Source organism: Collinsella aerofaciens (assembly GCF_028209395.1).
Taxonomy (GTDB): domain Bacteria; phylum Actinomycetota; class Coriobacteriia; order Coriobacteriales; family Coriobacteriaceae; genus Collinsella; species Collinsella aerofaciens_AZ.
This window is the reverse complement of sequence record NZ_JAQLDQ010000001.1, coordinates 1-115,343: the sequence shown is the minus strand read 5'-3', so window position 1 is coordinate 115,343 and position 115,343 is coordinate 1. Positions and strand designations below refer to the sequence as shown.

91 protein-coding genes and 8 tRNA genes (1 of these 99 running past the window's edge) are annotated in these 115,343 nt (G+C 60.5%); 17 read left to right on the top strand and 82 right to left on the bottom strand.

All coding sequences use genetic code 11. The annotated features are described in order from the left end of the window. Together PMW67_RS00495 and PMW67_RS00490 are read left to right on the top strand one after the other, a co-directional pair. Window positions 1–281 carry the end of an MATE family efflux transporter gene (locus PMW67_RS00495; protein WP_117862461.1) on the top strand. The gene continues 1,066 nt to the left of window position 1, outside the view, so the window shows 281 of its 1,347 coding nt (coding positions 1,067–1,347); its start codon lies beyond the left edge, outside the window; the stop codon is at window positions 279–281. Between the two features lie 63 nt (window positions 282–344). Then, entirely contained in the window at window positions 345–1,184 is an 840-nt protein-coding gene (locus tag PMW67_RS00490; RefSeq protein ID WP_233543612.1) for a MerR family transcriptional regulator, read from the top strand. Between the two features lie 57 nt (window positions 1,185–1,241). On the opposite strand, the gene ligA is transcribed toward PMW67_RS00490, so the two are convergent. The 15 genes from ligA to aspS all read right to left on the bottom strand — a co-directional run bounded on the left by ligA (window position 1,242) and on the right by aspS (window position 18,459). Then, complete coding sequence (ligA, locus tag PMW67_RS00485) at window positions 1,242–3,470, bottom strand: NAD-dependent DNA ligase LigA (protein WP_271738486.1); 2,229 nt, start codon at window positions 3,468–3,470, stop codon at window positions 1,242–1,244. A 447-nt stretch (window positions 3,471–3,917) separates the two neighbouring features. After that, the gene (locus tag PMW67_RS00480) at window positions 3,918–5,384 is read right to left on the bottom strand and encodes a S1C family serine protease (RefSeq protein WP_271738485.1); all 1,467 of its coding nucleotides are present in this window, start codon (window positions 5,382–5,384) and stop codon (window positions 3,918–3,920) included. A 208-nt stretch (window positions 5,385–5,592) separates the two neighbouring features. After that, window positions 5,593–6,255: a response regulator transcription factor gene (locus PMW67_RS00475; protein WP_006234733.1), complete on the bottom strand. Its 663-nt coding sequence runs from the start codon at window positions 6,253–6,255 to the stop codon at window positions 5,593–5,595. A 50-nt stretch (window positions 6,256–6,305) separates the two neighbouring features. Next, the gene (locus tag PMW67_RS00470; protein ID WP_271738484.1) at window positions 6,306–7,643 is read right to left on the bottom strand and encodes a glutamine synthetase family protein; all 1,338 of its coding nucleotides are present in this window, start codon (window positions 7,641–7,643) and stop codon (window positions 6,306–6,308) included. 134 nt (window positions 7,644–7,777) lie between these two features. Further along, window positions 7,778–8,149 carry a HepT-like ribonuclease domain-containing protein gene (locus PMW67_RS00465; RefSeq protein WP_118258530.1) on the bottom strand — a complete coding sequence of 124 codons (372 nt, stop codon included), beginning with the start codon at window positions 8,147–8,149 and terminating at the stop codon, window positions 7,778–7,780. Further along, on the bottom strand, window positions 8,136–8,630 hold the full coding sequence (locus PMW67_RS00460; RefSeq protein ID WP_271738483.1) for a type II toxin-antitoxin system RelB/DinJ family antitoxin: 495 nt from the start codon (window positions 8,628–8,630) through the stop codon (window positions 8,136–8,138). The genes PMW67_RS00465 and PMW67_RS00460 overlap by 14 nt, the downstream gene beginning before the upstream one ends. Before the next feature lie 42 nt (window positions 8,631–8,672). Further along, window positions 8,673–9,695 carry a LacI family DNA-binding transcriptional regulator gene (locus tag PMW67_RS00455; RefSeq protein ID WP_271738482.1) on the bottom strand — a complete coding sequence of 341 codons (1,023 nt, stop codon included), beginning with the start codon at window positions 9,693–9,695 and terminating at the stop codon, window positions 8,673–8,675. Between the two features lie 120 nt (window positions 9,696–9,815). Further along, window positions 9,816–10,508, bottom strand: coding sequence for a GntR family transcriptional regulator (locus PMW67_RS00450; RefSeq protein ID WP_271738481.1), 693 nt, complete (start codon window positions 10,506–10,508; stop codon window positions 9,816–9,818). Between the two features lie 203 nt (window positions 10,509–10,711). Then, window positions 10,712–12,661, bottom strand: coding sequence for an NAD(P)/FAD-dependent oxidoreductase (locus PMW67_RS00445; RefSeq protein WP_271738480.1), 1,950 nt, complete (start codon window positions 12,659–12,661; stop codon window positions 10,712–10,714). 102 nt (window positions 12,662–12,763) lie between these two features. Then, the gene (locus tag PMW67_RS00440; protein ID WP_271738479.1) at window positions 12,764–12,964 is read right to left on the bottom strand and encodes a hypothetical protein; all 201 of its coding nucleotides are present in this window, start codon (window positions 12,962–12,964) and stop codon (window positions 12,764–12,766) included. 175 nt (window positions 12,965–13,139) lie between these two features. Then, complete coding sequence (gene feoB, locus PMW67_RS00435) at window positions 13,140–15,467, bottom strand: ferrous iron transporter B (RefSeq protein WP_271738478.1); 2,328 nt, start codon at window positions 15,465–15,467, stop codon at window positions 13,140–13,142. Between the two features lie 123 nt (window positions 15,468–15,590). Then, window positions 15,591–15,812 carry a FeoA family protein gene (locus tag PMW67_RS00430; protein WP_006234774.1) on the bottom strand — a complete coding sequence of 74 codons (222 nt, stop codon included), beginning with the start codon at window positions 15,810–15,812 and terminating at the stop codon, window positions 15,591–15,593. Between the two features lie 39 nt (window positions 15,813–15,851). Beyond that, the gene (locus PMW67_RS00425) at window positions 15,852–16,094 is read right to left on the bottom strand and encodes a FeoA family protein (RefSeq protein WP_022094360.1); all 243 of its coding nucleotides are present in this window, start codon (window positions 16,092–16,094) and stop codon (window positions 15,852–15,854) included. Window positions 16,095–16,279: 185 nt separating this feature from the next. Next, a complete protein-coding gene (locus PMW67_RS00420; protein ID WP_035136856.1) occupies window positions 16,280–16,528 on the bottom strand; it encodes an HPr family phosphocarrier protein in 249 nt (82 codons plus the stop codon). 143 nt (window positions 16,529–16,671) lie between these two features. Next, on the bottom strand, window positions 16,672–18,459 hold the full coding sequence (gene aspS, locus PMW67_RS00415; protein WP_118227174.1) for an aspartate--tRNA ligase: 1,788 nt from the start codon (window positions 18,457–18,459) through the stop codon (window positions 16,672–16,674). Between the two features lie 256 nt (window positions 18,460–18,715). Here aspS and serB point away from each other — a divergent pair, with 256 nt between their 5' ends. The 4 genes from serB (at window position 18,716) to PMW67_RS00395 (ending at window position 21,706) form a co-directional block, all read left to right on the top strand. Beyond that, on the top strand, window positions 18,716–19,351 hold the full coding sequence (gene serB, locus PMW67_RS00410; protein ID WP_118449839.1) for a phosphoserine phosphatase SerB: 636 nt from the start codon (window positions 18,716–18,718) through the stop codon (window positions 19,349–19,351). A 114-nt stretch (window positions 19,352–19,465) separates the two neighbouring features. After that, entirely contained in the window at window positions 19,466–20,248 is a 783-nt protein-coding gene (larB, locus tag PMW67_RS00405) for a nickel pincer cofactor biosynthesis protein LarB (protein WP_118227178.1), read from the top strand. A gap of 10 nt (window positions 20,249–20,258) precedes the next feature. Further along, complete coding sequence (gene larC, locus PMW67_RS00400; protein WP_271738477.1) at window positions 20,259–21,164, top strand: nickel pincer cofactor biosynthesis protein LarC; 906 nt, start codon at window positions 20,259–20,261, stop codon at window positions 21,162–21,164. 2 nt (window positions 21,165–21,166) lie between these two features. Continuing rightward, the gene (locus PMW67_RS00395) at window positions 21,167–21,706 is read left to right on the top strand and encodes a TetR/AcrR family transcriptional regulator (RefSeq protein WP_271738476.1); all 540 of its coding nucleotides are present in this window, start codon (window positions 21,167–21,169) and stop codon (window positions 21,704–21,706) included. 353 nt (window positions 21,707–22,059) lie between these two features. Here the strand turns inward: PMW67_RS00395 and PMW67_RS00390 are convergent, their stop codons facing one another. From PMW67_RS00390 to PMW67_RS00310, 17 genes are all read right to left on the bottom strand, one after another. Further along, a complete protein-coding gene (locus tag PMW67_RS00390; RefSeq protein ID WP_369832255.1) occupies window positions 22,060–24,873 on the bottom strand; it encodes a phosphoenolpyruvate carboxylase in 2,814 nt (937 codons plus the stop codon). 258 nt (window positions 24,874–25,131) lie between these two features. Next, window positions 25,132–26,445: a histidine--tRNA ligase gene (hisS, locus tag PMW67_RS00385; protein WP_117778828.1), complete on the bottom strand. Its 1,314-nt coding sequence runs from the start codon at window positions 26,443–26,445 to the stop codon at window positions 25,132–25,134. Window positions 26,446–26,748: 303 nt separating this feature from the next. Continuing rightward, entirely contained in the window at window positions 26,749–27,462 is a 714-nt protein-coding gene (locus PMW67_RS00380; RefSeq protein WP_416378089.1) for an MFS transporter, read from the bottom strand. A 134-nt stretch (window positions 27,463–27,596) separates the two neighbouring features. Beyond that, window positions 27,597–28,898: a M20 family metallopeptidase gene (locus PMW67_RS00375; RefSeq protein ID WP_271738474.1), complete on the bottom strand. Its 1,302-nt coding sequence runs from the start codon at window positions 28,896–28,898 to the stop codon at window positions 27,597–27,599. Window positions 28,899–29,014: 116 nt separating this feature from the next. Then, window positions 29,015–29,998, bottom strand: coding sequence for a DMT family transporter (locus PMW67_RS00370; protein WP_253056733.1), 984 nt, complete (start codon window positions 29,996–29,998; stop codon window positions 29,015–29,017). Between the two features lie 332 nt (window positions 29,999–30,330). Next, the gene (locus PMW67_RS00365) at window positions 30,331–32,520 is read right to left on the bottom strand and encodes a YhgE/Pip domain-containing protein (protein WP_271738473.1); all 2,190 of its coding nucleotides are present in this window, start codon (window positions 32,518–32,520) and stop codon (window positions 30,331–30,333) included. Next, window positions 32,521–35,295, bottom strand: coding sequence for a YhgE/Pip domain-containing protein (locus PMW67_RS00360; protein ID WP_271738472.1), 2,775 nt, complete (start codon window positions 35,293–35,295; stop codon window positions 32,521–32,523). It abuts the gene before it with no gap. Window positions 35,296–35,787: 492 nt separating this feature from the next. Continuing rightward, window positions 35,788–37,812 carry a molecular chaperone HtpG gene (gene htpG, locus PMW67_RS00355; protein WP_271738471.1) on the bottom strand — a complete coding sequence of 675 codons (2,025 nt, stop codon included), beginning with the start codon at window positions 37,810–37,812 and terminating at the stop codon, window positions 35,788–35,790. Between the two features lie 202 nt (window positions 37,813–38,014). Next, entirely contained in the window at window positions 38,015–38,515 is a 501-nt protein-coding gene (locus tag PMW67_RS00350; protein ID WP_271738470.1) for a GNAT family N-acetyltransferase, read from the bottom strand. A 39-nt stretch (window positions 38,516–38,554) separates the two neighbouring features. Beyond that, entirely contained in the window at window positions 38,555–39,205 is a 651-nt protein-coding gene (locus tag PMW67_RS00345; RefSeq protein WP_022094060.1) for a tyrosine-protein phosphatase, read from the bottom strand. Between the two features lie 17 nt (window positions 39,206–39,222). Then, on the bottom strand, window positions 39,223–39,960 hold the full coding sequence (locus PMW67_RS00340) for a CpsD/CapB family tyrosine-protein kinase (protein WP_055309657.1): 738 nt from the start codon (window positions 39,958–39,960) through the stop codon (window positions 39,223–39,225). Between the two features lie 2 nt (window positions 39,961–39,962). After that, window positions 39,963–40,619 (bottom strand): YveK family protein, encoded by a 657-nt coding sequence (locus PMW67_RS00335; RefSeq protein ID WP_117770434.1) that lies wholly within the window; start codon window positions 40,617–40,619, stop codon window positions 39,963–39,965. Between the two features lie 195 nt (window positions 40,620–40,814). Next, a complete protein-coding gene (locus PMW67_RS00330; RefSeq protein WP_138339718.1) occupies window positions 40,815–42,239 on the bottom strand; it encodes a sensor histidine kinase in 1,425 nt (474 codons plus the stop codon). Between the two features lie 3 nt (window positions 42,240–42,242). Next, complete coding sequence (locus tag PMW67_RS00325) at window positions 42,243–42,971, bottom strand: response regulator transcription factor (RefSeq protein ID WP_271738469.1); 729 nt, start codon at window positions 42,969–42,971, stop codon at window positions 42,243–42,245. Window positions 42,972–43,035: 64 nt separating this feature from the next. Continuing rightward, a complete protein-coding gene (pstB, locus tag PMW67_RS00320) occupies window positions 43,036–43,911 on the bottom strand; it encodes a phosphate ABC transporter ATP-binding protein PstB (RefSeq protein ID WP_271738468.1) in 876 nt (291 codons plus the stop codon). A gap of 103 nt (window positions 43,912–44,014) precedes the next feature. Then, window positions 44,015–45,253, bottom strand: coding sequence for a sensor histidine kinase (locus PMW67_RS00315; RefSeq protein WP_118256229.1), 1,239 nt, complete (start codon window positions 45,251–45,253; stop codon window positions 44,015–44,017). A gap of 25 nt (window positions 45,254–45,278) precedes the next feature. Next, window positions 45,279–45,974, bottom strand: coding sequence for a response regulator transcription factor (locus PMW67_RS00310; protein WP_271738467.1), 696 nt, complete (start codon window positions 45,972–45,974; stop codon window positions 45,279–45,281). 197 nt (window positions 45,975–46,171) lie between these two features. On the opposite strand from PMW67_RS00310, the gene PMW67_RS00305 reads away from it, so the two are divergent. Further along, window positions 46,172–47,512, top strand: coding sequence for a D-alanyl-D-alanine carboxypeptidase family protein (locus tag PMW67_RS00305; RefSeq protein WP_253056745.1), 1,341 nt, complete (start codon window positions 46,172–46,174; stop codon window positions 47,510–47,512). A gap of 320 nt (window positions 47,513–47,832) precedes the next feature. Here PMW67_RS00305 and PMW67_RS00300 read toward each other — a convergent pair. The 8 genes from PMW67_RS00300 to serS form a co-directional block, all read right to left on the bottom strand. Continuing rightward, window positions 47,833–47,923, bottom strand: a tRNA-Ser gene (locus PMW67_RS00300). A gap of 92 nt (window positions 47,924–48,015) precedes the next feature. Continuing rightward, complete coding sequence (locus PMW67_RS00295) at window positions 48,016–50,457, bottom strand: tetratricopeptide repeat protein (protein ID WP_271738466.1); 2,442 nt, start codon at window positions 50,455–50,457, stop codon at window positions 48,016–48,018. Between the two features lie 353 nt (window positions 50,458–50,810). Next, window positions 50,811–50,887 (bottom strand) — tRNA-Arg (locus PMW67_RS00290). A gap of 159 nt (window positions 50,888–51,046) precedes the next feature. After that, window positions 51,047–51,123 (bottom strand) — tRNA-Arg (locus tag PMW67_RS00285). A 159-nt stretch (window positions 51,124–51,282) separates the two neighbouring features. Then, window positions 51,283–51,359: transfer RNA gene (locus PMW67_RS00280), tRNA-Arg, on the bottom strand. Between the two features lie 354 nt (window positions 51,360–51,713). Then, window positions 51,714–51,790, bottom strand: a tRNA-Arg gene (locus PMW67_RS00275). 77 nt (window positions 51,791–51,867) lie between these two features. Further along, a complete protein-coding gene (locus tag PMW67_RS00270; RefSeq protein WP_117645937.1) occupies window positions 51,868–52,245 on the bottom strand; it encodes a hypothetical protein in 378 nt (125 codons plus the stop codon). A 171-nt stretch (window positions 52,246–52,416) separates the two neighbouring features. Continuing rightward, window positions 52,417–53,700: a serine--tRNA ligase gene (gene serS / locus PMW67_RS00265; RefSeq protein ID WP_253056749.1), complete on the bottom strand. Its 1,284-nt coding sequence runs from the start codon at window positions 53,698–53,700 to the stop codon at window positions 52,417–52,419. 111 nt (window positions 53,701–53,811) lie between these two features. Here serS and PMW67_RS00260 point away from each other — a divergent pair, with 111 nt between their 5' ends. After that, the gene (locus PMW67_RS00260; protein ID WP_168170424.1) at window positions 53,812–53,985 is read left to right on the top strand and encodes a DUF6724 family protein; all 174 of its coding nucleotides are present in this window, start codon (window positions 53,812–53,814) and stop codon (window positions 53,983–53,985) included. A gap of 158 nt (window positions 53,986–54,143) precedes the next feature. Here PMW67_RS00260 and proC read toward each other — a convergent pair whose 3' ends face one another. From proC to PMW67_RS00135, 25 genes are all read right to left on the bottom strand, one after another. Next, window positions 54,144–54,914 carry a pyrroline-5-carboxylate reductase gene (gene proC, locus PMW67_RS00255; RefSeq protein WP_089572672.1) on the bottom strand — a complete coding sequence of 257 codons (771 nt, stop codon included), beginning with the start codon at window positions 54,912–54,914 and terminating at the stop codon, window positions 54,144–54,146. Window positions 54,915–54,987: 73 nt separating this feature from the next. Further along, window positions 54,988–55,458, bottom strand: a complete 471-nt coding sequence (gene rlmH / locus PMW67_RS00250) for a 23S rRNA (pseudouridine(1915)-N(3))-methyltransferase RlmH (RefSeq protein WP_117563694.1) — start codon at window positions 55,456–55,458, stop codon at window positions 54,988–54,990. A 6-nt stretch (window positions 55,459–55,464) separates the two neighbouring features. Continuing rightward, window positions 55,465–56,403: an SPFH domain-containing protein gene (locus tag PMW67_RS00245; RefSeq protein ID WP_161145121.1), complete on the bottom strand. Its 939-nt coding sequence runs from the start codon at window positions 56,401–56,403 to the stop codon at window positions 55,465–55,467. 306 nt (window positions 56,404–56,709) lie between these two features. Continuing rightward, window positions 56,710–56,796, bottom strand: a tRNA-Leu gene (locus PMW67_RS00240). 43 nt (window positions 56,797–56,839) lie between these two features. Continuing rightward, the gene (locus tag PMW67_RS00235; protein ID WP_271738465.1) at window positions 56,840–57,757 is read right to left on the bottom strand and encodes a TatD family hydrolase; all 918 of its coding nucleotides are present in this window, start codon (window positions 57,755–57,757) and stop codon (window positions 56,840–56,842) included. After that, window positions 57,747–58,607 carry a 16S rRNA (adenine(1518)-N(6)/adenine(1519)-N(6))-dimethyltransferase RsmA gene (gene rsmA / locus PMW67_RS00230; RefSeq protein ID WP_118226168.1) on the bottom strand — a complete coding sequence of 287 codons (861 nt, stop codon included), beginning with the start codon at window positions 58,605–58,607 and terminating at the stop codon, window positions 57,747–57,749. The genes PMW67_RS00235 and rsmA overlap by 11 nt, the downstream gene beginning before the upstream one ends. Window positions 58,608–58,717: 110 nt before the next feature. Beyond that, window positions 58,718–60,319: a methionine--tRNA ligase gene (metG, locus tag PMW67_RS00225; RefSeq protein ID WP_271738464.1), complete on the bottom strand. Its 1,602-nt coding sequence runs from the start codon at window positions 60,317–60,319 to the stop codon at window positions 58,718–58,720. Window positions 60,320–60,388: 69 nt separating this feature from the next. After that, entirely contained in the window at window positions 60,389–61,267 is an 879-nt protein-coding gene (rsmI, locus tag PMW67_RS00220) for a 16S rRNA (cytidine(1402)-2'-O)-methyltransferase (protein WP_271738463.1), read from the bottom strand. A gap of 6 nt (window positions 61,268–61,273) precedes the next feature. Further along, window positions 61,274–62,335: a glycoside hydrolase family 5 protein gene (locus PMW67_RS00215; RefSeq protein WP_118256686.1), complete on the bottom strand. Its 1,062-nt coding sequence runs from the start codon at window positions 62,333–62,335 to the stop codon at window positions 61,274–61,276. 483 nt (window positions 62,336–62,818) lie between these two features. Next, a tRNA-Phe gene (locus tag PMW67_RS00210) sits at window positions 62,819–62,891 on the bottom strand. Between the two features lie 123 nt (window positions 62,892–63,014). Beyond that, window positions 63,015–63,299, bottom strand: a complete 285-nt coding sequence (locus PMW67_RS00205; protein ID WP_099432624.1) for a ribbon-helix-helix domain-containing protein — start codon at window positions 63,297–63,299, stop codon at window positions 63,015–63,017. Between the two features lie 325 nt (window positions 63,300–63,624). Next, window positions 63,625–63,984: a DUF192 domain-containing protein gene (locus tag PMW67_RS00200; protein WP_232512976.1), complete on the bottom strand. Its 360-nt coding sequence runs from the start codon at window positions 63,982–63,984 to the stop codon at window positions 63,625–63,627. Next, window positions 63,981–64,457: a hypothetical protein gene (locus tag PMW67_RS00195; RefSeq protein WP_099432621.1), complete on the bottom strand. Its 477-nt coding sequence runs from the start codon at window positions 64,455–64,457 to the stop codon at window positions 63,981–63,983. Before PMW67_RS00195 ends, PMW67_RS00200 begins: the two co-directional genes overlap by 4 nt. Next, a complete protein-coding gene (locus tag PMW67_RS00190; protein WP_271738462.1) occupies window positions 64,457–66,622 on the bottom strand; it encodes a hypothetical protein in 2,166 nt (721 codons plus the stop codon). The genes PMW67_RS00195 and PMW67_RS00190 overlap by 1 nt, the downstream gene beginning before the upstream one ends. Continuing rightward, window positions 66,594–67,130, bottom strand: coding sequence for a TadE/TadG family type IV pilus assembly protein (locus tag PMW67_RS00185; RefSeq protein WP_271738461.1), 537 nt, complete (start codon window positions 67,128–67,130; stop codon window positions 66,594–66,596). The genes PMW67_RS00190 and PMW67_RS00185 overlap by 29 nt, the downstream gene beginning before the upstream one ends. Then, window positions 67,066–67,284 carry a hypothetical protein gene (locus tag PMW67_RS00180; protein ID WP_161115717.1) on the bottom strand — a complete coding sequence of 73 codons (219 nt, stop codon included), beginning with the start codon at window positions 67,282–67,284 and terminating at the stop codon, window positions 67,066–67,068. Before PMW67_RS00180 ends, PMW67_RS00185 begins: the two co-directional genes overlap by 65 nt. Before the next feature lies 1 nt (window position 67,285). Further along, window positions 67,286–67,849 (bottom strand): hypothetical protein, encoded by a 564-nt coding sequence (locus PMW67_RS00175; protein ID WP_271738460.1) that lies wholly within the window; start codon window positions 67,847–67,849, stop codon window positions 67,286–67,288. Further along, window positions 67,813–68,046, bottom strand: a complete 234-nt coding sequence (locus tag PMW67_RS00170) for a hypothetical protein (protein WP_161115719.1) — start codon at window positions 68,044–68,046, stop codon at window positions 67,813–67,815. The genes PMW67_RS00175 and PMW67_RS00170 overlap by 37 nt, the downstream gene beginning before the upstream one ends. 10 nt (window positions 68,047–68,056) lie before the next feature. Next, window positions 68,057–68,698: a type II secretion system F family protein gene (locus tag PMW67_RS00165; protein WP_117746903.1), complete on the bottom strand. Its 642-nt coding sequence runs from the start codon at window positions 68,696–68,698 to the stop codon at window positions 68,057–68,059. Further along, complete coding sequence (locus PMW67_RS00160) at window positions 68,695–69,621, bottom strand: type II secretion system F family protein (RefSeq protein ID WP_161115720.1); 927 nt, start codon at window positions 69,619–69,621, stop codon at window positions 68,695–68,697. Before PMW67_RS00160 ends, PMW67_RS00165 begins: the two co-directional genes overlap by 4 nt. Next, the gene (locus PMW67_RS00155) at window positions 69,594–70,922 is read right to left on the bottom strand and encodes a CpaF family protein (RefSeq protein ID WP_161115721.1); all 1,329 of its coding nucleotides are present in this window, start codon (window positions 70,920–70,922) and stop codon (window positions 69,594–69,596) included. The genes PMW67_RS00160 and PMW67_RS00155 overlap by 28 nt, the downstream gene beginning before the upstream one ends. Further along, a complete protein-coding gene (locus tag PMW67_RS00150; RefSeq protein WP_271738459.1) occupies window positions 70,919–72,568 on the bottom strand; it encodes a nucleotide-binding protein in 1,650 nt (549 codons plus the stop codon). Before PMW67_RS00150 ends, PMW67_RS00155 begins: the two co-directional genes overlap by 4 nt. Next, the gene (gene cpaB, locus PMW67_RS00145; RefSeq protein WP_271738458.1) at window positions 72,568–73,227 is read right to left on the bottom strand and encodes a Flp pilus assembly protein CpaB; all 660 of its coding nucleotides are present in this window, start codon (window positions 73,225–73,227) and stop codon (window positions 72,568–72,570) included. The genes PMW67_RS00150 and cpaB overlap by 1 nt, the downstream gene beginning before the upstream one ends. Window positions 73,228–73,479: 252 nt before the next feature. Beyond that, window positions 73,480–74,664, bottom strand: a complete 1,185-nt coding sequence (rsgA, locus tag PMW67_RS00140) for a ribosome small subunit-dependent GTPase A (RefSeq protein ID WP_271738457.1) — start codon at window positions 74,662–74,664, stop codon at window positions 73,480–73,482. Between the two features lie 226 nt (window positions 74,665–74,890). Beyond that, window positions 74,891–77,572, bottom strand: a complete 2,682-nt coding sequence (locus tag PMW67_RS00135) for a cation-translocating P-type ATPase (protein WP_271738456.1) — start codon at window positions 77,570–77,572, stop codon at window positions 74,891–74,893. A 442-nt stretch (window positions 77,573–78,014) separates the two neighbouring features. On the opposite strand from PMW67_RS00135, the gene pyk reads away from it, so the two are divergent. Continuing rightward, entirely contained in the window at window positions 78,015–79,475 is a 1,461-nt protein-coding gene (gene pyk, locus PMW67_RS00130) for a pyruvate kinase (RefSeq protein WP_117637393.1), read from the top strand. Window positions 79,476–79,677: 202 nt separating this feature from the next. Here the strand turns inward: pyk and PMW67_RS00125 are convergent, their stop codons facing one another. From PMW67_RS00125 to pheS, 6 genes are all read right to left on the bottom strand, one after another. After that, on the bottom strand, window positions 79,678–80,526 hold the full coding sequence (locus tag PMW67_RS00125) for a hypothetical protein (RefSeq protein WP_271738455.1): 849 nt from the start codon (window positions 80,524–80,526) through the stop codon (window positions 79,678–79,680). A 79-nt stretch (window positions 80,527–80,605) separates the two neighbouring features. Next, the gene (locus PMW67_RS00120) at window positions 80,606–81,373 is read right to left on the bottom strand and encodes an energy-coupling factor ABC transporter ATP-binding protein (protein ID WP_229077260.1); all 768 of its coding nucleotides are present in this window, start codon (window positions 81,371–81,373) and stop codon (window positions 80,606–80,608) included. Between the two features lie 46 nt (window positions 81,374–81,419). Beyond that, window positions 81,420–82,256, bottom strand: a complete 837-nt coding sequence (locus tag PMW67_RS00115; RefSeq protein WP_271738454.1) for an energy-coupling factor transporter transmembrane component T family protein — start codon at window positions 82,254–82,256, stop codon at window positions 81,420–81,422. Beyond that, window positions 82,234–83,319: a cobalt transporter CbiM gene (gene cbiM, locus PMW67_RS00110; RefSeq protein WP_099432609.1), complete on the bottom strand. Its 1,086-nt coding sequence runs from the start codon at window positions 83,317–83,319 to the stop codon at window positions 82,234–82,236. The genes PMW67_RS00115 and cbiM overlap by 23 nt, the downstream gene beginning before the upstream one ends. 246 nt (window positions 83,320–83,565) lie before the next feature. Continuing rightward, on the bottom strand, window positions 83,566–86,019 hold the full coding sequence (gene pheT / locus PMW67_RS00105) for a phenylalanine--tRNA ligase subunit beta (protein ID WP_271738453.1): 2,454 nt from the start codon (window positions 86,017–86,019) through the stop codon (window positions 83,566–83,568). A gap of 63 nt (window positions 86,020–86,082) precedes the next feature. Continuing rightward, a complete protein-coding gene (pheS, locus tag PMW67_RS00100; protein ID WP_117770495.1) occupies window positions 86,083–87,159 on the bottom strand; it encodes a phenylalanine--tRNA ligase subunit alpha in 1,077 nt (358 codons plus the stop codon). A gap of 505 nt (window positions 87,160–87,664) precedes the next feature. Here pheS and PMW67_RS00095 point away from each other — a divergent pair. Then, on the top strand, window positions 87,665–89,248 hold the full coding sequence (locus tag PMW67_RS00095; RefSeq protein ID WP_271738452.1) for a carboxypeptidase M32: 1,584 nt from the start codon (window positions 87,665–87,667) through the stop codon (window positions 89,246–89,248). A gap of 97 nt (window positions 89,249–89,345) precedes the next feature. Here PMW67_RS00095 and glmM read toward each other — a convergent pair whose 3' ends face one another. The 3 genes from glmM to PMW67_RS00080 all read right to left on the bottom strand — a co-directional run bounded on the left by glmM (window position 89,346) and on the right by PMW67_RS00080 (window position 94,245). After that, window positions 89,346–90,677, bottom strand: a complete 1,332-nt coding sequence (glmM, locus tag PMW67_RS00090) for a phosphoglucosamine mutase (RefSeq protein WP_271738451.1) — start codon at window positions 90,675–90,677, stop codon at window positions 89,346–89,348. Between the two features lie 83 nt (window positions 90,678–90,760). Further along, the gene (locus PMW67_RS00085) at window positions 90,761–93,073 is read right to left on the bottom strand and encodes a DUF4012 domain-containing protein (RefSeq protein ID WP_271738450.1); all 2,313 of its coding nucleotides are present in this window, start codon (window positions 93,071–93,073) and stop codon (window positions 90,761–90,763) included. A 149-nt stretch (window positions 93,074–93,222) separates the two neighbouring features. Next, a complete protein-coding gene (locus PMW67_RS00080) occupies window positions 93,223–94,245 on the bottom strand; it encodes a DMT family transporter (protein WP_271738449.1) in 1,023 nt (340 codons plus the stop codon). Window positions 94,246–94,534: 289 nt separating this feature from the next. On the opposite strand from PMW67_RS00080, the gene PMW67_RS00075 reads away from it, so the two are divergent. Both PMW67_RS00075 and PMW67_RS00070 read left to right on the top strand, forming a co-directional pair. Beyond that, a tRNA-Val gene (locus PMW67_RS00075) sits at window positions 94,535–94,609 on the top strand. A gap of 390 nt (window positions 94,610–94,999) precedes the next feature. Then, the gene (locus PMW67_RS00070) at window positions 95,000–95,686 is read left to right on the top strand and encodes a DUF5710 domain-containing protein (protein WP_271738448.1); all 687 of its coding nucleotides are present in this window, start codon (window positions 95,000–95,002) and stop codon (window positions 95,684–95,686) included. 55 nt (window positions 95,687–95,741) lie between these two features. Here the strand turns inward: PMW67_RS00070 and PMW67_RS00065 are convergent, their stop codons facing one another. Then, window positions 95,742–97,247, bottom strand: a complete 1,506-nt coding sequence (locus PMW67_RS00065; protein ID WP_238022902.1) for a Sau3AI family type II restriction endonuclease — start codon at window positions 97,245–97,247, stop codon at window positions 95,742–95,744. Window positions 97,248–97,387: 140 nt separating this feature from the next. Here PMW67_RS00065 and dcm point away from each other — a divergent pair, with 140 nt between their 5' ends. Together dcm and PMW67_RS00055 are read left to right on the top strand one after the other, a co-directional pair. Next, window positions 97,388–98,650, top strand: coding sequence for a DNA (cytosine-5-)-methyltransferase (gene dcm, locus PMW67_RS00060; protein ID WP_271738447.1), 1,263 nt, complete (start codon window positions 97,388–97,390; stop codon window positions 98,648–98,650). Between the two features lie 125 nt (window positions 98,651–98,775). After that, window positions 98,776–99,267: a hypothetical protein gene (locus PMW67_RS00055; protein ID WP_195543794.1), complete on the top strand. Its 492-nt coding sequence runs from the start codon at window positions 98,776–98,778 to the stop codon at window positions 99,265–99,267. A 100-nt stretch (window positions 99,268–99,367) separates the two neighbouring features. Here PMW67_RS00055 and PMW67_RS00050 read toward each other — a convergent pair whose 3' ends face one another. Next, entirely contained in the window at window positions 99,368–100,834 is a 1,467-nt protein-coding gene (locus tag PMW67_RS00050) for an ATP-binding protein (protein ID WP_271738446.1), read from the bottom strand. Between the two features lie 501 nt (window positions 100,835–101,335). On the opposite strand from PMW67_RS00050, the gene PMW67_RS00045 reads away from it, so the two are divergent. Continuing rightward, window positions 101,336–104,368: an insulinase family protein gene (locus PMW67_RS00045; protein ID WP_271738445.1), complete on the top strand. Its 3,033-nt coding sequence runs from the start codon at window positions 101,336–101,338 to the stop codon at window positions 104,366–104,368. A 319-nt stretch (window positions 104,369–104,687) separates the two neighbouring features. On the opposite strand, the gene PMW67_RS00040 is transcribed toward PMW67_RS00045, so the two are convergent. Next, complete coding sequence (locus tag PMW67_RS00040; RefSeq protein WP_271738444.1) at window positions 104,688–106,343, bottom strand: zinc-ribbon domain-containing protein; 1,656 nt, start codon at window positions 106,341–106,343, stop codon at window positions 104,688–104,690. A 210-nt stretch (window positions 106,344–106,553) separates the two neighbouring features. Here PMW67_RS00040 and PMW67_RS00035 point away from each other — a divergent pair, with 210 nt between their 5' ends. Further along, window positions 106,554–107,150 (top strand): 5-formyltetrahydrofolate cyclo-ligase, encoded by a 597-nt coding sequence (locus PMW67_RS00035; protein WP_271738443.1) that lies wholly within the window; start codon window positions 106,554–106,556, stop codon window positions 107,148–107,150. 167 nt (window positions 107,151–107,317) lie between these two features. On the opposite strand, the gene PMW67_RS00030 is transcribed toward PMW67_RS00035, so the two are convergent. Both PMW67_RS00030 and metA read right to left on the bottom strand, forming a co-directional pair. Then, complete coding sequence (locus tag PMW67_RS00030) at window positions 107,318–108,280, bottom strand: hypothetical protein (protein ID WP_271738442.1); 963 nt, start codon at window positions 108,278–108,280, stop codon at window positions 107,318–107,320. Window positions 108,281–108,741: 461 nt separating this feature from the next. Continuing rightward, entirely contained in the window at window positions 108,742–109,668 is a 927-nt protein-coding gene (gene metA / locus PMW67_RS00025; RefSeq protein ID WP_117773265.1) for a homoserine O-acetyltransferase MetA, read from the bottom strand. 211 nt (window positions 109,669–109,879) lie between these two features. Here metA and PMW67_RS00020 point away from each other — a divergent pair, with 211 nt between their 5' ends. Continuing rightward, window positions 109,880–110,857, top strand: coding sequence for an L-lactate dehydrogenase (locus tag PMW67_RS00020; protein WP_271738441.1), 978 nt, complete (start codon window positions 109,880–109,882; stop codon window positions 110,855–110,857). 378 nt (window positions 110,858–111,235) lie between these two features. On the opposite strand, the gene PMW67_RS00015 is transcribed toward PMW67_RS00020, so the two are convergent. The 3 genes from PMW67_RS00015 to PMW67_RS00005 form a co-directional block, all read right to left on the bottom strand. Then, on the bottom strand, window positions 111,236–112,204 hold the full coding sequence (locus PMW67_RS00015) for an SIS domain-containing protein (RefSeq protein WP_271738440.1): 969 nt from the start codon (window positions 112,202–112,204) through the stop codon (window positions 111,236–111,238). Window positions 112,205–112,348: 144 nt separating this feature from the next. Further along, window positions 112,349–113,104: a GntR family transcriptional regulator gene (locus PMW67_RS00010; protein ID WP_271738439.1), complete on the bottom strand. Its 756-nt coding sequence runs from the start codon at window positions 113,102–113,104 to the stop codon at window positions 112,349–112,351. 2 nt (window positions 113,105–113,106) lie between these two features. Then, the gene (locus tag PMW67_RS00005) at window positions 113,107–115,086 is read right to left on the bottom strand and encodes a RecQ family ATP-dependent DNA helicase (RefSeq protein ID WP_271738438.1); all 1,980 of its coding nucleotides are present in this window, start codon (window positions 115,084–115,086) and stop codon (window positions 113,107–113,109) included. Window positions 115,087–115,343: the final 257 nt, after the last annotated feature.

Here is a 115,343-nt window from a genome sequence, read left to right as displayed (position 1 = left end):
TGCGCAGCTATATTTTCGACGCGATTTTTGCCGGCATCCACATTTGCTTTAGCGGCTTTTTCGCTGCATACGGCAAGAGCTACATCGGCTTTGCGCACAACGTGCTGGCCGTGGCGCTCATTCGCGTACCCGGCGCATGGCTGCTGTCGAACGCCTATTCCGACACGCTGTTCCCCATGGGTATCGCCTCGCCGTGCGGGTCGATTCTGTCGGCGGCCATCTGCGTGATTGCATTTACCGTGCTCAACCGCCGCGGAACTTTTGACAAGCTGATGGCGTAGCGGGGCAACGCAGGCCTAGCGCCTCTCCCCTGTTTTACCGAAAGGAGCGGTCCTGTGACCGACATGCCAAGCGAACACACCGAGGGCCTGCTCCGCATTGGCGAGGTGGCGCGCTTGCTCAATTTGAGCGTGGGCACACTGCGCCATTACGAACAGATGGGGCTATTGGAACCGGCATATGTCGATCCGACGAGTGGGTACCGCTACTACGGATCGCGGCAGCTCTCCACCCTCAACACCATCGGCAACCTGCGCGTTCTTGACCTGCCGCTGGCCCAGATTCGCGAGTTTGTCACTACGCGCGATATGGATTTGATGCAACGGCAACTGACCAAGCAACAGGAGTTAATTGAGCACAGGCGGCGTGAGTTGGAGCGCATGTCGCGCAAGATTGACCAGCGGCTTGCCTTGCTTCATGGCGCTTTGAATGCTGATCTCGACACCATTAGCGAAATCGAGGAACCCGAACTTCGCTGCGCCACGCTGCACGAGCGCGTCAATCCCACCGACGCCTATTCGCTGGGATGGCATATCCGCCAGCTTCAGCAGGGGCAGCACGAAACCTTTGCCTATCTGGGCAATCTGGGTGTGGGCATCGCGCCCGAACGCCTCGCCGCCGGCGACTTTGATGGCTACGACGAGGTCTTCCTGCTGCTCGATGACACCGATGATTACTTGGGCGACGTCGAGGTGCGGCCCGCCGCGCGCTGCCTAACCATAAGCTTCCGCGGCACGCACGGACAAGCAGCCCCGCGCTACGAGCGGCTGCTCAGCTATATGCGCGAACACAACCTGACGCCCGCCGGCCCCTCGCGCGAGATCGCCTTGATCGACGACATCATCAGCGACGACCCGGCAACCTACGTAACGCAGATCACGGTGCCGGTTGCCCCAGCAAAGTAAGAACCGCCCGGAAGGCATCGTGCTTCCGGGCGGTTCTTCAATTTGGCTATCGATGCCTTACGCCTCAGGCACCTCGCCGGTAGCCAAGATCTGCTCGAGTGCGTCCTCGTCCAGCACGGGTACGCCCAGCTGCTCGGCTTTGGTGAGCTTGGAGCCCGCTTTGGGACCGGCGACCAGGTAGCTCGTCTTCTTAGAAACACTGCCCGAAACCTTGGCGCCGAGCACCTTGAGCGCCGCGCCCGCCTCGTCGCGCGTGCGGTTGACAAGCGTGCCGGTGAGCACGAAGGTCAGGCCTGCGAGTGGTTGTGCGTCGGCGAGCTCGCCTGCCACGCCAGCGTCGGCTGCAGCTTGCGCGTGCGCGGCGCCCAAGTCGACCTCGAGTGACAGACCCGCCTGACGCAGGCGCTCCAGCACGGCAAGGTTCTCGGGCACGGCAAGGAACTGCTTGACGCTCGCCGCAATCTTGGGACCGATACCCTCGCACTCGGCAATATCCTCTTCGCTCGCCAAGATGAGCTTGTCAATCGACAGGAATCGCTCGGCGATGACCTCGCCCACGCTCTTGCCCACGTGGCGGATGCCCAGGGCAAACAGCACGCGACCGAGCGGCTGGCTCTTGGACTTGTTGAGCTCGGCGATGATTTTCTCAGCCGTCTTGAGGCCCACCGGAATGGGGTCGCCCTTCTTGACGCCCTTTTTGCTGTTGGAGCTGGCATAGGTGCGCCCCGTGTCCAGGCCTGCGATGTCGTCGACCGTGAGCTGGTAGAAGTCCGCGACATCGTGGATCAGCCCGGCGGCAATCATCTTGTCGACGATCTCGTCGCCCAGGCCGTCGACGTCCATGCAGCCGCGACTCACCCAATGGAGCAGGCGCTCCTTGAGCTGCGCGGGGCAGTCGATGGACACGCAGCGGTAGGCAACCTCGCCATCCTCATGGACCACGGGGCTGCCGCACACGGGGCAGACCTCGGGCATGTGCCAGTCGACCGAATCGGCCGGGCGCTTGTCGAGCACCGGCCCCACGACCTCGGGGATCACGTCACCCGCCTTGTGCACGATGATGGTGTCGCCCTCGCGCACGTTTTTGCGGCGAATCTCGTCGATGTTGTGCAGCGTGGCGCGCGCGATGGTGGAGCCGGCAACCATCACCGGGTCGAACTCGGCGACCGGCGTGAGCACACCGGTGCGGCCCACCTGGATGCGAATTTCGCGCAGGACGGTCTGCTTTTCCTCGGGCGGGAACTTAAAGGCAATGGCCCAGCGCGGTGCGCGGGCGGTAAAGCCCAGGTCGAGCTGCTGCTGAAAGCTGTCGACCTTTACGACCACGCCGTCGATGTCGTAATCCAGGTCGCCGCGGTGCTCGAGGGCCCGGGCGCAGAACTCGTGAACCTCGGCCGGCGTAGCGCAGCGTGCCACGTTGGGGTTGACGCTAAAGCCGGCACTGCGCAGCCAATCGAGGAACTCGCGCTGGCTGTGGACGTGCAGCGGGTCGGTATCGGCGATGGCATAGATAAAGGTGGCCAGGTCGCGACGCGCCGTGACCTTGGGATCCTTTTGGCGCAGGCTGCCGGCGGCGGCGTTGCGCGGGTTGGCGAAGGGGTCGCGGCCCTCGGCATCGGCCTCTTCATTCAGACGAACAAAGCTGCCCTTGGGCATATAGACCTCGCCGCGTACTTCGATGGTACGCTCGCGGTCGGCACCCATGTGGGCGAGCGCCGGCTCGGACAGGTGCATGGGCACATCCTTGATGGTACGCACGTTGAGCGACACGTCCTCGCCCGTGATGCCATCGCCGCGCGTGGCCGCGCGCACGAAGGTGCCGTTTTGGTAAGTAAGGGCCACGCCCAGACCGTCGATCTTGAGCTCGCAGGTATAGGTGACGCTGCCGGCACCGAGCGCGTCCTCGGTGCGTTGGAGCCATGCGTCAAGTTCGTCCAGATCCATGGCATCGTCCATGGAATACATGCGCGCCATGTGCGTGACCGGCGTAAACTGCTCGCTCACGTAGCCGCCCACGCGCTGAGTATAGCTGTCGGGCGTCACCAGGTCGGGGTAGGCAGCCTCGATTTCTTGCAGCTCAACGAGCATTTTGTCGAATGCGGCATCCGTGATCTCGGGCGCGTCGAGCATGTAGTAGCGATAGGCGTGGTAATCGAGCTCGTGGCGCAGCTCGGCCGCACGCGCTGCCGCCTGGGCACGGGCATCGGCCGGTGCAGCGGTATCCGTGCTCGCGGGCGTTTCGGTATCGATGTCCACGCCGTCACCAAACAGGCTCGATTGCTCCATAGCGGCACTCCTTCGCTCGATTTCAAACGGATACTAGAGTACCACCGGTCACCATGGGGCCGAATAACCCTTTCGAACCGCACCGAATCGGCAGCGGCCGGACCGGGGTGGACAGTTAGTTCAGATACGTATAAATCCTAGAGCTGAATCAGGCACGAACACCCCTGTTTCGACTAATTTGGGCTCCTCGAGACCATGTAAACGTCCCGCTCGCCCTCCCAAGCATCCATTCAAACCCCATCCCAATCAAAAATTGCTCAAAACGCATCCCAAGCTGCCCCAGATTTATACGTATCTGAACTAACTGTCCAGACCATTCCGAACCAGGCCTCTTGTCAGCCCCAAGTGATCCGTTTTCCTCCGTCCCCAACGGATCAATAAGAAAAGAGGGGCCGTCCCGCGCTGGCGGAACAGCCCCTCTAGCTTCGATATGTGCGATACGGCTCGTTAGAAACCCTGACCGTAGCCTTGACCCTGGCCCTGGCCCTGCTGGCCCAGCAGTTCCTCCAGGTACTGGCGCAGCTGCTCGTCGGTAATACCGCCGTTGCCGGTGTCGGTTGCACTGTCGTTCTGCTGCTGGTTCTGCAGTTCCTCGTCGGAGCCCAGCTCGACAGTGACCTTCTTCTCTTCCTTGCCGCGCATGAGTGTGATCTCGACCTTCTCGCCCACCTCGTGGCTGCGCAGTGCGATGATCAGGCCATCGGCGCTCGTGATCTCGTCATCGCCCAGCTTGGTGATGACGTCGCCCTCCTGAATGCCAGCCTTGGCGGCAGGGCCGTCCTCAACGACGCTCGCCACATACGCGCCGCTATCGGTGCTCAGCTTGTTGGTGCGGGCGTTGAGCGCATTGACGCTCGAAAGCGTAGCGCCCATGTACGGATGCACCGGCGTCTTGCCGTCGATGATCTGGTCGGCAATGTTCTTGGCATAGTTAACGGGAATGGCAAAGCCCACGCCCGAGCTGGAGCCCGAGTAGCTCTCGATGAGCGAGTTGATACCCACAAGCTCGCCATTGTCGTTGACGAGCGCGCCGCCAGAGTTGCCCGGGTTGATGGCGGCATCGGTCTGGATCATGTTGGCATAGATGGTGTTACCGCTGGTAGAGCTCATAGCCGTGGAGCGATACAGCGCCGACACGATACCCGTGGAGACAGACTGCTCGTTGCCGAACGGCGAGCCGATCGCCATGACCCACTCGCCCACGTTGAGCTTGGAGGAGTCGCCGATCTCGATCGGCGTGAGCTTGGAGGCGTCGGCGTCCTTGAGCTTAATGACGGCGAGGTCGCTCGAAGCATCGTTGCCCACGAACTCGGCCTCATAGGTGGTGCCGTCGTCCATGGTCACCACGTACTGGTCGTAACCATCGACCACGTGGTTGTTGGTGAGGATGTGGCCCTCGGTATCGAGCACCACGCCCGAGCCGACGCTGCCCGAGCTGTCCGACTCATCAGCAGACTGCGAAAGCGAGCCATTCTGGCTGCCGCTCGAAGTGGCGGTGATGGAAACCACGGAGGGCAGGGCCTTAGCAGAAACGGCCTCGGCCAGCGTGGTGTCCTCGGAGTCAATGGTGATCTTTTGCGTCGACGAACCCGAAGCACCCGCCGTCACGGCATTCTTGCCGCCACCGATATCGAGCGTGCCGCTCATAATGAGCGCAATGACCAGCAGGGCTCCGCAGGCACAGCCGGCAAGCGCCGTAATAAAGATCGGCAGCTTTTTGGTCTTGGTCTTGACCACCGTGTGCTTGTTCACGACCTGCTGGCCACCCAGCGGCTTGCCGGTCTGCGTGTCGTAGGCCTGCACGTAGGGAATGTTACTGCCGGCAGGCGTCGACTCCACCTGCACACGCGGCTGCTGCTGGGTCTCGCCGGCGTTGCCCGCATCCTGGGGACGCTGGGAATCGTACTCGCTCATGGCTGCGATCCTTTCGTCAAATAACCAAAGGCCCGCCAAACATGTGGCGGGCCATCATTGTTCACGTTGAGTTGTACCCCAATATGCGGGCGCAAGTGTATGAGAACGCAATCTTTTAGGAAGGCTTAAGTTCTGCCGCAGACCCGAAAGGAATCCGTACCTGCGTCAAAACCACCACAAAAGTGCCTGTCCCCTTTGTGGTGGAAATCTAGTCCTTAAACAGATAGCCCACGCCGCGGACGGTGGTGATGTGCGCCGCGATCTGCGGACCCACCTTGGAGCGGATGCGTCGAATGTGCACGTCGACGGTGCGCGTGCCGCCGCAGTACTCAAAGCCCCATACGCGGTGCAGCAGCACCTCGCGGCTGTAGGCGCGGTTGGGGTGCGTCGCCAAAAAGCTCAGCAGCGAGTACTCCATCAGCGTCAGGTCGATGGGCTCGTTATCGAGCGTCACCTGGTAGGTAGCCAGGTTAATCTCGAGGTTATCGATATTGAGCACATCGTCGGCGGTGACGGTCTCCTCCTCGCCCATCAGGCGCTGCGCGCGAGCCTTAAGCTCGTTGGGCGTCGCCGTGGGGCATACAAAGTCGGCATGTGCGTGATTGGGCAGGCGCAAGGTACCGAGCGCCTCGTCGTCGACAATCACCAGCATGGGGACGCCGCCGCGATCGTCAAGCCACTTGGCAATCTGATCGATGCGGTCGCTGCGGATGCCGTCTGAGTCGAGGATCAGCAGGTCAAAGTCGTGCGCCGCAGTCGGCGAATCGGGGGTAGCCAGGCTCACCTCGACACCCAGGGTGGTCGTCAAGCTGCGGGCAAACTCGTGGAAGCGCGTCGTGCGCGCCATGAACAGGGCACTCTTTTCGGACATATCGGCCTCCAAAGAAATGAGCTCAATCGTACTGGAACAAGCCAGCGCGATTAGGAGTTCGCCAGGTAGTGCTTGATCTCCCACTCGGTGATCGTAGACTCAAACTTATGCCACTCGTCACGCTTCTTTTTAAGGAAGAAGCTGTGGATGTGCTCGCCGAGGGCATCCTTCATAAACTGCGAGTCCTCAAACACGTCGAGCGCCTCTTTGAGCGAGCGCGGCAGCGGCGTGTAGCCGGCCTCGACCATCTGGCGGTCGGTAAGCTTGAGCGTCTCGGCCGTGGCCTCGGGCGGGAGCTCCAGCTTGCGCTCGATGCCGTCCAGACCAGCCGCCAGCGTGACGGCGTTGACCAGGTACGGGTTGGCCATGGGGTCGGGGCTGCGAAGCTCGATGCGCGTGGACAGCTGCTTGCCGGGCTTGTAGACCGGAATGCGGACCATGCTCGCGCGGTTGCGCAGGCCCCACGTGGCGTACTGCGGCACGGAGTCGCCGCCTGTGGTGATGCGCTTGTACGAGTTGACCGTTGGGTTGGTGATGGCGCTGATCTCGCGGGCATGCGCCAGAATGCCGGCCATATAGTGCTTGGCGACGTCGGAGAGGTGGTACTTCTCGTCGTCCTCGCCCCAAAAGACGTTGTTGCCGTCGTGGTCGAATAGCGACTGGCACAGGAACATAGCGCTGCCGTCCTCGCCCGCCAACGGCTTGGGCATAAAGGAGGCGTGGCAACCGCTCTCGTAGGCCTGCTGCTTAATGATGAGTTTGGCCGTGGTGATGGCGTCGGACATGCTCAGGGCCTCAGCATGGCGCAGGCTCATACCGTGCTGCGAGCGGCCGGCGGCGTGGAAGGTGTACTCCACGGGCACGGACATCTTCTCGAGCGTGAGGACCGTGTTGCGGCGCAGGTCGCGGGCGGCGTCACTCACCGAAAGATCGAAGTAGCCCACGTTGTCGAGCGGCTCGGGGGTGTGCTCGTCGGGGAAGTAGTAATACTCCAGCTCGGCGCCCACGTTGAGCAGGTAGCCAGCCTTCTCGGCCTTATAGAACATGCGGCGCAACGCATCGCGCGGATCGCCGGCGAAGGGCTTGCGGTCGGGGGTGCACACGTCGCAGAACACGCGGGCGACGCCGTTGTGGCTCGGGCGCCACGGCAAAATCTGGAAGGTCGAAGCATCGGGAAACGCCAGCATGTCGGCTTCCTCGGGCGTGGCAAAGCCCTCGATGGCGGAGCCGTCAAAGCCAATACCCTCCTCAAAAGCGACCTCGAGGTCCTCGGGGCTAATGGCAAAGTTCTTGAGGCGGCCGAGAATGTCGACAAACCACAGACGCACAAAGCGGATGTCACGCTGCTCTACGGAGCGGAGTACGTAATCGATGTTCTGCTGGTTCATGTCGCTCCCCTTTCTTTCGGGCGGGTTTCGACTGGTCTATATCGCAGATACTATCGCAGAAAAATGTTTCCGCAGGGTTAAAGCGTATCAAGCGCTCAAAAAACGTGTGTGAACAGGCAGTTGCGAACGAATGGCTAGCGTTCAGATTCGGAAACAATTTGCCTACACGCTCGTTCCAGCGCTGGGAACTCCATCGTCACCGCATCCCAAACAACCGATCGGTCGACATTGCCGTAATCATGCGCGAGGTAATTTCTCATGCCGATAATTCCACGCCACTCAATTTCGGGATGAAGCCGCTGCGAGCGTTCCGACAACTTGCCCGCTTCTTCCGTCACCCTAAGCGCGCACATCAAAAGGGAGTCCGCCAACGCCCTCGTCCGCACGTCATTCGCATGCAGAAACTGGTCCTCGGTGATATCAAAAGCCTTGATGCGCTCGTTCGTTTCAGAGATGGCGTCCAAGACCTCTTGGGCGCGGAGGCCGTCTGACTTACGCGCGATCATAAAGGATCACTCCTTCGCGCTCGATTACCGCGGCAAGATCGGCATCAAGATGGTCGCTCGAGACAAGATCAACCTGCCTCCCAGTTTCTTTGCGCACCGCCTCGCCGAATGCCGACAACGCGAAAAGGCCAAAGCCCTGATCGCGATCGACTTCGAGACGCAAGTCAATGTCACTATCGGCACGCGCGTCGCCACGAGCATACGAGCCAAAAAGAATCACGCTTTTGATGGCGGGAATCGGGCTGGCCGCCTCACGGACAGCGGACTCAATCTGAGCGGTATCCAAAATGCCCGCCGCGACGCTTCCGCTCGCAGAGCTTTTACCGAGTGAAGGGACAAACGGCAGCGAACGCTCGCGCAGCATCTGTCTCATAAACATATTGACTGCAACAGACGAAGTCATGCCAAGTTCTTCGCACAGCTCGGCAAATGAATCTTTAATTGACGAGTCCACTCGCACACTCAGCACAGACGCAGCCATGGATACCTCCTGTATGACATTGTCTATATATTATCACACAGACTAGCGCGAGGTCGAAGCGCGGTGTTCGATGTGGCCGGGGACCTCGATGCGCTTGGGGGCGAGCTTTGCGGCATCGCCCACCGTAGTGGTAACGACGTCGATGCGCTCGGACAGGCGCTCGACTACGCGCTCGGCAATGGTAAGGGTGTCTTGCGCGGCCGTGGTCACACCGCCAAAGAGCACGTGGTGCCAGGGGTAATCGTCAAACGTCGCGATCCTGAGACCCGCCGGCAGCGAGGGACCCAGCTGCGCCAGCGCCTCGGTCAGACGCAGAAAGACTAAGCCGTTGACGGCGATAAGGCCGAGCTTTTTACCCGCGTACTCGCGGATGGCCTCGTCCAGGCGGCCGACGCCCGTGGCGCCACCATCGGCCAGGGTAACGACCTCGCCTGCCAGACCGCGACGCGAGAGCTCGTCGGCAAAGGCCTCGGCGCGCTCACGACGCACGGGGCTGTCGTCGCTCGCCTCGGTGAGCAGGCACAGACGCTCGCTGCCTGCAGAGGCCAAGGCGTCTACCAGGCCGGCGACCAGCTCACGGTTGTTGGAGGTCACCAGATCGATGCCGCCGGCGGCAACATCGCGGTCGAGCAGAACGACAGGCAGGCGTCCCGCGGCCGCGGCGATCGCCTCGTCGTTGCCGCCGCAGGTGTTAACGACGAGGCCGTCCACGCCGGCATCGATAAGCCTGGTGAGCGATTCGGCCTCCTTAGCAGGATCATTGCCGCTAACGGCCGTCATGAGCGAGCAGCCGCGCGCAGCGGCGCTGGCGGAAAGGTCCTCAAGCATGGCGCTGGAGAACGGGTTGCTAATGTCGGCCATGATCACGCCGATGAGATTGGTGCGCGAGCTGCGCAAATTACGCGCGGCGGCACGCGGGCGATAGCCGGTGCGCTCGATAACCGCCGCGATGCGGGCGCGGGTTTCCTCGGTCATCTGCCCGGGGCGGTTATTGAGGTAGCGCGAGACCGTGGCCGGGCTCACGCCCGCCTCGGCGGCAATGTCCTTGATTCTCATCTGCGCCATAGCGCACCCCGTTTCCCCATTGTCGGCAACCTGAGCCATTTTAGGCATTTATACGGACTGCCTACGCCACCAGAGCCGCAGAGCGATCTTAATTTCACCGCAGCAAATAAAGGGGGCGAGTTAGATAGCCGAGTCTTTGGGCAGCTCGAAATAGTCGGGATGCAAGGCGATAACCGGGCCCTGCTCCTCGGGCATCAGATGCAAGTGCGTCTCTGCCAAATAGCTCGCCGTATCGGTATCGCCCTTCTTAATGGCCTCGAGAATCCGGCGATGCTGCCGACGAATCGGCTCCCAATCCAAATCCTGCGACACCATACGTAACCAGTTGTATCGCTCAAAATGCGTGTTGACGCTCTTCATCCAATCCCACAACATGTGGCGGCCGGCAATCTCAAAACACGTCTCGTGGAACAGGTTGTCCAGATCGAAAAAGCGACGTGTTTCGCGATGGTCGAGCGATTCGGACTCGGCAAGAATCTGCTCGAGCCGATGCTTTTGCTCGGGTGTGGCGGCCGAACAGCATTTGATGAGCACGCTTCGCTCGAGTTTCTCGCGCAAGAAACAGGCGTTCTCGGCGCGCTCCATGCTGATTTTTGAGACATAGGTGCCGCTTTTGGGACGCGTTTCCACCAGCTCCTGCTCGCGCAGGCGCACAAAGGACTCGCGAATGGGCGTGCGCCCGATTCCCGTCTCCTTTTCCAGACCAATCGCCGAAAGACGCGTGCCGGGCTTGAGCTCGGCATAGATGATCTTGGAGCGCAATGCGTTGTATGCCTGGTCTTGCAGGCTCTGATAATGCTGGTGTTGTTCCATAAAGCCCTCGGATGAAGCTCACGGTTTGTCGAATACCACGTAATACTATCGCATCCCCCATCCCCTCAATTGCGGTGAAAGAGGCGGTGCTCACGTCGCCAGCACCGCAAGAGCAAGCGGCGGCATCCCGAAACCCGGGACACCACCGCTGTTTTGCTATCGGATGGCGCAGAGACGCCCCTCTTCATGCACCAAGGGGTTGACTAGAGTTCGCAGGCAACCTTGTAGCCATCGCCGATAGCGTCGCGGATGTTGCCGCACTTGTTGGCATCGCCCAGCACGTGGATGGCAACGCCGGCAGCGGCAAGGTCGTCGGCAAGCTTGGTATTGGGACGATAGCCCATGGCAAGCACCAGCGTATCGGCATCGGCGATGGTGTGGATCTGGCCATCCTTTTCGTACGAGATGGTGTCCTCGGTGATCTCGGTCACCTTGGCCTCGGTTAGCACGTGAACGCCCTTGGAGAGCATGCGCGTGATGAGCACCGCGCGACCGGCGCCGCCCTCGTTAGCGGCGAGCGTCTTGGTCATCTCGATGACGGTGACGTCGCGATTGGCCGGCGACAGGTCGTTGACCAACGGGGCCAGGTAATCGGCCGTCTCGCAGCCGACGGTGCCGCCGCCCACGATGACGATCTTCTTGCCCGGGAAAGCCTTGCCGCCCAGCAGGTCGTCAGCCGTCATAACTTGCTTAAAGCCCTGCATGAAGGCCGGGGCGATGGGCTCGGCGCCATAAGCCAGGACGACCTCGTAGCCGGCATAGTCGCGCTGAATGTCCTCGGCAGTAAGCTCGGTGCCAAAGACGCACTTCACGCCCGCCTCAGCAAGACGGCGATACTGGTATTTGATCACGCGGGTGAGTTCCTGCTTTGCCGGCGGAACGGCTGCGATGCGCATCTCGCCGCCCGGTTCGTCCTGCTTATCCACGAGCACCACGTTATGGCCGCGCTTGGCGGCAATGAACGCCGCCTCCATGCCCGCAGGACCAGCGCCCACAACCAGTACGTTCTTGGCCTCGGCGGCAGGCTCGTAACCGGCCTCGTCGCGCTCAACATCGGGGTTGACGGTGCAGGAGATGCGCTTGCCGAACATGATGCCGTTCAGGCAGCGCAGGCAGCCAATGCAGGGGCGGATATCGTCGGCGTTGCCGGCAGCGGCCTTATTGCAGAACTCGGCATCGCACAGATTGGCGCGGCCCATCATGCAGATGTCGGCAGCGCCGTCCTCGATCAGCTCCTCGGCGATCCAGGCCTCGTTAATGCGACCGACGGTGGCGACGGGAATGTTGACGTGCTTTTTGATCTCGCGCGAGCAGGCGGCATGCGAGGCCTGCTGGGTACCGGCGGCGGGAATTGCGGAGCCGCGCTTGATGGTGGTACCACCCGACACATGAATCATGTCGACGCCGGCCTTCTCCAGGCGACGCGAGACGTAGATCATGTCGTTGAGGGTCAGGCCGCCATCGGTGTACTCATCGCCCGAAATGCGGACGTCGATGATAAAGTCCTTGCCGCAGCGCTCACGAATCTCGGCGATGACCTCGAGCAAGAAGCGCATACGGGCGTCGAGCGAGCCACCATACTCGTCGGTACGCTTGTTGTAGAGCGGAGTCAAAAAGCCGCCGAGCATGCCGTGGGCGTGTGCCGCATGGACTTCAACGCCATCGACGCCAGCCTTCTGCATACGCACGGCAGCGTCGCCAAACTGATGCGTGAGCTCGTGAATCTCGTCGACCGTGATGGGGCGCGGTGCCTCGCGGGCATAGGACGGGCCCACAAAGGACGGAGCGATCAGGCGCGGCGTGCCCGGAATGTTAAAGGCCATGTAGGCGGGGTGGAAGAGCTGCGGCATGATTTTGCAACCGTACTCGTGGACGGCCGCGGCGAGCTTTTCCCAGCCAGGAATAAACGTGTCGTCGTAGCAGCACATGTCACCCGGCAGATAGGTATAGGTGGGCTCGACCGTCACGACTTCGGTGATGATCAGGCCCACACCGCCCTTGGCGCGGGCACGGTAATGATCGACCAAATCGTCGGTCACATATCCGTGATCGGCCAGGTTGGTAGATACCGGCGGCATAAAGACGCGGTTCTTGACCTCGGTCGTACCGACCTTGATCGGGCTAAAGAGCATCGGATAGGCGGAGGACTCCATACAGGGTTCCTTTCGTTTGAGCCGCTCGGCGGCAGTTGCTAACGTATCTATCGTATCAGCAACCGCCGTATCCGCGGCCAAACATACCCAAACGCCGGTCGGCTAATGAATACCGCGGCCCAAGTCTTCGGCGATTTTGTCCACGCCCTTAAGTGCGGCGCACGTCTTTTTGTTGGAGCAATGCCCCGTGCAAACGCCACCCTGAGCGCAGTCGGCGCAGGTGCCCTTACGGTAGATGCGCACGCACACGGCGATAAACGCAATACCGATAACAGCCAGTACAACAATATCGATAGGTGCCATAGCAAGCCTCCTCTAGTTAGCCATCACTTACTTTACCCCATTCTCCACCTAGCAAAAAGGAACAGGTTTATTTTGCTCGGTTTTATCTGCGGAAACGTCACATCTCCCCCACCAAAAAGCCCGAGTGTCGCTGGGACACCCGGGCTCGTGGAAAGGGGTTAATCCTTATTCGGACTTAAGCGGAAACTGCGGCGGAGGCAGCGTTGGTCTCGTCCTCGTCGGTCCATGCATGCTTGGGCATGGGACGGAAGATCTGGAAGAGCATCGCAACCAGCAGCATGATGGCCACAATCGTCCAGATACCAAACTGTCCAAGGACAAGCAGGTTGTAGAACTGGTTGATGAACAGGCCGATTACCCAAGCGAAGGCGCACTCGTAGCCGATGGCAATCGCAGTCCACTTGCCGGAATCCATCTGGTTGCGAATAGTACCTATGGCGGCAAAGCACGGAGCGCACAGCAGATTGAAAGCGCCAAAGGCAACGCAAGCGCCCATGGTCGGGAACATGCCGGCGAACGCGGTCCACAGGCTCGGGTCAGTCTCGCCGGCGTCGGCGACGGACAGCAGCGAACCGGCGGTTGCGACGACGTTCTCCTTAGCCACAAGGCCCGAGACGGTCAGCGCGGTTGCCTGCCAGGTGCTAAAGCCGAGCGGGGCGAAGATCCAGGCGACCAGGTTGCCCAGCATGGCAAGCACGGAGTAGTCCATGAACTCCTCGGGGATGCCGTCCATCGCAGGCAGGAAGCCAAAGGAACCGTTGTAGCTACCAAAGTTGGACAGGAACCAAACCACGACAGTGGACGCGAAGATGACCGTACCGGCCTTCTTGATAAAGGCCCAGCAGCGCTCCCACACGTGCAGCGCCCAAGAGCGGATCGCCGGGAAGTGGTAAGCGGGGAGCTCCATAACGAACGGCGTCGGGCGACCGGCGAAGAGCTTGGTCTTCTTGAGCATGAGGCCCGAAGCAATGACGGCAAAGACACCCAGGAAGTAGAAGAGCGGGCTGATCCACGCGGCGGTGGTGGAAGAATCGCCGATGATGGAACCCATGAGCAGGGCGATGATCGGCAGCTTAGCGCCACAGGGAATAAATGTGGTGGTCATGACCGTCATGCGGCGGTCCTTCTCGTTCTCGATGGTCTTGGTAGCCATGACGCCGGGGACGCCGCAGCCCGAAGACACGAGCATAGGAATGAAGGACTTACCGGACAGGCCAAAGCGACGGAACACGCGGTCCATGATGAAGGCGACGCGGGCCATGTAGCCGCAGTCCTCCAGGAAGGACAACATCACGAACAGCAGGAACATCTGCGGCACAAAGCCGAAGATAGCGCCCAGGCCGCCGACGATACCGTCACAGACGAGCGAATCGACCAGGCCACCGTCCTCGGTACCACCCGCCACAAGCGCGTCGTGGACCATGGTGGTAATACCCGGAACATACGGGCCATACTCCGCCGGGTCAACCGAATCGGCGTCGTCGCCAGCGGCCTCGACAGCTGCGTCGTAGGCATCGCGGCCCTGGCCGAGCACATACCAGCCGTCGGTACCGAAGAGCTGGTCGTTGGTGAAGTCGGTCACCGTGCCACCCAGGGTGGAAACGGCGATGTAGTACACGCAGAACATGATGACCACAAAGATCGGCAGACCCAGGATACGGTTGGTAACCACACGGTCGATCTTCTCGGAGGTGCTCATCTTTGCCGGAGCCTTGGTGAGGCACTCGTCGATGATGTGGGCGATCACGCCGTAGCGCTCGCCGGTGATGATGGACTCGGCGTCGTCGTCGCAATCCTGCTCGCACTGGGCGACCAGCTGCTCGACGCGAGCGGCCTTCTCCTTAGTGAGGTTGATGAGCTTGCAGGCGTCCGCGTCGCGCTCGAACAGCTTGACGGCGTAGTAGCGACGCTTGTTGGCGGGAACGCTCGCCGGCAGATTGTTCTCGATGTGGTCCAGAACGTCCTCGATGGAGGAATCGAACTTGTGCTCCGGCACCTGGCCCTTGGAAGCAGCGGACTTCTTGACCTGCTCGAACAGCTCCGTGATGCCCTTGTTCTTAAGAGCCGAGATCATCATGACCGGGCAGCCGAGCTTCTTGGAGAGCTTGTCCGTGTCGATCTTATCGCCGTTCTTCTCGACCAAGTCGGCCATGTTGAGGGCGACGACCACGGGCAGGCCGGTCTCGATAACCTGAAGCGCCAGGTACAGGTTGCGCTCGAGGTTGGTGGCATCGACCACCTGGACGACGACATCGGGCTCGCCGCTCATGAGGTAGTCGCGCGAGCACTGCTCCTCGGGGCTGTAGGGGGAAAGCGAGTAGATGCCGGGGAGGTCCGTAATCGTGACGTTCTTGTCACTCAGGAGCTTGGCTTCCTTTTTCTCAACCGTGACGCCGGGCCAGTTGCCAACGTAGCCGTTGGCGCCGGTGATCAGGTTGAAAAGCGTGGTCTTGCCGCAGTTGGGGTTACCCGCCAGCGCGACATGGATCTGAGAATCCGCCATTCAATCCTTCTTCCTTGTGTGCCTGCGCTGCTTTCTCCGCGTAGGCTGGATAATGTGCTTTAAAGTTGCTGCATTAAGTTAGAAAAACCTAACTTTACCTGCAGAAATATACGCCGCAAGCCCTTACTGGACCTCGACGACGGCCGCCTCCTCCTTGCGGATAGAAAGCTCGTAGCCGCGCACGTTGATCTCGACCGGATCTCCGAGCGGCGCAACCTTTACGACCTTGAACGAAGTGCCCTTGATGAGCCCCAGGTCCATAAGGTGGCGGCGCAGCGCGCCCTCACCGTGAAGCTTGACGATGGTGGAGCTCTCGCCCACCTTAACGTCACCCAACGTCTTCATGTACTTGTCCCCCTTTCAGTTTTTGCGGAATGTTGCGAACTAACCGACGGTCATGATGTGCATGGCGACCTTGGAATCGATGCCAAAGCGTGCGCCCAGCACGGTGACGATGATATTGGCGCCACTCGAGCTCACCACGTGGATCTCGTTGCCCTCGACAAAGCCGAGGTCCTTAAGATGGTGCTTCATGTCCTCATTACCCTTTACGCGAGACACGCGCACGGTTTCGCCCGCTTTTACCATCGAAAGCGGCATAGCCGGCATCTGCGGTCCGCAAGACATGAGTGAGCTCCTAACGTCGGTTCGTCCTCAACATCGACGCAGCAAAAGTTAACCACGTCTATGTTCGCTATAGTAAACTAGCACGTGGTTAACTTTTTGGAAAGGGTTCCTATTCAGTTTTCGAAAAAGTTTCCCATATGAAACAGATGTGACAAAGGGACTGTCCCTTTGTCACATTGTTGCGCTTAGAGCGATAGGTTTCTGATCGATGTGACGCACGAGGCCTCGTCTACGCCCGAAACGCGAAAGACGATGTCCTCGCCACATTCGCCGTAGAGTGCCATGAGGCCCATCACGTCACGGCCGTCGGTATGGCGGTCGCCGATGCTGACCGACACGTCGCTACGATGCTTGGCAATGATGTCGTAGAGCAGCGCGACCGGGCGGGCATGCAATCCCAACGGATCTTTAATCGTCTTTGTAAACTCGACCATGTCCCCTCCCGCGACATCGCACATTCGGCCGGCAAACCCAGCCACGTGGTAGTTATTGTACGTTACCGGCGCACCCCCGTCCCACAAAAAACGAGGGAAGGCACGCGTCCCTCCCTCGTTACAGGTAATATGTAGCCGCTTGCCTACATCAGGCGCAGGCTGACGTCCTTGAGCTGGGCGCCGCTAACGGCACTCGGGGCGCCCGACATGAGGTCGGAGCCGCTGGCCGTCTTGGGGAACGCCATGACGTCGCGGATGGAGTCGGAACCGGTGAGCAGCATGCACACGCGGTCCAGGCCCAGAGCGAAACCGCCCATCGGGGGCGCACCAAACTTGAGCGCCTCCATGAGGAAGCCAAACTGAGACTCGGCGCGCTCCTCGGTAAAGCCCAGGAGCTTGAGCATGGACATCTGCATCTCGGCGTTGTGGATACGCATACCGCCGCCACCGGCCTCAAAGCCGTCCATGACAAAGTCGTAGGTGCAAGAACCGGCTGCCAACGGATTGGCCTCGATCTTGGCGATGTCGGTCTCGGTCGGCAGGGTGAAGGGCTGGTGCTCGGCAGCGTAAGCCTTGCGGTCCTCGTCCCAGTGGAACAGCGGGAAGTTGACGACCCACAGGAAGTCGTGGCCCTCGCGCTTGATCTCGAGCGCGTTAGCCATGTGGGAACGCATGCCGCCCAGGATCTCGTCGGAGAGCAGGCGCGGGCCGGCGGCGAACATCACAAGGTCGCCGGGCTCGACGTCCATGCGCTCGCGCAGGGCGGCCATCTCCTCGTCCGAGAAGAACTTGACGATGGGGCTGTTGATGGAGCCGTCCTCGCGGAATGCGATCCAGGCCAGGCCCTTGGCGCCAAACGTGGAAGCCACGCCGGCAAGCTTATCGATCTTGGCGCGAGCCCAGGCACCGGCGCCCTTGGCGTTGATGGCCTTGACGACAGAGCCCTCCTCGTTCGCGGCAGTCGCAAAGACCTTGAACTTGGAGTTGGCGAAGATGTCGGTCAGGTCGACCAAGTGCATGCCATAGCGGGTATCGGGCTTGTCGGAGCCATAGGTGTCCATGGCCTCCCAGTAGTTCATGCGACGCAGCGGCGTGGGCATCTCGACACCCATGCGGCCGAAGGCATCGGCAAGAACCTCTTCGAGCGCGCTCATAACGTCGTTCTGGTCCACGAAGGACATCTCGATATCGACCTGGGTGAACTCGGGCTGACGGTCGGCACGCAAGTCCTCGTCGCGGAAGCACTTGGCAACCTGATAGTAGCGCTCGACGCCACCGACCATAAGCAGCTGCTTCAGGAGCTGCGGGGACTGCGGCAGGGCGTAGAAGTTGCCCGGCTGGATGCGGCTGGGGACGATGAAGTCGCGGGCGCCCTCGGGCGTGGACTTGAACAGGGAGGGCGTCTCGACCTCCATGAACTCACGGTTGTGCAGCGCCTCGCGAATGGCAAAGGTAAAGTCGGAGCGCAGCTTGAGGTTGGCCATCATCTCGGGACGACGGAGGTCCAGATAGCGATAGCGCAGACGGGTGTCCTCGCTGGTCTCGATGCCGTCCTCGATCTGGAACGGCGGGGTGACGGACGTATTGAGCACCTCGGCGTGGTCGGTCAGGACCTCGATCTCGCCGGTGGCGAGCTTGGTGTTGGTGGTCTCCTCGCCACGGGCGCGCACGACGCCGTGAATCTTGATGGGCCACTCGGGACGCATGGTCTCGGCGATCTTAAAGGCGTCGCCGTCGGAGTGCTCGGGGTCGAAGGTAAGCTGCGTGATGCCCTCACGGTCGCGAAGGTCGCAGAAGATAAGGCCGCCGTGGTCGCGGCGACGGCTCACCCAACCGGTGAGGGTGACCTCTTCGCCCACGTTCTCGAAGCGAAGCTCGCCGCAGGTACGGGTGTGCATGGAATGCTCATCGATGGGACGGGTCTGGCTCATACCAGTGATCCTCCTTTATGGATCTGTGCCGCCCCGTGTCGTTCCGGGCGGCGTCGTACAGATTTGCCCAGCCTGCGTAAACCGCGCAGCCAGACATGGCGTTCTATCTTATCGCACTCGCGTCGATGTGCCGCGAAAAAGTGGCTCCTGCCCAAAGACTTGACGGAGACGAAACAATTGACGCGCCGTGACACCCGCCCGCGCTCGTCACGTGCGACAATATGCCCCAATAAAACAGCACTCGGAAAGGCCCGCCATGACTGCACGCCTCATCGTTATGGATATCGACTCCACGCTCATCAACCAGGAGGTCATCGACCTGTTGGGCGAAGAGGCCGGCGTGGGCGAGCAGGTGGCACAGATCACCGAACGCGCCATGCGCGGCGAGCTTGACTTTAAGCAGGCGCTCGAGGAGCGCGTGGGGCTGCTCGCCGGCCTGGACGAGAGCGTGTTCGAGCGCACCTTTGAGCGCGTGACATTTACCCCCGGCGCGTTGGAGCTTGTGCGCTCGGCACACAGCAAGGGTTGGAAGGTCGGCGTCGTGAGTGGCGGCTTTCACGAAGTCGCCGATAAGATCGTGGCCGCCGCGGCCATCGACTTTTGCCTGGCCAATCGTCTGGAGGTCGTGGACGGCAAGCTCACCGGTAAGTTGGCTGCCGACATTGTGACCAAGGAGTCCAAGCTCATCCAGCTGCTGGACTGGGCAGTTGAGTGCGGCGTCGATATGGCCCACACCGTCGCGATCGGCGACGGTGCCAACGACATCCCCATGATTCAGGCCGCGGGCACGGGCATCGCGTTTTGTGCCAAGCCCAAGACGCGCGAGGCCGCCCCGTTTGCCATCGACGAGCGCAATCTGATGCTCGCTATGGACATCATCCTGCGCGACTAGCCAATCCGTCTAGCAATTGAATCAGTCTGTCCTATAGTTTCCGAACAATTCTGTCTTAGTGTTCGGAAACATACCCTTTGAGTGCTAAACTTTGCGCCGTCGAAGGGAGCATATATGGATAAGCGAGATCTAGAGCAGCTGCTGAGCGATGTTGCCGGCGGAGCAGTCACCCCTGCCGACGCCCTCACGCGCATCCAGACGGCTCCGACCGCCGATTTGGGCTTTGCGCAGCTCGACCTTTCGCGCGGGGTGCGCCAGGGAGCCGGCGAAGTTGTCTACGGCGCCGGTAAAACCGCCGAGCAAATTGCCGCCATTATCAAAGCATTACTCGATGCCGGCCAGGAGCGCATCCTGGTCACGCGCCTGGACGACGAAAAGGCAGCCCGCACCTCGGAGCTCCTCGGCAACGGCATCGACCTGGGATATGTCCCGGACGCCCAGCTCGCCCTGGTGGGTGGCAAGCCCTCCCCCAACGGCAACGGACGCATCGTCGTCGCCTGCGCCGGCACGAGCGACCTGCCCGTTGCCGAGGAAGCCGCGTTGACGGCCGAGTTCTACGGCAACGAGGTCGATCGCCTCTACGACGTGGGTGTCGCCGGCCTGCACCGCCTGCTCGCTCATGCTGAGGAACTTGCCCAGGCGCAGGTAGTCATCGCCATCGCCGGCATGGAGGGCGCCCTGGCGAGCGTCATCGGAGGCCTTGTGAGCTGTCCGGTCATCGCCGTCCCCACCAGCGTGGGCTATGGCGCGAACTTTGGCGGCATGGCCGCACTGCTCGCCATGCTCAACTCCTGCGCCAGCGGCGTTTCGGTCGTCAATATCGACAACGGCTTTGGCGCCGCCTATCAGGCAAGTCTTATCAATCATCTGAGCGCCGGCACGTCCTGCGCCCGCTAAGGAGCATTTCATGTCCAACCATCAGCACACGCTTATCATCGACGGCACCTCGGGCATCAGCGGCGACATGACCGTCGCGGCCCTGCTCGACCTGGGCGCCAGCGAGGAGCATCTGCGCGAGCAGCTCGCCACGCTGCCGGTCGGCGGCTTTACGATCGCCGTTACACGCGTAAACAAGCATGGCATCGACGCCTGCGATTTCGACGTCCAGCTTGCAGAGGAGCTCGAGAACCACGATCACGATATGGCCTGGCTCTACGGCAACGAAGCAGCTGCCGAGCACACACATGAGCATGAGCACCATCATCACGACCATGTCGAGCACGACCACTGCCACGAGCACGACCATGAGAGCCATGGCCACGAGGGCCACCATCACGCCCACCACCATCACCACCGTTCTTTGGCTGACGTCACCGCCATCATCGATGGCTCGCAGTTAAGCGATGGCGCCAAGCGTCGCGCCCTCGCCATCTTTACCGCGCTCGCCGCTGCCGAGGCCAAGGCTCACGGCAAAACGCCCGAAACCGTCATGTTCCACGAGGTGGGCGCCGTCGATTCCATCGTCGACGTCTGCTCTGTCGCCATCTGCCTCGATGACCTGGGTATTGAGGACATCGTGGTCGAGTCGCTCTCCGAGGGTCACGGTACCATCCGTTGTGCCCACGGTCTCATGCCCATTCCCGTCCCCGCTGTCGTCAACCTGTGCCAGGCGGGCAATATCGTCCTCACGCCCGCACCAGTCGCCGGCGAGCTTGTGACGCCCACGGGCGCCGCCATCGTCGCCGCACTGCGCACGTCCGAGCACCTGCCGGCCCGCTACCGCATCGAGGCCGTCGGCTACGGCGCTGGTAAGCGCCCCTACGAGGGTTGCTCCGGTACGCTTCGCTGCCTGCTCGTTCACGCGGACGCATAGCCATGGATGCCCGCAAGGCAAAAAGCCGCGCTGCCATCGTTGCGGCGTTCTCCGAGCTGCTGCGCGAAGAGGACTACGGCAAGATCACCGTCGGCGACATTATCGCTCGCGCCCATGTGGGTCGGGCCACGTTCTACGGCCTCTTCAAAAGCAAAGATGACCTACTGTCCGAACTCGTGAGCGACATCTGCACCCACGCCCTCGACGACAATGGCACACCGCTCGACGACCCACTCGTGCAGGTCGAGCATATCCTCAACAACCTCTGGGAGCGCCGCCAGGGTGTACGAGCCCTCGTAGCCGGCGCCGGCTCACGCGTCTTCGCCGACTGCTTACGCAAGACCATCATGTCACGAGCAGCCGAAACCGTCCCTACCGACCCAAACGGCCCCGCCGCCACCATGGACCGAAGCTTCCTACTACACCACATAGCCTCAAGCTTCGTAGGAATGGTCCAATGGTGGGCCTGGCACAACTTCCAAGCAGATAAGGCCGAAGTAGCCAAAGACTACCTATCAGCCATACAGCCCCTCTTCAGCTAAGTAAGGCTCCCATCCCAAAGCGCCATCCCAACAAAGCGCCCATCCCTTCCCCAAGTCACGTTTTCTTGTAAGGGCACCCAAAAACAAAGCGCCCCTCCCATCCATATTCAGATATATATGTTGGGTTGCTTGTTCCAACGCGACTAAGATCCCGCAGCTGGCCGCATGGGGTAACTTCCCAGCGCATTCCGCAGGACGAAAGAACCCCCGCCGCACGAAGTGTGAACTGCCTCCCATTTCTTGTGTCCAAGAAATGGGAGGCAGTTCAAGTGCGCAGCGAGGGCTTCTTGCATGTCCGAGGACGTGCCTAAAAGTAAACTAATGGCGGGCCCGGACGACTACAGGGCTATCGATTACCCCGTGTTCTGCAATCCTGCCGAGACACCAGTCACAGTCGACAGAATCAGGCTCATGTACTCGGCCTTCTTCTCCTCGGCCATCTCGTCCTGGTTCATACGCACCTCGCGAAGGGCGCGAACCTGGGCGATGGATAGGGCGTCAACATAGGGGTTACGCACGCGGACGGCGCAGCCGAGCACGCGACGACGCTGCAGCGGCCATTCATCACCGACGATGGCAAGGACCCACTTACGGGTGAGCTGCATCTCGGTAAAGACCTTCTCGGACAGATCCTGGCGATCGCCCAGGTGCAGATACATCTTGGCGATGCGCTGGTCGGTCTTGGCGATCGACATCTCGATGTTGTCGATAAAGGTGCGGAAGAACGGCCACTCCTGGTAGGCAGCCTTGAGCTGGTCAAGGTCGCCAAACTGCTCGCAGGCGGTGCCCAGGCCGTACCAAGCGGCCAGGTTAATGCGCGCCTGGCTCCAGCTGAAGATCCACGGAATGGTACGCAGGTCGTCGAGCGACTTGGCACCCAGACCGCGCTTGGCCGGGCGCGAGCCAATCGGCAGCAGACCGACCTCGGTCAGCGGCGTCACGGTCGAGAACCACGGTGTAAAGTCCTCAGTGTTCAGCAGGTCCAGATAGCGCTCATGGCTTACTGCGTTGAGCTTCTCGGCCATATCCCAGAACTTCTGCGTGGTCTCGGTGTTGGTCTTCTCGACGCTCGGAGCCGACTGCAAAAGCGTTGCGGCGGCAACGGACTCAACATGGCGCTGAGCCAGCGTGCGGTTGCCGTAGCGGGCAAAGATGACCTCGCCCTGCTCGGTGAGCTTAAAGAAGCAGTTGACCGAACCCTTGGGCTGCGCCAGCACGGCCTTGTTGGCCGGACCGCCGCCACGGCCCACGGCACCGCCGCGACCGTGCATGAGCACCAGATCGATATCGTTTTTCTCGGCCCACTTGGCAATGCGCTCCTGCGCGGAGTGCAGCGCGAGCATGGCCGTGGTGGGACCGGCATCCTTGGAGGAGTCGGAATAGCCCAGCATGACCTCCATGCGGCGGTTGGTCTGGGCAAGGCGCTTTTGCACCACGGGCAGCGTAAGCATCTGGTCGAGCACGTCGACGCAGCCCTCGAGGTCCTCGAGCTGCTCGAACAGCGGGATCACGTCGAGCTCGGGCACGTCCTCCTCGTGCGCAAAGGACAGGTGGGCAAGCTCAAAGACGTCGGCCACATGCTGAGCGCTCTTGGTGAACGAGATGATGTAGCGGTGCGCCATCTTCTTGCCGTAGCGCTTTTGGATGGAGCCGATAGCGCGGAAGGTGTCGATGACCTCGCGCGTCATGGGCTGCAAATCACCATGGATACCGTTCTCGTGAATATCCTTGAGGGCGCGGGCGTGCACCACGGAGTGCTGACGGAACTCCATCTCGACCATATGGAAGCCGAAGGACTCGACCTGCCAGATGATGGTCTGGACCGGGCCGTAGGCAGCACGGACGGCACCGCAGGCGGCCAGGGAGCGCTGAACGACGCGCAGGTCATCCAAGAACTCGTCTGCGCTGTGGTACATGGTGTCGGTGATGCGACGCACGGTGGCGTTCAGACGGTCGGCCATGACGAGCATGACGGCGCGATGCGGCTCGTGCTCGGAGATCAGCTCGGCGCGTGCGGTGTACTGGGTGCTCATCTCGACCTGATGGTTCCACAGGTTGATGAGCTCGGCAGACGGCTTGCTGTAGGTGGCCTCGAGCGTGAGGTTGCGGCCGATGCGGCGGCACTTGTCCTCGAGCTTGAGCACCATGTGGGTGAAGTACTTGGCGGCGACCTCACGGCTCACCTTGGCGGTGACGTTGGGGTTACCGTCGCGGTCGGAACCGATCCAGCTGCCGGGATGGAAGAACGCCGGGCACAGCGGCGGCACGGTACCCGCCTTGTCGCCCAGCACCCAGTCGTCAAAACGACGATAGATAACGGGGATGACGTCGAACAGCGTGTTATCGAAGATGTCGATGATGGTATCGGCTTCCTCGACCGGCGTGGGCTTCTTGAGCGCGATGGGGCTCGTACGCACCAGGGCGTCGATTTCCTGCAGCATATGGCGCTCGTTCTCCACTAGGTCGGAGCCGCCCAGGCGCGGACGCTCCTCCAGCAGGTTGGAAATACGGCGAATCTTGCCCTCGACGGCCTTACGACGGGCCTCGGTGGGATGTGCGGTAAAGACAGGGTGGAACTCCAGCTTGTCGAGCAGCTCGTTGGCGCCCTCGACACCCATCTCGTTTACCAACTGGTGATAGGCGACGGTGAGCTCGTTGGCGGGATCGACCTCGGTATCGGTCGATGCGCCGGCCTCGCGCTCGCGCAGCTGCGCCACGCGGTAGTTCTCCTCCGACAGGTTTGCCAGATGGAAGAAGCTCGTAAAGGCGCGGACGATAACCTGCTGCTTATCGAGCGGCAGACTGTCGATCAGATCAACGACCTCGCGAAACGCCACGGCGGTGGGCTCGTCGGCAGTGGGCACGCCCTGCTCGTCGACGGACTCGTCGGCAGCACGGGTGCCGGGGTTTCCGGCGTTGGCCACAATCTCGGCTGTCAAAATCTTGTCGAACAGGTCCGCGATCTCGGGATCATACTCGCTAAGCACACGGCGCTCCAGGCGCAAGAACAGCGCCAGATTGTCGCGCAGCTCCTCGGGGATCTCGATCTCAGCGAGACGCTCCTTGGATTCGGCATTCGAGCCGATTCGGTTAACGAGGCGGTTGACCACGGCAGCGACGCGCGCCGCGGCTTCGGGTACAGACTGGTTGCTTAGGTTCTCAGCCACGTTTCCTCCCATTCCTCCTTCTATGCACGTAACATGCGGTATTCATTATAGGCGCTTGCGAAATACTTTCGACACTGATTGCGCTTTACCACACAAAAGTATTTTCTGCATTGCAAGGGTTTTTGCTCTAAATGGTCGTATTTCTCGGTGGACGGCATACACAAACGGGGGCATTCCGCATAAATGCGAAACACCCCCGTAACAATCGCTCTCAATGAGCTGAGCGCTTTAGTGAGTCCACAGCTCAAAAATCATGCGCTACAGGCGCTCACGAACCGCCTCGACCACGTTGGCCAGATCGACGAGGGCCTCGTCATGGCTCTCCATGTCGCGCACCTTGACCTTGCCGGCGGCAAGCTCGTCGCCGCCCAAGACCAAAATGAGCTTAGCGCCCACCTTGTCGGCCTGCTTAAACTGAGCCTTAAGCGAACGACCCTGATAGTCTGCCTCGGTCACGATACCTGCGGCGCGAAGCTCCTGCGTAATGGCAAAGACGTTCTGGCGCAACTCCTTGCCGGCATTGGCGACGTAGACACACGGGGTCTCCTCGGCGCCCAGGTCGCTGCCAAAGGCCTGCAGGGCCAGCAGGGCGCGCTCAAAACCGACGGCGAAGCCGACGCCGGCCGTGGGCTTGCCGCCCTCGAGCTCGACCAGGCCATCGTAGCGGCCGCCGCCACCGATGGAGCCGACGCCGGCGCCAGGGGCCTCGACCTCAAAGACGGTACGGGTGTAGTAGTCCAGGCCGCGCACCAGGGTGGGATCCTCGACGTACTCGATACCGGCGACGTCCAGATAGCGCTTGACCTGCTCGTAGTGCTCGCGGCACTCATCGCACAGGTTGTCGCCCATCAGCGGGGCGTCGGCCATGATCTCGCGGCAGTGGTCGTTCTTGCAGTCGAAGGCGCGCAGCGGGTTAAGCTCGGCGCGCTCGCGGCACTCGTCGCACATCTCATCGGCGTGGTCGAGAATGAACTGCTTAACCTGCTCGCGATAGGCCGGACGGCATTGGGCATCGCCCATCGAGTTAATGAGCAGACGGAGCTTGGACAGATCGAAGCCCAGGCGCTTGTAAAACTCCATGAGCATAATGATGCACTCGGCGTCTGCCGCCGGATCGGGAGCGCCGAGCCACTCGATGCCCACCTGATGGAACTGGCGCAAGCGGCCCTTCTGGGGACGCTCGCCACGGAACATGGCCTCGGCGTAGTAAGCCTTAAACGGCGTGGAGCCCTGGGGCACCAAGTTGTTCTCCACGACGGCGCGCACCACGCCAGCCGTGCCCTCGGGACGAAGCGCCAGGCGCTGCTTGGGCTTGAGCTTGGTATCGGTGCCCTCGGTAAAGACGCGCTCCAGGTTGGCGCCGCTAAACACGCGGAACATCTCCTTGCGCACGACGTCGGTCGACTGGCCGATGCCGTGGACAAACACGTCCACCTGCTCGATGGCGGGCGTCTCGATGGGCTTAAAGCCAAACGGCTCGAACACGCCGGCAGCAATCTGCTGCATCTTTTGCCAGGCGCGCATCTCAGCGCCGATAAGGTCGCGGGTTCCCTCCGCCTTCTGTGCCTGCATGGGCAAACACCTTTCTTTTGTATCGCGTCATAGGTAGTGGACATTATACGGCACAAAGCAGCAACGCGGCGGCGTGTCTGACCGAACGAGGGTATGGGGACTCGTTCGGCCAGACACGCCGCCGCGGTTTGTGATCCCTTTTCCTCCGTCCCCTTCGGATTACGTGATCCCTTGGGGACGGAGGAAAAGAGATCATTTCGTAGGCCCGTGGCTGCCCTGGAAACCGAATGACGGCACGAGCATCCATTCGGCTTCCAGGGCAGCCACGGGCAGAACAGGCAAACAGGAATAGGCGGCGACCCGCTACTCCCCCGCCACGCTTGCGCGCAGCTTGGCGGCGATGGGCTCGGATGCCAGCAGGAACACGAGCATGACCACGGAGCACGCCAGGCACACAATCCAGGTGCTCGCAAAGGAGCCCGTGGCATCGAACAGCACGCCCGAGACAATGGCGCCCACGGTGCCGCCGACCATCTCGAGCGAGGTAATGGTGCCCGTGACCTTGCCGAGGTCGGCCATGCCAAACTGCTTGGACGCGGCGATGGTAGGCGTGATGGTGCCCATGCACGTTCCGATACCAAAGCTCGCAGCGGCCACAATAGGACTAAGGTCCGTCGTCGGGAAGCACAGCGCCACACAGGCGACAATACACGCAACGGAACCCAGCACGTTGCCAAAGCGCAAACCAAAACGATCGTAGATGGCGCCGAGCGAAATCTTGGCGATAACGACCGTAACCATATAGGCCGAAAGCACGGTGCCCGCCCACATGGGGTCGTGGCCGCCCGTGACGATCTTGGCGCCGTTGACGGTAACGCTCGTCATGTTCGTAACTTGGTTGGGCAGGATGGCGCCATTGACAAGCCCCATAAAGAGGAAGGCGACGACAAGCAGCCAAAACGCCGGGCTCTTCTTGATGCGAGACCAGCCAACGTTAACCTCGGGCGCCGTGCGCTCGTCCTTGTCGCCAGCCGTCGAGACGGACGGATCGCCCGGGTTCTCGCCGAGCGGCTTCAGGCCAATCTCGGAAGGCTTGGTGCGGAAGGAATAGTCATGCAGTTAACGAAAATGGTGTAGCACGTGGCCATGATGACAAAGCCGGAGGCCACCACGAGCCAGCCGGGGAAAAATTTACTTTGCTGGGACATGGATTACTCCTTGTGGTCCGCAATGTATCCGAGAGCGACGGCGGCATAAGCCGCGGCGCCGAGAGGAAGCTCGGCATCGTTAAAGCGCGCCTTGGGATGATGCTGGGCAAAATGCTCGTCCGTATCGGTCACGGCCGCGCCCACGGTAAAGTACGCACTCGGAATCTCGCTCGAGATAAGCGCGAAGTCCTCGCTCGCCATGGCGTGGAATAGCGGCAGGAAGGCAGCCTTGGGCAGCACCGCGCCCACGTAACCAAGCGAGGCCTGGGTCATATCGCTGTCGAGCACGAGCGGCGGAACGTCCGAGAGCGTCTCGATGGTTGCCGGCGTACGATATGTTGCGGCAACGCCGTTGACGACCTCCGCGATACGCTCCTTGAGATGAGTCATGAGCTCGACATCGAAGCCGCGCAGCGTTCCCTCGAGCACACAGGTGTCGGGGATGACGTTGGCCGCCAAGCCGCCAGCGAACTTACCAACGGTAAGTGCGACTTCCTTGGCCGCTGGCACCTCGCGGGAGATAAGCTCCTGGAGCGCCAGGTGCACATGGACGCCGGCCGTGATGGGGTCGATGCAGATCTCGGGGCTCGAGCCATGGCCGCCCTTGCCCTGCAGCGTGATGCGGAAACCGTACACGCCCGAAAGCGCCGGGCTCCCATAGAGCACCAGGCCGAGCGGCGATTGGCTGTTGACGTGCATGGCAAAGGCAGCCTGGGGGCGCGGGTTCTGCAGCAGGCCATCGGCGATGGCAGCGCGGGCTCCCTCAAAGGTCTCCTCACCCGGCTGGAATAGCAGTTTGACGGTGGCATTGGCGTCGACAAGCTCGGCCTCGCGGGCCTTGAGCAAACGGGCCGCGCCGAGCAGCGCCGTCGCATGCATATCGTGGCCACAAGCGTGCATGCAGCCGTTGGTGGAAGCGAAAGGCTCGCCCGATTCCTCGACAACGGGCAGGGCATCCATGTCGCCACGAAGCATGATAACCGTACCGGCTTGCTCGTCCGCGCACGTACCATTGCCCTGAGCAGCCGCGGCCGCACCGGCACCGATCAGGCCAACAACACAGGAGCCGTCGACAAGCGTGGTATGGGGGATGTCCATCTCGTCCAGACGTGCCTGGATATAGGCAGACGTCTGCGGAAGATTGTTACCGAGCTCGGGCGTCTGATGGAGATCGTGGCGCCATGCGGCAAGCTCACCGGCAAATGCCTGGGCTTCTTTGACCAGACCGTCACCGATAGCGGCCTGCGCCGCTGCGGTGGCCTTGGGCGCTGATTGCGGTTGAAGATCGGACTGAGCTGGTGCCATAAATGCCCTCCAGTAACGTTTTTGCAGTAAGCACTTTGATAGCGTAAAGTGCAAGGTACAACTTTAAAGGCGAGGCATAAAAAACGCCGCCCCAGGAGGGCGGCGCAACAAGTTGTTTACAATTGCGGGCGAGATTTTCGGCGCAAGAAATCGAAATGCGTCTCGCTCAAGATAATCGACAAAAAGATGAGCGCAAAGCCGGCAAGCAGGCGCGAGGTGAGCGCCTCCCCCATCAGCAGCACCGAGAACAGCACGCCCGAGGGGGACTCCATCGAAAGGAGCAGCGAGCCCGTCGAGGCCGGGACGTGCGCCAATCCAACGTTTTGGACGAGCAGTGCCACGCACGTACAGCCCACCGAGAGAAAGGCCGCCACGCCGACAAAGCTCGGCGTCCACACGGACAGAGGCGCCTGAGTCTCGAATAGCAGCGACGTGATTAAGCTCAAAACGCCATTGCCCACAAACATCCAAAACGTGATGACGTTGATGTCCATCTTGCGGCCATACTTGGCGGTCACTGCCATCTGGATAGCAAAGAAGACCGCGCCGCCCAGCGTGATGACATCTCCAGCATTGAACTCGACGCTATCGAGTGCCACCAGGCCAATGCCCGCCAGGCACAGCAGTGCCGCACCCAGGTTATAGCGGGTGAGCCTTTCGCCGCTCAGGACATAGCTGGCAAACGGCACAAGGATACAGTACGTGCCCGTCAAAAATGCACTCTTGCCTGCCGTGGTCTGCGCCAGGCCAATCGTTTGCAGTCCGTATGCTCCCCACATGAGCGCACCCATGCCCAGCCCGACGATCAGGTTGCGGGCATTGAAATGGGCGATGATGCGCTTATGGAAAATAGCAAACATAACCAGTGATGCCGGGAGAAAGCGAACGTAGACCAGCTCGAACACCGGAATGGTATCGAGCGCATCTTTCATGGTGGTAAAGGAATAGCCCCAGATGACCGCCACCGAAAGCAGCAAGACCTTCCAGAAGAACGGAGAACGCGCGCCGGCGCCGCGGGAGGTGCCGCCGGCACCCAGGTCTTCGCGCGCTACAGGGCTATCGGGCATGTTTTCGATTTCATCAACGGCATTCTGAGCCATAGGGCATCCTCGCGCTCAGTCTGGGCGTGGTGTCCGCACGTGCATGGCCGCGTGCCGCCTCATGGTCAAATAAAACGGGGCGCACCGGACCCCCGGTACGCCCCGCTACTGTAGCAACAACCAAGCAACCCACGCAATTCACTACGCTAAAGCGTCGGTACAGAAAACCTCGATGTTCCGGCAACGTCAGCGAAAACGCCCCTAAGCGAGCAAGGTGACGTGAAATGAAAGGGCGCTGACCTTCTGGTCGCGCCCTTGAAATTGAACGTCAGATTGCCGCTTAGGGACGTTTGCAGCGTCGAGCCGTTACGCGGTTTGGTAAAACCGCGTAACTAAATTAGCTTTGTTGATTCCAGCTTTTCGATGATCCAGTCGTTGGCTTTGATGACCGGGCGGCGGAAGACGACGCCCAGTGCCAGCGATGGAATCAGATAGCTCGCTAGAATGCCTAGCTCAATCCAGTACTCCATATGGTAGGCGCCAGCCATGGCGGCATGCATGGCGTTGATGCCGTGAGTAAACGGCAGGAACGGATAGATCGCCTGGAACACGGGGCCGGTCATCTCGATGGGGAACGTGCCGCCCGAACCGCCGACCTGCATGACCAACAGCACGACAGCGAGCGCCTTGCCGATATCGCCAAACGAAACCGTAAGCGTGTAGACGATATTGGAGAACACGAGACTCGCGACCCAGCCCGCCAGCACAAACTGCAGCGGGTTGTCGCACTGAATGCCAAAGAACAGAATGTCGCCCGCGCACACGAGCGTTGCCTGCAGCAGGGCCAAACCGCCAAAGAACAGGTAACGGCCCAGATAGATCTCGTGCAGGCGTACGGGGATGAGCTCGTTGATGAGCTCGTCGTCGACCGAGACCTTCATCATGGCCGCCAGTACGATCGAGCCGACCCAGAGCGACAGAATCGTATAGAACGGCGCCATGGCCGAACCGTAGTTGCGGATCGGATAGACCGGCTTGCGGTCGAGCGCAACGGGGCCGGAAAGCGACACGGCCAGGCCCTCGGGGTCGTTGCCGATCATCGTCTTGATCGTCGCCAGGTCACCCGACATCAGGGCGCCGTCGAGCTCGTCCTTGAACGCGCTGATCTTGTCCGACGCCTCGCCCAGCTGATCGGAAGCCTTGTTGACCAGCTTTGCGGCCTTGGAGAGACCCTTTGCCAGCGAACCGGATGCGTCGGTCAGACCGCTCACAGCGCTATCCAAGTCACCCGAGATACCGTTCAGGGAATCCAGAACGCCCGAAATGGTCTTCTTGAGCTCCTTGGCCTTAATCGAGAACGTGGAATCGTAGTCGGACTTGGCTCCCGAGATACCCGCCTTGGCATCGGCGATGGCCTGGTCGACCTCGGCACGCGAGTTGTTGACCTCCGCCATGCCGTCCGAAAGGGACTTTGCGGTCGCCGTCAGGTCCTTCGCATTGTTGCGGTACTCCACGGCAATTCTGCCCAGCGACGTCGCAGCGGACTCGAGACCGTCTTTGAGCTTGTCATCACTCACCTGGTCGGCAAGGTTGCGGAGCTGATCGGCCATCGCATCGATATCGTCAGCACGCGTATTGAGCGCCGCTGCGGCTTCGTTGAGCTGAGACACCGTAAGGTAAACATGCTGATTCGCGGCATCGAATGCCTTCGCAAGCTCGGCGGACACGTTGTCGAACGAGCCCGCGCTTCCGTCAATCGCCGCGTCAACGGCATCGTTGGCGGCCTTGAGCGCTTCCTTGGAATCATTGATGCCGCTCTTGGCGTGCTCCATCAGCTGCTTCGTCGACTCATCAACGGTGCCCGTCTGCTTGAGCATGCCGCCCGCCGATGTCAGTGAATCGGACGTGGAGCTCAAAATGCCCGCGAGCGACGTCGCACTCGCCTGAACGTCCTGCAGGTCCTCGACCGAATCGCCCAGCGTCGAGGACAGATTGGCGATAAAGTTGCTCACCTGGTCGGTACTCATATAGTCGAGCAGGCTGGACACGGTCTTAAGGCCGATGGTCGTGATGGTCTTGGTAAAGGTCTCGTTGACCTGACTCTGGACGGCGCTCGAGCCCTTTTCAGTCACGATCTGTGCGATGGCGTTAGCCTTCTGGTTCTCGTAGAACTCGATATCGGCGTGCTTCACCTCGGTCGAGAAAAGCGTCATCATGTCGGCGCTAAACGTTTTAGGGATAACGACGGCAGCGTAGTACGCGCCCGACTTGACGCCATCGATGGCCTTATCGCGATCGTTGAGCACAACCCAGTCGAAGTTCTCGTTGCCGCGCAGGGTGGCGGTTACGTTTTCGCCCACGTTGACCTCGACGGGAATCAGATCGCTCTCGTAACCCTCATCAGTGTTGACCACGGCGATCTTAAGGTTGCCGGTGTTGCCGTACGGATCCCAGCTTCCGGCGATGTTAAACCATGCATAGAGACATGGCACGATGATCAGGCCCATCACGACGACCATGCCGATCACGGAGCGAGACACGTTTTGGACATCGCGCTTAAACAGGTGCAGGATGTTTTTCATTTATGCCTCACCTCCTTTAGAGTGCTTGCCAAGCGAGGTGGTGTCCCCGTCGTTTCCGTTTACGTTGTCAGCGCCGTCGGCATCTTGAGCCTTACGATGCGCACCGATATGCGACAGACGGCTCGTAGGCTGTTCGCCTCCCTTGGCGCCACGCTCGCTGGCGTTGAGACCAAACATGCGACGGGCGGCAGGGATGGCAGCCGTGTGCTCGCGCATCTCGCGGCGAAGGTCCTCGTCCGAAAGCGCCGAGATACGCATCTGGGTATTGAGGCTCGCACGGATGTATTCGATGTTGATGAGCCAGCCGCAGATGGCGATAACCGAAATGATCCAGATAACGAGCAGGATGATCTTGCCGTTATTGTCGATATCGAGCACCGTCGAAAGCACAAAGAGCAGAACCTGCACGCCTACCACGGCGGCAAAACCGCCCTTGATGTAGTACGGGTAGCGATGCTCAAACGCCACGGCATGATCGAGCAGCTCGCGACGGTACGAATCCGAATCGAGCATGACGCGCATGGCCGTGCGCAGCGAATAGCGCTGGCGCGGCAGGTCGTTGGACTCGCAGATCATGAGGCCCGTCGTGGAAAGCTGCTTGTCAAAGAGCAGGTTGAGGTTGAGCAGCAGCGGACGCAGCTGCAAGCCAATAAAGAGTGCGATGGCAAGGAACACGCCCAGGATGCACAGGTTGAACAGGTAGTTGAACGAATACATGCCACCGACGGTCTCGCGCAGCAGGTTGATGCCATAGGTGAAGGGCAGCAGCGGATGCAGCCATTGGAAGAAGCCGGGCATCATCTCGATGGGATACATGCCCGACGAGCCGGGGATCTGCACAATGACGAGGATGACGCCAATGGCTTTACCGATATGCTTAAACGTGGTGGACAGCGCATAGATGATGTTGACGTAGGTGAACGAAATAGCGATGCCGCCCAGTACAAAGAGCAGCGGATTGACGCACTGAACGCCAATGACCAGGTCGCCCACCGTAACGATAATGGCCTGGAACGCGCCCAGGATCACCAGCAGCAGCCAGCGGCCAAAGTAGCCCTGACGCGCCGTAAAGCTACCGATGCCCTCGCGGTCGACCTCGAGTTTATAGATAGCGATGAGCACATAGCCGCCTACCCACAGCGCCAGATTGGTGTAGAAGGGCGCGATGCCCGAGCCAAAGCTCTTGACCGGATAGATTGACTTGGACGTCAGCTCAACCGGAGATGCCATGAAATCTGCCACGTCATTGACGTCGACGTCCATGAGGTCGGCTAACTCGCCCATAGACTCAGAGGTCTGCAGCGCCGCAATGTCATTGGCGGCGGTCGCGAGCTTGTCCTGAACCTTGGCAAGGGAGGCGTCGGTTTGGGACAGCGTGGTCTTTGCCTGCTTGAGCGTGGCGTCGAGCTGCGCCAGCGTGCCGCGCGCGCTCGCTATCGTGGGGGTCATACCCGACACAATGCCGGTCAAATCGCCCGAAACGGCGGCAAAGGAGTCAAGCGCGCTCGAAGCCTTCGGAAGTGCGTTCTGACCCAGATCGGTCTGAGCCTGACCGAGGCTAGCCGTACCGGTCTGAATTGCCGCGTTGAGTGCGTTGCTCGCGTTCGAGATTGCCGTAGCGTCGTTTGCCATGGCGCTCGACTGTGCAGAAAGGCCATCCTTGATGCTCTGCAGCTTCTGGTTTTGCTCGCGAAGCGAATCGATGGTCGATACAATGCGCGCGTCAATTTCCTCGGAACCTGTCGACGTGTCATTAACGAGAATCTCCAAGTGCCCGATAACGGCCTTATTGTGATCGATCGTCGCCTGGAAAGACTCGAGCGAGTTGTCGATGCGGGTGGTCGTAGATGTGACCGTACCCGTTAGCTTGCCAATCGCAGCGTTCGCGGAGGCTGACGTCTTGGTGAGTGCAAGGCTACCTTCCGAGAGCGCCTTGGAGAGCGAGGTGATGGAGTTGCCCGCCGTGGTGCGAGCTTCGCTCAGCAGGTCGTTGCCCTGGGAGATCGCCTGCGTCAGCGACGGTGCCTGGCCTTGCAAGCCGGCAAGTGCCGCATCAGCCGAGGCGATAGCGCCACTCGTCTTATCGATGGCGGCATTCATATCGCCAATCGAATCGCGCACCTCGCCCAAGGTGTCGGACGCCTCGGACACCGAACTTGCCAGCGAGTCCTGAGTCTGGGTTGCCTTGTCCTTTAAATCGACACCAGCATCCTTGGCGATACCGGCAACAGTCTTGCCTACCGTAGAGACAAATTCCGAGTTGATCTGCTCCTCGATGGTGTTTGCACCGGTATCGGTAACCTTGGGCGCAATGGCGCTCTTCTTCTCATTGACGTAGTACGTGAGCTTGGGCTGATGGTAGTTGCCGTCGAGCATCGAAACCAGGTTATCCGAGAAGTTCTTGGGAATCACGATAGCGGCATAGTACTCGCCGCTCTCGACGCCCTCCTTGGCATCGGCCGTCGAGTCGACGAACGTCCAGCCCAACTGATGATTCTCCTTGAGCTGGTCGACCACTTTGTCGCCAGCGTTGAGCTCACCCACCAAGTCGTTTTGGGTGCCTCGATCGTTGTTGGCGATAGCAATCTTGATGCCTTGGGTGTTTCCATACGGATCCCAGTTTGCCACGATGTTATACCAGGCATACAGCGAGGGAATAACGCACACGCCTAGGGTAACCACCAGGGCGACGGGGTTCACAAGCAGTCGCTTAATGTCGCGCTTAAATATCGCAAAGAACACCTTTGCATTGGATAGTTTGCTGCCGAGACTCACGCTTGGACCATCCATCCTGTCGTTGAATCGAATCGTACTATCGATAACCATTGTACGTAAGCGCTTTAGCGTCTCAGAGCACAATGGTATTGAGTTTTGCGGGTAGCAATATACTACGAAGACGAATTAACGTACAGTTGTACAGTATCTTTAATTTCAGCAGGTCACAAAACCACAACCCGCACAAATTAGCAATTCAAATAGTCATCGGGGACGTTCTTAAACGACTGGTCAAACAAGAACGCCCCCAACGACTAGTTTGGACCACGGTAACATCGATGTTTTAGCAATGCCAGCGAGCGGGCGCCAGAGCGAACAAATTGGCATGAAAAGAGGACGGCATAGACCTTCTGGTCATGCCGTCCTCTTTGAATGACAAGTTGTCGCTCTGGCGCCCGCGCAGCGTCGACTGGTCCGCCGTTCGTTAGAACGGCGGAACTGAGGGCAGCGTCGAGCCGTTACGCGGTTTGGTAAAACCGCGTAACTACCTAACTACATCAAGTTGCAAACAGCCGCCGCGAAGGCAACGGGGTCCTCGGGGAGGATGCCCTCGACCAGCAGGGCCTGATCGTAGAGCAGACCAGAGTACTGCTTGATCTTGTCGGCGTCGCCTGCCTTCTGGGCAGCGACAAGCTTGTCAAAGACCGGGTGCTTGGCGTTGAGCTCGAGCACGCGTTGGCTCTTGGGCATGCCGTCGGGCGCGCCCTCGGGTCCCTTCTGGAGCACCTTCTCCATCTCGAGCGAAAGTGGGCCCTCGGTGGTGATACAAGCGGGGGCATCGGTCAGGCGCGCGGAGACGGCGACTTTCTCGACCTTGTCACCGAGCGCCTCCTTCATAGCGCTAAAGAGGTCCTCGTTCTCCTTGGTGGCGTCCTCGGCCTCCTTCTTCTCGTCCTCGGTCGCCAGGTCAAGATCACCGGTCGCAACGTTCTTGAGCTCTAGATGACGATCCTCGACCTCGGGCTCGGCACCGTCGGCCACAGCCTTCTCGGCAGCCTCGCGGGCAGCATCGTCCTCGTAGATCTTGGGCATATCGGCGGCAACGTACTCACGCATAGCCTGGAACGTGAACTCATCCACATCCTGCGTCAGCAGCAGCACGTCATAGCCGCGGTCGAGCACGCCCTTTACCACGGGCATCTTGGCCAAGCGCTCACGCGAGTCGCCGGCGGCGTAGTAGATGGCCTTCTGATCCTCAGGCATGCCCTTGGCATACTCGGGCAGGGTAATCATCTTCTGTTCCTTGGCAGACCAGAACAGCAACAGGTCGGCGAGCTCATCGGCCTTCATGCCATAGCTCGAGTAGATGCCGTACTTAAGACCGCGGCCAAAGTTCTCAAAGAACTTCTCGTAGGCCTCGCGGTCGTTGTCACGCATATCCTCAAGGTCGGCGGTAATCTTCTTTTCCACACGCTTGGCGATGGCCTTGAGCTGACGGTTCTGCTGCAGCGTCTCGCGCGAGATGTTGAGCGACACGTCGGCGGAATCCACGACGCCGCGGACAAAGTTGTAGTAGTCGGGCAGCAGGTCGTCGCACTTCTCCATGATCAGGACGTTGGAGCTGTAGAGCGCCAGACCCTTCTCGTAGTCCTTGCTGTACAGATCGAACGGCGCGCGTCCCGGCACAAACAGCAGGGCGTCATACTCGAGCGTGCCCTCGGCGTGGAAGCTGATGGTGCGCGCAGGATCGTCAAAGTCGTGGAACGTGGACTTGTAGAACTCGTCGTAGTCCTTCTGCTCGACATCGGAGCTGTGCTTCTTCCAGATCGGTGTCATGGAATTGACGGTCTCGAGCTCCTGGTAGTCCTCGTACTCGGGCTTGTAATCGTCGCCGGCGTCCTCGGGCTTGGGTTTCTGGCGGCTCTTGGACACCATCATCTGGATCGGGTAACGCACATAGTTACTGTACTGCTGAATCAGGCTCTTGAGACCCCACTCGGTCAGGAAGCGATCGTAGGTCTCGGCCTCGCCGTCGGCATCGAGCTTCTCGTTCTCGCGCAGCGTCAGGATGACATCGGTACCGTGCTCGGCGCGCTCGCCGTCCTCGATGGTGTAGCCCTCAAGACCGTCGGATTCCCACACATGGGCGACATCCTCGCCGTAGGCGCGGCTGACGACCTTCACATGGCTGGCGACCATAAAAGCCGAGTAGAAGCCCACGCCAAACTGACCGATGATGTCGACATCGGAGCCCTGCTGCTCGGCGTTCTCGGTCTTAAACTCCTCGGAGCCGGAATGGGCGATGGTGCCCAGATTGCGCTCGAGCTCCTCAGCGGTCATGCCAATGCCGTTATCCGAGATGGTAATGGTGCGGGCGTCTTTATCAAAGGAAACGCGAATAGCCAGGTCGCCCTGGTCGATCTTGACGCTCGGATCCTGCAGGCTCTTAAAGTTGAGCTTGTCGACGGCGTCGCTCGCGTTAGAGATAAGCTCGCGCAGGAAGATTTCCTTATTGGTGTAGATGGAGTTGATCATGAGGTCGAGCAGTTTTTTGCTCTCGGTCTTAAATTGACGCATGTGCAGTCCTTTCGCGCTACCCCCGTCCGCAAAAACGGCCCGGTCGCCCGAGCCGAATCGCAGACCTGCTATGTTCAGACTTAGATTTTATAACCCATTAGCGCGCATATATACATATGGAATCGAAAAACTGTATGTCCGAGCGCTCCGATGCGCCAATTGCCAAGGAGCGTCCCCAAGTGCCGGCAGAAAAGGAACGTCCCTATCTGCCATCTACGCGCTTGGCCATCCAGACATGGGGCTGGCCCTCGTCTTCGTAATCTACCGGGGCAATTTGCGTGTAGCCCGCCTTTGCATAGAGCGGCAGCACGTATTCCTGCGCATGCAGCTTAATAAGCTTAGCGCCGGCATCGCGTGCACACGAAGCACTGGCCTCGACGATCGTACCCGCCAGTCCGCGACGACGCATAGCCGGCAGCACGGCGACGCGCCCCATAATGTAGGTCTCCCCCGCCGCAACGCCTTCGTCCATGTCGCACGCCGGCGACACCGGAGCCTCTGCGTCAGCCGCGCGCTCAAGCTCTTCGGGAAACACGCGCGAGCAACCGGCAAGCTCGCCGTCTACATAGAGCGTCACATGAATGCAGTTCGGATCCTCGTCGATAGCGTCGAACTCATTCTCGTAGCCCTGCTCGTCCATAAAAATGACGCGGCGCACCAACGCCGCGTCATCAAAGCATCCCGTCTTAAGTTGGATATCCATGGCTGCCCTTTCATTCAATGCGAACGTTAGGGACAGATTTTAGCGAAAATGAGCTCCGCGCACGCTAAACTTCGCGCGAGCCTTCGCCAGGCAATCGTAATGACCCACGTTATGGGCATCGCTCGCGATGAAGCTGTACAGGTTCTGATCGAACAGGCGCTGTGCCGGCTTTTTCTCGCGACCAAAGCGACCGCCGGCAATAAAGTCCGCCGAAGCCTGCAGCTTGCAGCCCATATCGACCAGGCGCTCCGCCACGCTTACATCCTTTTGAACCGCACGATAGCGCTCAGGATGAGCGATGATCACCTGGTAGCCACGGCACTGCAAATCGTAAATCGTGTTCTCGTACTCTCTAAACGCATACGCATCGGCATGCGTCGAAAGCTCGAGCAGAAACTCGTTGGTCCCATCGAAATGCAAGTGCTCCGCGGCATCGATACCAAGCTCAACGAGCTTTCGATGGTTGACCTCGAAGCCCATCTGGAGCGGAAAACCGTCAGCGTTATCGCGCAGCAGCTCAAAGGCATCCCACATCTTGTCGTAATCAAAATAGGGATCACGGCAGTGAGGAGTGCAAACAATTCTGGTTACACCAGCCCGCTTGGCAGCCTCGAGCATCGCCAAGCTCTCATCGAGATCGGCGGCGCCGTCGTCTACACCCGGCAAGATATGGCAATGAATGTCACGCATAGGTCAGCCTTAATCAACTAAACGTTTGCTCGGTTGGTGAAGATGCCCTTTTTGGAAGTCCCCTGATCGTCGGAGCCCTTCTTCACCTTCTTACCGTCCTTGGTGTAGTAGGAGTAGTAGTACTCGCTGGTCTCGGTCTCGCAGTAGTTCATAACGGTACCGATGAGCTTGACCTTCTCGGACTTTTTTAGCTGACCGATGGCGTTGAGCGCCTCCTCGCGCTTGGTGAAATCCTCACGCACCACGAACAGCGTGCCGTCGGTCAGGCTGGCAATCTCGGCAGCATCGATGAAGGTGCCGACCGGGGGAGCATCAAAGATGACGTACTGGAACTTGGCGGACAGCGCCTTTACCAGCTTGGCAAAGCGGTGAGAGACGATGATGTCGGCAGGATTGGGAATATGCGGCTCGGCATCGAGGAAGTAGAAGTTCTTCTGACCCGTCTCGACAATTGCCTGGTCAATGGAGATCTGCTCGGAAAGGACCGCATAGAGTCCGCCGCGCGAACGAACGCCGAGCATATCGGAAAGGGACCTGCGGCGCATATCGGCCTCGACCAGAAGCACGGACTTGCCGCTCGTGGCGATTGCCTGAGCAAGGTTAATGGAAACCGTAGACTTGCCCTCGTTGGGAATCGAGGAGGTAACGGTGATGGTGCGAATGGGGTCGTCCACGCTCGCAAAGCGGATGTTGGCCAGAAGGGTCTTGGCGGCATTCTGTACAACGAGTTTATCGGTGTTCTTTGCCTTAGCCATGCCTATTTACCACCTTTCATAGCCGGAATTCGGCCAACAACGGGAATGCCCAGGAGCTCTTCTGCCTCTTCGGCACCGCGGATGCGGGTGTTGAGCATGTCTGCCAAAACGACATAGGCAACTGCGATAAAGATGCCCGCGAGGAACGCGACAGCAACGTACAGCATACGCTTGGGACCGCTGGGGGCTTCGGGGGTCTTAGCCTCGTCGATAACGTTGATGCTCTGGGCAGCGCCGACGTTCTGAGCGACCGTACTCACCGAGCTGGCCATGGCCTTTGCGACCTTAGCCGTCTCCTTGGCATCGGTGCCGGTAACCGAAAGCGTAATGACACGCGTGGTGGTCTCGGAGGAAACAGACACCTTGTAGTCATCCAGATCGGTGAGGCCCAGTTCATTGGCTGCGCCGCTCTTAACGCTATCACTATCCAGCAGCGTGGCGATATCGTTGGAAAGCATCTGACTCGCCGAGAGATCGTTGTAGCTCATCTGACCGCTATCGTCGGTCTTGGCGAGAATGTACATGCTCGTCGTCGCGGTATAGGTGTTGTCCATCGCAACGAAGGACACGATGCCCATGGCGATCGCGCAGACCACCGGAAGGGTGATGACCAGCTTGAGGTGCTTCTTCAGCAGCTGGAACAGTTCGAGAAGGGTCATGCAGCTTGCCTTTCATTTCCCCAGTTCGGATTGACAAAACTGTCCGTATGTTATCGCATCTTTTTACCGAGACCAAACTCTATACATAAGAAACAGGCTCTCCTGTAAAAATGTCGGAAGCAATCGTAAAATTGCACAACAACGCCGCACCCGAAAGTCAAATGCGGCGTCTGCATCAATACCTATGTTGTATCGCTATGCGAATGGCTCGTCCTGCTGTATGGGAAACGTCACCGTAATGGTGGTTCCCACGCCCAACTCGCTCGACAGATCGAGCGTGGCGTGATGATACAGGGCCGCATGCTTGACAATGGCAAGCCCCAGACCGGTTCCGCCGCGCGCCTTGGACCTACTCTTGTCCACGCGATAGAACCGCTCAAATACCTTGCCCTGTTCTTCAGGCGCGATACCGATTCCCGTGTCGGCGACCGCAAGGAACGGATGGCCTTCGTCGTTGGTGCCGCACTGCAGCGTAACCGTACCGCCGGGTCGATTGTAGCGGATGGCGTTGCTTGCCAGATTATAGATGAGCTCGTCAATCAAGCGCGACACGCCCTCGATGACCACAGGCTTGGTCTCATGACTTATCGTCACATTCGCCTGACGGGCGACCTGTTCAAGACGCTGCTCAACCGCATAGACGGCGCGCGAGAGCTCAATAGGCTCCGTGGACCCAATGGGCACCGTCTCGCCCTCAGTTGCACGCTCGGCCTCGTCCAAGTTAGACAGCGTAAGGATGTCGTTGACGAGCGCTGCCAAGCGGCCCGCCTCACGATAGATGCGACCGCCAAAGTTGCGCAGGTCGTCCTCGCCCTCGACCATGCCGTTTGCGATGAGCTCGGCATAGCCCGAAATCGCCGTAAGCGGCGTCTTGAGCTCATGAGTGATATTCGCCGTGAACTCGCGGCGCATACGGTCGTTGTCCGCTAGCACCGCCATTTGGCGCTTGAGCTCCTGGCGCTGCGACTCGATACGCTCAAGCATGGGGACCATCTCGGCATAGGCGTGCTCATAGCTACGGCGTGGGTGGTCCAAATCCACCTCTTGCAAAGGCGCGATGATGGCACGGGACTCGCGGCGCGCCATAAAAAACGAGAGTACCGCACCCGCTGCCGCGATAAGCAGCATCGGCGCCACCATCGACAGCAAAATCGCCGCAACGCCAGGCTGGGCCTGTGCCAAGCGGACAACCTGGCCGTTATCAAGGGCGACGGCGCGATACAGCATAATCTCGTCGAGCGTAGAGCTTGCGCGCTCCGCGGAACCCGAACCATTCTCAAAGGCCTCGATGACCTCGGGGCGATCGCCGTGGTTGGGCAATGTGGAAGGCGACGCCTCGTTGTCGTAGGCAACCGATCCATCCTTGTTAATCAGCGTGATGCGCAAGTCCTCGCGATCGAGGCTACGCAAGAACGGGATGGGCTCCTGCTGCTCGTCGAGGGCGGCAGCAATGAGCTCGGTTTCCTGCGCCAGATTGGCACTCGTGGCATCCGCCAAGGTGTTTTGCACAAAGAACGCACCCAGCACCGTAAACGCCACGATAACCGCCATGGCGCAGACAAAGATCGTCACAAAAACGCGGTGCGACAGCGTATGTTTTCCATGGGGGGCGAAGACCACGGGCTACTCCTCCGATGCGGCAGCTACGGGATCTGCGTCTTCGCTTCCGTCGTCGGCAGAAGGCTCGGCCAGGCGATAGCCCACGCCGCGCACCGTCTCGATGGCGCCGGCATGCTCGCCCAGTTTTTGGCGAAGCGTCTGCACGTGCACGTCAACGGTGCGCGAACCGCCGTCGAAGTCCCAGCCCCACACGCTCTGCAGCAACGACTCGCGGGAAAAGACCACGCCGGGCTTGCGCATGAGGTACTCGAGCAAGTCGAACTCGCGCAGGGTGAGCTTAAGCGGCTCGCCGGCAACGGTCACCTCGCGATGACTGGGCGAGAGCACGATGTCGCCCACGCTAAGCACATCACTCGCCTGCTTGACCATGCCGCCGCGACGCAGCAGTGCGCGGCAGCGGCTGGCGAGCTCCATGAGCGAAAACGGCTTAGTCAGGTAATCGTCGGCACCGCCATCGAGCGCCATCACCTTGTCGAGCTCGGTATCCTTGGCGGTAAGCATCATGATGGGCACCGTCGCCGTCAGGCGATCGGCACGCAGTCGACGCATAATCGCCAAGCCATCGGTATCGGGCAGCATGATGTCGAGCAGGACGGCATCGGGTACCCGTCGCGCCACAGCAGCCTTAAACTCACCGTCGCACGAAAAGCCTTCGGCCTCGATTCCCTGCTTGCGCAGCGCATAGACCGTCAAATCCCTGATGCTGTCATCGTCCTCGACGTAATAGATCATGTTGAACCCCTTTGCGGCCGGCATGACCGCATCTTAACCCTAAAGGTACCTTTACTAGATGGTATCAGCCAAAACGCCCCGTCAAATAATCCGCCGTGCGCGGATCGGTCGGATTCTTGAAGAGTTGCGCGGTGGGCGCGTGCTCCACCAGCTCACCCAGCAAAAAGAATGCGACCGAATCGGAGATACGCGCCGCCTGCTGCATATTGTGCGTAACGACCACGAGCGTGCAGGTCTCTTTGAGCTCGCAGGCCAGCTGCTCCACCACCAGCGTCGACACAGGGTCGAGTGCCGAGGTCGGCTCGTCCATCAGCAGAATGTCGGGCTGCACGGCAAGTGCGCGGGCGATGCACAGACGCTGCTGCTGGCCGCCCGAAAGACCCAGACCCGACTCTTTGAGCTTGTCCTTGACCTCGTCCCACAGGGCAGCGCGACGCAGGGAGTCCTCGACCAGCTCATCGAGCACGGCGCGGTCGCGCACTCCCATACCGCGAGGACCGTAGGCGACGTTGTCGTAGATGCTCATGGGAAATGGGTTGGGGCGTTGGAACACCATGCCCACGCGCTGGCGCAAACGGCAGATGTCGCAATCGCCCAGGATATCTTGACCATCGAGCGCAATCTTGCCCTCGATGCGGCAATCCTTGATGCCGTCGTTCATGCGGTTAAAGCAGCGCAGCAACGTGGACTTTCCGCAGCCCGAAGGCCCGATGAACGAAGTGATCTGCTTGTCGCGGATCTTGATATTCACGTCCTTGAGCGCATGGTGATCGCCATAGAACAGGTCGAGGCCCTCGACGTCGATGCGCGTCGGCGAGGCGGCAAGGTCCTGCGCCGTTGGGCGCGTCGCGTCTCCGACTTCGCGCTCGTGCGCAGCCTCGGCTCGCGCCTCCATTAGCTCCTCGAGCTCCGTGGGCTCCATAGCCACACCAGCCGTCATACCGCATACCTCCACGTCGATATCAATTCAGCAGTATCGATAGTAGAAACCGCGGCTCATACGTACGTGAGCGCATTGTCAGGTGTTTGTAAGGGCGCCTACGCTACGCGGCGGGCAGCTCGATGGTAAAAACGGTATGCTCGGGCGTCGATTCGCACGCGATGGTGCCGCCATGCGCGCATACAATCTCCTTGGCGATGGCGAGACCCAGCCCAGCGCCGCCGCGATTGGTCGCACGCGCCGCATCCAGGCGATAGAACTTCTCAAAGATCACCTTGAGCTTTGGCTCAGGGATCGGATCGCCCTGGTTTATAAATCGTACGCGCACGCCGCCGTTACCCAAACGTCTGGCCTCAATCGTGATCATCGAGCCTTCATAGCTATAGGCAACGGCGTTTTTCATGATGTTGTTGAATACGCGAGCCATCTTGTCGCCGTCCACGAGCACCGTCAGATCCTCGCAGATATCAACCTGGGCTTCTTTATGCTGTTCGTTGAGAATGGGATAGAACTCGTCGGCCACCTGTGCCAGTAAGAGCCCCAAATCGACGTAGCTGCGGGTGAGCACGATATCGTGGAAATCAAAGCGCGTGATGTCGAAGAACTCCTCGATGAGCGCATCGAGCCGGTGGGCCTTGTCGAGTGCCACGCCCGTAAAACGTGTGCGCTGCTCAAGCGGCAAATCGGGGGCCTCCTGCAAGAGCGAAAGGTAGCCCACCACGCTGGCGAGCGGCGTGCGCAGGTCGTGCGCCAGGTACGTCACCAGGTCATCTTTGCGGTGGGATTCGTCACGCAGGGCTTGTTGAACCCTACGCTCGCAATCGCGCGCCCGGTTGAGCGCGCCCTCGACCTCGAGGAAGTCGCCGTCAATGTTGTCCCATGTGTCGGGGTTATCGATCAGACGGTCCTGAATGCGGGCGGCAATCACGCGGTCGGCGTGCAGCTCGCCCTGCTCGTAACCCTGGTAGTACAGGGCGCGTCCGCAGAAGAACAGGACGCACACGGCAAGCGCCAGCACAAATCCAAGCATGTTGAACACAAAGCCGGCGTCAAAGAATACGGGCTCGCCAATACCGCCAAGCGCCATGGACCCGATCGCCAACGTAATTGTCCACGCGGCGCCGCCGATCACCACACAGCGGCGAACGATTTCGAATCGATCAATCAGCAAAAAGCCAATGAGTAGAACTGCCAGGATGCCAACGATATTGTCGATGCCGATGAGCAGCAGACTCAGCAAAAAGAGCAGCACCGTCGCTAACGCACGGTTGTCAACGACCGCCCTTACGTATTCAAAGAGTCGATCGGGTACCTCGAATGCCCGCCTATCGTCTTTTGTCATATCTACTCCCCCGCCATCAAAGGCGTTATTCGATTATGTAGCCGACGCCCCAGACGTTTTTGATAAAGCGCGGCTTTTGAGCGTCGTCGCCGATCTTTTCGCGCAGATGGCGAATGTGCACCATAACCGTATTGTTGGAGCCGGGCATAAAGTCCTCGTTCCACACCGCGCGGAACAGGTCCTCCACGGCTACCACGCTGCCGCGATGCTCAACCAGATACAGCAAGATGGAATACTCGATGGGCGTGAGGCGCACCGGCGCACCGTCCACCGTCACAGAGCGGGCGTCGCGGTTGATCTCGAGGCCGTCGAGCTGGATGATCGGCGACTCGGCCGCCTGTGCGCGGCTGCCGTAGCTGGTATAACGACGAAGCTGAGCGTGCACGCGCGCGATGAGCTCCAGCGGACGGAACGGCTTGACCACATAATCGTCTGCGCCAAGCGAGAGCCCCTCGATCTTATCCTGCTGGGCATCGCGTGCCGTCAGCATGATCACGGGATAGGTATGGCTGGAACGGATCGTACGCAGCAACTCAAGCCCATCGATATCAGGCAGCATGACATCCAGCAGCGCCAGATCAAACTCCTGCTCCAGAATCGCCTTGGCCGCATCGGCCCCGCTGTAGGCAATCTGGACATCAAAGCCCTCTTTTGTAAGGTAGATACCAACCAGGTCGGCGATGGCTTTCTCGTCATCAACTACCAAAATGCGCTCGTTCATGCGTGCTCCTCTCGCGCTCCATTATGCCCGAGGCGGCGCGTGCCACACACAACAAGCGCGGGCGATTAAGTCGACCTTAAGCACCAATGTGTCCGTTCGGGCGCGGATGTGGGCCACGCACGCACGCGATGATCGCCGACACCGGCAAACGATATACTCTAGTTCCAGAAGAGACCATCCCGTCGAAAGCGAAATCTGTGAAGTCCCTCACCTCTTTTGCAAAGCGCTCAGCCCAGCTTGCCGCCGGCTTTGTCTGCGCTATCGCCCTTGCCGCTGGCGTGCCCACCGTCGCCGGCGCCCAAGTGCTCACGACCGACAATGTCTGCGGCAAAACCGCCGATGCGCGCGGCATCACGGCCGATAATCTGCCCGATATCGATGCGGCCAATGCGCTCGTCATGGGCAAAGACGGCACCATCTACTACGGGCGCGGCGCCGATGAGCAGGTCAAAATCGCCTCGATCACCAAGGTCATGACCGCAATCCTAACCGTCGAGAATTGCAAGATGGACGAGAAGGTCACGGTGAGCAACGCCGCAGCCACCGTGGGTAATTCGACCGCCGGCTTGCTCGAAGGCGACGAGCTTACCGTGGAGCAGGCACTGCGCGGCCTGATGATTCCCTCGGGCAACGACGCCGCCGTCGTGCTCGCCGAATATGTGGGCAAGAAGATCGACCCTAAGACCAAAGACGCCGAGGCAACCTTTGTGAAGGCCATGAACGAGCGCGCTAAGAAGCTCGGCTGCACCGGTACGCTTTTTGAAAACCCGCATGGTCTGGACTTTGATGAGTGGGCTGGCGATATGCACTCAACCGCACACGACGTAGCGCTGATGATGCAGGAGGCCATGAAAAACGACACGATCCGCGAGGTCGTAGCGAGCGAGGATTCCTGGATCGAGGTCACGGGCGCCGACGGCACCGACCATTCGCATTCCATGGACACGCATAACTATTTGCTGGGCCAAGATGGCAACATCGGTGGCAAGACCGGCACCACCGACGACGCGGGCTATTGCTTTACGAGCGCCTACAACCGCGACGGCGACGAGATCTACACCGTCGTTTTGAACTCCACCACCACCGACCAGCGCTTTACCGATACCGCAACCCTTGCCAATTGGTACTACGGTCACAAGGTGACGGTCGCAATCGCCAACACACAGGAAAAGACCGCCAACGGCAACCCGCTTATGGCGCGCATTGGTCAAACCGACTGGACGGATAAGACGATCGACGCCACACTCGCCGATCCCACGGCGCAAGCGACCGTGTTTTCCCTTGCCGGCGAGGTGACCGAAAAGGTTAGCTACGACGATCTTTCGGGCACGGTGCATGTGGGCGACAAGGTGGGCAGCGTCACGCTCAAGCAGGACGGCACCAAGATCGCCGTCATGGACCTAGTTGCCGACGAGGAAGGCGCAGGGCCGAATCCCATTGAATGGCTACTCGTGAAGCTCGATCGCTTGGGCCGTCGCATCGACAACCGCCCACTCACGGCAGAAAGCGAGACCGTCGCCAAGGCGCCCGAGGTGTAGGGCGCAAGAATAATAAGTCCACTGAAAGGAGGCGTCCGAAAGGATGCCTCCTTTTTTGAGGTTCGAATCCCCAGCCGCCATTCTTGATAATAAAAAGGGCCCCAAATGGGACCCTTCTTCAAATTCGTACTGGCGGAGAGCTGGGGATGTCCGGGCATGCTGCGCATGCCCTCCGGCTTCAAAGCCTGGCGGCTTTTCGCCCACGGGCTACAAACGCTTTCGCGTTTGCTTAACGCCCGTGCCCTCTCGGGTTCGAATCCCCAGCCAACGTTCTTCGCACAAAAAAGGACCCCTTTCGGAGTCCTTCTTTCAAGTCATACTGGCGGAGAGCTGGGGATTCGAACCCCAGATGCCCTTTTGGGGCATACTCGCTTAGCAGGCGAGCACCTTCGGCCTCTCGGTCAGCTCTCCGTAACAGCCGTTCTATAGTAACCAAACAGCCAAGGATGAGCAAGAGGAAATTTTCTAATTGCCTAGCAGCCTTTCCTCCTTGAAAGCTTCGCCTACCCCAGCGAGCGGTTGAGAGAGCCGAGCTCGTCGTTGCCCATGGTGCGCCACATTTGGAAGATGCAACCGCGTGCCAGGAAAAAGAAGCCGTTGTCGACCAGTTGCACAGCGGCATCGGCAAGCTGATTCGTCACGGCGGACACCGGCGGCAGCTCGAGTCCAGCCTTGCGGATGGTTTCAACCGCATCCTCGAACGTCGGCGGCTCATTGACACCCATCTCGTTCCTAAGGCCCTGCATTTCCTCCAGCGCGTTGCTACCTGACTCCTCGCCGCGCGGCACGAGGCGGTAGCACGCCAACGCGAGCTCGAGCTGATCGCAATTCCAATAGGCAAACGCCAAGCGATAGAACAGGTAGCCGATTGCAGAACGATCGCTGGCAATACGTAGGCCGTGGCGCGCCACCTCGATAATCTCGTCAAAGCGCTCCAGACGCGCAAGCACGTTGATGAGCGCAAAGTGCGACTGCATGGACGAGCGCGCCAGATCGTAAAGATGGCGCACCTCGGGCAGTGCTCGTTCAAAGTCCTCTTGCTCGGCGTAAAAGCTGCAGATCTCGTGCTGGGCAAAGTACAGCGCATCGGGCGCACGAAGGATTCGCACAGAGCGGTCTTCTTCCAACACCGGTAGCACCATGCGCACCAGCTGGTTATCGCAAAACTGCGTTTGAACCGGACCTGTCGCCAAAAGCTCGGCGACGGCGCACTTGGCCTCCAACTCCTCGACAAGACGGGAAAAGCCTTCAAAAGCACCTGTACGGTCGACTTTTGCCTGCTCGCGCAATTCAACAACACGGGCCACGTATGGGTCGTCGTCCTCTTCCATGACCTCCAGCTCGTCAGCCGTATCGGCAAGCAGCAGATCGCGCAGCGCCGGCGGCAGCATGCGATGGTCATCACGCGGACGAGCATGAACCTCCGCCGGCTCAATCGTCTCCGGAGCGGTTGACTCATACGCCTCAAGCACACGCTTGCACGGCATATCGTCCATGTCCATGCTCTCAAGATCCTTGGCGACAGGCACGCAATCGGCCAGATAGGCCGCACGCCCAAAGAAATACGTTGCGACAACGCACTCGCCCTGCTCACTGTCGGGAGCAGCAATCTGCACATAGCAGCGCGTGATGCAGGTGCCCGCGGCAAAACACGCTGCCGCAAGCGTGAGCGCCACGCGCGCATCGTGCTCCGCGGCCCAGATCGTGCGCGTGTCCTCGTCCAGCTCGTGCCAGGCGTCATCTTGAGCGTCGTATTCACGTTGCGGCATGGCATCAACGACAGACTGCCCAAACCGAACGAGCATAATCCCCTCGGCAACGTTTGCCCGATAGGTATAGTCGAGCCGCGTGACCACGTTAAGCGCCTCGACAATACGCGCGAAGCGGGTACGCACATCCCACTCACCGCCCGGCTGGCAAGCCACCGTACCCGGTTCGCCCCACGGGTTATCGCTCGAGGCCGTATCGAGCAGTCGAGGAACATCGTTGGTCGTCTTAGCGATATGCCACGCATCAAAGAGCGCGCAGCCCTCAAGGCTCGGCGACGAGGCCGCGGGGACCAATCCAGCCCCGATGCGCTCAAGGATGCCGGAGAGGCGGTTGAGACGGCACTCGATGGCAAGCAGCATGTCAATCTCGTCCTGGTCCAGCAGGCTACGATCAAAATTGAGATAGAAAAGCTTTGAACGATCAATGCGAGCCAGGCTCATCTCGGACTTGGCAGCGATGGTGCGCAGGCGGGGCAAGTCAATTTCACTCATAAGGGCAGCGGCATAGCGCTCGATACCGCTCGGATTCTCGGCATGGTCAACGCGGTAAAGCAGCGTCTCGATAGCATCAGGGAGCGGTGCCGTGTTAAAGCCCAAAAACACCTCGACCGGCTCGGGCAACTTTACGAGCTTGATCTTGTCGATAACATTTTGCATACCCTCGTCGAGTCCGCCGGCGTCCGCCGTGCTCGCAATGGCATTTTCGGAGTCAGCGAATATCACGTAGCGCAGGAACATCGATGCCATGAACTCGCCGTAAGGAAGGGAGCGGGTCGAATTCCATGTCTCGTGGTCGGACTGCTCGCGCATGGGGCCTTCGGGAGAGCCGACGGTTCGCGCGCACGCGCGCATCGTGCCGTTGGCTCCCCGAACCACAATATCACCAATACCGGAGTCCGACTCGTCAAGGACCAGTTCCATGTCGGGATCGTTGGGCAGCGGAGCCTCGCTGACGGGGCGGTCCACCTTGTACACCTCACCCGAAACGCTTACGTAGCCCAAAAGCGACACATGACTTTTGCCAACAAATTCGACGACATAACAAGATTCATGCTGATCCTCGCCAAAGAGTTTCCAGACTACGCCATATGAGCGTCCCGCAGGCTGCTCGGGCATCGCCGGAAAGCGCTTCTTGGGATCGAGAAACCTGAGCTTGTATGTCGGACGCTCTGCCACGAAATATCACCCTGATCGGTCGCTTGAAGAAGGAGTGGTCGCGAATAAGTCGCGACATCTACTCGGAATCTTACACGAGTCGACAGGAAATCGTCCCTTTGGACGAAAGCACTCAAGCTGACGCAAAAGAAAAGCCCCCGTTGCCGGGAGCTTTAATCTCAAATGGTGCGGCGTATAGGATTCCGCGCATCCGCTGCGCGGATCCGCACCGGCTTCGCCCGCCTGCCGGCGTGCTCGCCCGCGGGCTAAAAACGCTTCGCGTTTTCTTTACGCCCGCGCCTCGACCGAGGTTCGAATCAATGCGGTGTTTACGTAAAAGAAAAGCCCCCGTTGCCGGGAGCTTTAATCTCAAATGGTGCGGCGTATAGGATTCGAACCTATGACGTTCTGATTCGTAGTCAGACCCTCTATCCAGCTGAGGTAACGCCGCGACTTGTTGATTATTATGCACATGGACTGAATAATGGTCAAGCATTTTTTCAAAAAAAGTTATCGAATTTGATTTTTAATCATTTGGAGGGCTTGGCGCGATCTTCGACGCATCGCGATATAAGAAAAGCCTCCGTTACCGGAGGCTTTAAAGTTCAGTTGGTGCGGCGTATAGGATTCGAACCTATGACGTTCTGATTCGTAGTCAGACCCTCTATCCAGCTGAGGTAACGCCGCGACTTGTTGATTATTATGCACATGGACTGAATAATGGTCAAGCATTTTTTCAAAAAAAGTTATCGAATTTGATTTTTAATCATTTGGAGGGCTTGGCGCGATCTTCGACGCATCGCGATATAAGAAAAGCCTCCGTTACCGGAGGCTTTAAAGTTCAGTTGGTGCGGCGTATAGGATTCGAACCTATGACGTTCTGATTCGTAGTCAGACCCTCTATCCAGCTGAGGTAACGCCGCAACGCACGGATTATTATGCACGCGAGCCCCCGATGGGTCAAGCGACAATTAGAAAAAATTTTACGGAGTGATAATTAAGTTGTTCGTGCCTCGACCGAGGTTCGAATCCATGCGGTGTTGCCATAAAAGAAAAGCCCCCGTTGCCGGAGGATTCAAGTTCAATTGGTGCGGCGTATAGGATTCCGCGCATCCGCTCCGCGGATCCGCGCCGGCTTCGCCCGCCTGCCGGCGGACTCGCCCGCGGGCTAAAAACGCTCCGCGTTTTCTTGACGCCCGCGCCTCGACCGAGGTTCGAATCCATGCGGCGTCCGCCTAAAAGAAAAGCCCCCGTTGCCGGAGGCTTTCAATTTCAATTGGTGCGGCGTATAGGATTCGAACCTATGACGTTCTGATTCGTAGTCAGACCCTCTATCCAGCTGAGGTAACGCCGCAGCGCAAGACATATAAAACCACTTTAGCTTATTGGAGTCAAGCACAATTTCAAACTTTTTTGTGGAACGCAGTCTTGTCATGCTGCTCCGCATATACCGCCATTCCCCGTACGATCGATTGGCTTTTCGATCACGTCAAACTTAGCATCAAGTTCCCTCAGGAGCGATCTCACCCGCTGGGCACAATCATAATCGGCAAACGAGATGCTCAACATGCGAGCAACCTGATTAGATGTCTGGACCCCATAGAAATGCTCTAGGGCCACAAGCCCCTCGTGCGCCACAAACGTCTCAACCACATGAGGCGACTCCTCGTAGCACCATTGCGTCAACGGCCCCTCGCTCGTCTGTCGAACCACCAGGCCACCCATGCCAGACGGCTCACACGTCACAAGCAGGTACTCCCCGCCCTCGTCGCTCTCAAACAAAACCACCCGATCATCAAACAGCTCCATCGCGTCCCCTTTCTCTCGCTCTTATTTAGCAAAAGCATAGCAGGTAGATGGCTGTATACAGAACAGTTGTTCGTGTGTTTTCTATTGAGCTGTCCGCACGGCATGGTATGGCCGCACACAAAAAGGGCACCCCAAAAAGGAGTGCCCTAGCAAATCGCTTATGCAGCCAATCTACGCGACCGGCTCGATCTTCTCGAGGCCGCCCATGTAGGGACGCAGAACCTCGGGGATCGTAATGGTGCCGTCAGCGTTCTGGTAGTTCTCCAGAATGGCTGCCATGGTACGGCCAGCCGGCAGACCGGAACCGTTGAGGGTGTGCAGATAGCGCGAACCCTTGAAGTTCTCGGGGTCGCGATACTTGATGTTGGCGCGACGGGCCTGGAAGTCACCGCAGTTGGAGCAGGAGCTGATCTCCTTGTAGGCGTTGTAGCTCGGCAGCCAGACCTCGACGTCGTAGGTCTGACGGGCAGAGAAGCCCAGGTCGCCGGTGCACAGGCTAATCACGCGATACGGAAGACCCAGCTGCTGCAGCAGGAACTCGGCCTCGGCGGTCATGCTCTCGAGCTCCTCGTCGGACTCCTCCGGCTTGGCAAACTTTACCATCTCGACCTTGTCGAACTCGTGCTGGCGAATGATGCCGCGGGTATCGCGACCAGCGGAGCCGGCCTCCTCGCGGAAGCAGGGGGTGAAGGCGGTGTAGCGGCGCGGCAGGGTATCGGCGTCGAGGACCTCACCGGCGTGCAGGTTGGTGAGCACGACCTCGGCGGTGGGGATCAGGAAGTTGTCGCCCGAGACGTGATAGGCGTCGTCCTCGAACTTGGGCAGCTGGCCCGTGCCGAACATGGTCTGACGCTTGACGACGATGGGCGGCCACCACTCCTTAAAACCACGGCTGGTGTGCGTATCGAGGAAGAAGTTGATGAGGGCGCGCTCAAGACGGGCGCCGGCGCCACCGAGAACGGTGAAGCGGCTGCCGGAGAGCTTGTTGCCGCGCTCGAAGTCAAGGATGTCGAGGTCGGTGCCCAGATCCCAGTGCGGCTTAAAGTCGAAGTCGAACTCGCGCGGGGTGCCCCAACGACGGCGTTCGATGTTCTCGTCCTCGTCCTTGCCGTACGGCGTGGCCTCGCAAGGAATGTTGGGCAGGTGAGCCATGAAGTCGTACTGCTCCTGCTCGAGGGCGTTGCGGCGCTCGGCCAGACCGTCAATTTTCTCGTTGACGGCGCGCACGGCCTCTTTGGCGGCCTCGGCCTCGTCCTTCTTGCCCTCCTTCATCAGGGCGCCGATCTTCTTGGACTCGGCATTGCGCGTGGCTTGAAGTTCCTCGACCTCGGTGATGACGGCACGACGCTCGTCGTCGAGCTCAAAGAACTTCTCGCGATCCCAAGACGTCTGGCGGTTAGCCATGGCGACATCGATGGCATCGGGGTTCTCGCGAACAAACTTGATATCAAGCATTAGATCCTCCGGCGATATACATTCCATTTAGGTTGCAACCTTGTACATGTATGGGCAAGTATATACTTATGAGCGTTTACGACCCAACTCAACTACGCAAGAAGGCACCCAATGGACGCAGTTTTTTCCTTTTTGTTTGGCACCCGCACCGGTTTTGCCATCCTTTTCGCCGGCGGCATCCTGCTGTTTGCGATTATTGCCTTTGTAATGGAGAAGCGCACCCATAAGATGTATGTCGACCGCGGCCCCAAGTCCGAGGACGAAGAAGACAGCTTCTGGGACTAACCTGCCAAAAAGGGACAGGTTTATTTTGGTCGGTTTTATCTGGGCAAACGCAAGTGCCTCGCAACTGGAATTGAGCCAGTTGCGGGGCACTTTTCGCTAAAAGGACAAAACCGCAGGAAAAACCTGCCAACATAAACCTGTCCCTTTTTTGGTCGGTTTTACTGGAGGGTTGCGTCGATTGCCTTGACCAGGGCGCTGCGCATGCCGGCGTCCTCGAGCGCAACGACGCCCTTGATGGTGGCACCACCGGGCGAGCATACGGCATCCTTCATCGCCGCAGGATGCTGGCCAGTTGCAAGCTGCAGCTTTGCCGTACCCAGCACCATCTGGCTCACAATGCGATAAGCATCCGCACGCGGGATACCGTGCTTGACCGCCGCATCGCCCAGGGCCTCGATTGCCATGGCGACAAACGCCGGAGCGCAACCACCCACCGTGCCGCCCACAAACAGCAGGCTTGTGTCGAGCTCGACGACAGCGCCAAGCTTACCGAGCAGGTCGAGCACCACAGCACGCTGCTCGTCGTTAAGCGTCGAAGCCTTCTCGCAGGCGATGACGCCCTCGCCCACCGAAACCGGCGTGTTGGGCACCGTCGAGATATGCGCGACGCCCGGCAGGACCTGCTCCCACTTGGCACTGTCCCAGGTCCAGGCAACCGACAGAACGACCTTTTTGGCAAGAGCGTCCTTGAGCGGGGCGAATACCTTCTCGATCATGTACGGTTTGACCGCAGCGACCACGATATCGGATGCGGCGACAACCTCGGCGGCATCGTGGCAGGCGACCATGCCGCGCGCCTCGCAGCGCTCAACCAGTGCGTCGTAGCGACCCGCGCAGGCGCACATGTCGCTCGCAGCTACACCGGCAGCGATCCAGCCATCGGCCATAGCGCTCGCCATATTGCCAAAACCGACAAATCCAATCTTCATATCTCATAGTCCTTTCAGACACATTCCTCAAAACGAAAGGTATTGTCCCACGCCATTGTTTCGTATTGCCGACCTATTTGTGATACGGCTCGCCGCGGCTAATCTTGCAGGCGCGGTAGATCTGCTCCAGCAGCACCACGCGCGCCAAGTTATGCGGCAAGGTAATACGTCCAAAGCTGAGCATCTCGTCGGCTCGTGCGCGCACGTCATCGCTCACGCCGTCCGAACCGCCGATTACAAAGGCAATGTCGCTGCTGCCTCGCAGCATAAGATCGTCGAGCCTCGCCGAAAACTCCTCGCTCGAGCGCTCCTTGCCCTCGATAGCCAGCAGGATCACATGCGCTCGAGATGGCAAGGCGGCAAGAATCGCCGCCCCCTCCTTGTCGCGCGCGGCATCCACGCCGCCCGCCTTAGCCGGGTCGATATCGGCCACCTCGCGGATATCAACCTTGGCATAGGCACCTAGGCGCTTGGTGTACTCAGCGCACGCGTCCTTCCAAAAGCGCTCCTTGAGCTTACCGACGCAAACGACGGTGTATTTCATGCGCGTCTACTCCTTCGAATCGTTTTGAACTTTGCTGGCGGTCAGCATCTGCTCGAACATCGAGGCCGACTGCGAAAAGTCGCTCGGCAGCACGACCGTCGAGGTTTTACCCGTGCGAGCGAACTCCGTCATCATCTCGGACCACTGCGTAAACATGAACAGTTGGTTGGCCTCGTCATTGCCGACACCCGTCTCTTGGATGATCTCGAGCGAATCTTTGATACCCAGCGCGATGGCCTTGCGCTGGTTGGCGATGCCCTCGCCCGCCTTTTCCATTGCCTCGGCCTCGGCGGTCGCCTCGGTGACGCGCTTGATGCGGTCGGCCTCAGCGAGCTCCTGTGCCGCAGCGCGCTTGCGCTGGGCAGCGTTGATGTCGTTCATGGAGTTCTCGACCTCGGTCGGCAGCGCGATTTTGGTGATGAGTGTCGACACGAGGGTGAAGCCGTAGGCAGCCATCTGCTCGGACACGGTGGCATTAACGTCCTTGGCGATGTCATCCTTCTTGGCAAAGACCTCATCGAGTGTGTAGACGGGAATCGAAGAGCGCAGAGCGTCGGTGATGAAGTCACGCATCTGGTCGACGGGCTCCTGCAGCATATAGTAGCTCTTGTAGATGCCCGAATCTGCCGGGCCGGCGCCCATGTCATAGCTCACGTGGTACTGAGCAGAGACCTCAAGGCCGATGGTCACGTTGTCCTGGGTCTTAACGTCGATGCCAAAACCGTTTTTCATGGTGCGCAGACTCACCGTGGCGGCCTTGCGGTCGATCACGGGCACCTTCATGTGGAAGCCCGCGTTGACGATGCGGTTAAACTTGCCCAGACGCTCAATGATCACGGCATGCTGTTGTTCAACGACATAGCAGGCGTTAGGAAGCAGCAGCAACAGGATGATGATGGGAATCAAAAGGCTGGTAAGGGCGGCGATGATACCGGACAACAGCATGGTCTCTCCTCTGATAGGCACACGTTGGCACTAGGATACCCGCACGAAGCAGCAACATGACATCAACAAGAGGCCCATAACAAAAAAGCTCCCATTGCTGGGAGCTCTTTCATTTAATGGTGCGGGCGAAAGGACGTCCGCGTATCCGCTTCGCGGATCCGCACCGGCTTCGGCCGCCTGCCGGCGTCCTCGCCAGCTCGCTAAAAACGCTCCGCGTTTTCTTTACGCTCGCTCCTTCACAGGTTCAAGTCCCTGTGATGGGCCCATAACAAAAAAGCTCCCATTGCTGGGAGCTCTTTAATTTAATGGTGCGGGCGAAAGGACTTGAACCTTCATGGGGTTGCCCCCATACGGACCTGAACCGTACGCGTCTGCCAATTCCGCCACGCCCGCGTGCAGGAATTAGAATAACGGAGCGCCACCGCGAACGCAAGAACTATTTTTGAAAAAGTTTGCAGGCATTTTCCCAAGCGGCATGCGCGATTGTTTCGGCGTCCTCACCAGTGCGATCGACACGGTCGTTAACCAGCGCGTTTGCCGTAATGGAGATCATTGCGGGCTCGCATTCAAGACCGCGGATGGGCTCCGGAGCCATATACGGGCAATCCGTCTCGAACAAAATTCGATCGAGTGGGGTTGCCGCAAATGCCTCGCGCACATCGTCGTTGCGCTTAAAGGTGGCCGCACCACCATAGGCGATATAGCAGCCCAGCTCCACAAAGCGCTCCATCGTGGCGCGGTCCTCGCCAAAACAGTGCAGCACACAACCGGCCTGGGGCACGCCCACCTCACGAAGCACGTTGTAGGCGTCCACGTGCGAGGTACGCTCCTGGTCCATGTCCTCGTGACGCAGATGCAGCTCCACCGGCACGTTACGACACACGGCAAGCTCGAGCTGGCGCGCCATGCAATCAATCTGCACGCTGTGGGGCGCCGGCGTGATGTCGTCGTCGTAATCCATGTGGTAGTCCAGACCGATTTCGCCAATACCGGCACACAAAGGGTCATCAAGCGCAGCAACAACCTGCGCGTGAATGTCGTCGGTATAGTCCGGCGCGCCATACGGATGCACGCCGGCAAGATACTTGATCTGCGGGATATCCTGCATCGGCAGAATTTCGCGCACGAGCCAGTCGCTATAGCCCGTCACGCTGCGCTTGTCGGCGATGGGATCGAAGACCGTCACCAACAGGTCGATGCCTGCCGCCTTGGCACGCACGAGTGTCTCGGGCACATCCTTGCCCCAGAACGAAAGCAGATGCGCATGTGTGTCGGCAAGCGGTGCCAAGGGCACGGGACAAGCAACCGTCTTCTTTTTCTTGGTAAACGTCACGCGTTCGGCATTAAGCGTCATGGGAAAGCTCCCGAGCCAGGCACACAAAGTCGGCGACGCCGAGCGTCTCGGCGCGCGTGGTGGGTGCGATACCGCAAGCCTCAAAGGCGGCATCGAGCACGTCCTTGGCAAAGCCGTTGGCGCTCATGGAATTGCGGATGGTCTTGCGACGCTGAGCAAATGCAGCGTCAATCACGCGGGCCACAAATTCGCGATCGAGTCCTTCGGGCACCACACCGTCAACACGGTCGATACGCACGACGGCCGAGTCCACGTGCGGCGCCGGCATAAAGCAACGCGGCGGCACCTCAAAGCGACCCGTCACCTGCGCATACAGGCCAAGCTTTGCCGTATAGCCGCCATAGGTCTTGTTGCCCGGCACTGCGGCAATGCGATCGGCAACCTCCTTTTGCACCATGACGACGGCGCGCTTGAGCGCCGGCATCGTCTGGAAAAATTGCAAAATGATCGTCGCCGCCACGTTATAAGGCAAGTTCGCGACAAATACCGTCGGCTCACCGCCCGCAGCCTGCTCAATCTGCTCCGGGCCCACCTTAAGCGCGTCGCCCATGATAAAGCGGAAGTTGGCATAGTCGGCGGCGTGGGCGTCGAGCACCGGTTCGAGCTCAGGATCGGCCTCAATGGACGTAACGCACGCCGCTTCCTGCAGCAACGCAAGTGTCAAAGTACCGCAACCCGGACCCACCTCGAGTACGCGCTCGTCACCTGCAAACTCGGCAAGCTCGCAGATACGCTCGATCACATGATTGTCGATTAGAAAGTTCTGGCCCAGGCGATGCTTGGTCGCAAGGCCAAACTCCTCCAGCAGCTCCCTTGTTGCCGTGGGGTTTGCCAAAGGCGAAGTTGTCATAGTTGCCTCCTTAGCATGATGGCGGCGTCTTGAAACGAAAGGGCATGGACCGTTGCGGCCATGCCCTTACATCTAAACAGCAAATTGCCGATATGGCGCTCGCGCGGTCTCTACGCCAGACGCGGGAACAGCGGATCGCCCTTCTCGACGGGCTGACCACCAGCAAGCAGGCCCCAAGCGCAAATGCCCTTGAGGTCGTCGGTCGCGGCCTCGTTCTCGCAGGACAGGCGGCGCAGGGCCTCGGCAGAGGTCTGAGGCATGAGCGGCATCAGCAGGTGAGCGGCAATGCGGATGGCCTCGAGCAGGTTGTAGATCACAAACGCCAGCTCGTCAGCCTTGGCCTCGTCCTTGGCAAGTGCCCAGGGCTCGGAGTCCTCGATGTAGTGGTTGGCGGCGTGGATGAGCTCCATGACCTCATCCTTGGCTCCGCCGTAATCGAGCACGTCCATCTTGGCCATGTAGCGGTCGACCAGGCCATCGGCGATCTTTGCCAGCGGGTTGTCGAACGCATCGAACGATGCGGGCTTGGCGGGCGCGCAGCCGTCAAAGTACTTTGCGCTCATGTTGAGCGAGCGCGAAATGAGGTTGCCCCAGCTGTTGGCCAGATCGGCGTTGTAGACCTGCTCCATACGATCGAAGCTGATGGCGCCGTCGGTGCCGGGGACCACGTCGGTCATAAAGTAATAGCGGTAGCCCTCGACGCCCAGCATGTCGATAACGTCCTGCGGAGCGATGGCGTTGCCGCGGCTCTTGGACATCTTCTCGGCCTTACCGGTCTCGGCATTGCGCACGGTCAGGAAGCCGTGGGCAAAGACGTGCTCGGGCAGGCCCTCGCCGATGGCCATGAGCATCGCGGGCCAAATGACGCAGTGGAAGCGGATGATGTCCTTACCCACGATGTGGAACTGCGCGGGCCAGCGATAGGCCAGCTCGGCACGGGCCTCGTCGGTGTCGACACCGTAGCCGACGGCCGTCATATAGTTGAGCAACGCATCGAACCACACGTAGGTCACGTGACCCTCGTCAAACGGGACCTGAATGCCCCAGTCAAAGCTCGTACGGCTCACGGAAAGGTCGTTAAGGCCGCCCTCGACAAAGCTGCGTACCTCGTTCATACGGAACGCAGGCTCGACAAAGTCGGGGTGCTCGTCATAGAGCTTGAGAAGCTTGTCCTGGAAGGCGGAAAGCTTAAAGAAGTAGGACTCCTCCTGCACGCGCTCAAGCGGACGGTGGCAGTCGGGGCACAGGTGCTGGCCGACGCTGCCGTACTCCTCGTCGCCCTTCTGGACCTGCGTATCAGTGAAGTAGGTCTCGTCAGGCACGCAATACCAACCGTCGTAGCTGCCCTTATACAGATAGCCGGACTCCTTCATGCGCTCCCACAGGTACTGCACGGCATGATGCTGGCGCGGCTCGGTGGTGCGGATGAAGTCGTCGTTGGAGATCTCGAGCTTGCTCCAAAGCTCCTTGAAGTGCGGGGCCTGGCTATCGGTCCACTCCTGCGGCGTCATGCCATGCTTGGCTGCGGCCTCGGCGACCTTCTCGCCATGCTCGTCCATGCCGGTCAGGAACTTGACGTTATAGCCGGCGGAACGGCGATAGCGAGCCTGAACGTCGGCGATGATGGTGGAATAAGCCGTGCCCAGGTGCGGATCGGCGTTGACGTAGTAGATGGGCGTCGTGATAAAGAACGAAGGCTTGCTTTGATCCATGGGGTTTGTCCTCCAGAAAAACGTTGCATACAGAGGATAATTCTAGCGCAAGGGCTGGATATCCTCCATCTATTGCATATCGAGCACCATGGCATAGACATCGCGCTTGCGGCGCGAATACTTCTGAGACAGGCGCTTGGCCACCGCAGACGCGGGCTCCCCCTCCTCGAGCGCGGCGCGGATATCCTCGCGCAGGGCCTCGTCGGGATCCGCTGCCGTGGCGCCGACCGGCACGATACCGGCCTCCTCATCCTCGCTCGGCGGCGCGATGACCAGCGCGATCTCGCCCTTTACCTCGCCACGGGCACGCAGCTCCTCGGCAAGCTGGGCGGCAGATCCGCGCAGGACCTCCTCGTGCAGTTTGGTGAGCTCGCGGCAGACGGCGACATCGCGCTGGGAAAAGACCTCAGCCACGGCCTCGAGCGTCGCCACGATGCGATGTGGAGACTCGTAGAAGATGAGCGCGCCGGGGACGACGGCAAGGCGCTGCAGTCGGCGCACGCGGTCGCCGTGCTTGCGACCCAAAAAGCCTTCGAAGAAGAAATGCTCGCAGGGGATACCGGACGATACGAGTGCCGTGACGCAAGCAGAGGGGCCGGGAACAACTTCGACAGGCACATCCGCCTCGCGCGCCGCCTCGACCAGCGCCTGGCCGGGATCGGACACGCTCGGCATGCCGGCGTCCGAGGCAAAGGCGAGGGTCTCCCCTGCCAGCAGACGGTCGACCAGGCCGGCGGCGCGACTTGCGATCACGTTCTCGTCGCAACGGACAAGCGGCTTGGAAATGCCCAGATGCATCAGCAGCTTTGAGGTCACACGCGTGTCCTCGCAGCAGACGGCGTCGGCGGCGGCAAATGCCTCGCCGACGCGCGGAGACAGGTCGCCCAGATTACCGATGGGCGTACCGACCACATAAAGTTTGCCCGTGCGGGCGCTGTTTTGCGTCATATCAACCTATTCAATCATGCCGCGCTCGAGCGTACCGAGCGCCGCGCGGGCGTCCCATGCTGCAATGCGCTTCTCGGTCTTCCACGTTTGGAAGAACCAACCGGCAGCCGGTGCAAACGAAGCCAGTTGGTTGGCGATAAACACGCGCTCGTAGGCATTGCGGCCCTCGGGCGTAACCGACGAGTTGGCAAAGATCGCCGCGCCCGACCATTCGCCCACCAGCACGGGGAACCCAGTCGAAATCGCTTCTTTGAGCTCGCGCTTGTTACGAGAAATCGCCGTCGTCAGCCCGCGGGGGCTCGTGATGTCGAGCGCATGCTCGTCGCGGTAATGGTACAGGTGAAGGTCCATGTAGACGTTCTTGTACTTGGCGCCGCGCATAAAATGCTTCCACTCGCTGGGATGCCCCGACGACGAGAAGACGACGATCTTATCCTCGGGCATATACGAACGGACGAGCTCGTAGGCATCGCGATAGAAATTGCGCAGGTAGTGAGCAGGAATGCCATCCGTCATGGTGAAGAGGCTCTTGCGGACACTCATCTGCGGCGTATCCAGCAGCTCAATGCCCAGCAGGCTCTCGGCCTCGCCGTAGCGATCAGCCAAGCGCTCGAGCACGTCGAGTGCGACATGACGGCCGTTAGTGGACGAATGCCACTCGGCAACAGCCTCTGGCGTGGCGGGCGAATCGTTGGAATCGCCCTGGCCACCGGGCACAGTTGCTAGATCAAGCAGCACGCGGATGTCGTACTTGGCAGCCCACTCAATTGCACGGTCGATGTAGTCGACAACCGAGATGTAGGACGCATCGGACTCCTGCGAGCCAAAGGCATACCAGGGCACCGGCAGACGCACGGCATTGAGACCGATCTGCGCCATGCGACGGAAATCGTCCTCGCTCACAAACGTCTCGTAATGACGGCGCATGCGCTCGTTATAGGCGGCGGTGCCCATGGCCTCCTGCAGCTCGGCCGCGTTGGATGCACCGGTCGCCGCGTATAGCGACGGGGTCACCCAAGGCTCGGGAATAAACCAGCCAGAGAGATTAACGCCGAGTATCCTCTCCATCACTGCCCCCTTTTGAATCATACGGGCTAAGCCCGCATCGCTCTTGCATGACATATCTATCGATTTGAGTATACCCGCGCATGCAGACAGGCGACCGAACGGTCTACAAAGTGGCGCAAAAGTGGGAGGAATGTCTGGGACAGGTGGGCACGAGCTGGTGCGCCGAGATGTGCGCGCACGTCGGAAGTAAGCGCCGGAAAGCGCATCCCGTTTTTCGCAAAAGACTGGGATGCATTTTCCGTTCGAGGCCTCAATCGGAAAATGCATCCCGTTCTGAGCGCGAGATCTGGGACGCAGTTTCCGCCAAAGGCCGCAAAAGGAAAGCACGTCCCATTCTGACGCCGGATTCCGGGTCGCGCTTTCCCAAGCGACATCAAAGCGGAAAACGCATCCCACTCTGAAGCCAAATTCCGGGACGCAATTTCCGCAGAGCCCTCGATAAAAGAAAAGGACCCCTTTGCAGAGGTCCTAGTCAATTCAAGGTGGCGGGGAAGGGAATCGAACCCCTGACACGAGGATTTTCAGTCCTCTGCTCTACCAACTGAGCTACCCAGCCATTTGATGTGTGCCTTGTTTCAAGGCTTGATTAGTATAACCAAGGACGCGTTCCGGTCAACCGAGAATTTTAAAAAAGTTTTTGAGCACAGCCTCGGTTCTATAAATCGGCACGTCAGAGGCATCAGCCGGCAGCAAGAAGTTTTTCACTCAGAGCCGCACGGGCAAACTCACTTGGCGTCATCCCCTCGGCAGCCGCCCGTCGACGAATGGCCTCCTTCATTCCCAGAGGAATCTTGACCGACAGCGTTGCCGTCCCCTCACCTGAGAGCGGGGGCCGTCCACGCACGATTCCACCAACGGTGTGTTCGCCATCCGGAAACTCTCCGCGCTCGTACGACTCACACCACGCGTCAATCATTTCATCCGTTACAACCTGACCATTAGCGGCCGTATACGTCTTGCCCATCATCGACCCCTCTGCCGAGCTCGCTCGATCTCTTGCCAGAATTTCTTCTGAACCGGAGACAGGGCATGAATAATGAGCCATCCACGAATTAGTTCGACCGCAACAAGTTCCACACTTCGACCATCTGGAAGCCATCCAATGGCAAGCCATCTCGGCGGCTCGTCCTCCGACTCGCGGCGAATGCACTCAGTAACCGCGAACCAGGCACCAAGCACCTGCTTTTCCGTCAAGTGTTTTTTTGGCGTTCGGATGGATCTCAACATCCATGCATCTTCTCCTCCATCTTACCCAATTTCGTATGACGAAAGTCCGCTGTCGCCAATTCTTACGCCGGCACTTGTTGGAGGGCGGGAGGTATAGCGAGTATGGAAGGCCGCTCCAGTACTGCCCAGGCGCCTGGGTGGGAGCACGTGCGCCAGGGGCGAACGTTTTCGCAGCAAGCAAGGACATTGCCGTTGCGATCGATAAAGGCGATGTCGATGGGATAGGTCATAAGGCAGGTGTGAACCGAGAAGCAGCGCGGAAACGCCATGACAAACGGCAGTCCGCTGGCGGCAATCGGACGCCGTCCCAGCATGCCGCGCAGACGCACGGTAAACGACTCCGCCACCACAAACTCGGCCGGCGTCCAGCCCAACCTGTTGAGCGCCCGCGCGTAGGCGATATAGGACGAGACCGCGGTCACATGACCACCCCCGGACGCCATGGATCGACCGTCACCGCGCGCTCATGCGTGAGCACGGCCGGCGCCCCCAGCGAAACGCCGGCGATGCTCAGCGAACTCGGCCACGGCTCGTAGTGCATGGTGCAGGTATAGGTCCTAAACGTGCCAGAAAGAGAGAGCAGGCCACCATCCGATGACGCCGCGCCTTGCTCGCTCGAGACCTCAACCTGTAGGTCATATCTCTCCATGGCATCCTGAATCTGAGCTTGAACGGTCGCGGAAGCGTCAATGGAGCTCTCGTCACCCTCCCCGCCCGGCGCCACGGCGTGCGCCAGCACGATGTCGGGCACCACGCGGTCGAAGCGCGCGACCGCGCCGGCAAAGATCATAACGTTGTACGCGACGAGAGCCAGCACGAGCAGGACAGGCGTGACCACGGCCATCTCGACCGTCGCCTGGGCACGCTCCTCGCGCAAGCCCGCGCGAATGCCCATTACGACCCACCGCCAAAAGCTCCCACCAGCGTGGCAACATCGACAGTGAGCGGGATGGAGCCGCCTCCCGGCAGCGGGATCTCCGCAAGCGTGAACACCGCGCCGCTGATGGTGCGCTCGACGTGATATTCCAAGGCCTCGCAAAGTGCCTTGGGGTCAGTCACGCCCAAGGGGATTTTTCGCAGGGTATTTTGAGTTTTGGAGATGCCCGCGATATCGGACCCCGGACTTTTGATGACATTGGCGGTATCGGTCAGCACCGGTTTTCGCAGACGTAAATCGCATGGTTCGAGTCCCAGCGCCGCCACGGAGGACGAGACGGTGTCACCGAGCCAGGACGCGATGGAACCCAACGCGCCGCCACCCCCTCCCAAGCCACCGATCAGCTCTCCCATAAGCTCGTCGGCCGCACCCTGGATGTCTCCGTACCCCACAAGCAGGCGGCCCCAAACATCCATAACGCCATCGAGCACGCCGGCAACGCCGCCCGAACGCTCCTCCAGCGTCGAGAAAAACCGCGAGAGAACGTTATTCTGTGCCGTCGCATCATCGGGCGCCAGCACTGCAGCAGAAATTGCACCACGATCGCCAAGCTCAACTGCCGTGTTAAACGAAGAGTTGAGCTCGTCGGGACTCGTGACATCGCCCGAGACCGCAAAGGCGACCACGCCGTTGCGACCGGGCGGGGCGATGCGCGGACGCTCACCGGATAGTTCTTTGATGGCGGTATCGAACGCATTGCCCGCACGGTCGGCTTCGTCCTCGGTCTGACGCTCGAGCTCAAGCTCCTTGTTGCGACAGTCGACGTAGTCCTCCAGGGCGTCTTTAAACTTGTCAAAGTGATACTCGAAGCCGTTTTCGATAGAGGTTGAAGGCGCCGCAACAGCACCAAGCGACGAAACGCCAAAATGGCATTTGCTGCATTTATCTTGCCCATCGTAATCGGCAACCGAAGCAAATCCGCTCGGCGTTCCTTTCTTATAGCTAGGGCAGGTCGTCCCGTAATGCAGATACGCCTTGCCATCGTTCACGCTCGTCGGCCACACCGCATCGGTATAGAGTTCCGTCGCCCGAACCTCATCAGAGTTGCGCGGCAGCAGCGGAATATAGGAGGAAACCCTGTCTCCGTTCTCGGTTATATATGCCCGATCGACTTCCGCGCTCGCATAGGTATAAAACGCCTTACGCGCCGCAGACTCTGCCTTCATCTCGACACTCGAGCCTTGGGGCTTCTCATTTGCCAGACGCCGATGGTAGTAGTCCTTCGAGCGATCAAGAGCAACTTGAGGCTCCCACGTAATGCTCGATGAGTAATGCGGATTATGAACACCGGAGAGATCCGTTAGGCTTTTTGCGCGCTCCCACATACACGAACAGCTGCCGACCGAACCTTTATCCGATCCACCGCAATCCGCTAGCCAGGCGCGCTCTTTGGCCTTCGCCGTCTCCTCCGATGCTTTTTGTAGCTCCTCGGCCGCGCGCTCCAGATCTTCCGACGCATCTTTAATGGCATCGGTCGAGATTTCGGATCCTTCGAGCGCAACAAAATCCGACTCGGATGTCCTGGGCACGGCAAGCGCCGTACCGGTATAGGTCACGCCGTCGGTATCCTGCGCCGATACTGCCTGCATGGCACGCGCGGCAACCAGGTACGGCAAGGCGGTCTCAATCTTTTGCAGGCCCTTTGCCGCGCTTTTGGCAAACTTGTTACGCGTTTTAATGATCTGGGTTCCCGTATCGATGATATCGCTACCGACAACCTCGGCGCCTGGAATGAGAATGGCAACCAAGCCGGTGCCGATCGTGGCAAACCCCGCCAGGCCCAAACTCAAAATGCTCGCATCCACCACCGTGGCGGCTGTGTGATAGGACGACACCACGTTGGCGCCCGCCAGCGCACCGCTATCGGCCGCCACCTGGGTGTCTCCGGCGCGTGACATGCTCCATATCGCCGCGGTCGACGAAAACAGCAGCGTAAGCACCACCAGAATGACAACCGCAGAGGAGAGCGTGGTATAGGCACCGTCTTCGATAAACAAGTCGATACCGGCACGGCCCATAAAGCCGCCCCGCTTGCGGCGAGCGCCTGGTCGACGGCGGGCCGCAAACCCTTGCGTCACCCGCAGCAGGCAGCGCCTAATCCCATGCAGCAATCCATGAATCATAATCTCCCTCCAGCCATTCGGGACGCGATCGATACGAGACGTCGACCTTGAGCTCAACGTAGCCGCCCTCGGCGGTACCACCCATAGCCCGCGCAAACGCACCGATCACAGGCAACGGCTTGACCTCGCCGGAAACGGACACGGCCGAGACGCCACCCGCACCGGCCCGGCCAAGCTCGATATCCCACGACAACGGCCCGCCGGCATGAAAGACCGAAACGTTGGGCACTGCGGCAAGCCGGCGGCGGGTGAACTCCTTAAGATCGTCGTCCTCCGCCGTCGTCGTGGTCATGAGCCGCGCGGTCTCGGCGGCGGCAGACTCCATGACCGCGTGCGTATAAAGCAGACACACCGGTTGCAATGCGAGAAGGATGAGCGTCAGAAACGTCGGCAGCAAAAAAGCGGCCTCGACCGTAGACTGCGCCCGGTCCTCGCGCGCGATATCAATACAACGCGATGTCCTTAGCACCCGCAGCGGCGTCGATAACCGACGTCGAGGCAACGCCATGGGATGCCGCCCGCTCAACCAGCGCCGCCAAGCGTCCATCGGTGCCAGCACGCCAAAGTCCCACAATCGCCAGCACGATCGATAACAGCGCCACCGTGACGATGGCGTATTCCACAGTCGCTTGGGCAAACTCTTCACGCAGAACGCCATGCATTTCACGATCCCTCCTTTGAGCTTATTGTTTGCGGGACCAGGCGCACGGCGCGCAGACGACACGAAGCATCGCCAGCATCCGCGGCAACCGTCACCATATCGACCCAGCCGCGCCCATCGCGCACGATGGCGCCCCATACGTTGCCCTTAATATCGAGATAGCCGCTCAGGGCAAGCTGGGCCGTTGGCACCTCGCGATAGGCGCGTAACATATCCGCCGCTGCCTCGGTCATCGGTCGGTCCTCGGACCATGCAAGCCGGACCGCAATCGCGTTGTCCTCAGGCGAATCCGTCGCAGTGCCAGACCGCTTGTCGAGCGTCCGCAGAAAAGTTTGCGCCGTGACAGCGACATCCGAATCGTCCGCATCTCGCATCTCATCTTTTTGAGACGCCACCGCCGAATTTGAGCCCGAATCGAAGGCGGCCCCAGGACGCTGCTGCCGCGCGGCGTTAAGCCCCCAAAGCACCGCCGCTATCGCCACGGTCAGGCAAGCAAACACCAGCAGCACCCCGATGGGGCGCTCGCCCTCTACAGGCTGTTGATGCCCTCGCTGATAGCGTTCCATAGATCTTGGACCTTGCCTTTAAATGCAACGATGGCAATAATCGCGATCACCACAAGCACACCCACCAAAATGGCGTACTCGGTGGTACCCTGCGCGCTCTCCTCCTGCAACAGCTCCTTGGCATGCTGGCGAGCGCGAATCGCCCGGCAAAAAGCCCAGCCCTGGACCTTGCCGGCAACGTCAGTCATCGTGTTCATGTATTCCTCCCTACATCATCCCGCCTGCTCCCAGCAGCGGGCCCAATATGGACAGAAGCAACGCCGGCAAGATGAGCGTGCCGGTGGGAATCAGCAGCTTGACGGGCGCACGCTCGATCTCGCGCTCGACCGCGGCGCGATGAGCCGCACGGATCTCGCGACTTTGAGCGGCCAGCGTCTCGGCAAGTGGGGCACCCAGGGCGAGCGCCTGCCCCACCGTGATGGCAAAGGTCTCGAGCGCTCGCACGTCCAGGTCGCGCGCGGCGGCCAACAACTCGTCCTCACGCGTACCCACGCCCACTTGCCACGCCATGCAGGCCCGCTCAAGGCGAAGAGCCAGCACTGACCGACGGTTGGCGCAGAAAATCTCAAGCGCCGCATCAAACGAAAGACCGGCCGAAAGACCCAAGCGCACAACATCGATCATCTCGGACACTTCGCCGAGCGAAACTCGCGCCGGGCCGCCCGCTCCAACCGCGCCCTTCACTCGCGCGGTCAGGGCATCGACCACCGAGCGACCCGCGGCAGCGACCAGCACCGCCTCGCGCTTGCAGGCCCCTGCGATCTTGCGCGCATCCGCCCGATCCAAACCCGTCGCGACAAATACACTCAGGGCACACAGGCAAGCCACAACTGCAACCAGGGCGCTCATAGCTCCACCCGCATAATGCGCCGGATAACCACCAGGGCAACGACGTTGAGGGCTAGACCCAGCACCACAGCGCCCGCACCGGCAGGCGTCGCAAGACCGCGACGAAAATCTGCCGAAAGCAGCGCCAACACCGCGCACATGCCCGCCGGCATCGCCGCGACCATGTGTGCCGACATACGCGCCTGTGACGTCTTAACATCCAGGCGGCGCTTGAGCTCAATGCGCTCCCCCACCATGCTCGACGCCTCGGACAGTAAGTCGGCAAGCGGAGCGCCAGTGCGCTGTGACACCTTAAGCGCCAAGGTCACAAGCGAAAGACCGGGGGCGTCGATGCGCACGAGCAAGTCATCGAGCGCGTCGGTCGCCGAGATGCCGCAATCGATCGCCGCCGCTACCCGCAAAAACTCGGTATGTACCGGCTCTTGCGCATGAGCGCCCACAAAGCGCATGCCCTGGGCCAGCGAATGTCCCGAGGCAAGCGACATGGAAAGTGCGGTAAACGCCTCGGGCATGGCCTCTTCTGCATCGTGTTGCTCGCGCCGGCTCTCAAAGCCATCCCGAGCGGCGCCAACGGCAATCGGAGCAACAAGTCCCAAGGCAAATCCGAGGGGCGATAACGACACCATCGTTAGTAAAACGCAGCAGACACCGCTCGATAGCAGCAGAAACGCCAAACGCCCCGAAGCATCTTCAATCACGAGGCCAAGGCGATGCGCCGGAGCCAGCGATGCCCACGAACGGGCAATCTTTTTCAGCAGATCGTTTTCCACCAGCTTACGCGGCAGCTTCTCTGCCACCGTCTCGAGCGCCTGACGCGCCAGCTCCGCCGGCGGCACCTGCGGCACACGAGGTTCCGCCCCGCACGCCGTCGCAACAGAAAACCCTGCCAAACCCCCTACGACGAGGGGCACAGCGACCTCCATTCGTCCACCTCCTCTTGTGTGAGCGTCCCCGACCGCAGGCCTTCTGCGATAAACGGCGGCTCGCGGTCAAGCGTCCAGGTGCGCTCGGCGGCATCGAACGTCACATAGCGCTCGAGCTCTACGCCGCCCGACGTGGCGCGACGCACCCCCGAATACGAGGAGACAAAACGCCTGCCATCGGCGTGGCGCTCGGACATCACGATGCCGTCGAGCGCCATGGCAATCTGCTCCTCGATGAGCTCGCTCGGCAGATCGATGCCATAACGTGCAAGCAACGTCAGACGCACCACGGTCTCCTGTTCTGAGCCCGCATGAAGTGTGGTGAGCGACCCGTCGTGGCCCGTGTTCATGGCCTGCAACATGTCGCAGCACTCGGCACCGCGCACCTCGCCCACCACGATGCGGTCGGGGCGCATGCGCAGGGCATTAGTTACTAGGTCGCGAATCGTCACCGCACCCTCACCCTCAATTGAAGCCTCGCGCGCCTCTAGGCGCACCACGTGCGGATGATGCGCAAACTTGAGCTCGGCAGAGTCCTCGATCGTCACGATGCGCTCGCCAGTGGAAATCTCGCATGACAACGCGTTGAGCAGGGTGGTCTTGCCAGATCCCGTGCCTCCCGCAACCGCCAGGTCCTGTCGCAGCGACACCGCACACGACAGCAGCTGCGCATACCAAAGCGGCAGCGACCCCAGCCCCACAAGCTCGTCCAGCGAGCAGATGCGGTCCGAGAACTTTCGGATGGTGAGAATCGGTCCGTCAATCGCCACAGGCGGAATCACCGCGTTGACGCGATAGCCCGTTTTGAGGCGGGCGTTGACGATGGGGCTGCGCTCGTCGATACGGCGGCCAAGTGGCGAGATGATGCGGTCGATAAGCACACGGATCTGCTCATCATCCTCAAACGCATGCTCGATGGGGTGCAAGACGCCGCCGCGTTCAAAGAAAGCCGAGCGGCAGCCGTTGATCATGATCTCGGTAACGGTGTCGTCCTCGATGAGCGGCTGCAACGGCCCCAGGCCCACCACGTCATCCAAAATCTCGTCGATGATGGTCTCGCGCTCGGGCGTCGCGAGATCGGTCGGCTCCTCAACATTGAGCGCCGCCTCCACCGCGGGACGCAATTCCGAGCGGGCAAGTGCCGGGTCGATATAGGCGCTGATACGCGCCACTTCGTCGTAACCCATGCGGTCCATCACGGCGCGCTTGGTGCGTCGTTTCACCGCGCGGCGACGCCCCGCATCTACAGGCGCTGCCGCCGCTGCAGCGCCGGCAGCCTTAATCCTTGTTTGCAGGCTCATCGCTGATCACCCTCGCGCGACCAGGGAAGGCGGATACGCGGGCGCTCGGTCCGCGTTGCACGGTCGGCGACCATATCGCTCCAAGGGCCGACGGCGCACCCCAGTTCCACGAGCATCTCGCGCGTGGCCTCGCGCACGCTGGTCGCAAAAGCGCTGGTCTGCCCCACTGCCTCGTCAGCGCGCCCAAACGCCATGAGCGCGGCGAGATCCTGCCCGCCATCGGCGATACGAATCTTGGAGCTCAACGCACAGGCAATCTCAAAGCGCATGGCGACGTCCTCGTCTGCCCCGCGCGCACCGAACCGGTTGAACACGGCGCTCATGCGCGTGCGCGGCACACCTACTCGACTTGCCAGTTCAATGACGCGCGACGCCGATGTCGCGGACGATACCGCCGCATCGCCAACGACCAGGCAACGGTCGCTCGCCGCCACCGCAGCCGCCACGGCGTCGCCCCAAAAGACCGAGGTATCGATAAAGACCACGTCGGATTCGCGACGCAGAACATCAAGCAGTAGCTCCACCGGACGTGCCATGAGCTCGGCTTGCTCGGGCGCCGCGACGGGGCCCCAGAGCGTAACGCCCGGCGCCACGCGCATCGATGTGGCCACGATATCCGGCTCGGCAAGCGCGCCCGCCGCCGACGGCTCGATAAGTGCCGCCATATCGCGCGGAGCATCGACGCCTAACAAGTCGTAAAGGTTTCCAAACATCAGGTCCAGGTCGAGCACGGCGGCACGCAAGCCCAACAGCGACGATGTGTGTGCCATGGTGGCAACGATCGTCGACTTGCCGCAACCGCCCGAACCCGAAATGGCACAGATGACCGGAGCTCGATGCTGCGGAGCGGCAGCGTCTGCCGGCGGCATCGGAGGAGGCGGAGCGGGCGTCGGTGGCAGCGTCCCCGTCTCCCCCGCCGCAACCACACGCTGCGTCCAAGCCGGCATGGCAGCTTGTTCGGTCTGCGAGGCAGGTTCGTTCTGCGCAATCTGCTCATGCTGCATCAGCGACAACTCGCCGCACCCGGCAAAGCCCTCAACTTCGTCGAGTTCATCCGCCAGATTCACGCCGTGCACGTATCCCATATCTACAGCCGGGGAGTCGCCAGCATGCTGCGCCGGCCCTCCAGCGTCATCGTATACAAGGGGGTTCCGGGGGCGCCGACCATGCTCGGCTTCCGCTTTTCCATAATCATCAACACGCGGGCCTCTTGTAGCGCGAGGCGCCCCGGGTTCCCTATCAACAAAAGCATCGGGCTCAATCGTCATGTGCCGATCGGAATCAACCGCTCCCTCGCCCGCGCGCCCGTTGCCGCATATACTGTGCGCAGCGATGACCTCGGTCGCCCCTGCGCGAAACAGCCCCTCGATATCCGACGGATCGAGTGCTTCTATCAACACGACCACGCGACTCACGCGGCCTTCGGCCGTCAGGCGCGCAACAGTCTTGCGCACATCTTCGGTATCAAACAGAGACGCCGCGATGATGGCAGCCCCGCGGCGCGACGGAAACGCCCGCGCCATGGAAATCAGCCCGTCCAGGTCACCCACGCGAAGCACCTGTGCACCCGCATCACGGCCCTCGACTTCCCGCTGCAACAGCCCGTAATCGCCGCACGCGCAGCACGCAAGCCAGATCGCCTTCATCACTCGTCGCCTCCGCTCTTTTTGCCGCGCGCCGTGGCGGGAATCGTCAAGCTGACCGTTCCCTTGCCCGAAGCTCCCAGCAGTTCCTTGACGTCTTCGGGGTCAGCCGCCAGCGTCACCCATTCGATCTTGCCCTCGCGCGTGGCACCGGAATCCTCACTGGTATCGATTACGTACGCGCCGCACAGCCGATCGGTTACGCCGTCTTTTTGCACATACACATCCACGTAGCTGCCCACGCCCGTGGCGCCGCCGACCGAGTGCTCGGCATCGACCGCCACCGAAACGGCGACCTTGCCCTTAGGCACCTCGAGCTTGTGGCTCTCGGCCTTGGTGTAGACATTGCAGATCACGGCGTTTTTGGGAATACGCGAAGTCGTCACGTCGCCGCGCACCTGGCGCAGCTCGGTCACCGCGTCACGCGGCAGCAGGCTTGTCAGCCATTCCTGGGTTATGACATTGGTCTCATCGAGGGTCTCGCCCACATCGATATCGCGCGCCGCGACGCATACCTCGACGCGATCGCCACCGTACTTGGCCAAGGTCTCAGCCTGGACCTGTTCGGCTTGCGAGCGGATCGACGAGCCGTAAACCATGCAGAGCAGAGCAGCGAGCACGCCCGCGACCAGACTGATGGCGATGCGCTTGCTCTTGTTCACGGCCGCTCCTCTCATGGCAGTGCCGGGCGAATGCCCGTACCACCATTGTCTGGGCGGTCAGAGTGCAAAGCGGCGCAATCGCAATCTTGGTTTTCGATGTCAAACCAATCGCTGACCAAAAGCTGACCAGCCCGTCAAGCTCGTGGCAAGGTTTTGGTCAGCACGTCAGCAAACTGCATGTTTCGAGGCTTTTCCGCAGCAAAAAAGCCGTCTCCTGAACAGTTGGGAGACGGCTGTCATAGGAAAAATCAATTACAGATGAACATCGGGATCGAGCATTTGAGCGCTCACGCGCATGGATGACGCCAAGTTTTGGAACGTTTCCAGCCGTAGGCTGTCGATCTGCCCGGCGTCCTCGGCCTCGCGAACGGCGCAGCCCGGCTCATGGGTATGTGTGCAATCGCCAAACCGGCACGCGCGCGATGCCTCGACAATCTCGGGGAAAGCGCGCGCCAGACCTCGCTCGTGACCCACGAGCGGTAGGCTGCGCAGGCCCGGAGCATCGGCGATCACGCCGGCGTCGCCCGGCAGCGCCACCATCACGCGCGCGACGGTAGTGTGACGGCCCTGGTCGTCGCGTTCACGCACACCGCCGGTCGCCAACGTATCGTGGCCCAGCAGTGCATTGAGCAGCGTCGACTTGCCGGCACCCGACTCGCCCAGAATCATGGCACAGCTCCCGGCAGGCACGCAGGCACGGACCTCGTCCAGGCCGCGGCCCTCGGCAGAGGACGTCACGATTACGCGCACGTCCGGACCCACCAGGCGGCGCACGCGGTCCAAATCGCGCTCGAGTTCCTCGGCATCGCAGCGGTCAGCTTTGGTGAGCACCACCACTGGCTCGGCATCGCAGTCGAGCGCCAACACCAGCGAGCGCGCCACGCGGTCGAGCAGCACCTCACCGGCACCGAGCGCCTGCACGATTAGCACGCTATCCACGTTGGAGCAGAGCACCTGGCGCTCTCCACGGGCGCGGCCGCGCCAACGCTCAAAGCTCGTACGGCGCGGCAGCACGTACTCAATCACGCCCATATCGTGCCCGGGAGCGCGGCGTACCGCCACACGGTCGCCCACGGCAGGCAGCAGGACCTCGTCCTCGCCGCGCGACTTGGCAAACCCCACGGCATGCTCGGCGCGAAAGGTGTCGTCGGCAGTGGCCACCAGCGGAAACCCGCGATCCAGGCGTACCACGGCACCGAGCTGCATCTGCTCGGGCTCCTCGGCATGTGCGCAGAAATCATCAAAGGCAGTCTGCTGGGTTTCATCGACCGGCAGATCATCAAACGCCGGGACATCCTGCAGCGCATCGAGCCCCGGTACGCTCGCCAACAACTCCTCGGCAGACACGGGCGCTTCGGTCGCGAGTTTCCGACGACGACCGCGCTTAGCCCGCGCCCCCGTCGTCTTTTTCTTCGCTTTAGCCTTAGCCTTAGCCACAAACGCCTCCCAGCAGCCAAAATCACAACTGAGCAGGTATTTTAAATCAAAAAGAGCTGGCCGGGCAAAGCCCGACCAGCTCACATACTTTCCCTCAGCTCATGGTCCCGAGAGGTTGTCCGAAGGCCCGACCGCCGAGAGGGGTTTCTTCTGAGCGATCCCGCAGCGCGAAGCGCGAGGACCAGCGAAGAAGAAAACACGCAGGGGCGGGCCCGGACAGGTTAACTTACTCCTTCTCGACCGCGCGCATGATCGCCTTGTAGATCTCCATCAGCGGGATGATCAGGAAGGCCAGGCCCAGCGCGGCAAGAACGCCCTTGAGCTCAAGCGTCACAGGGCCAAAGAACATCTCGGCAAGCGTCGGCTGTACGGTCACGATCACCGTCAGCACCAGCGCCAGCGCAGCGGAAGCCCACAGCCACTTGTTCTGCTTCTTCATGGTGAACAGCGACGCACGACGGCTGCGCATATTGAAGCAGTGGAAAATCTCGACCATGTTGAGCGTGATGAACGCCATCATCACGCCTTCCTCGTCGGCATTGCCGGCGATCATATCAGCGATGTGAATGTAGCCCATGTCAAAGTACACGCCCACAAAGAAGCTCGCCAGCACCAGCACGGTGATGATCAGACCCTGGACCACGCAGTCCAGACCCATATGTCCGGCGAAGACACCGTCCTTAGCGTTGCGCGGCTTGCGCTTCATAATGTCGCCCTCGGCGTCCTCCATGCCCAGCGCGAGCGCGGGGAAACAGTCGGTAACCAGGTTCACCCACAGCAGCTGCACCGGCTGGAAGATGGTAAAGCCGATGAGCGTGGCGATAAACACCGAGAAGACCTCGGCAAGGTTTGCCGAAAGCAGGAACTGGATGACCTTGCGGATGTTGTCGTAGATGCGACGGCCCTCTTCGCAGGCACCGATGATGGTGGCGAAGTTGTCATCGGCAAGCACCATGTCGGCGACGTTCTTGGTGACGTCGGTACCGGTGATGCCCATGCCAACGCCGATGTCGGCGCGCTTGATGGACGGGGCGTCGTTGACGCCGTCGCCCGTCATGGCCACGATCTGGTCGCGCGACTTCCAAGCCTCGACGATGCGGGTCTTGTGCTCGGGCTGAACGCGGGCGTACACGCCGTAGTCCTCGATGTGCGCGTCGAGTTCCTCGTCGCTCATGCGGTCGAGGTCGGCGCCCGTGATGGCCTGGCTGCGATCGGTGACGATACCCAGCTGCTTGGCGATGGCCACGGCGGTGTCGATGTGGTCGCCCGTAATCATGACGGTGCGGATACCGGCATCGTGGGCCTCGCGGATGGCGTCGGCGACCTCGGGGCGGACCGGGTCAATCATGCCGGACAGGCCGCAGAAGACCAGGTCGTGCTCGAGCGCAGCGGGGCTGCAGTCGGCCGGGACCTCGGTGTAGGTGCGGCTTGCCAGCGCCAGCACGCGCAGGGCCTCGTCGGCCATGGCCTTGTTGGCGGCCACGAGCTCGGCGCGACGCTCCTCGGTCAGCGGAACGACCTTGTCGCCCTCGTAGATATGGGTGCACAGGCCGATCACCACGTCGGGCGCGCCCTTGGTGTACTGCTCATACTCGCCGTCCAGGGTCTCGACGACCACGGACATCATCTTGCGGCCCGAGTCAAACGGGGCCTCGCCCACGCGCGGATGCTCGGCAGTCAGGCCAGTGAGCCCCGCCTTGCCGGCATCGTTGACGAGCGCACACTCGGTCGGCTCACCCACGGCCTCGCCCAGCTCCTCGTCCCACTGGGCGTCGGAGCACAGAGCCATGCCGGCCAGGAACTTCTCCTTAGGCGCAGCGAGCTCGTGCTTGACGACGGTCATCTTGTTCTGGGTGAGGGTACCGGTCTTGTCGGAGCAGATGGTCTGCGTGCAGCCAAGGGTCTCGACGGCAGAGAGCTTGCGGATAATCGCCTGACGCTTGGCCATCTTGGTCACGCCGAGCGACAGCACGATGGTCACGACGGCAACCAGGCCCTCGGGGATGGCGGCGACGGCAAGCGAGACAGCGACCATAAAGGTGTCGAGCAGCGCGGTCGGATCGGTGAGAACGTTGCCCACGCCGTGGCGGATGATGTCGACGCCAAAGATGACGACGCAGATGACGATAACCATGATGGTAAGGATGCGGCTGAGCTCGGCGAGCTTCACCTGCAGCGGCGTGAGCTCTTCCTTGGCCTCGGCCAGGGCGCCGGCGATCTTGCCCATCTCGGTGTTCATACCGGTGCCGACCACGACGGCGCGACCGCGGCCGTATACCACGGTGGAACCCATGTAGCACATGTTCTTGCGGTCGCCGAGCGGCACGTCGTCGGTGCCGGCGGCGAGCTCGATCACGTTGGCATGCTTCTCGACGGGCACGGACTCGCCGGTAAGGGCGGCCTCCTCGATCTTCATCGTGGCGCTCTCGAGCACGCGGCAGTCGGCCGGGACGGAGTCGCCCGCCTCGAGCATGATCACGTCACCGGGCACGAGCTCGGCGCTCGGCAGGTGCACGAGCTTGCCGTCGCGCAGCACCTTGGACTGCGCCGCGCTCATCTCCTGCAGGGCCTCGAGAGCCTCCTCGCTTTTAGCCTCCTGGACCACGCCCAGCACCGAGTTGACGATAACGACGAACATGATGATGGCGACATCGGCAAAGTCCGCCTCGCCCTTGACCATACCCGTGAGCGCGCTGATGACGGCGGCAACGATCAACATGATGACCATGGGGTCGGCCATCTGCTCAAAGAAACGCTTCCACAGCGGTGTCTTCTCGGCTTCCTCGAGCTTGTTAGGGCCTGTCTTGGCGAGGCGCGACGACGCCTCGTCGTTGCTCAGGCCGAGGTTCTCATCGACGCCCTGGTCGCTGAGCACCTCCGCCGCGGCGGACAGGTATTCCTTTTGCATATAGAGTCCCCTCCTGGGATTCGGGCCACTCAGCAGATTGATGCCCGATCATAATTCCCAGGAGAAGGGCAAGGGCTCATCAAGGCTGCCGTGCTGAGCGGCAGTTGATAGTGGAGCTATGGTACCCCAAAGCGACGCGTCTAGCCAAAACAATCGGTTTGGAAATATGGTCCGCACGCAACGGTGCAGACCGTGTGATGCTCAACATTGGTAAAACGTTTTTTCTTCGGCACATCGCCAAACTGACATATCTCCCAGATAGCAGCGGTTGGAGTGGTTGGTAAAGATTTTTCATATACCGTTTTTCCCGCAAAAAATGAACTTCCATTTCGGCATACGGTCGATTTTTTGGGGTATTCGGTCGGCATTTCGTTATAATCATCTCGGTTTTATTTCTTATGGTTTATCTATCAGCGCAAGACGATGTCAGATGGAGGTCTGAATGTACAAGCGCACTAAGATTGTATGCACCATGGGTCCCGCCTGCGATAGCGACGAGACCATCCGCGAGATGATCAAGGCGGGCATGAACGTCGCCCGTTTTAACTTCTCGCACGGCTCCTACGACGAGCACCACGGTCGCATCGAGCGCGTCCGCCGTATTTCCAAGGAGCTCGGTCTGCCTGTCGGCATCCTGCTCGACACCAAGGGCCCCGAGGTCCGCACCGGCCTTCTGGTCGACGGCAAGAAGGTTGCCGTCAAGACCGGCGATAAGATCGTCGTCACCGCTCAGCCCACGTCCGAGGATTTCCACGGCACCGCTGAGCACATCTCCCTCGACTACCTGGCTCTGCCTTCCGAGGTCGAGAAGGGCTCCCTCATCCTGATCGATGACGGCCTGGTTGCCCTCGAGGTCGAGTCCGTCAGCGGCCAGGACATGACCTGCGTCGTTAAGAACGACGGCCTGATCGGCGAGCGCAAGGGCGTCAACATGCCCAACGTCAACATCTCGCTGCCCGCCATCACCGAGCGCGATCGTCAGGACATCCTCTTTGGCCTGACCGAGAACATCGACTACATCGCCGCTTCCTTCATCCGTGACGGCGAGTCCGTCCGCGGCATCCGCAAGCTTTGCCGCGAGAACGGTGGCGAGCACGTGACGATCTTCCCGAAGATCGAGTGCGCCCTGGGCGTCGAGAACTTCGACGAGATCCTCGAGGCTTCCGACGGCATCATGGTCGCCCGTGGCGACCTGGGTATCGAGATCAAGCCCGAGCTCGTTCCGCACATCCAGAAGGAGATCATCGCCAAGTGCAACGCGGCCTACAAGCCCGTTATCACCGCTACGCAGATGCTCGACTCCATGCAGCAGAACCCGCGCCCGACGCGCGCGGAGGTTGCCGACGTTGCTAACGCCATCTACGACGGCACCGACGCCGTTATGCTCTCTGGCGAGTCCGCTGCCGGTAAGTACCCGGTCGAGGCCGTTAAGATGCAGGCCAGCATTGCTCTCGAGACCGAGAAGTACCTCCCGGCCCACGCTCCGCTCGAGGTTCCGGCCGACGCTCACGGCACCCGCGTCGTCAACAACGTTGTGGGTATGTCCGCTGTGAACATGGCCACCACCGTTGGCGCCAAGTGCATCACCGTGCCGACGACCACCGGTCGTACCGCACGCCTGATCTCGCACTTCCGTCCCAACATGCCGATCTGCGCGTTCTCCCGCCACGAGTGGGCCGTCCAGCAGATGATCATGTACTGGGGCGTTATCCCGCACCAGGCCGAGATTACCCAGGGCACCGTCAACGGCACGATCGTCAAGGCGATCGAGACCGCTAAGGAGCTCGGCTACGTCGAGGCCGGCGATCTGACCGTCGCTACCGCCGGCGATCCCCGCATGAGTGTTCAGCTCGAGGACAAGGTCTCCTCGACCAACGTCGCTTACGTCGCTCAGGTGCGCTAAATCGCACTTGCAAGCACGCTTGCATTGCAAAAGGGCCCGGAAGGCTTTGCCTTCCGGGCCCTTTTTAGACCTTCTTCGTATGCCGCATCATCGATTTGTGTTCAGTCGCAAGCCTCTCCGATGCCGAGCGCACCACCGAAGACGCCCTGCGACGGGAGCTGTTGGTCAATTGGGATGAGCTGTTCACCGTCAAGCCGGCCGGCTAGCAGCTAGCGATCAGAGGGACTGCGGGGACGTCAGAAGCGGCAACGCGAGCCGCAAAGCCCGCCTCGGTCAGCTCGATCACCTCGGTAAACGTCGCGTCGAAGAACTCCTCGGTCAGCAGGCGGTATGGCGGATGGTCGGGCTCACCGGGGTTTTCTCGCACGATCTCGTGCATAACGCCGATGGTCTTGAGCACATACTCCTTATGGATGGGATACTGCCCAAAACGCGTCGCCGCAGTATACAGGCGATCGGTCGCGCGCGGAATCGAAACAATGCCGAGCGTCTTGCCAAACCAGTCAAAGTCACCTTGCTTTTTAATGCGGAACTCCTCGCACGGCTTGCCGCCGTGCGCCTCCAGGTACTGATTCACGCGCGTATTCCATACGGTATCGGCCACCAGATGCGACCAGACACCCAGTGTCAAATCGAGCAACGACTGCGCCACATCTTCGGATGCAAGCGAGAACTCACAGGCGCCGGGACCGGCAACCGGCTCGGCATCCCTGTAGCGCTGGGGATAGTGCACGCGATTCAGTCGCTCGCGCTCCTCGACAATCGAGGTAGCCGCGGCTGGCGCACCGGTGGGCGAACTTTTAAGCAACGGTGCCACATAGGTATCCCAGAACTCATGCTCACGAGGCTTAGGGATAGGCTCGGGCTTTGCAAAGTGCGTAATGCGGTACGGGATGGGATCGGCGATGCCAGGGACCATATAGCCCACGAAAATATCCGGAACCACGCAGCCAAACAAAAAGGCATTGCGGTCGCGCACGCTATTGGCAAGCGCACCGGTGCGCTCCAGCAAACGCTCCGTCTGAGCGATATGAATGTTCCAGCTTGGCATAGCCACCCCCATAAAAACCTGGATAACTATACCATCACGGCAAAGCCGCGCGGGCGGCTACGCACGCTCTACGCAGCAACTAGTCCGTAGCACCGCTTTCGGTTCCATACGACGGCGAAGGTGCCTCGACCACATGGTGGTATCGATCGATATAGATGGCGCGGGCACCCAGGCGTCGCACCAAATCCTGATGATGTGTACTCATCAAGACCGTCTTACCGGCAGCAACATAGGCCAGCAGGAAGTTGACCACGATGTCGCAAGAGTCCTCGTCAAGTCCATTGGTAGGCTCGTCGAGCACCAGGATATCGGGGTTCATCGACACGACGGCAGCCAGCGCAACACGCTTCTTTTGCCCGCCCGAAAGCTGATAAGGCGAGGCATCGACCAGATCGGTAACCTGGAACAGTTCCATGGCATCGCGCACGCGGCGCTCGAGCTCGTCTGCCGGCAGCCCCATCTGCGCGGGACCAAAAGCAACTTCCTCGCCCACCGTAGCGCAAAAGAGCTGGGCATCGGCATTCTGGAACACAAAGCCCACGCGCTGATGAAAACGCTGAGCAGCCGCGGAATCCTTTAGAAACGCCGCATCGATCACATGCCCGTCGAACAGGTATGCCCCTGCGTCCGCGAGCTCAAGGCCGTTGATAAGGCGCATGATCGTCGTCTTGCCGCAGCCGTTGGGACCGAGCAGGGCAACGAGTTCACCACGATCGACCTGCAGCGACACACCATCGACAACCGTATGCCCCGCATAGGAGAACACCACGTCGCGCAGCTCGATGAGCGGCATGGCCTCGGCGCGCGCGCCGTTCGTGCCCGCCGCACTATTCATATCGATCGTCAAAACGTCGCCCTTCCCTATTTGCATCCCCAGTCGAAACCAGCAGCGTCTACAGCACGGCGCACAACACTGCCAGCAGCGCCACGCCGGCCGCATAGACCGCATCGCGCCAGCCAAACCCGACACGCGCGGGCGCCGGATACGCACCGGCAAAGCCGCGGCAAAGCATAGCCTCGTCCATCGCGCTGCTGCATTCCATCGCCTTGATAAACGTCATGCCCATGATACCCGCCAGCGAGTCGGTGCGCGAAAAACCCGCAGGCGCACGACCCACGCTGCGCAGCATGACCGATTCGCACAGATTGTGCGCCGTGCGACCCAGCACCTCGATGTGCTTGAGCGCCATATCAAACGTAAAGATAACTTCGTCGGGTAGATGCAGCATCTTGAGCGACGCCGACATGCGGCTCCACGTGAGGGTCCACGAAACGCCCAGCACTAGCGACACATTAATGAAGGTCTTGAGCGCAATCTTGAGCATGGCGCCCGCGGCAGAAGCGTCCAGCAGCAAGGCGGGCAGCGCCAGAACCACCGCGAGCCCCGCAGCGCCAAGCGCCGGCACAAAGGTTGCCCGCAGTCCGCGTACGGGGCGCACGGCAACGAGCACCAGTGCGATAGCCGCCATCAGCATGAGGTACAGCGGGCTCTGCGTCAGACACACGCACAGGACGCAAACGAACATCCCCACCAGGCGCACCGGAGCCGAAACGCAAGAAAGGGCGCGGTCGACCATCGACCCGCCCTCGTGCGCGCCTCCACCCAGGCGAACCCGCTCAAGCAGGCTCGCCAGGTGCAGGACATTCTTTTGCATCACTCGATGCCGAACCCCCGCGGGCTCGTATCGCTCCTCGGCCGCAAGCCAGCTAGGCAGCTTGGCTATTGCCATGAGCACCGCTTTCCTTGACCGTCAGCGAAATCAGACGGAATGCGATGGTGAGCACCGCCACGCCAATCACGCCCGAAAGAATATACATCGCGGCCTGGCCGGCAAAGCCAAGACCCTGCTCCTCGGAATAGGCCTGCAGATAATCGCCCGTGGGCAGAGCGTCGGCAAAGGTCGGGGTATCGAGGCCGACCGAAGTCTGCAGACTGTTGTCACCAGCCTCCTGAACGGCGGTCGCGGCGCCCTCGGCGTCCCACTCACCCCAGGCGTCACCCGTGGCCAGCAGGCCCAGCGGCGTGGCCACGACAAGCACGGCAACCAGGATGAGTGTGGGGACCAGCGAGGTCTTCTTGGCAGCAGCGCCCTCGGCAGCAAGCTGGCCATCGACGGCCTCGGGCCCGACGATAACGCTCGGCGCCGTCTTCTTAATGAAACCGTAAATCGCAGCCGTCGCCACGCCCTCGACCACGCCGGCAACCAGCATATGCGGGATCATCATGGCAGGAATGGCAATAGACAACGGGAAGGGGCAGTACAGCGGCGCGCCCGAAGCGTTGGTAAAGAGCATCGGCTGAATACCAAACTCGATTGCCGCGCACAGGGCCGCCAGGCACAGGCCGACCCAGCCGCTTACGATGGCCGAAACCGAGGTGCCCCAGCTCTTGTCGTGCAGACGGCTGTTGAGCGCACGGAACACGATAGCAGCGGCAAACGGCAGCACGAAGGCCATGTTAAAGCAGTTGGCGCCAAAGGACAGGATGCCGCCGTCGCCAAACAGTAGTGCCTGTAGCGCCAGCGCGACCGAGACAGCAATGGCCGCGGCCTCCGGGCCCAGCAGCAGCGCGATGAGCGCGCCGCCGACGGCGTGACCCGTGGTGCCGCCGGGCAGCGGCACGTTGAACATCATGAGCAAGAAGGAAAATGCGGCGCAGATGCCCAGGAAAGCCATGTGCTCGCGATCGAGCGTGGCACGCACCTTTTTGATGCAGTGGACCCAAACGGGCACCATTGCCACTGCCATGACGGCATCCGTCTGCGGGGACAGATAATTATCTGGAATGTGCATGGGCGCCTCCCGGTTATCGGCGCACAGAATTGCAACGCCGCTTAAATCACCTTGTCAGTGTTACGCATTGTAAGATTCGTAACACGCCGCGGGCTATCATAGCAAAACGGCGCACTGCCGACAAAGCAGCACGCCGTTATGTAATGCGCGTGTCATATATGAAGGCTCAACGGTGCCTTATATCGAGCATAGCGGTCACGTAAGACTCGGCGGCAACCACCGCTGACCCATACCCCAGCGCAAGCCCTATCCGCGGACCTCGCCGTTTACGCCCTTGCATACCTTGGTGACGATCTTCTGGTGCGCCTTCTCGACCTCTTCGCTGGTGAGCGTGTGGTCGTCGGAGCGATACGTAAGCGCAAAGGCCATGGACTTCTTGCCCGCTCCGATGCGGATGGGATCGCGGTAGACGTCGAACAGGCGCACGCCCTCGAGCAGCTTGCCGCCGGCGCTGGTAATGCGGCGCTCAAGATCCTCGCAGGTCACAGCATTGTCGACCACGATAGCAAGGTCGTGCTCAACAGCCGGGTACTGCGAGAACTCGCGGTAGTTCTCCTGATTGCGGGCGCCCTTGATCAGCTTGTCCAGATCGAGCTCAAAGGCAACGACGACCTCATCGATGCCCATCGCCTCGCGCGCCTCGGGGTGAATCTCGCCGACCCAGCCCAGTACGGTGCCGCCGGACAGAACCTCGGCCGCACGACCCGGCTGCAAGAAAGCGTAGCCCTCGCCCTCGACGGGACGGAAGCGAACCTTCTCGATGCGCAGCTGGGCGAGCAGCTCCTCGACAATGCCCTTGCCAAAGAAGAAACGCAGCTTGCGGTACTTCATGTTCCAGGACTGCTCGCTCCACTGGCCCGAGAGCACGCCCGCCACGGACTTGGTCTCCTTGGGCAGGCTGGCGTTCTCGCGACCGTGGAACAGGCTGCCGACCTCGTACAGGTGCACGTTGGGCGTGCCGTGGGCCTCGTTATAGGCCACGGACTGCAGCAGGCCCGGCAACAGCGAACGACGCATCTCGGTCTGCTCGGCTACCAGCGGGTTCATGAGCACCACGGGGCAACCGCGACCCTCGGTGGACATACCGATCTTCTCCAGGTCGCCCGGGGCGGCAAAGCCGAAAGTCGTGGTCTCGTTGAGGCCGCAGGCGCGCAGGATCTCGCCGACCTTGCGGGTGAGCTTCTGCTCGCGGGTCAGGCCGCCGATGTGGTTCTTGGCAGCCGGGATGGTCGCCGTCACACGGCCCATGCCCCACAGGCGCAGGACCTCCTCGATCAGGTCGATCTCGCGCGGCAGGTCGGGACGGAAGCTCGGCGGGGTGACCATGAAGTCATCGCCGTCGCGCTCGACGGTGCAGCCCAGGCGGGTGAGCGAACGCTCGATAAACTCGGGCTCGATGTCGGCACCGCAGATGGCATGCACGCGGGCCAGGCGCAGCTTGATGCTGTCGATAGTCTTGGGCGCAGGGAAAACGTCGACATAGCCGGGAGCAACCTCGCCGCCGGCGATCTCCTCGATGAGCGCGCAGGCAACGTTGGCGACGTCCACGCAGCCGGTCTCGTCAACCTGGCGCTCAAAGCGAATGGAGGCGTCAGAGATCAGGGACAGGTCGCGGCTGGTGTGCGAGGTGCGACCGGCGTTGAAGCAGGCACTCTCGACCATCACATCGACGGTGTCGTCCTCGATCTCGGAATCCATGCCGCCCATAACGCCGGCCAGCGCCACGGGGCGCTCGCCGTCGGTGATGAGACCCATGCCGGCGTCGAGCGTGCGCTCCTCGCCGTCGAGCGTCGTGAACTTCTCATCCTGCTGGGCGGCGCGGACCACCACACGACGGCGGCCATCGCGCTCGGCAAAGGTGTCCAGGTCAAAGGCGTGCAGCGGCTGACCGGTGAGCATCATCACGTAGTTGGTGATATCGACAATGTTGTTGTGCGGGCGCACGCCCAGGGCGTTGAGGCGCTTGACCATCCAGTCGGGCGAGGGGCCGACCTTCACGTTGCGCACGATGCGGGCGACGTAGCGGTCGCACAGGCCCTCGTCGGCAATCTCGACCGAAAGCTCGTCGTCGGTCGCGCGGCCGGTCTCGGCCTTGATGGCAGGCAGCTCAACGTGGAAATCGCGGTCGAAGATGGCGCCGGTCTCGCGGGCCATGCCGATCATGGACAGGCAATCGGGACGGTTGGGCGTGATCTCGCAGTCAAGCACGGTATCGCTCGAGCCCACGTACTCGGCAAACGGCATGCCGCAGGGCGTATCCTCGGGCAGGATCATAATGCCGGAGTGGTCGCCGCCCAGGCCGAGCTCGCGCGCGGAGCAGTTCATGCCCATGGACACGACGCCGCGAAGCTTGCTCTTCTTGATCTTGACGTCGCCGGGCAGGACAGCGCCGATCATGGCCGTGACGATGTGGTCGCCGGCCTCGAAGTTCTGCGCGCCGCAGACGATCTGCAGCGGAGCGGGATTGCCGTCGGCGTCGAGGTTCTTGTCACCCACGTCGACCGAGCACACATACATGTGGTCGCTATCGGGGTGCGGGGTCTTGGTAAGCACCTGGGCGGTCACCACGTGGTCGAAGGACTCGCCCACGGTGTCGATCGCCTCGACCTCGGTGCCGGTACGGATATATTCGTCCGAAAGGGTCTTGGGATCCTCCGGAATATCGATCATGGTCTTGAGCCAGTCGTAAGAAACACGCATCTAACTGGTCTCCTTTCATAAATGCGGCTTTGAGCCGGAAACTGCAACTAAGAAGAAAGCGTTCTAGAACTGGTTCAAGAACCTCATGTCACCAGTCATCAACGTGCGCAGGTCGGGCAGGTCGTAGCGCAGTGCCGCGACGCGCTCGGCGCCAATACCAAAGGCGAAGCCGGTGTACTTCTCGGGGTCGATGCCGCAGTTGATCAGGACGTTGGGGTCGACCATGCCGCAGCCCAGGATCTCGATCCAGCCGCTGTGCTTGCAGAAGTTGCAGCCCTTGCCGCCACACACGTGGCAGCTCACGTCCACCTCGCAGGAAGGCTCGGTGAAGGGGAAGAAGTGCGGGCGATAGCGCGTCTTGCGATCCTCGCCAAACATGCACTTAACAAAGTAGTCGAGCGTGCCCTTAAGATCGCCAAAGGTGATGCCCTCGTCGACGACCAGGCCCTCGATCTGGTTGAACTGCGGCAGGTGGCAGGCGTCGGCCGTGTCGGGACGATAGACGGTGCCCGGGCAGATCATGTAGATGGGCGGCTTTTGCGACTCCATGGTGTGGATCTGCACACCCGAGGTCTGGGTGCGCAGCAGTACGTCGGACTCGCCGTGGGCGTGAGCCTCGGGGTGTGCGACGCTACCGGGGTTGTTGTCGACCACATAGAACGTGTCGCGAGCCGAGCGGCTCGGGTGATCCATGGGCGCGTTGAGCGCGGTGAAGTTGTAGTAGGAGGTATCGACCATGGGGCCGGACTCGACGGTGTAGCCGATGCCGCAGAAGATATCCTCGGCCTCCTCGATGATCTGCTTGATCAGGTGCTGGTGACCGATCTGCGGACGGATGCCCGGCAGCGTGATGTCGACGGCCTCGTGCTCGAGTGCGTGCTTGAGGGCGGCGGCCTTCATCTCGGTGGTGCGCTCGTCGAGCATGCCCTCGATCAGCTGGCGCATCTCGTTGGCGCGTTTGCCCATCATGGGACGATCCTCGGGGGCGAGCTTGCCCATCATGCGCATCAGGCCGGTGATACGGCCCTTGCGACCGAGCAGCTCAACGCGCGCAGCCTCGAGCTTGGCGGCGTCGTCGGCGCTAGTGACGAGCTCCTTGGCCTCTTCCTCGAGTTTGACCAGATCATCAATCAGACTCATGTCTTCCCTTTCGTCTCTCGCGTTCCCCGCTTGCCGAGGCGGCTGCCGCCGTCTGACGTTGCGAAAACGCGGCCCGGTTCGGTAACAAAAAACCGCCCTCGGGCATGTGCATTGCCCAAGGACGGTTGAATTCCGCGGTACCACCTTGTTTGACCCGGCGGATGTCTGGCCCGCCGCGCCCACTCTTTGCCCCTTGTCGCGAGGCTCACGGCTTCCCTACTGGGGCTTCGCCGCCGCTGGCCGCGTGCCCGTTGAGGTTGCTGCTCGGGAGTGAACGCTTGGCCCTTGCCACCGCAGGAAGGCTTGCAGCCCATGACCTTCCCTCTCTTGCCGGCGACGCGACGGGCAAAACCCTCTCCGTCAACGCATTGGGCTATAGGATAACACATTCTGCGAGCATATCGCCGCGTTCCGTTTTGTTAGCGCTGGGTACAAGGCAGGTAGCTGTGCAAAACTGGCCGCGCGCCCACCTGCGGCGCTCGACCTGCGAGATTAAGGATACGGTATGGGAAAGAAACTCGATAAGAAGGCCCAAGCCGCCGTGGCAAAGGCTGCCAAGGGCGTCAAGGCCGCTAAAGTCGATAAGGCCGTCAAAAAATTCCGCAAGCTCGAGGGCAAGCTGTGGACTCGCGAGTACCTGCTCAAGATTGCCGAGTTCGATGGAGCGACGATTGCTCCCGCCAACGGTGCCGCCGCCCGTGCCGACGCCATGGGCACCCTTGCCGGCGAGCATCACAAGCTGCTGACCAGCGAGAAGTCCGTTGAGCTCGTACGCTCGTTAGCGCGCGAGACGGTTGCAGGCGGACACGTAGACGACCCGCAGCTGCTTGACGAGATCCGCGTGCTCGGCCGCGATCAACGCGAGGCAAGCGTTATTCCTACCGAGGAGGCCGAGGCCTGGACCAGGCTCACCTGCGAGGCCGACGCCGTGTGGCACAAAGCCAAGACGGCCAACGACTGGGCGAGCTTTGAGCCCTATGTGGATAGAATCGTCGCCCAACTTAAGCATCAGGCAGAGCTCATGGATCCCAAGCGCGACCCCTACGATGTTTGGCTCGACCAGTACGAGCGCGGCCTTTCCGCCAAGAGCTTCGACGCGTTTTGCGAGGAGGTCAAGGCCACGGTCGTGCCGCTCGTGCACGCCATCGGCGAGCGCGGCCAGCAGCCCGCTGCCGACTTTTTGCATGCCCGCGTGCCCGAGGCTGCCCAGCGTGCCATGAGCTTCGATCTGATGAAGCTTGTCGGCCTGAACCTGGACGACACCACGCTCGCCTTTACCGAGCACCCGTTTAGCGAGGGCTTTGCCGTGGGTGATGCGCGCATCGCGACGCACATCTACGAGAACGACTGCATCTCCAACGTCTTCAGCATCATCCACGAGGCAGGACACGCCATGTACGAGCTGGGCGTCAATCCCGCCTATGCGCGCACCTGTCTTGAGGGCGGCACCTCCATGGGCATCCACGAGAGCCAGAGCCGCTTTTTCGAGAACACCGTGGGTCGCAGCCGCGCCTTTATGGGACCGCTGCTCGAGGTGCTGCGCCGCCACGCACCCGAGGTCTACGGCGACGTCGACGAGGACACGCTCTACCACGCCGTGAACATCGCGCAGCCTTCGCTGATCCGCACCGAGGCCGACGAGCTCACCTATCCGCTGCACGTTATGGTGCGCTACGAGATCGAGCGCATGCTGTTTGCCGGCGAGGCCACAGCCAAGGATATCCCCGCGCTTTGGAACCGCTTCATGGATGAGTACCTGGGCATTCCCGTTCCCGACGACACGCACGGCTGCCTACAGGATACGCACTGGAGCGGCGGCTCGTTTGGCTACTTCCCCACCTATGCGCTGGGCAGCGCCTACGACGCCATGTTTGTGCCGGCCATGTGCCGCGACGGTGTCGACCTCAACGGCGCCTGTGCGAGCGGCGACCTGACACCCGTCCGCGCCTGGCTGGGCGAGCACATTTGGCAGTGGGGCCGCGCCAAGGACGCGCCGGAGCTCATCAAGGGCGCGTGCGGCATGGCGTTCGATGCCCGCTACTACTGCAGCTACCTGCAGGACAAGTTCACCACGCTCTACGAGCTGTAAGGCATAACCGACACGTCAACGCAAAGGGGGCGCCGCGGAACCAATCCGCGGCGCCCCCTTTCCACCTAGTTGTTTAAGAACGTCCCCAATGACTACCTTACAGAGCTTCCAGCGCGGCGGCGATGCGCTTCATGGCGGCATCGGCGGATGCTTGGTCGGGCGCCTCGGCCAGCACGCGGATAACCGACTCGGTTCCGCTCTTGCGTACGAGCACGCGGCCCTCGCCCGCCAGCGACGCCTCGGCCTCGGCGATGGCGTTCTGCACGCCCATGTTCTCGAGCGCGGCGTCCTTGTCCGCCACGTGCACGGCCACCTGCGCCTGCGGCAGCAGCTTACACGGAGCCGTGAGCTGCGAGAGCGTCTCACGCTCGGCACGAATCACTTCCATCACGCGCAGCGAGGTCATAATGCCGTCGCCCGTGCGCTCGATATCGCCAAAGATCGTATGGCCCGTCTGCTCGCCACCCAGGCTGTAGCCGCCCTCGCGCATCTTGGCATACACGTGACGGTCGCCCACACCGCTGGTCACGGCGCTCAGACCGGCAAGCTCCAGCGACTTGACCAGGCCAAAGTTGCTGGCAATCGTCGGCACCACGGTACCGCCCGAGAGTCGCCCGTGCTTGTTCAGATACACGCCGCACACGTACAGGATCTGATCGCCGTCTACCACGCGACCGCGCTCGTCCACGGCCAGGCAGCGATCGGCATCGCCGTCATAGGCAAAGCCCACGTCCAGGCCCTGCTCCACCACATGGCGCTGCAGGCGCTCAATATGCGTAGAGCCGCAGTCGACATTGATGTTAAAGCCGTCGGGCGCGGCGTTGATCACGCGCACGTCGGCGCCCAGTGCGTCGAACACCGGCTTGGCCACCGAGGATGCCGAGCCGTTGGCGCAGTCGATACCGATCTTGACGCCCTGCAGCGAAAAGTTCGCGCTGGCGATGAGCGAGGCAATATAGCGGTTGCGGCCCTGCATGTAGTCCACCGTGGCGCCGATATGGTTGCCCGTTGCCAGCGGTACCTCGCTCTTGCCATCGATGTAGTCCTCGATGAGCTCCAGTACGTCCTCGTCCATCTTAAAACCGTCGCTGTTGACGAGCTTAATGCCGTTATCGCAAAACGGGTTGTGGCTTGCGCTGATCATGATGCCGCAATCGAAGCAGCCCTCCACGGTCTGATGCGCCACGCCCGGCGTCGGGATCACATGCAGCATATAGGCGTCCGCACCGCTCGCGACCAGGCCGCTCACCAGCGCCGCCTCGAACATATAACTCGAGCGACGCGTGTCCTTGCCCACGATCACGCGCGCCTTGCGCTCGCGGTTGGCGCCGTAATACCAGCCCACAAAACGACCAATCTTATAAGCGTGCTCTACCGTCAGCCCAACGTTGGCCTCACCACGAAAGCCGTCGGTGCCAAAGTACTTCATGCGCTCTCCTTACAAAATAGGGGCGAACAGATTGCCTGTCCGCCCCAAAATGGTACTCGATTATCTGCGCTACCAGAAAAACCCTACGCCGACGCGCTGTCGCGAGCCGCCTGGCATGTAGGAGTCTGACGCAGCGTAAGCGGCTTGTCCCCCGCCTCGGCCGACGTGGTCAGCGTATACGTGATCGTCGTCGTCTCGCCAGCATGCAGGTCAACGGTGCCCGAATAGAAGGGGATTCCATGCCACGTAGCGGCGCCAAGACTAAACTGGGTGCCCTCGACGGTCAGATCAGTAATGTTGCCGCCCGTCGGGGCAAACAACGAGACATTCAGACGCTCGTCGTCACGCGCGGCATCGGGTGCGCTCGCCGCAACGTAGTCGGGCAGCTTGCCTGCCTCCTCCTGCGTCATGATGTTCGTCAGAGTAACGGTGATGCGATACGAGCACGTGCCGTCGCCGTTCTTGATGCCCTGGCCGATCTGCGTGTCGGCGTTCAGATACCAGTCGAGCTTGGAGAAGCTCAGGTTGTTAAAGTAAACGCCGGCAACGGGATCGGCACTCGGATCATCCGGATCGGGCAGCGAAGCGTCAATACCCGTCTCTTTGATGGCATTCTGCCCATCATCGTTTCTCATCCAAGCAATCAGACGGCCCTCTTCGGCACCGCGCTCGAATGCACTGACAAGCTTTGTAACGTCGACGTCACCGATGCCACCGAGAATCTTGTCGAAGGCGGCGCTGGCAACAGCCGCAAAGATGCCGTCCGATTCCTCGACCGGATAGTTCCAATACACATCGTGCATGAGAACCTTCGCCGCGTTGGTACCGTCGACGACCGTACCATCAGGCAGCGAGACATTACCGACAAGGCCCAGCAGGTACTGCAAGAACACCGGATCGATGCCGACGACGCCATCAACGTCCTGCCCATACTGGGACTTCCACAGCGCGGCGACACGCTGCGAGTTGCGGGGCCAATCAGGCGAATAGGTATTGCCCGAGTTGTACAGGTTGCTGTGGTTGCCGAACAGCGCCTCATCCTCTTCGTCGACGCTCTCGACTGCCTCATCCTCGCTGAGTCCAATGCGGGGAACAAACTCGCCAATCGACATCTGGCCGTCGGTGACCGAAATCAGGCCCTGCGAACCGCCAAAGCCGCCGCAGGCACGAATCTCGACGTTGTTCATGGCGTACACAAGGTAGTTGCGCGTCTGGCCGTTGGCGCCGAGCATCTGGGGAAGGACGGGGGCGACCTTCTCCGCCGCGTCAACCGCACCGTTGAGGGTGGCAAAGCCGTCCTTGGCCTTATCGACCAGCTCGGTCACCTGGGAAATATGAGTATCGCCAATACCCTGGATCTTCTCGTTGGCGCTCTTGAACACCTTGGAGCTATCGGAAAGCGAATCGGCAACGGCCTGTAGCGCGGACACGTTAATCATGCCGTCCTGGAACAGCTTGCCGGGCGTAGCCTGCGAGAGGTTGTCGGCCATGGGAACCAGCGCATTGCTCGAGACATCGGACAGGGCGTCAATCATGGTGCGGGCCGCATTGATATCGCTGCCATACACCGGGATAAACGAAGCCGCCGCCCACAGCGGGCTCGAGGTCTCCGCCTTCATGCTGTCGCAGAGCTCATCGATCTCCTTCGCGTCGTCGGGCAGCGTCGAAAAATCGCCCGACGTGACCTTGTCCTTAAGGCCACCGACGATCTCGACAGCCTCCTTCGCTTCGCTCTTTACGGTCTTTGCCGAGTTAAGCAGCATAAAGCCGCTTGCGCCAAGCGCAACGAGAAGCACCGCGACTACAGCGGCAATAATGGCGCCGGTGTGACGCTTTTTGCGCTCGCCCTTGCGATGGCGATGACGGACCAGACCGTCAGAGGTCGAACTCGACGAAGCGTCGCTACCGTAGTTCAAGCCAAAATCGTAATAATCTTCCTTGGAACCCGAGCCCGCAAACTCGGCACCGCTATCATCCAGGCGGGCGAACGTGCCAGTCTCGGAGGCGCCGGTGTAAATCGTGCCAAGGTTACCCGTAAGCCCCGCGCCACCGGCAGAAGGAGTATTGTTGGCGGCCTTGCCGGCATTAACGTTGCCGGCAGCATTCGCGGCGTTGGCAGCACCTGCGTTGTTCGCAGGCACCGAAGGAGCCCCGCTCGGCTGCGACGCGGAGGTTGCACCGCCCGCAAAGACATTCCCTTTTGCACGGCCGGTCTTTTTTGCCTTTTGAGACTGCTCGTACAGAGCGGTAAACATCGCCGTCTCGCCCGGGGACACGCGCTTACCGGAACCGCCCTGTCCAGCGCCGCCCGGCGTGCCGGCCTTACCAGCCCCGTTCGGACGCGGCGGAACTGCAGGACGGCCGCTATCGCTGCCCTTAAAGTGATTACCAGCCATAAAGAAATCCTCGCAATTGAGTCGCAATGAAAAAGTCCATAACGTTGCTAGTTTATGGCATTTTGAGCATCGACAGCTAAACTCCAGACACGGACATCAATTGGCGAAAATGCGGCACAACACCTTTTCTGTCTTGGCGGCGGCGCTAGCTACACCGTAAGGAACATCATCACGATGATCATGACAAAGCCGATAAGGTCGGTCGGCAAAAACACCGTCCCCAGCATAACGGCGCTGGTGATGGTCGCCGAAACCGGCTCCACAGTTCCGATGAGGCTCGCACGTACCGAGCCGATGTCCTTAACGCCCTGCATATAGAGCATGTAAGCAAAAAACGAGCCGATAACCACGAACACCGCGAGCGCCTCGACGCCGGCAGCGTCGAGCGCCGGCATATGCGCCCAGGGCTGCACGAAGAAGCACGAGACCACGCCCGCCGTGAGCATTGCCGAACCCGTGACGATGGGGCTGCCGTATTCGGGCAGGATCTTGGCGGGAATCACCGCCATACACGCGGCGCTGACCGCACACATAAGACCTGCTGCCAGGCCAAGCGGCGAAATATTCAGGCTGGTGGGGTCACCGCCGGTGGCGATTAAAAAGGTTCCACCCAGAGCCAGGCCAATGCCGATGACTTCGCGAGTACGCGGCATGCGGCGATCGATCACGCAGGTGTAGCCCATGATGATAACGAGCTGCAGGCACTGGAGCACCGTCGCGGTTCCGGCGTTCGTCAGGCGCACGGCCGAAAGATAGCAAAACTGGTTGAACAGCAGGCCAAAGGCGGTAAAGAGCAGCAGCTGCTTGCGATCGGCGGGTGTGGTCCAGAGCTTAATCAGGCGCTCGCGGTCGCGCGTAACAACCACGGCCATAAAGAGTAGACCGGCGAGAATCTGACGCACGCTCATAAGCCACAAGGTGTCGACGTGGTAGGTATCGAACAGAAAGCTCGCGCTGGTGCCCGAGAAGCCCCAAAACGAACCGCCCACCAGCGTAGCCAAGACGCCCGTGATCATCTTGCGCGACGACGCATCGTTAAGGCGCTCGCGCCAGGCGCGGCGGGTGCTACGGCTGAGCTCGTCGATGCCCTCGGGCACATCAATGTTCGATATATCGGTCATCGGCACCGAAGCCCCTGCGCCTTCGACCTGCTCGACACACTCTTTGCTCATTCCACTCCCCCGAAACAGCCTGGAAACAATTCGGCTTACCTTACCACGGCGAAGTCACCAGCTGGAGGCTTGTCCGCTTATCGGTAGGACAATTCCGCAGGCGTCTTTCCATAGCTCGATACCGCAATGGCCTTGCATTATGCGACAGCCAAATCGCGGCAGCAGGCTCTTTTGAAATGGATGCGACAAAGCCCCCGAATTCCACAATGTAAGCGATTTTTAAAAATGTTCTTGCCACCGAGTTCAGGCTCCGTTATATTATCCCTTGCGCGCTTGCGCACCCTTGATCGGGCGTTTAGCTCAGGGGGAGAGCGCTTCCCTGACACGGAAGAGGTCAGAAGTTCAAATCTTCTAACGCCCACCAAATGTTCGCAGCTCAGAGGCTTCGCCTATGAGCTGTTTTGTTTTATGTCGCCAAATCCACTGGCAGCTCCAACCGTCATCGCAACGTAACATCAATTCACCTGACAAATAGCCGCCAAACAAATTCAATGCCCCAACATCAACAATAGCCAGGCACAAAACTGCGCCGCAAGCTGCTCCAACCGCCCTGCCCATGTACAAAACCGCGTCAGCGACCCAAGTGCCTATCCCGGCTGACTCCGTAGTCAATCAAAACCGCCCCAATAGCCACCGAGGCCGAGACCAACACGTCTCGAACCCATCCGCACCGCAACTTCTCAGCAAAACGCCGCGATGTCTGTGCCCTGCGGTATCCTTGAGCCACTTGCACCTGCAGCACCAAGGAGCCGCCATGCGCACCGAGCTCGATGTCCCCTTTTCGCACAAAGAAGAAGCCAAGACGCTGGGCGCCAAATGGGACCGGATCAAGAAAATCTGGTATGTACCCAGCGGCGTCAACCCCGAGCCCTTTGCCGAGTGGCTGCCCGGTGTTGACCGATCCGACCCCTCAGCGCCGTATGTATATCTAGTACTGGGCAAGCGCGAGTGCTGGAAGTGTCACAAAGAGACTTCGGTCGCGGCCTTCGGCATTCCCTATCGAGCCGATAACGACGAAAGCATCGCCATCGCGCACGCGCCCAACGAAGCCGGGCACATTGCCATCAACACGGCCAACGCCAACGCACTCGCCATCGTGCCCGCTCTTGGCTGCGTGCCGGGCGAGATCCGCGACTACCTTCACAAGCGCTGCGGCTACAAGCCCGTAGGCGCGCGAGCCTCCAAAGCCCCGTCGCTCGGCAACACGTGCACCAGTTGCGACGCGCTGCAAGGCAGCCGCTATCTGTTCGAGGAGCCCTCGTCCCCGTTTGCCCTCACTGCCATCAACAAGCTGCCGGCACTGGAGTTTGTGCGCGTCGAAGTTGCCGGCGTCTTTGGCGTCCCGGCCGCGCGTACCGACTTTGACCAGGCGCTCTTTACCTGGGCACGCGACCATCACGCCGAGTTCCATAAGCAGCTTGGTGAGGGGATTTATTTGTAGGGGCAACATCGAGGTATCGAGGAGCAGGGGTTGATTGTTAAATAATCTCGAAACGCTACAGCCCCAGAATATGCTCCAGGTAGCCCTTGTTGAACCAGAACGATTGCTTCGTCATCCAGCGCCCGTCGGGCAGTTCGTAAGCATTCCTTGCGATGTCACCGATCTCTGTTCCATCGGCAAACTTGTAAGCCGCTTTTGACGTATGCGGGCGAACGTGAACAATTGGATTGTCCGCCATACCGGGCAGATTGTTAGTCACTTTGAGCTTTCCGCTCGCATCCCGATACGGATTGAGCTCAACGCCCTCACGTATTACCTTTCGCGTCTCATCCCAACAAGCTTTCGCTGGGCCTTCGATTTCGTTTTCTCCCATTGCCCAGAACAAACAACGATCGAGACGCAGCACGCCATCGTGGTCCTCACGGAACACAACGAAGAAAAAGCGATTGGTCTCAAGGCACGCATGAAGAGGCGACGTCTCCCAGTCTTCTTCAATCAAACGCTTGAACTCAAACGGTGGGAACGACATAGCCTGTTCGATGTGCCCCCTGTTGTTAACTCGAACAGTTCGGACGGAAATGCCTGCCTTGACGAATTCCTCGGCAGCATTGTTTTTGATTCCGAGCATACGATAAACGAGCGTTGTCCACTGCGCCTTATTGCCCGTGTACTCCAGTCCATACTGTTCGGCAATTTGACGATCGGTCTCACCGTAATGGCGCTCGATAAGTCCAGTTACGTAACTTTCGAAATCGATAGACTTGCCATCGTCCTGAACAATGCTCTCCCCGACTCGCGGAGCACCGAGGACATAAGTATGGAGCACATAGTCCATATACGAGCGCTTGAGGGAAAAGGCGCGACGCTTTGCGCGATGGCGCTCAATCTCGCCCGTATCGGTATTGAAGTATTCATAATACTGGTCCGCCCACATTGTGGCCTCAGTTGCGCCCTTCGTGCAAGCACCCAGATAAGTCGTCATGCCTTCTGAAAGCTCGTCCGCACGGCCATCCTGAATATAGGAAATGATCTTCTCGTAGTCGGCGCGAATGATTTTCATGTCCTCTTCGGGCAGACGAACCATGACCGCACGCTCAATGCGTTGGTCGTATTTATCGATGGAACGATCTCGGCCGTAGTAAATCAACAGGATATTGCTGAGCTTGGTCTTGAGGTGAGAACTGTCGTAGTCGAGCGAAACAGGTCGGTCATAAGGAATCATGGTCAGGACAAGGCGCTCGCCAGCAGACTTCCGGCCGTTCTTGAGCACATCAAAACACGTTGCCTTGAGCTCAACGCCCGCCTCGGGAAAGTCGGGGCGATCGTCACTATTGGCCTTGTAGCCAAAGTAACGTTCTTCGATAAGAGTGCCCATACCGCCTTTGTACTTCTTGGAGCCAAAGTCCTTGGGCGCACTCTCCCCCTCCGGAGCAATACCGAGCTCGAGAATATCGCGGAACGTCATGCCATCGAGATTGGCAGCATAGCGCTCAATACTTGAGGGGTCAGAAAAATCAGTATCGTCAAGCATGCGCTTGAAATCGAGGCGCTTCTTAGACACGGGATACCTCCGAAACTCGCAACTAACCTCATGGTAGTTCAGAGCAACTACTAACGCCCAGAAAATTGAGGTCTTGATTGTCCCCTCGATCGGTTATTGTTGTGACCACCATAACCGGACACAGCAGCGATTGGAGAAACGTGTCTGAGATTAATATTGCCGAGCTTTTTGCGGGCGTCGGTGGATTTCGTTTGGGTCTCGAAGGCTATGCCGACCCTCGCCATCCCGAGTTTTACATGAAGCCCGCCGGCCCCTTCCTCACCATTTGGGCCAATCAGTGGGAGCCGCCCGGAACCAAGGCGCGTCAGTTCGCGGCCCGTTGCTACATGGATCGCTTCGGCAATGATTCCGTCGTCAACGAAGACATCAATAAGGTCCTGGAGCAGGCCGAGGCGAAAGAAATCGAAATCCCCGATGTCCAAATGGTTGTTGGCGGTTTCCCCTGCCAAGACTACTCTGTCGCGCGTCCGCTCAATCAGGCACACGGCATCGAGGGCAAGAAGGGCGTCCTTTGGTGGGACATCTATCACTTCCTCGAAATGAAGAAGCCCAAGTTCGGTCTCTTTGAGAACGTCGACCGCCTGCTCAAGTCGCCCGCGTCTCAACGCGGTCGCGACTTCGCCATCATCCTAAGCTGTCTTGCCGACCTCGACTACACGGTCGAATGGCGCGTGGTCAACTCTGCCGAATACGGTTTCCCCCAGCGTCGCAAGCGTGTTTATATCTTCTGCGAAAAGGACGCTGGCAAGGTTGATCTCGTTAATCGCATGCACAACGGCGTCATGGCTAAAGCCTTCCCCGCCATCTATCCCGACGAGATGTCCGAGCTCGACGTTTTGCCCGACCCCTACGAGAACTCAACTCGTTTTGGCGTCGGCCAAAAGACCTCTCAATTCAAGAATGCTGGCGTCATGCAGGGCTGTCATGTTCTGACCTGCGACTTTGCCGAGGACTATCACGGTGAGCGCCACGTGCTTGGCGACGTGCTTGTCGACGAGGCTGATGTCCCGGAGCAGTTCTACATCTCCGACGAAAAGCTTCCCGACTGGCGCTACCTTAAGGGCAGCAAGCGCGAAGAGCGCACTAACAAAAAGACAGGCTTTACGTACACGTATTCCGAGGGAGCCATGAGCTTCCCGGATGCCACCGACAAGCCGAGCCGCACCATCCTCACAGGAGAAGGCGGCACGGGAGCGAGCCGCTTCAAGCACGTCATCGAATGTCCCGATGGCCGTTTCCGCCGTCTTGTTCCCGACGAGCTCGATCAGCTTCAGGGATTCCCGAAAGGTTGGACCGATACGGGCATGACCGACGGCCATCGGGCCTTCTGCATGGGCAACGCACTCGTCACCGGCGTGCCCCATCGCATTGGCGAAGCTATGGTCGAAGTGTACGGCCTCTAAGGCAAGCAATCCGGAGCCGGCAGTTCACGCTGTCGACTCCGTTTTTCCACCCCACTTCCCCGTATACTGATGTAACACGTGTTTCATCCGGGCTTGTTGGGCCGGATTGTTCATGGGAGGGTCTTATGGCTGCTTCGAATCCGCCTAAGGGGAGCGTTTCTTCTTCGTCCATCAAGCCGGTGACGCGCAAGGCCGTGCGCTGCCAGCGCGAGGTCGCCTGGCTTGTCACGCAGGCAGCGGGCAGGCTTGTGGCGACCACTCAGGACGTCAATGCGCCTACGCCGAGCTTTGTGTTAGCGGCGGCGCTGGATTTTGTGCGCCAATTGGAGCTTGCCGAACAGGATGCCAACGGCCACCTCGACTACCAGAATGTTATGGCGCCCGACCTGCAAACGTTCTGCCACATGGCCAAGTTGCCCGCCGCGCCCAATGCACTTTCGGACGCAGGCTACATGTTTACGCTTTCGGGCGCGGACCTTATCCGCGACATCTATGCATACTGCAGCGAACTCGCCGAGCGCCACGTCTTTGACGCGGCAGAAGTCAAACCGGGATATGTCATCAAGCTGGTTCTTAGGCTGTTCTTGATGGACGGGTTCGGGGCCATGCCGGCGTAAGCCGAGTCTTCAGCATCACCGTCGACTGAGCAACAACCGCTTTACCTTAGTGGGCGCCAATTGAGGGTCGATTATTGGGTCGCCTCGTCCACTAACGCATTTATTCCACGCGCTCTGACAGTCGATACTTGCGGTTGCGGCTCGTCGCCGGCGCCGTGGGCTCAAGCTCGCCTTGAGCAATGAGCGCGTTGACGCGCGACCTAACCTGGGAAATTGTAAGCCCCGTGCGTTCTGCCAGCTCACGCGTCCCCAGCTCGCCGTAGTGTTTGAGTGCCGTCACAATTAAGCCCCCGCCATGATCGACCGGCTCGATCTTTGAACGGTAAAGTACGACCTTGAACCGATCGAACCCCGGGCAGAACAGGGGCTCGGCCAGACCATGCGCGCGCATGGCATCGATCATCATCGGGATGCCCGAGCCATTGCCCTCAGCCGGCGAACCTGCGCCATCCGGCAGCGGGACAATCGACATGAGTTTCACGAGCGTCGCGTTACGGCATCGGGAGCTGCCGTCAAACAAGTTCTCGCGAGTCTTTCCCCCGTAAAGGCCGCCAGGATTCGTCACCTCGACACGATCGTCAAAGACGTCGACGGCAATCGATTGTCCACAGAACCGATCCCCGTATTCTCGATGGATTACGGCGTTGGCGATTGCCTCGCGCAGAACCTCCTCGGGAATCTCCAGCGAGTCGACACGCGAGACGCCTTGGACGGTCGAGGTTCGCCGCAAATTCTTGGCGACGGCCGCGACAGCATCCGAGATCATCTCGCCCAACGTTCCCTCACAGATTGTGCGGTCCATGAACCTCAGCGACCCCGCCGTGCCTTTCCGGGTCCCCGCATAGACAGCCATGTCGATAAAGAGCTTGGGATAAAACTGCTGAGGGTAGGTGCCCGCAACTAGGAGTCCAGCCTTGGTGACATTGCCCTGGGAATCAAGGAAATTTAGGCGCTCCAGCTTCGTTTGTTTGTCCGGCGCGCCGCGCATCGCCCGGGGCGTCAACGAGAAAGCCCGATCTATCGTACGGTCGACCAGCGTCTCGTCGAGATCGTCCGCGCCCGCGCCCGCCACCGCGTCGCGATCGCTCGGAGTCGCTCGACCGTATGACGCCAATGCGAGCACCTCGGTCGACGAAAGCGAGACATCTTTGTCATCGATGCGTTTGTAGCTGCCACCTTGAGCGCCCCGCTCTATGACATAACAAGGCTTGCTCGACGGGTCGAGCTCCTCAATCGTGATGACCAGAACCACGGTGCCCTGGAGCTCCACGCGCTCAATGGTGTATTTGGGCGGATTGGCCAGCTTTCCGCGACCGCCGGCATCGCCCATGCCCGCCACGAATTGGTTGAGCACTTTCTCGGTCTCAAAGTTTGCAACTGGGACAAAACCCGCGCGCTCGCTCACTCCGAGTACGATGATGCCGCCGGCGGTGTTTGCGAAAGCGCTGACCGTTTCCCATACGTCGCGGGAAAGCGTCGTGGCGCTCTCCTTGACCTCGACGTTAAGATCGTCCGAGCCCATGCGCCTTAAAGACTCGAGCAGACCGGTCAGTTCGTTTTCGTTCATCTACACGTCCTTTCGCTCGGTTCTGCGAAGAATGCCGCGGATGGATTTCCTTCGTCTCTCAGTTATCTCTCGTAATTATCTCTCATCTTTCTGTTATCTCTCATATTAGAGATGAGTGAGAGATAAAAGATAAGATGTCTGCCATCTGTTTCATATAAACATGTTTTTGCTGGTAGAACAATCGGTATTGAGATAATACCATGATTGCTTGTCTCTTTGCTGCTCAGTTATCTCTCATATTTATCTCTCGTCTTTCTGTTATCTCTCGTATTAGTGACGAATGAGAGATGAGAGATACGTGGGTGATGGGCGAGCGAGGATTTTCGGACGGTCGGATATCGAGAGTGTCCAATTTTCCACGCTCGTGCGGCGGGCACGCGGGACCTATGCCCAATCCGCTGGCATCGTCGTCAGTTCGCCGCAGAGTCGCGGCCCCATATGGGTATACTCTCGAGGATTCGACTCGATTCGCCCCCGCTGGGGCGTCAAAGGAGACTGCATATGTCCACCACCTCAACCGACCCGCGCGCCGCAGCCGCCGCGCTGCTGGTGCCCGACGCCACCTGCCATGGCTTTACCGTCGAGCGCTGCGAGACCGTGCCCGAGCTCGACTCGGACGCTTACGTGCTGCGCCACACTGCCTCGGGCGCTCGCCTGCTGTACCTGGCGTGCGACGACGAAAACAAGGCCTTTGCCATTGGCTTTAAGACGCCTCCGGCCGATTCCACCGGCGTGTTCCATATTCTTGAGCACTCGGTGCTGTGCGGATCGGCCAAGTTTCCCGTCAAGGAGCCGTTTGTCGACCTGATCAAGAGTTCCATGCAGACGTTCCTCAACGCCATGACCTACCCCGACAAGACCATCTACCCCGTTGCCACCACCAACGAGCAGGATCTGTACAACCTGATGGACGTGTATCTGGACGCGGTGTTCAACCCGGCCATCTATACCAAACCCACCATTTTTGAGCAGGAGGGCTGGCACTACGAGCTGGACCTGCCGGAGGGCGTCGAGGGCAAGGGCAGCTCCGCGAGCCTGCGCGAGGGCACGCTGCGCTATAACGGCGTGGTGTTCAACGAGATGAAGGGTGCGCTGTCCGACCCCATGAGCGTGCTGGACGATGCCGTCAACTCCGCGCTCTATCCCGACACCGCCTATGCGCACGAGAGCGGTGGCGACCCGCGCGCGATTCCCGCGCTCACCTACGAGCAGTTCCTGGACACGCACGCGCGCCACTACAATCCTTCCAACTCTTATATAACGCTCTACGGCGACCTGGATGTGGACCGCGCGCTGGCGTTTTTGGACGAGCGCTATCTGTCGCAGCCGAGCGCTGCGAGCCGCCGCATGGACGCCGCCGTTGCCGCCGGCGAGGACCCGTCCGCGCTGGCACCCAATCCACTGGGCGCGCAGGCACCCGTGACCTGCGAGTACAAGCGCATCGAGATGGCCACCACGCCCGAGAACGCCCTGGTGGGCCTGGGCCTGGTGCTGGGCAGTGCGCTCGATCGCAAGCGCACGATCGCAGCAGATATCCTGTTCGAGGCACTGCTGGGTTCCAACGAGGCACCGGTTAAGAAGGCCATCCTGGCGGCAGGCCTGGGCGGCAACGTGGTGAGCTACACCGCGGCCGAGAGTCTGCAGCCCTACGAGCTCATCATGCTGCAAAATGCGCAGCCCGGCGTGGCATGTGAGCTACGCCGCGTGTTCCAGGACGCCTGCCGCGACCTGTGTGAGCACGGCGTTCCGCGCGAGCGCCTGGAGGCCATCATCAGCAGCAACGAATACGACCTTCGCCAGCGCGACTACGGTATCGCCGACGGCGTGGCTATTGCGTGCGACGCGCTGAGCACGTGGCTCTACGATGACGACGCTGCGACGCTGGCGCTCAAGTATGGCCCGGTGTACGAGGAGCTGCGCGGCGAGCTGAACGGTAGCTACTTTGAGGACCTGCTGCGCGAGCTGGTGCTGGAAAACGACCACATGGCACTGGTCGAGCTGGTGCCGGTGGACGCCGCCGAGGGTTCGGAGGGTGCCGAGGCCGCCGAGCTGGCAGCCAAGCGCGATGCCATGACCGATGCCGAGCTGACCGACGTGGTCGAGCGCACGGCCGCGCTGCGTGCCGCGCAGGAGGCGGAAGATACACCCGAGGCCAAGGCCACGCTGCCGCGCCTGCGCGTGTCCGACATTGGCGAGGCGCGCCCCGAGCCGCCACTGATCGTGGACACGACCGTGCCCATCCCCTGCCTGCGCCACGGCATCCCCACCAACCGTCTGGCCTACGCCATGCAGTATTTCGACCTGAACTGCGTCGCGTTTGAGGACCTGCCCTATGTGACACTGCTCTGCCGCCTGCTTAAGCAGCTGCCCACGCGCGAGCACTCGGCCGAGGAACTCGACAACTTGCTCGCTGGCAAGCTCGGCTTTTTGAGCTTTACGACCGAGGTCATGACGCAGCCCGAAGTGGACGGCGTGCGCCCCTACCTGCTGGTGAGCGCCGGCGCCCTGTCCGAGAAGATCGATGCGCTGGCGAGTCTGCCGCGCGAGGTATGGTCGAGCACGCTTTTGGCAGATGCCGACGCCGACCGCGTGCGCGACGTGCTCACACAGATTCGCATTGGGCTTGAGCAGGGCTTTATCAACAACGGCCACTCGGCGGCGCTCGGTCGCGCGATGAGCTACAGCTCGCCTTCGGCCGTGGTGCGCGAGCAGCTTTCGGGCGTGGACTTCTATCTGTTCCTGCGCGACCTGCTCGACCACTTTGACGAGCGCCTGGACGGCCTGCGCGCCAAGCTTACCGAGCTGGCAGGCCGCATCTTTGTGGCCGACGGCTGCATGGCGAGCTTTACCGGCAGCGACGAGGACTTTGACGCGTACTGGGATGCCGCGGGCGACCTGGGGCTGGGTGCGGGCGATGGTGCCGACCGCGGCGCGCTCGCGGTGCCGACGCCGTGCGACCGCCACGAGGCTTTCGTGATCCCCAGCGACATCTGCTTTGCCGCGCGTGCGTGCGATCCGCGTCGCCTGGGCATTGACGTGACAGGCGCTTGGGCCGTGGCTGCCAACGCGCTCTCCTACGATTACCTGTGGAACGAGATTCGCGTGAAGGGCGGTGCGTACGGCTGCGGATTCCGCGCAGCCGGCGAGCGCCAGACGGCGTTCTACACCTACCGCGACCCGGCAATCGACCCCTCGATTGAGCGCGTGGAACGCGCGGGCGAATGGCTCGGCAGCTTTGAGCCCGACGAGGCCGCCTTTGAGGGCTTTATCGTGAGCTGCGTGAGCGGCATGGACGCGCCGGTGAAGCCGTACGCGCTCACCAAGCGCCGCAACACGACCTACCTGGCTGGGCTCGATCCGCACGCACGCGAGGAGCGCCGCGCCCAGATGCTCGCTGCCACGCCCGGTGAGCTGCGCACGCTCGGCGCCGACGTGACGCGCATCGCAGCCGAGTCGCCCACCTGCGTCTTTGGCGGCCGAGACGTCATCGCCAAGAGCAACGCCGGCTTTAACGTCATCGACCTGCTGGGCTAACGCTCCAAGGTAGATTTTTGGGACATGCCTAAAAATCTACCTTTTTCTTTTGCCGCGGACGGGGCAGGCGATCTGACTTCGGCCCGCCCCGTCCCACCAGTTTGTCTCAATCTGTAACACCTAGACGAAGATATCGGTCCCAGATGTTACAGATTGAGACGTTTCCGAATGCACCGGCTCTTTGTCTCGATCTGTAACAGCTAGGTCCATTTATGCCGAGTTACTGTTACAGATCGAGACAAACCGCCGCAGATGCCCGCCCTTCAGCAAAAACCACCACAAAGGGGCCAGGCACCTTTGTGGTGGTTTAGGTCGGACGTTACTTGTGGAAGGGATCGAGCGTCGCCTTTAGAGGGTCGAGTCGATACAGGCTCACAAAGCGCTCCTTGCGGGACGAAGACGTGTTGACCCAGCTGCCGTTGCAGACGTCGTACTTCGAATCCAGGCGAATCCACTCCTCCGGTTTATTCTTCTCGCTCTTATTACAGAAGTAACGCTGGTACTCGACCTCGTGCTCAAACTCAAACTCGTCGTCCGAATCACCATCGGCGTACTCGTCGACCGCCGTCAGATTGCCGTGCTCGTCGTAATAGAACTCCGCATACCCGTCGCGCATGGAATCAATCCGGTCGAGCTTGCCGCCACTGTACGAGTAATTAACCGTGGAAAACGAACTCAGTGAACCGTAATCGTTGCCGTGCGTGTCATAGGCCACGGGCGAGATGCGCGAAATGTTTCCGTCCTTGTCGTACTCGTAGTTGAGCGTGAGCGTCCACCTCGTGCCCACGGTGTCACCCTGGCAGTCCGTCGTAAAGGACGTCACGCGGCCGCTGTCATATCCGTACGAATAGACGACCGTGCGAGGATTACCTGGGTTGACCTCGGTATCGGACACCAGGTTACCGCCCTCGTAGACATACGTACTCGAGCTCTCGCCGTAGCCCGCATTGGTCGTCTTGTTGACCAGGTTGCCGTCGGCATCGTAGGCGAACGTTGTGGAGGTCGATGCGTCACCAATGGCGGCGTCGCAATCGATACGCGTCAGGTTTCCGTCGGCGTCGTACGTGAACATGTTTTCATCTTCGTAGTCACCCGAGCGAACTTCCGCTATTTCCGAAATGCGATGCGACTCGTCGTGCTCGACGTCGTAGCCCATGCCACCACCCTGTTTGAGGCTGCTCGTATACCCCGTAACGTAGCCGTCCTCGTCGCGCTCAATCTCATACGTGCTGCCGTGCACACCGTCCTCGTCGGTACCCTCGTAGTACACCGGTAGCCACAACTCCTCGAGCTGCGTGTCCTTAATGCCGCTAACCTTCGTATCCTGCGGCAGTGCCAACGTGGCGAGCTTCTTTTTGCCCGAAAGATCGACGCTTTTGAGCTCCCCGGCATTTGAAAGGTCGAGCTTCTCGATGTTGTCGCAACCGTCCAGGTTAACGACGGTGACGTTGCTCGCCGAGTTAAGCTCGACAGTCTTAAGGTCGCCACAGCCCGAAAGGTCCAGGTTGACGAGCTTGTCGTCGCTGGACTCCACTGTAACGATATTGGGGAATGTCTTGCCCAAGCCCTGCGTCGACGTAACGCCATCCAGCTCGACCGATGCAACCGCTTTGGCCTCGTCGTGCGAGATACGGCCGTCGCCATTGGTGTCGTACTTGGTCGAAACAAGCGTGCGCATGCCGCTATCCGGAAAGGTCTTCTCGTCGATAGGCGTGGTCGCGATCTGCGTAAAGTAGAACAACGCACCGCCGCCGATGCCCGCCACCACGACAAGTGCCGCAGCGAGGGCGATGAGGGGCTTTTTGGAACGCTTGCGCGGCGTGGGCTGTTGCACGGGCACGTATTGCCCAGAAGCGGGCGCGGCAGGCTGGGGGTGCTGCGTGGCCGCGACCTGGTCGGGTGCTACGGGCGCGCCGCATACGGGGCAAAAGAGGGCCTCGTCGACAAGTGGCGTACCACACGAGCGACAAAACATGGCGGGCTCCTTTCGGTTCATTTCTTCCACCATGAAGGTAAACCCAAAGCCGCAGCCCTTGTTGCGCAACAAAGCCAAGTGGGAGCCAAACCGCCACAAAGGGAATAGGCACCTTTGTGGCGGTCTGGGGTAAATCCGTCGCGTTTGCCCAGATAAAACCTGCCAAAATAAACCTGTCCCTTTTTGGCAGGTTTGCTCGAGGAGGTCGGGATGGATAAGGTTGAGTTGCGGCGGGCGGTGATTGCCCGGCGCAACGCTCTTGATTTGGATGTGCGGGCGGCGAAGTCCGCCGCTATCTGCGCGCGGCTTGTTGAGCTGATGGAGTCCAGCGGCACTGCGGGCCAACGCACCGTTGCCGTCTATGCTGCGATGGGTTCCGAGGTCGACCCAGCCGCGTTTGCCGCTGCGGCTGCCAAACGCGGCTGGCGCGTGGCCTATCCGTGCATGTTCTCGGCAACAGATGCCATGGCTTGTGGCCAGCGCATGTGCATGCGGGCAGTCTCTGCCGGCGATGCGTCCGCGGCTCCGTTTATCGCCCACCCCACGCGGGCCTTCGCGGCCACGGCCATCGACAGCAGCCGTTTCCCTATCGTACCTGCCGAAGAACTCGACATAGTCGTCGTGCCGCTTGTAGCCTTCGACCGCGCCGGCGCACGCCTGGGCTACGGCGGCGGCTGCTATGACCGCTACCTGCCCATGCTCTCACCCGCATGTCAAATCATCGGCATCGCCTTTGACGAGCAGCGTGTCGACCACGTCCCCACCGACGCCCACGACCTGCCGCTACCCCACATCGTCAGCGCCTGATCGCCGCTGTTTCGCACCCGCAAGATGAGCGTGGAAAATCTCCCACTTTGGGCCCCCTTACGAGCCAAAAGCGGGAGATTATCCACGCTCATTCAACAAGCGTCCAGATTTCCACGCTCGTCCGTCTGATTTTCCACGCTCGTGCAGCCAAACGCCTTGCAACTGCCTCAGCACGCACGCGGCACGCCGGCGACCTTGAGCTTGCGATCGAGCTTTGTCGGATCCCTTAGATCATCCCAGCACAAGCGCACGATCTTGCAGTTATCAAGCAGCGAAAGCCTCGACTCGCGCTGACGCTCATCGAACTGCGCCTTTGCGAGCTTGCCCTCCTCCGCCGCTTTCTCGCTTTTAACGAATCCGTCGAACTCACCGATAATCAGCTGGTCGCCCACGCGCCACAAGTAGTCGACGCGATACGGCCGTCCCGGCTCAACCGGGTCGAACAGCTCAACTTGCAGCTCCGGCGTCTGCCAGCCGCGCTCGATCATCAGGGCACGTGCCTTGGACTCGCCACCGCTTTCCGACAGGCCATCGGCACACCGCGCAACCCTGCGCGCCATCACAACACCGCGACGATTCAGGCCAAGCTTATCGACCGTCTCAACGAGATGCTCCTTCGACAAAAGTTGCTCATGGAGTGCCGAATCCGCGATGATCAGTCCCTCGACAAACGATGCATCGACCAAGCAATCCGTAATCGTTTGATCGATATCGGTTACGGCGATATCCATCTGGGTGGCCCGTGTTTGACGAGCATAGCGATGACGAATGACCTGAGAGCCCGGCGTCGTCGATTGGGCCGGCATCGCGGCGATATGGATGTGCGTCAAATTGGCATGCGAAACCGAAAGGCCATAGATAACAGCCGCCGTATAGGAGCAAAATGTCCAGTCGGGGTGCTTTTGCGCAAGCGCCCGCACCCGATGCAGATAACGCTGCCGAAACTTGAGCTCGGACCAGTATTCCGGACGCGCATACAGCCCCGGCATGACCGCCTCTAGACTTCCCGCCCCCGCCCGCCGCTCAATCTGCTTTGCCTCCGCCGCCGTGCGCGCGTACACGCAGCTCATCTGCTGTTCGCACGCCTTAATGTGACTTGCAAGTCTTTGATTCGCCGTCATGTTTCCCATGTCGCCTCCCAACTCTTGGAACGGCGCAAACGTACCAGACGGTTTCATGCGAAGTCTGACCAAATACTGTCCGGGCGCTGACCAAATGCTTGACGGTTTTGGACGTTTTAGGCTGATGGCTTATATCTGCAGGTAGAAGCCTTGCCAAGAGATCCCTGTCTCCACATTTTGAGGCCTTGGTCCATTGGATTATCAGAAAGAAAAACCCGTCGAGATTCAAGACTACGACAAATGCGACTTTGCCTCTGCATGCACCGTCTCTTAGCCGAGCCATCGGCATCTACATGCCTAAAAAATGAGCGTGGATAATCTCCCGTTTTGAGCCTAGTTTCAAGCCAAAGGTGGGAGATTATCCACGCTCGATTTGTAAACGTCCGAAAATCCACGCTCGTGTGTCCGAAAATCCACGTTCATCACGCCGCGAGCACAGCAACGGCCGCAGCAGCAACCACAGCTACAGCCTAGTGCTCCTCGCCGGCGCGGGCCAGGTCGTAGGGCGTGGTCTGGTAGACGTAGTAGTTGAGCCAGTTGGTGTAGAGCAACTGAGCCTGGCTGCGCCAGACGTTGCGCGGCTCTGCGGTGGGGTCGTCGCCCGGGAAGTAATGCGCCGGCACCTGAGGGTTGAGGCCGCGCTTCACGTCGCGCTCGTACTCCAGGCGCAACGTGTCGGTATCGTACTCGGGATGGCCAAAGACAAAGAAGCGACGGCTGTCGGTCGACTTGACGATGTACAGGCCCACCTCGTCGGACACGGCCACGACCTCAAGCTGCGGCTCGGCCTCCACGTCCTCGCGGCGCACATCGGTGTTGCGCGAATGCACGGCATAGAAGCGGTCGTCGAAGCCGCGGACCAGCGGGCTTTGCGGCTTCACCAGATAATGCTCGAACACGCCGCTCGCCTTTGCCGGCAGGTCGTGCTTCTGGATACCGTAATGATGGTACAGGCCCGCCTGCGCGCCCCAACAAATGTGCAGCGTAGAGTGCACATGCGTGGTGGACCAATCCATGATCTGGCAGAGCTCGGGCCAGTAGTCGACCTCTTCGAACGGCATCTGTTCCACCGGCGCGCCCGTGATGATCAGGCCGTCGTAGTGGATGTCGCGGATGTCGTCGAACGTGCGGTAGAACGTCTCCAGGTGGCCGGCGCTTACGTGCGTGGCCTCGTGCGTCTTGGTGCGCAGCAGGTCCACCTCCACCTGCAGCGGCGTGTTGGAGAGCTTGCGCATGATTTGCGTCTCGGTGGCGATCTTGGTGGGCATGAGGTTGAGGATGAGCACGCGCAGCGGGCGGATGTCCTGGTGCAACGCGCGGTACTCGGTCATGACAAAGATGTTCTCGCTCTCGAGCTGCGCGGCGGCAGGGAGGGCGTCGGGAATGCGAATGGGCATGGATGCTCCTTACGAGTCAGTTGCAGCTATGGTACAACGAGCGGCCCCGTCCGCGCGAGCACATCGCCCAGCGATGCCGTCAGCGGCCCAAATCACTCCAAAAGTAGAGATTAAGGCATGTCCCGAAAATCTACGGCGCTTTAGCCTAGCAAAGTGACGGCAGGACGCTACAATGGTTCGACGCGAAAAACTCGGCCGGAAGGATACTCATATGTACCAGACGCGTAAGATCGGTGTGGTCGGCCAGGGCCACGTAGGAGCACATGTCGCCAACAGCCTGCTTATGCAGGGCATTGCCGACGAGCTGTACCTGTGTGATATCAACGAGGCCAAGGTGACGTCCGAGGTCCAGGACCTGCGCGACTCCCTTTCGTTTGTCCCGTATAACACCAAGATCGTCAACTGCTACGACCACTACGAGAAGCTGGCCTGCTGCGACGTCATCGTCAACGCCGCCGGCAAGGTCGCGCTGGCCGCCGGCAACCGCGACGGCGAGCTGTTCTTTACCACCGACGCCGCCCGCACCTTTGCCAAGCGCATCGTCGACGCCGGCTTTGACGGCATCTTCGTGAGCATCTCCAACCCCTGCGACGTCGTGTGCACCGAGCTGTGGCACCTGACCGGCTACGATCCCAAGAAGATCATCGGCTCGGGCTGCGGTCTGGACTCCGCCCGCCTGCGCACCGAAATCTCCAAGAAGGTCGGCGTGAGCCCCAAGTCCATCGACGCCTACATGATCGGCGAGCACGGCTTTAGCCAGCTGGCTGCCTTTAAGGCCGCGACCATCGCCGGCAAGAGTCTCAACGAGCTTCAGGCCGAGAACCCCGACAAGTACGCCTTTGACCACATGGAGGTCGAGGAGCTCGCGCGCAAGGGCGGCTATGTGACCTACCAGGGCAAGCAGTGCACCGAGTATGCCGTCGCCAACTCCGCCGCACGCGTCTGCGCCGCCGTGCTGCACAACGAGCACGCCGTACTTTCCGCCTCTACGCTTATGACCGGCCAGTATGGCGAGGAGGGCATCTTTACCTCCCTGCCGTGCGTAATCGGCGCCGAGGGCGTCGAGGAGGTCTACACGCTCGACCTGTCCGAGTACGAGCTCGAGGGCTTCCACAAGAGCTGCCAGCACATCCGCGACAACATCGCCCAGCTCGACTGGTGGGACGCTGAGGCCTACGACGCAAAGTAGGCCGCTGGCTGCCGCAACCTTGCGAATCTAAGCGCGATACTAAGCGGGCCGCGCCGGAAATCCCCGGCGCGGCCCGCTTTTTTGACTCACGCAGTGCCCTTGCGAATCGAAGGTGAATACTTTTCCGCGAAGTGAACGGGTAAAAATGAGCCCCCGAAGCATCGACACTTTTCAGACGCCGTTTCCTGCGGTTTTGCCGAGTTTTTCCTGCGGTTTTGCCGTCAAAAAGTGTGGATGCTTCGGGGGTCCAAAATAGGTCGTTCACTTCGCGGAAAAGTATTCACCTTCGTTTTCGCGCAGACACGAATCCGGCCGTCACAACGCAAAACGGAGCCCGCGCGCAGCGCAGACCCCGTCAAAAAAGATAATTCCCGGTACCTAGTACTGTTCGATGCCCATGTAGCGACGAACCTCGGGGCTGTGGTCGAAGACCTTGCCGCGGGCGGCGCGCAGCTCGCAGCTCATGTTGTAGAAGAAGATCGGCTCCAGGTACGAACGCACGCTGGCGGGCACCTCGCCCACGCCGTACTCGAGTGCATCGAGCACCATTACCGTATCGGTATGCGTGTTGAGGAACGCCAACGCGCGCTCCTCCATGGGGCGGCACTCGCCCGATCCGAGCTGCACAAAGTAGAACACGCCGGGCTCGGTGGCCTCGAAGGGGCCGTGGAAGTACTCGCCGGAGTGGATGTAGCAGCAGTGCTGCCACTGCATCTCCATGAGCGAGCAGATGGCCATGGCATAGGTCTGGCTAAAGTTGGGGCCGGAACCAAGGATATAGAAGAACTTGTGCTGCTGGCAGAGCTCGGCAAAGCGATCGCCCAGCTCGGCGTTGACCTTCTCGCGGGCGGCGGGCAGCAGCGCATCCATCTGCTTTAGGCCCTCGTACATGTCGGCGAGTGCCTCGTAGCCTTCCTGCTGGTCGAGCAGCTCGGCGGCGATCAGAGCGCCGATGCCCTGAGGCACCTCGGCCTGCGGCACGCCCTCGCCCCAGGGGTAGACCCAGGTGGTCCACTTGCCGTTGTCGATCTTGGAGCCCTCGCAGTCGGTGAGGGCAACGACCTCGGCACCGGCCGCCAGCGCCATCTCGCAGCCGTCGACGACCTCTTGCGTGTTGCCGCTGTGGCTGCAGGCAATAACGAGCGACTTCTCGCCAAGGCTCTTGGGGGCCATCAGGCAAAACTCGCGTGCCGTGTAGACCGTCGAGGTAAACGTGGTGGCCTCGCGCTTGAGCAGCTCGTTGGCCGGCATCAGGTCGATCATCGAACCGCCACAAGCAATCCAAAAGACGTTCTCAATCTTGCCCTTGCGCTCGATGATTTCCTGAACCAGATCATGTGCGTTCATCCTGATGTTCCTCCTTGTGGGGCGGCTTTGAGCGACGGCGGATCGTACCTGCTGTCGTTCTATGTTGTCCTATTTATAGCACGCACGATGACGCTCGTGAAGCCATTTCGCCAAACTTGTTCTATGTTGTTCTATCTGTGGATGTTAGATGTCGAACACGTAGCGCGAGCCCACAATCTTTTGACGCCCAAGCAGCAAGGGCCGCTCGTCCGCATCGGTAAAGTACGCCTCCATATAGAAGAGTGGCTCACCGACCGGGATCTCGAGCAGTGGCGCGACTTGAGCGTCGGCAAGCGCAATCTCCACGGTACAAGGGTCGGATTTGAGCGGCGCGCGGCCCGAATGCTCGGCAACGAGCGCAAAGATTGAGTTATCGGTGAGGTCCTCGTCGGCAAGCGTCTGCAGATAGGGATGGTCAGCCAGCACAAAGGCGTTGTTCTCGAGCATGACGGGCACGCCGTCTGCCGTGCGCACACGCTCGACCACGATGAGCTCGCAGCCGGGTTCCACCCCAAAAAACGCCGCGTCCTCGCGCGTCGCCGCAACCACCGTGCGCGACACCAGGCGTGCTCCGGCCACCATGTCGTTGGCAGCGCAACCCTCGGAAAAGCTCTGAACGTCACCCTTCTGGACAATCTTGCGCTTGAGCTTGGGCGCGCACACGAACGTGCCCCTCCCCTGCTGGCGGTTGAGATACCCCGCGCGCGACAGCTCCTCAATGGCGCGGCGCACGGTGACGCGTCCCACACCATAGGACTTAGCGAGCTCCATCTCGGAAGGAATGCGCGAGCCGGATGCGTACACGCCACGCGCGATCTCGCCCTTTAGGTCGTCCATAACCTGCTGGTACAGCGGAACGGCGGATACCTCAGTGCGCTCGGTTTTATCGTCGAATGCCATCGTTACGCTCCATCCCGTGCATGCTCGGACTCAAACTCTTCAATCGCCGCCATAAACTGCTCGCCAAAGGCGTCGGCCTTTTTCTCGCCAATGCCGTTGACCTGGATAAGCTCGTCGCGCGTCTGTGGACGCAGGCGGCACAGACCGCGCAGGGCCTTGTCGGAAAAGACCATATACGGCGCCATTTCCAGCTCGGTCGAGATCTCCTTGCGCAGGGCACGCAGGCGCTCGAACAACTCGGCATCGTCGCCAACACGCGGGCGCTGATCCAGCTCAGCCTCCTCACGCAGCAGATCGACGGCGCGGCGGGCGCGGGCCGAGGCCTTGCGCTTGGACGCACGACGCTTAACGGTAAAGGCGAACGCCTCGTCCTCGACCTCGCCGGCACGCGGACCCAGCCCCACGACCGGGTACTGCCCCTGCGAGGTGGCCAGATAACCGCGGCCGCACAGCTGGCCGATGATGTCCTTGATGCGCCCGACCGATTCGCTCGACAGCTCACCGTAGCCGCGGTCCTCGTCCAGATGCATCTGGCGAATGCGCTCGGTGTTGCCGCCATGGAGCACGTCGACGACCAGCGATTTGCCAAAGCGCATGGGGCGCGTGGCCACATAGCGCACGGCGGCGCGGGCCATATCGGTGACGTCCTCGACCTCGAACTGCGTGAGGCAGTTGCTGCAGTTGCCGCAGCCCTCGGCCTCGTCCGTGGCGGCGCTGCCCGTACCAGCCGCGGCATGCTCAGCCGCGGCCTCGTCGCCAAAGTAGCGCAGCATGTATTCGCGCAGGCAACCGGTGGTATTGCAGTAACCCTCCATCTGGCTGAGCAGACGATATCGATTCTGGAGCGCCCACGCGCGCTGCTCGTCGTCGAGCGCCTCATCGGCAGCATCGCCGCGGTCGATCAGAAAGCGGCGCATGCGAAAATCGTTGCCGTTCCACAGCAAGTAGCAGCTGGCCGGGTCGCCATCGCGGCCGGCGCGGCCCGCCTCCTGGTAGTAGGCTTCGATGCTCTCGGGCACGTTGTTGTGGATCACGTAGCGCACGTTGGGCTTGTCGATGCCCATGCCAAAGGCGTTGGTGGCAACCATCACCTGGATATCGTCGTCGATAAAGGCGCGCTGGCTTTGGCGACGGGCGTCGTTGCCCATGCCGGCATGGTAGCGGCCAACGCGAATGCCGCTGGGGCCCAGCGCCTCGGCAAGCTCGCCCGCCAGCGCATCGACCGTCTTGCGGGTCGAGCAATACACGATACCGCTCTCGCCCGAATGCGCGATCACATAGTCGCGCACCCACGCGGTCTTGGCCTTGTCGCCCATCTCCTCGCAACCAAAGTAGAGATTCTTGCGATCAAAACCCGTCACCACCGTCGCGGGGTTTTGCAGGCCGAGCATCTGCTGAATGTCCGCACGCACGCGCTCGGTCGCCGTGGCGGTAAACGCCGCCACGATCGGGCGCCGCGGCAACGAATCAATAAACTCGCGAATCTGCAGGTAAGCGGGACGGAAATCCTGGCCCCATTGGCTCACGCAGTGGGCCTCGTCAATGGCCACGAGCGGCACGCCAATGCCGCCGTCCGCCGCGGCTTCCTGCGCAAAGGCTAAAAAACGCGGCTCGAGCAAGCGCTCGGGCGCCACGTACATAAGCTGGTAGCGGCCCTCGCGCGCCCGCTTGAGCACGGTGTTTTGCTGGGGCGGAGTAAGACTGGAGTTGAGATAGCTGGGTCGCGCACCCGCCGCGAGCAACGCACGGGTCTGGTCCTCCATAAGCGACAGCAGCGGACTCACCACAAAGGTGATGCCGGGCAGCATGAGCGCGGGCACCTGGTAGCAAATGGACTTGCCGGCGCCCGTGGGCATAACACCCAGCGCATCACGACCGGCAAGGATCGCATCGACCATGCGGTCCTGTCCCGGGCGAAACGAGGTGTAGCCAAAATAGGCGCCGAGCGTGTCGAGCGCCATCTGCTGCATGCTATCGGTCATGGTTTCCTAACGTTCAAGTCATCTGCCGCCGATTATACGCCGCCACGCGGACAGCAGCACACGGCCGCCGCCCAGACTAGTCGTTTAAGAACGCCCCCAACGGCTAAGGAGTGTCCCCAGGTGCCGGCAGAAAAGGAACGTCCCCAAGTGCCGGCCCGGCAACGCCGATGTTTTGGCGCGGACAGACACTATGACCCAATCCGAGGGCACTAAAAAGATAGGAGCCCCCGCTCGTGACCGCGGGTCGGGGCTGCGAC

Bases quoted from the DNA above. Each gene is read 5' to 3' on its own strand.
- PMW67_RS00490 (WP_233543612.1), top strand. From the start codon at position 345: ATGCCAAGCGAACACACCGAGGGCCTGCTCCGCATTGGCGAGGTGGCG.
- ligA (WP_271738486.1), bottom strand. From the start codon at position 3,470: ATGGAGCAATCGAGCCTGTTTGGTGACGGCGTGGACATCGATACCGAA.
- PMW67_RS00480 (WP_271738485.1), bottom strand. From the start codon at position 5,384: ATGAGCGAGTACGATTCCCAGCGTCCCCAGGATGCGGGCAACGCCGGC.
- PMW67_RS00475 (WP_006234733.1), bottom strand. From the start codon at position 6,255: ATGTCCGAAAAGAGTGCCCTGTTCATGGCGCGCACGACGCGCTTCCAC.
- PMW67_RS00470 (WP_271738484.1), bottom strand. From the start codon at position 7,643: ATGAACCAGCAGAACATCGATTACGTACTCCGCTCCGTAGAGCAGCGT.
- PMW67_RS00465 (WP_118258530.1), bottom strand. From the start codon at position 8,149: ATGATCGCGCGTAAGTCAGACGGCCTCCGCGCCCAAGAGGTCTTGGAC.
- PMW67_RS00460 (WP_271738483.1), bottom strand. From the start codon at position 8,630: ATGGCTGCGTCTGTGCTGAGTGTGCGAGTGGACTCGTCAATTAAAGAT.
- PMW67_RS00455 (WP_271738482.1), bottom strand. From the start codon at position 9,695: ATGGCGCAGATGAGAATCAAGGACATTGCCGCCGAGGCGGGCGTGAGC.
- PMW67_RS00450 (WP_271738481.1), bottom strand. From the start codon at position 10,508: ATGGAACAACACCAGCATTATCAGAGCCTGCAAGACCAGGCATACAAC.
- PMW67_RS00445 (WP_271738480.1), bottom strand. From the start codon at position 12,661: ATGGAGTCCTCCGCCTATCCGATGCTCTTTAGCCCGATCAAGGTCGGT.
- PMW67_RS00440 (WP_271738479.1), bottom strand. From the start codon at position 12,964: ATGGCACCTATCGATATTGTTGTACTGGCTGTTATCGGTATTGCGTTT.
- feoB (WP_271738478.1), bottom strand. From the start codon at position 15,467: ATGGCGGATTCTCAGATCCATGTCGCGCTGGCGGGTAACCCCAACTGC.
- PMW67_RS00430 (WP_006234774.1), bottom strand. From the start codon at position 15,812: ATGAAGACGTTGGGTGACGTTAAGGTGGGCGAGAGCTCCACCATCGTC.
- PMW67_RS00425 (WP_022094360.1), bottom strand. From the start codon at position 16,094: ATGTCTTGCGGACCGCAGATGCCGGCTATGCCGCTTTCGATGGTAAAA.
- PMW67_RS00420 (WP_035136856.1), bottom strand. From the start codon at position 16,528: ATGGTCGAGTTTACAAAGACGATTAAAGATCCGTTGGGATTGCATGCC.
- aspS (WP_118227174.1), bottom strand. From the start codon at position 18,459: ATGAGCCAGACCCGTCCCATCGATGAGCATTCCATGCACACCCGTACC.
- serB (WP_118449839.1), top strand. From the start codon at position 18,716: ATGACTGCACGCCTCATCGTTATGGATATCGACTCCACGCTCATCAAC.
- larB (WP_118227178.1), top strand. From the start codon at position 19,466: ATGGATAAGCGAGATCTAGAGCAGCTGCTGAGCGATGTTGCCGGCGGA.
- larC (WP_271738477.1), top strand. From the start codon at position 20,259: ATGTCCAACCATCAGCACACGCTTATCATCGACGGCACCTCGGGCATC.
- PMW67_RS00395 (WP_271738476.1), top strand. From the start codon at position 21,167: ATGGATGCCCGCAAGGCAAAAAGCCGCGCTGCCATCGTTGCGGCGTTC.
- hisS (WP_117778828.1), bottom strand. From the start codon at position 26,445: ATGCAGGCACAGAAGGCGGAGGGAACCCGCGACCTTATCGGCGCTGAG.
- PMW67_RS00375 (WP_271738474.1), bottom strand. From the start codon at position 28,898: ATGGCACCAGCTCAGTCCGATCTTCAACCGCAATCAGCGCCCAAGGCC.
- PMW67_RS00370 (WP_253056733.1), bottom strand. From the start codon at position 29,998: ATGGCTCAGAATGCCGTTGATGAAATCGAAAACATGCCCGATAGCCCT.
- PMW67_RS00365 (WP_271738473.1), bottom strand. From the start codon at position 32,520: ATGAAAAACATCCTGCACCTGTTTAAGCGCGATGTCCAAAACGTGTCT.
- htpG (WP_271738471.1), bottom strand. From the start codon at position 37,812: ATGCGTCAATTTAAGACCGAGAGCAAAAAACTGCTCGACCTCATGATC.
- PMW67_RS00350 (WP_271738470.1), bottom strand. From the start codon at position 38,515: ATGGATATCCAACTTAAGACGGGATGCTTTGATGACGCGGCGTTGGTG.
- PMW67_RS00345 (WP_022094060.1), bottom strand. From the start codon at position 39,205: ATGCGTGACATTCATTGCCATATCTTGCCGGGTGTAGACGACGGCGCC.
- PMW67_RS00340 (WP_055309657.1), bottom strand. From the start codon at position 39,960: ATGGCTAAGGCAAAGAACACCGATAAACTCGTTGTACAGAATGCCGCC.
- PMW67_RS00335 (WP_117770434.1), bottom strand. From the start codon at position 40,619: ATGACCCTTCTCGAACTGTTCCAGCTGCTGAAGAAGCACCTCAAGCTG.
- PMW67_RS00325 (WP_271738469.1), bottom strand. From the start codon at position 42,971: ATGATCTATTACGTCGAGGACGATGACAGCATCAGGGATTTGACGGTC.
- pstB (WP_271738468.1), bottom strand. From the start codon at position 43,911: ATGACGGCTGGTGTGGCTATGGAGCCCACGGAGCTCGAGGAGCTAATG.
- PMW67_RS00315 (WP_118256229.1), bottom strand. From the start codon at position 45,253: ATGACAAAAGACGATAGGCGGGCATTCGAGGTACCCGATCGACTCTTT.
- PMW67_RS00310 (WP_271738467.1), bottom strand. From the start codon at position 45,974: ATGAACGAGCGCATTTTGGTAGTTGATGACGAGAAAGCCATCGCCGAC.
- PMW67_RS00270 (WP_117645937.1), bottom strand. From the start codon at position 52,245: ATGGAGCTGTTTGATGATCGGGTGGTTTTGTTTGAGAGCGACGAGGGC.
- serS (WP_253056749.1), bottom strand. From the start codon at position 53,700: ATGCTTGATATCAAGTTTGTTCGCGAGAACCCCGATGCCATCGATGTC.
- PMW67_RS00260 (WP_168170424.1), top strand. From the start codon at position 53,812: ATGGACGCAGTTTTTTCCTTTTTGTTTGGCACCCGCACCGGTTTTGCC.
- proC (WP_089572672.1), bottom strand. From the start codon at position 54,914: ATGAAGATTGGATTTGTCGGTTTTGGCAATATGGCGAGCGCTATGGCC.
- rlmH (WP_117563694.1), bottom strand. From the start codon at position 55,458: ATGAAATACACCGTCGTTTGCGTCGGTAAGCTCAAGGAGCGCTTTTGG.
- PMW67_RS00245 (WP_161145121.1), bottom strand. From the start codon at position 56,403: ATGCTGTTGTCCGGTATCATCGCCGCCCTTACCAGCCTTTTGATTCCC.
- PMW67_RS00235 (WP_271738465.1), bottom strand. From the start codon at position 57,757: ATGACGCTTAATGCCGAACGCGTGACGTTTACCAAGAAAAAGAAGACG.
- rsmA (WP_118226168.1), bottom strand. From the start codon at position 58,607: ATGACAACTTCGCCTTTGGCAAACCCCACGGCAACAAGGGAGCTGCTG.
- metG (WP_271738464.1), bottom strand. From the start codon at position 60,319: ATGGATCAAAGCAAGCCTTCGTTCTTTATCACGACGCCCATCTACTAC.
- rsmI (WP_271738463.1), bottom strand. From the start codon at position 61,267: ATGACGCAAAACAGCGCCCGCACGGGCAAACTTTATGTGGTCGGTACG.
- PMW67_RS00215 (WP_118256686.1), bottom strand. From the start codon at position 62,335: ATGGAGAGGATACTCGGCGTTAATCTCTCTGGCTGGTTTATTCCCGAG.
- PMW67_RS00205 (WP_099432624.1), bottom strand. From the start codon at position 63,299: ATGGGCAAGACGTATACGGCCGCTAATGGTCAGGTTGTAACGGATGAA.
- PMW67_RS00195 (WP_099432621.1), bottom strand. From the start codon at position 64,457: ATGGGCATTCGCGCGGGCTTGCGCGAGGAGCGTGCCCAGGCGACGGTC.
- PMW67_RS00190 (WP_271738462.1), bottom strand. From the start codon at position 66,622: ATGATTCATGGATTGCTGCATGGGATTAGGCGCTGCCTGCTGCGGGTG.
- PMW67_RS00185 (WP_271738461.1), bottom strand. From the start codon at position 67,130: ATGGCGTTGCCTCGACGTCGGTTATCGACGCCGCTGCGGGTGCTAAGG.
- PMW67_RS00180 (WP_161115717.1), bottom strand. From the start codon at position 67,284: ATGCATGGCGTTCTGCGTGAAGAGTTTGCCCAAGCGACTGTGGAATAC.
- PMW67_RS00175 (WP_271738460.1), bottom strand. From the start codon at position 67,849: ATGGAACGCTATCAGCGAGGGCATCAACAGCCTGTAGAGGGCGAGCGC.
- PMW67_RS00170 (WP_161115719.1), bottom strand. From the start codon at position 68,046: ATGAACACGATGACTGACGTTGCCGGCAAGGTCCAGGGCTGGGCTTTT.
- PMW67_RS00165 (WP_117746903.1), bottom strand. From the start codon at position 68,698: ATGAGCGCCCTGGTTGCAGTTGTGGCTTGCCTGTGTGCCCTGAGTGTA.
- PMW67_RS00160 (WP_161115720.1), bottom strand. From the start codon at position 69,621: ATGGAGGTCGCTGTGCCCCTCGTCGTAGGGGGTTTGGCAGGGTTTTCT.
- PMW67_RS00155 (WP_161115721.1), bottom strand. From the start codon at position 70,922: ATGAGCCTGCAAACAAGGATTAAGGCTGCCGGCGCTGCAGCGGCGGCA.
- PMW67_RS00150 (WP_271738459.1), bottom strand. From the start codon at position 72,568: ATGAAGGCGATCTGGCTTGCGTGCTGCGCGTGCGGCGATTACGGGCTG.
- PMW67_RS00135 (WP_271738456.1), bottom strand. From the start codon at position 77,572: ATGCAAAAGGAATACCTGTCCGCCGCGGCGGAGGTGCTCAGCGACCAG.
- pyk (WP_117637393.1), top strand. From the start codon at position 78,015: ATGTACAAGCGCACTAAGATTGTATGCACCATGGGTCCCGCCTGCGAT.
- PMW67_RS00125 (WP_271738455.1), bottom strand. From the start codon at position 80,526: ATGCCAAGCTGGAACATTCATATCGCTCAGACGGAGCGTTTGCTGGAG.
- PMW67_RS00115 (WP_271738454.1), bottom strand. From the start codon at position 82,256: ATGGCAATAGCCAAGCTGCCTAGCTGGCTTGCGGCCGAGGAGCGATAC.
- cbiM (WP_099432609.1), bottom strand. From the start codon at position 83,319: ATGCACATTCCAGATAATTATCTGTCCCCGCAGACGGATGCCGTCATG.
- pheT (WP_271738453.1), bottom strand. From the start codon at position 86,019: ATGCGTGTTTCTTACGACTGGCTCAAGACCATGATCGATATTCCGGAG.
- pheS (WP_117770495.1), bottom strand. From the start codon at position 87,159: ATGAGTCTGATTGATGATCTGGTCAAACTCGAGGAAGAGGCCAAGGAG.
- PMW67_RS00095 (WP_271738452.1), top strand. From the start codon at position 87,665: ATGGGAAAGAAACTCGATAAGAAGGCCCAAGCCGCCGTGGCAAAGGCT.
- glmM (WP_271738451.1), bottom strand. From the start codon at position 90,677: ATGAAGTACTTTGGCACCGACGGCTTTCGTGGTGAGGCCAACGTTGGG.
- PMW67_RS00085 (WP_271738450.1), bottom strand. From the start codon at position 93,073: ATGGCTGGTAATCACTTTAAGGGCAGCGATAGCGGCCGTCCTGCAGTT.
- PMW67_RS00080 (WP_271738449.1), bottom strand. From the start codon at position 94,245: ATGAGCAAAGAGTGTGTCGAGCAGGTCGAAGGCGCAGGGGCTTCGGTG.
- PMW67_RS00070 (WP_271738448.1), top strand. From the start codon at position 95,000: ATGCGCACCGAGCTCGATGTCCCCTTTTCGCACAAAGAAGAAGCCAAG.
- PMW67_RS00055 (WP_195543794.1), top strand. From the start codon at position 98,776: ATGGCTGCTTCGAATCCGCCTAAGGGGAGCGTTTCTTCTTCGTCCATC.
- PMW67_RS00050 (WP_271738446.1), bottom strand. From the start codon at position 100,834: ATGAACGAAAACGAACTGACCGGTCTGCTCGAGTCTTTAAGGCGCATG.
- PMW67_RS00045 (WP_271738445.1), top strand. From the start codon at position 101,336: ATGTCCACCACCTCAACCGACCCGCGCGCCGCAGCCGCCGCGCTGCTG.
- PMW67_RS00040 (WP_271738444.1), bottom strand. From the start codon at position 106,343: ATGTTTTGTCGCTCGTGTGGTACGCCACTTGTCGACGAGGCCCTCTTT.
- PMW67_RS00035 (WP_271738443.1), top strand. From the start codon at position 106,554: ATGGATAAGGTTGAGTTGCGGCGGGCGGTGATTGCCCGGCGCAACGCT.
- PMW67_RS00030 (WP_271738442.1), bottom strand. From the start codon at position 108,280: ATGGGAAACATGACGGCGAATCAAAGACTTGCAAGTCACATTAAGGCG.
- metA (WP_117773265.1), bottom strand. From the start codon at position 109,668: ATGCCCATTCGCATTCCCGACGCCCTCCCTGCCGCCGCGCAGCTCGAG.
- PMW67_RS00020 (WP_271738441.1), top strand. From the start codon at position 109,880: ATGTACCAGACGCGTAAGATCGGTGTGGTCGGCCAGGGCCACGTAGGA.
- PMW67_RS00015 (WP_271738440.1), bottom strand. From the start codon at position 112,204: ATGAACGCACATGATCTGGTTCAGGAAATCATCGAGCGCAAGGGCAAG.
- PMW67_RS00010 (WP_271738439.1), bottom strand. From the start codon at position 113,104: ATGGCATTCGACGATAAAACCGAGCGCACTGAGGTATCCGCCGTTCCG.
- PMW67_RS00005 (WP_271738438.1), bottom strand. From the start codon at position 115,086: ATGACCGATAGCATGCAGCAGATGGCGCTCGACACGCTCGGCGCCTAT.